The 111,572-nt window shown below is 46.3% G+C and carries 120 protein-coding genes, 2 pseudogenes and 1 riboswitch (1 of these 123 only partly in view); of the genes and pseudogenes, 66 read left to right on the top strand and 56 right to left on the bottom strand.

Features of this window, described 5'->3' with window-relative positions; genetic code table 11:
- Positions 1-1,678 carry the 5' portion of an NACHT domain-containing protein gene (locus AC5JL3_RS30380; RefSeq protein ID WP_496077993.1) on the bottom strand. Its footprint begins 659 nt before the window's first position, so the window shows 1,678 of its 2,337 coding nt (coding positions 1-1,678); it begins with the start codon at positions 1,676-1,678; its stop codon lies beyond the left edge, outside the window.
- Here AC5JL3_RS30380 and AC5JL3_RS30375 point away from each other — a divergent pair.
- Together AC5JL3_RS30375 and AC5JL3_RS30370 are read left to right on the top strand one after the other, a co-directional pair.
- A complete protein-coding gene (locus AC5JL3_RS30375) occupies positions 1,672-2,040 on the top strand; it encodes a hypothetical protein (protein ID WP_496077992.1) in 369 nt (122 codons plus the stop codon). The two genes, AC5JL3_RS30380 and AC5JL3_RS30375, sit on opposite strands and share 7 nt — an antisense overlap.
- Positions 2,041-2,302: 262 nt before the next feature.
- Positions 2,303-3,127 (top strand): DUF2927 domain-containing protein, encoded by an 825-nt coding sequence (locus AC5JL3_RS30370; RefSeq protein ID WP_496077991.1) that lies wholly within the window; start codon positions 2,303-2,305, stop codon positions 3,125-3,127.
- Positions 3,128-3,274: 147 nt separating this feature from the next.
- Here AC5JL3_RS30370 and AC5JL3_RS30365 read toward each other — a convergent pair whose 3' ends face one another.
- The 3 genes from AC5JL3_RS30365 to AC5JL3_RS30355 form a co-directional block, all read right to left on the bottom strand.
- On the bottom strand, positions 3,275-4,360 hold the full coding sequence (locus AC5JL3_RS30365) for a peptidoglycan-binding protein (protein ID WP_496077990.1): 1,086 nt from the start codon (positions 4,358-4,360) through the stop codon (positions 3,275-3,277).
- A 97-nt stretch (positions 4,361-4,457) separates the two neighbouring features.
- Positions 4,458-5,381 carry a hypothetical protein gene (locus AC5JL3_RS30360; protein ID WP_496077989.1) on the bottom strand — a complete coding sequence of 308 codons (924 nt, stop codon included), beginning with the start codon at positions 5,379-5,381 and terminating at the stop codon, positions 4,458-4,460.
- A 174-nt stretch (positions 5,382-5,555) separates the two neighbouring features.
- Complete coding sequence (locus AC5JL3_RS30355) at positions 5,556-6,374, bottom strand: type 1 glutamine amidotransferase (RefSeq protein ID WP_496077988.1); 819 nt, start codon at positions 6,372-6,374, stop codon at positions 5,556-5,558.
- 222 nt (positions 6,375-6,596) lie between these two features.
- Here AC5JL3_RS30355 and AC5JL3_RS30350 point away from each other — a divergent pair, with 222 nt between their 5' ends.
- Entirely contained in the window at positions 6,597-7,172 is a 576-nt protein-coding gene (locus AC5JL3_RS30350) for a Uma2 family endonuclease (protein ID WP_496077987.1), read from the top strand.
- Positions 7,173-7,317: 145 nt separating this feature from the next.
- Here the strand turns inward: AC5JL3_RS30350 and AC5JL3_RS30345 are convergent, their stop codons facing one another.
- Entirely contained in the window at positions 7,318-8,661 is a 1,344-nt protein-coding gene (locus AC5JL3_RS30345) for a MurT ligase domain-containing protein (protein WP_496077986.1), read from the bottom strand.
- 225 nt (positions 8,662-8,886) lie between these two features.
- Between AC5JL3_RS30345 and AC5JL3_RS30340 the strand changes: the two genes are divergently transcribed.
- From AC5JL3_RS30340 to AC5JL3_RS30300, 9 genes are all read left to right on the top strand, one after another.
- On the top strand, positions 8,887-9,327 hold the full coding sequence (locus AC5JL3_RS30340) for an acyl-CoA thioesterase (RefSeq protein WP_496077985.1): 441 nt from the start codon (positions 8,887-8,889) through the stop codon (positions 9,325-9,327).
- A gap of 189 nt (positions 9,328-9,516) precedes the next feature.
- A complete protein-coding gene (locus tag AC5JL3_RS30335; protein ID WP_496077984.1) occupies positions 9,517-9,891 on the top strand; it encodes a hypothetical protein in 375 nt (124 codons plus the stop codon).
- A gap of 431 nt (positions 9,892-10,322) precedes the next feature.
- On the top strand, positions 10,323-10,706 hold the full coding sequence (locus AC5JL3_RS30330) for a P-II family nitrogen regulator (RefSeq protein WP_496077983.1): 384 nt from the start codon (positions 10,323-10,325) through the stop codon (positions 10,704-10,706).
- A 358-nt stretch (positions 10,707-11,064) separates the two neighbouring features.
- A complete protein-coding gene (locus AC5JL3_RS30325) occupies positions 11,065-12,009 on the top strand; it encodes an ABC transporter ATP-binding protein (RefSeq protein WP_496077982.1) in 945 nt (314 codons plus the stop codon).
- Positions 12,010-12,063: 54 nt separating this feature from the next.
- Complete coding sequence (locus AC5JL3_RS30320) at positions 12,064-12,843, top strand: ABC transporter permease (RefSeq protein ID WP_496077981.1); 780 nt, start codon at positions 12,064-12,066, stop codon at positions 12,841-12,843.
- Between the two features lie 265 nt (positions 12,844-13,108).
- Positions 13,109-13,858, top strand: coding sequence for an HAD family hydrolase (locus tag AC5JL3_RS30315; RefSeq protein WP_496077980.1), 750 nt, complete (start codon positions 13,109-13,111; stop codon positions 13,856-13,858).
- Between the two features lie 125 nt (positions 13,859-13,983).
- A complete protein-coding gene (locus AC5JL3_RS30310) occupies positions 13,984-16,374 on the top strand; it encodes a glycoside hydrolase family 65 protein (protein WP_496077979.1) in 2,391 nt (796 codons plus the stop codon).
- Positions 16,375-16,494: 120 nt separating this feature from the next.
- Complete coding sequence (locus AC5JL3_RS30305) at positions 16,495-17,280, top strand: class I SAM-dependent methyltransferase (protein WP_496077978.1); 786 nt, start codon at positions 16,495-16,497, stop codon at positions 17,278-17,280.
- A 334-nt stretch (positions 17,281-17,614) separates the two neighbouring features.
- Complete coding sequence (locus AC5JL3_RS30300; RefSeq protein ID WP_496077977.1) at positions 17,615-17,938, top strand: hypothetical protein; 324 nt, start codon at positions 17,615-17,617, stop codon at positions 17,936-17,938.
- Between the two features lie 22 nt (positions 17,939-17,960).
- On the opposite strand, the gene hisIE is transcribed toward AC5JL3_RS30300, so the two are convergent.
- Both hisIE and AC5JL3_RS30290 read right to left on the bottom strand, forming a co-directional pair.
- The gene (hisIE, locus tag AC5JL3_RS30295) at positions 17,961-18,611 is read right to left on the bottom strand and encodes a bifunctional phosphoribosyl-AMP cyclohydrolase/phosphoribosyl-ATP diphosphatase HisIE (RefSeq protein WP_496077976.1); all 651 of its coding nucleotides are present in this window, start codon (positions 18,609-18,611) and stop codon (positions 17,961-17,963) included.
- A gap of 410 nt (positions 18,612-19,021) precedes the next feature.
- Positions 19,022-19,210, bottom strand: a complete 189-nt coding sequence (locus AC5JL3_RS30290) for a ChaB family protein (RefSeq protein ID WP_192218411.1) — start codon at positions 19,208-19,210, stop codon at positions 19,022-19,024.
- Positions 19,211-19,316: 106 nt separating this feature from the next.
- Between AC5JL3_RS30290 and hemL the strand changes: the two genes are divergently transcribed.
- Complete coding sequence (gene hemL / locus AC5JL3_RS30285) at positions 19,317-20,615, top strand: glutamate-1-semialdehyde 2,1-aminomutase (protein WP_496077975.1); 1,299 nt, start codon at positions 19,317-19,319, stop codon at positions 20,613-20,615.
- A gap of 118 nt (positions 20,616-20,733) precedes the next feature.
- Here hemL and AC5JL3_RS30280 read toward each other — a convergent pair whose 3' ends face one another.
- Complete coding sequence (locus AC5JL3_RS30280) at positions 20,734-21,210, bottom strand: cupin domain-containing protein (RefSeq protein WP_496077974.1); 477 nt, start codon at positions 21,208-21,210, stop codon at positions 20,734-20,736.
- Between the two features lie 97 nt (positions 21,211-21,307).
- Between AC5JL3_RS30280 and AC5JL3_RS30275 the strand changes: the two genes are divergently transcribed.
- A complete protein-coding gene (locus AC5JL3_RS30275) occupies positions 21,308-21,643 on the top strand; it encodes a winged helix-turn-helix transcriptional regulator (protein ID WP_192218414.1) in 336 nt (111 codons plus the stop codon).
- 283 nt (positions 21,644-21,926) lie between these two features.
- On the opposite strand, the gene AC5JL3_RS30270 is transcribed toward AC5JL3_RS30275, so the two are convergent.
- The 10 genes from AC5JL3_RS30270 to AC5JL3_RS30225 form a co-directional block, all read right to left on the bottom strand.
- On the bottom strand, positions 21,927-22,403 hold the full coding sequence (locus tag AC5JL3_RS30270) for a YidH family protein (protein WP_496077973.1): 477 nt from the start codon (positions 22,401-22,403) through the stop codon (positions 21,927-21,929).
- Positions 22,404-22,512: 109 nt separating this feature from the next.
- The gene (locus AC5JL3_RS30265; protein WP_192218416.1) at positions 22,513-23,007 is read right to left on the bottom strand and encodes a YajQ family cyclic di-GMP-binding protein; all 495 of its coding nucleotides are present in this window, start codon (positions 23,005-23,007) and stop codon (positions 22,513-22,515) included.
- A gap of 170 nt (positions 23,008-23,177) precedes the next feature.
- Complete coding sequence (locus AC5JL3_RS30260; RefSeq protein WP_496077972.1) at positions 23,178-23,603, bottom strand: MAPEG family protein; 426 nt, start codon at positions 23,601-23,603, stop codon at positions 23,178-23,180.
- A 3-nt stretch (positions 23,604-23,606) separates the two neighbouring features.
- Complete coding sequence (locus tag AC5JL3_RS30255) at positions 23,607-24,110, bottom strand: DNA recombination-mediator protein A (protein WP_192218418.1); 504 nt, start codon at positions 24,108-24,110, stop codon at positions 23,607-23,609.
- Positions 24,111-24,262: 152 nt separating this feature from the next.
- Positions 24,263-25,279, bottom strand: a complete 1,017-nt coding sequence (locus AC5JL3_RS30250; protein WP_496077971.1) for a sulfate/molybdate ABC transporter ATP-binding protein — start codon at positions 25,277-25,279, stop codon at positions 24,263-24,265.
- Between the two features lie 519 nt (positions 25,280-25,798).
- Positions 25,799-26,026: a hypothetical protein gene (locus AC5JL3_RS30245; protein ID WP_192218420.1), complete on the bottom strand. Its 228-nt coding sequence runs from the start codon at positions 26,024-26,026 to the stop codon at positions 25,799-25,801.
- Positions 26,027-26,104: 78 nt separating this feature from the next.
- Entirely contained in the window at positions 26,105-26,713 is a 609-nt protein-coding gene (locus tag AC5JL3_RS30240; RefSeq protein ID WP_192218421.1) for a hypothetical protein, read from the bottom strand.
- A 181-nt stretch (positions 26,714-26,894) separates the two neighbouring features.
- Positions 26,895-27,458 (bottom strand): thylakoid membrane photosystem I accumulation factor, encoded by a 564-nt coding sequence (locus tag AC5JL3_RS30235; protein WP_496077970.1) that lies wholly within the window; start codon positions 27,456-27,458, stop codon positions 26,895-26,897.
- A gap of 297 nt (positions 27,459-27,755) precedes the next feature.
- Positions 27,756-28,748, bottom strand: a complete 993-nt coding sequence (locus AC5JL3_RS30230) for a threo-3-hydroxy-L-aspartate ammonia-lyase (protein ID WP_496077969.1) — start codon at positions 28,746-28,748, stop codon at positions 27,756-27,758.
- A gap of 129 nt (positions 28,749-28,877) precedes the next feature.
- A complete protein-coding gene (locus AC5JL3_RS30225; RefSeq protein WP_496077968.1) occupies positions 28,878-29,861 on the bottom strand; it encodes an NAD-dependent epimerase in 984 nt (327 codons plus the stop codon).
- Positions 29,862-30,115: 254 nt separating this feature from the next.
- On the opposite strand from AC5JL3_RS30225, the gene AC5JL3_RS30220 reads away from it, so the two are divergent.
- The 5 genes from AC5JL3_RS30220 to AC5JL3_RS30200 all read left to right on the top strand — a co-directional run bounded on the left by AC5JL3_RS30220 (position 30,116) and on the right by AC5JL3_RS30200 (position 36,017).
- Complete coding sequence (locus AC5JL3_RS30220; protein WP_496077967.1) at positions 30,116-32,596, top strand: PAS domain S-box protein; 2,481 nt, start codon at positions 30,116-30,118, stop codon at positions 32,594-32,596.
- 118 nt (positions 32,597-32,714) lie between these two features.
- A complete protein-coding gene (locus AC5JL3_RS30215) occupies positions 32,715-34,754 on the top strand; it encodes a sensor histidine kinase (protein ID WP_496077966.1) in 2,040 nt (679 codons plus the stop codon).
- Positions 34,747-35,058, top strand: coding sequence for a nucleotidyltransferase family protein (locus tag AC5JL3_RS30210; protein ID WP_496077965.1), 312 nt, complete (start codon positions 34,747-34,749; stop codon positions 35,056-35,058). The genes AC5JL3_RS30215 and AC5JL3_RS30210 overlap by 8 nt, the downstream gene beginning before the upstream one ends.
- On the top strand, positions 35,055-35,396 hold the full coding sequence (locus AC5JL3_RS30205) for a HepT-like ribonuclease domain-containing protein (RefSeq protein ID WP_496077964.1): 342 nt from the start codon (positions 35,055-35,057) through the stop codon (positions 35,394-35,396). The genes AC5JL3_RS30210 and AC5JL3_RS30205 overlap by 4 nt, the downstream gene beginning before the upstream one ends.
- A gap of 207 nt (positions 35,397-35,603) precedes the next feature.
- A complete protein-coding gene (locus AC5JL3_RS30200) occupies positions 35,604-36,017 on the top strand; it encodes a hypothetical protein (protein ID WP_192218429.1) in 414 nt (137 codons plus the stop codon).
- Position 36,018: 1 nt separating this feature from the next.
- Here AC5JL3_RS30200 and AC5JL3_RS30195 read toward each other — a convergent pair whose 3' ends face one another.
- Positions 36,019-36,261 (bottom strand): DUF8620 family protein, encoded by a 243-nt coding sequence (locus AC5JL3_RS30195; RefSeq protein WP_496077963.1) that lies wholly within the window; start codon positions 36,259-36,261, stop codon positions 36,019-36,021.
- Between the two features lie 125 nt (positions 36,262-36,386).
- Entirely contained in the window at positions 36,387-36,698 is a 312-nt protein-coding gene (locus AC5JL3_RS30190; RefSeq protein WP_496077962.1) for a DUF1816 domain-containing protein, read from the bottom strand.
- A 359-nt stretch (positions 36,699-37,057) separates the two neighbouring features.
- Here AC5JL3_RS30190 and AC5JL3_RS30185 point away from each other — a divergent pair, with 359 nt between their 5' ends.
- The 13 genes from AC5JL3_RS30185 (at position 37,058) to AC5JL3_RS30125 (ending at position 51,552) form a co-directional block, all read left to right on the top strand.
- The gene (locus tag AC5JL3_RS30185; protein ID WP_496077961.1) at positions 37,058-38,560 is read left to right on the top strand and encodes a hypothetical protein; all 1,503 of its coding nucleotides are present in this window, start codon (positions 37,058-37,060) and stop codon (positions 38,558-38,560) included.
- A gap of 231 nt (positions 38,561-38,791) precedes the next feature.
- Positions 38,792-38,928: riboswitch (guanidine-I (ykkC/yxkD leader) on the top strand.
- A gap of 78 nt (positions 38,929-39,006) precedes the next feature.
- Positions 39,007-40,209, top strand: a complete 1,203-nt coding sequence (gene speB, locus AC5JL3_RS30180; RefSeq protein WP_496077960.1) for an agmatinase — start codon at positions 39,007-39,009, stop codon at positions 40,207-40,209.
- Between the two features lie 3 nt (positions 40,210-40,212).
- The gene (gene hypA, locus AC5JL3_RS30175; protein ID WP_496077959.1) at positions 40,213-40,599 is read left to right on the top strand and encodes a hydrogenase maturation nickel metallochaperone HypA; all 387 of its coding nucleotides are present in this window, start codon (positions 40,213-40,215) and stop codon (positions 40,597-40,599) included.
- Positions 40,583-41,290 (top strand): hydrogenase nickel incorporation protein HypB, encoded by a 708-nt coding sequence (hypB, locus tag AC5JL3_RS30170; protein WP_496077958.1) that lies wholly within the window; start codon positions 40,583-40,585, stop codon positions 41,288-41,290. Before hypA ends, hypB begins: the two co-directional genes overlap by 17 nt.
- A 411-nt stretch (positions 41,291-41,701) precedes the next feature.
- Positions 41,702-42,751 carry an ABC transporter substrate-binding protein gene (locus tag AC5JL3_RS30165; RefSeq protein ID WP_496077957.1) on the top strand — a complete coding sequence of 350 codons (1,050 nt, stop codon included), beginning with the start codon at positions 41,702-41,704 and terminating at the stop codon, positions 42,749-42,751.
- Between the two features lie 153 nt (positions 42,752-42,904).
- The gene (locus AC5JL3_RS30160; RefSeq protein ID WP_496077956.1) at positions 42,905-43,756 is read left to right on the top strand and encodes an ABC transporter permease; all 852 of its coding nucleotides are present in this window, start codon (positions 42,905-42,907) and stop codon (positions 43,754-43,756) included.
- 72 nt (positions 43,757-43,828) lie between these two features.
- Positions 43,829-44,605: an ABC transporter ATP-binding protein gene (locus tag AC5JL3_RS30155; RefSeq protein WP_496077955.1), complete on the top strand. Its 777-nt coding sequence runs from the start codon at positions 43,829-43,831 to the stop codon at positions 44,603-44,605.
- 413 nt (positions 44,606-45,018) lie between these two features.
- The gene (locus AC5JL3_RS30150; protein ID WP_496077954.1) at positions 45,019-45,126 is read left to right on the top strand and encodes a hypothetical protein; all 108 of its coding nucleotides are present in this window, start codon (positions 45,019-45,021) and stop codon (positions 45,124-45,126) included.
- Complete coding sequence (locus AC5JL3_RS30145; protein WP_496077953.1) at positions 45,083-45,289, top strand: diguanylate cyclase domain-containing protein; 207 nt, start codon at positions 45,083-45,085, stop codon at positions 45,287-45,289. Before AC5JL3_RS30150 ends, AC5JL3_RS30145 begins: the two co-directional genes overlap by 44 nt.
- Positions 45,290-45,681: 392 nt before the next feature.
- Positions 45,682-47,544, top strand: coding sequence for an NAD(P)H-quinone oxidoreductase subunit F (locus tag AC5JL3_RS30140; RefSeq protein ID WP_496077952.1), 1,863 nt, complete (start codon positions 45,682-45,684; stop codon positions 47,542-47,544).
- 276 nt (positions 47,545-47,820) lie between these two features.
- Entirely contained in the window at positions 47,821-49,338 is a 1,518-nt protein-coding gene (locus AC5JL3_RS30135) for an NADH-quinone oxidoreductase subunit M (RefSeq protein WP_496078013.1), read from the top strand.
- A gap of 213 nt (positions 49,339-49,551) precedes the next feature.
- On the top strand, positions 49,552-50,892 hold the full coding sequence (locus AC5JL3_RS30130; protein ID WP_496077951.1) for a CO2 hydration protein: 1,341 nt from the start codon (positions 49,552-49,554) through the stop codon (positions 50,890-50,892).
- A gap of 366 nt (positions 50,893-51,258) precedes the next feature.
- A complete protein-coding gene (locus tag AC5JL3_RS30125) occupies positions 51,259-51,552 on the top strand; it encodes a hypothetical protein (protein WP_496077950.1) in 294 nt (97 codons plus the stop codon).
- 220 nt (positions 51,553-51,772) lie between these two features.
- Here AC5JL3_RS30125 and AC5JL3_RS30120 read toward each other — a convergent pair whose 3' ends face one another.
- The 3 genes from AC5JL3_RS30120 to AC5JL3_RS30110 form a co-directional block, all read right to left on the bottom strand.
- Positions 51,773-52,174 (bottom strand): fasciclin domain-containing protein, encoded by a 402-nt coding sequence (locus AC5JL3_RS30120; protein ID WP_496077949.1) that lies wholly within the window; start codon positions 52,172-52,174, stop codon positions 51,773-51,775.
- Between the two features lie 397 nt (positions 52,175-52,571).
- Positions 52,572-54,233: a bicarbonate transporter BicA gene (gene bicA / locus AC5JL3_RS30115; protein ID WP_496077948.1), complete on the bottom strand. Its 1,662-nt coding sequence runs from the start codon at positions 54,231-54,233 to the stop codon at positions 52,572-52,574.
- Positions 54,234-54,606: 373 nt separating this feature from the next.
- The gene (locus tag AC5JL3_RS30110; RefSeq protein ID WP_496077947.1) at positions 54,607-54,792 is read right to left on the bottom strand and encodes a hypothetical protein; all 186 of its coding nucleotides are present in this window, start codon (positions 54,790-54,792) and stop codon (positions 54,607-54,609) included.
- Between the two features lie 113 nt (positions 54,793-54,905).
- Between AC5JL3_RS30110 and AC5JL3_RS30105 the strand changes: the two genes are divergently transcribed.
- Complete coding sequence (locus AC5JL3_RS30105) at positions 54,906-55,616, top strand: cytochrome b/b6 domain-containing protein (RefSeq protein WP_496077946.1); 711 nt, start codon at positions 54,906-54,908, stop codon at positions 55,614-55,616.
- 314 nt (positions 55,617-55,930) lie between these two features.
- Here AC5JL3_RS30105 and AC5JL3_RS30100 read toward each other — a convergent pair whose 3' ends face one another.
- From AC5JL3_RS30100 to AC5JL3_RS30040, 13 genes and pseudogenes are all read right to left on the bottom strand, one after another.
- On the bottom strand, positions 55,931-57,355 hold the full coding sequence (locus AC5JL3_RS30100; RefSeq protein ID WP_496077945.1) for a cation:proton antiporter: 1,425 nt from the start codon (positions 57,353-57,355) through the stop codon (positions 55,931-55,933).
- A gap of 94 nt (positions 57,356-57,449) precedes the next feature.
- Positions 57,450-57,692 carry a hypothetical protein gene (locus AC5JL3_RS30095; protein ID WP_496077944.1) on the bottom strand — a complete coding sequence of 81 codons (243 nt, stop codon included), beginning with the start codon at positions 57,690-57,692 and terminating at the stop codon, positions 57,450-57,452.
- 84 nt (positions 57,693-57,776) lie between these two features.
- A complete protein-coding gene (locus AC5JL3_RS30090; protein WP_190819978.1) occupies positions 57,777-58,109 on the bottom strand; it encodes a P-II family nitrogen regulator in 333 nt (110 codons plus the stop codon).
- Between the two features lie 93 nt (positions 58,110-58,202).
- Positions 58,203-59,297, bottom strand: a complete 1,095-nt coding sequence (locus AC5JL3_RS30085; RefSeq protein ID WP_496077943.1) for a sodium-dependent bicarbonate transport family permease — start codon at positions 59,295-59,297, stop codon at positions 58,203-58,205.
- Positions 59,298-59,394: 97 nt separating this feature from the next.
- Positions 59,395-59,619, bottom strand: a pseudogene (locus AC5JL3_RS30080) (SulP family inorganic anion transporter); the annotation flags it as partial.
- A 620-nt stretch (positions 59,620-60,239) separates the two neighbouring features.
- The gene (locus tag AC5JL3_RS30075; protein WP_496077942.1) at positions 60,240-60,899 is read right to left on the bottom strand and encodes a Na(+)/H(+) antiporter subunit B; all 660 of its coding nucleotides are present in this window, start codon (positions 60,897-60,899) and stop codon (positions 60,240-60,242) included.
- Positions 60,896-61,483 carry a DUF4040 domain-containing protein gene (locus AC5JL3_RS30070; protein WP_496077941.1) on the bottom strand — a complete coding sequence of 196 codons (588 nt, stop codon included), beginning with the start codon at positions 61,481-61,483 and terminating at the stop codon, positions 60,896-60,898. Before AC5JL3_RS30070 ends, AC5JL3_RS30075 begins: the two co-directional genes overlap by 4 nt.
- Positions 61,476-61,754: a monovalent cation/H(+) antiporter subunit G gene (locus tag AC5JL3_RS30065; protein ID WP_496077940.1), complete on the bottom strand. Its 279-nt coding sequence runs from the start codon at positions 61,752-61,754 to the stop codon at positions 61,476-61,478. The genes AC5JL3_RS30070 and AC5JL3_RS30065 overlap by 8 nt, the downstream gene beginning before the upstream one ends.
- Positions 61,751-62,002: a hypothetical protein gene (locus AC5JL3_RS30060; RefSeq protein ID WP_192218453.1), complete on the bottom strand. Its 252-nt coding sequence runs from the start codon at positions 62,000-62,002 to the stop codon at positions 61,751-61,753. The genes AC5JL3_RS30065 and AC5JL3_RS30060 overlap by 4 nt, the downstream gene beginning before the upstream one ends.
- Positions 61,999-62,388: a Na+/H+ antiporter subunit E gene (locus tag AC5JL3_RS30055; protein ID WP_496077939.1), complete on the bottom strand. Its 390-nt coding sequence runs from the start codon at positions 62,386-62,388 to the stop codon at positions 61,999-62,001. Before AC5JL3_RS30055 ends, AC5JL3_RS30060 begins: the two co-directional genes overlap by 4 nt.
- A complete protein-coding gene (locus tag AC5JL3_RS30050; protein ID WP_496077938.1) occupies positions 62,385-63,818 on the bottom strand; it encodes a cation:proton antiporter in 1,434 nt (477 codons plus the stop codon). The genes AC5JL3_RS30055 and AC5JL3_RS30050 overlap by 4 nt, the downstream gene beginning before the upstream one ends.
- Entirely contained in the window at positions 63,815-64,150 is a 336-nt protein-coding gene (locus AC5JL3_RS30045) for a cation:proton antiporter subunit C (protein WP_192218456.1), read from the bottom strand. Before AC5JL3_RS30045 ends, AC5JL3_RS30050 begins: the two co-directional genes overlap by 4 nt.
- 66 nt (positions 64,151-64,216) lie before the next feature.
- Positions 64,217-64,354: a hypothetical protein gene (locus AC5JL3_RS30040; protein ID WP_496077937.1), complete on the bottom strand. Its 138-nt coding sequence runs from the start codon at positions 64,352-64,354 to the stop codon at positions 64,217-64,219.
- On the opposite strand from AC5JL3_RS30040, the gene AC5JL3_RS30035 reads away from it, so the two are divergent.
- From AC5JL3_RS30035 to AC5JL3_RS30020, 4 genes are all read left to right on the top strand, one after another.
- Positions 64,354-65,571, top strand: coding sequence for an AAA family ATPase (locus tag AC5JL3_RS30035; protein WP_496077936.1), 1,218 nt, complete (start codon positions 64,354-64,356; stop codon positions 65,569-65,571). The two genes, AC5JL3_RS30040 and AC5JL3_RS30035, sit on opposite strands and share 1 nt — an antisense overlap.
- A gap of 102 nt (positions 65,572-65,673) precedes the next feature.
- Positions 65,674-66,192, top strand: coding sequence for a DUF29 family protein (locus tag AC5JL3_RS30030; RefSeq protein WP_496077935.1), 519 nt, complete (start codon positions 65,674-65,676; stop codon positions 66,190-66,192).
- Positions 66,193-66,266: 74 nt separating this feature from the next.
- Positions 66,267-66,449: a pentapeptide repeat-containing protein gene (locus AC5JL3_RS30025; protein WP_496077934.1), complete on the top strand. Its 183-nt coding sequence runs from the start codon at positions 66,267-66,269 to the stop codon at positions 66,447-66,449.
- A gap of 27 nt (positions 66,450-66,476) precedes the next feature.
- Positions 66,477-66,638 carry a hypothetical protein gene (locus AC5JL3_RS30020; RefSeq protein ID WP_496077933.1) on the top strand — a complete coding sequence of 54 codons (162 nt, stop codon included), beginning with the start codon at positions 66,477-66,479 and terminating at the stop codon, positions 66,636-66,638.
- On the opposite strand, the gene AC5JL3_RS30015 is transcribed toward AC5JL3_RS30020, so the two are convergent.
- The 4 genes from AC5JL3_RS30015 to AC5JL3_RS30000 are packed head-to-tail and all read right to left on the bottom strand — an operon-like array spanning position 66,605 to position 68,020.
- On the bottom strand, positions 66,605-66,994 hold the full coding sequence (locus AC5JL3_RS30015; RefSeq protein WP_496077932.1) for a PIN domain-containing protein: 390 nt from the start codon (positions 66,992-66,994) through the stop codon (positions 66,605-66,607). The two genes, AC5JL3_RS30020 and AC5JL3_RS30015, sit on opposite strands and share 34 nt — an antisense overlap.
- A 10-nt stretch (positions 66,995-67,004) precedes the next feature.
- On the bottom strand, positions 67,005-67,361 hold the full coding sequence (locus tag AC5JL3_RS30010) for a hypothetical protein (RefSeq protein ID WP_496077931.1): 357 nt from the start codon (positions 67,359-67,361) through the stop codon (positions 67,005-67,007).
- Between the two features lie 6 nt (positions 67,362-67,367).
- Positions 67,368-67,604, bottom strand: a complete 237-nt coding sequence (locus tag AC5JL3_RS30005; RefSeq protein WP_496077930.1) for a type II toxin-antitoxin system HicA family toxin — start codon at positions 67,602-67,604, stop codon at positions 67,368-67,370.
- Positions 67,604-68,020, bottom strand: coding sequence for a type II toxin-antitoxin system HicB family antitoxin (locus tag AC5JL3_RS30000; RefSeq protein WP_496077929.1), 417 nt, complete (start codon positions 68,018-68,020; stop codon positions 67,604-67,606). The genes AC5JL3_RS30005 and AC5JL3_RS30000 overlap by 1 nt, the downstream gene beginning before the upstream one ends.
- Position 68,021: 1 nt before the next feature.
- Here AC5JL3_RS30000 and AC5JL3_RS29995 point away from each other — a divergent pair, with 1 nt between their 5' ends.
- Together AC5JL3_RS29995 and AC5JL3_RS29990 are read left to right on the top strand one after the other, a co-directional pair.
- Positions 68,022-68,378, top strand: a complete 357-nt coding sequence (locus AC5JL3_RS29995) for a hypothetical protein (protein WP_496077928.1) — start codon at positions 68,022-68,024, stop codon at positions 68,376-68,378.
- Between the two features lie 2 nt (positions 68,379-68,380).
- Positions 68,381-68,803 carry an HNH endonuclease gene (locus AC5JL3_RS29990; RefSeq protein WP_496077927.1) on the top strand — a complete coding sequence of 141 codons (423 nt, stop codon included), beginning with the start codon at positions 68,381-68,383 and terminating at the stop codon, positions 68,801-68,803.
- A 195-nt stretch (positions 68,804-68,998) separates the two neighbouring features.
- On the opposite strand, the gene AC5JL3_RS29985 is transcribed toward AC5JL3_RS29990, so the two are convergent.
- Positions 68,999-69,337 carry a hypothetical protein gene (locus AC5JL3_RS29985; protein ID WP_496078012.1) on the bottom strand — a complete coding sequence of 113 codons (339 nt, stop codon included), beginning with the start codon at positions 69,335-69,337 and terminating at the stop codon, positions 68,999-69,001.
- Between the two features lie 417 nt (positions 69,338-69,754).
- On the opposite strand from AC5JL3_RS29985, the gene AC5JL3_RS29980 reads away from it, so the two are divergent.
- Together AC5JL3_RS29980 and AC5JL3_RS29975 are read left to right on the top strand one after the other, a co-directional pair.
- Positions 69,755-70,273, top strand: a complete 519-nt coding sequence (locus tag AC5JL3_RS29980; RefSeq protein ID WP_496077926.1) for an HNH endonuclease — start codon at positions 69,755-69,757, stop codon at positions 70,271-70,273.
- A gap of 17 nt (positions 70,274-70,290) precedes the next feature.
- Entirely contained in the window at positions 70,291-70,671 is a 381-nt protein-coding gene (locus AC5JL3_RS29975; RefSeq protein ID WP_192218463.1) for an alr0857 family protein, read from the top strand.
- Between the two features lie 188 nt (positions 70,672-70,859).
- On the opposite strand, the gene AC5JL3_RS29970 is transcribed toward AC5JL3_RS29975, so the two are convergent.
- Positions 70,860-71,282 carry a hypothetical protein gene (locus tag AC5JL3_RS29970; RefSeq protein WP_496077925.1) on the bottom strand — a complete coding sequence of 141 codons (423 nt, stop codon included), beginning with the start codon at positions 71,280-71,282 and terminating at the stop codon, positions 70,860-70,862.
- 479 nt (positions 71,283-71,761) lie between these two features.
- Between AC5JL3_RS29970 and AC5JL3_RS29965 the strand changes: the two genes are divergently transcribed.
- The 3 genes from AC5JL3_RS29965 (at position 71,762) to pth (ending at position 75,246) form a co-directional block, all read left to right on the top strand.
- Complete coding sequence (locus AC5JL3_RS29965) at positions 71,762-73,459, top strand: HD domain-containing phosphohydrolase (RefSeq protein ID WP_496077924.1); 1,698 nt, start codon at positions 71,762-71,764, stop codon at positions 73,457-73,459.
- A gap of 634 nt (positions 73,460-74,093) precedes the next feature.
- On the top strand, positions 74,094-74,318 hold the full coding sequence (locus AC5JL3_RS29960) for a DUF2811 domain-containing protein (protein ID WP_192218465.1): 225 nt from the start codon (positions 74,094-74,096) through the stop codon (positions 74,316-74,318).
- A gap of 295 nt (positions 74,319-74,613) precedes the next feature.
- Positions 74,614-75,246, top strand: a complete 633-nt coding sequence (pth, locus tag AC5JL3_RS29955; protein WP_496077923.1) for an aminoacyl-tRNA hydrolase — start codon at positions 74,614-74,616, stop codon at positions 75,244-75,246.
- Positions 75,247-75,326: 80 nt separating this feature from the next.
- Here pth and AC5JL3_RS29950 read toward each other — a convergent pair whose 3' ends face one another.
- Positions 75,327-76,601, bottom strand: a complete 1,275-nt coding sequence (locus tag AC5JL3_RS29950; RefSeq protein ID WP_192218467.1) for a Sll1247 family protein — start codon at positions 76,599-76,601, stop codon at positions 75,327-75,329.
- Between the two features lie 337 nt (positions 76,602-76,938).
- On the opposite strand from AC5JL3_RS29950, the gene AC5JL3_RS29945 reads away from it, so the two are divergent.
- On the top strand, positions 76,939-78,300 hold the full coding sequence (locus AC5JL3_RS29945) for a UDP-N-acetylmuramoyl-tripeptide--D-alanyl-D-alanine ligase (RefSeq protein WP_496077922.1): 1,362 nt from the start codon (positions 76,939-76,941) through the stop codon (positions 78,298-78,300).
- Positions 78,301-78,340: 40 nt separating this feature from the next.
- Here AC5JL3_RS29945 and hrcA read toward each other — a convergent pair whose 3' ends face one another.
- Positions 78,341-79,429, bottom strand: coding sequence for a heat-inducible transcriptional repressor HrcA (gene hrcA, locus AC5JL3_RS29940; RefSeq protein WP_496077921.1), 1,089 nt, complete (start codon positions 79,427-79,429; stop codon positions 78,341-78,343).
- Positions 79,430-79,715: 286 nt separating this feature from the next.
- Entirely contained in the window at positions 79,716-80,075 is a 360-nt protein-coding gene (locus AC5JL3_RS29935) for a rhodanese-like domain-containing protein (protein ID WP_496077920.1), read from the bottom strand.
- 289 nt (positions 80,076-80,364) lie between these two features.
- Between AC5JL3_RS29935 and AC5JL3_RS29930 the strand changes: the two genes are divergently transcribed.
- Both AC5JL3_RS29930 and AC5JL3_RS29925 read left to right on the top strand, forming a co-directional pair.
- A complete protein-coding gene (locus AC5JL3_RS29930) occupies positions 80,365-82,095 on the top strand; it encodes a DUF3352 domain-containing protein (protein ID WP_496077919.1) in 1,731 nt (576 codons plus the stop codon).
- Positions 82,096-82,257: 162 nt separating this feature from the next.
- Positions 82,258-82,944, top strand: coding sequence for a phosphoribosylanthranilate isomerase (locus tag AC5JL3_RS29925; RefSeq protein ID WP_496077918.1), 687 nt, complete (start codon positions 82,258-82,260; stop codon positions 82,942-82,944).
- Between the two features lie 84 nt (positions 82,945-83,028).
- On the opposite strand, the gene AC5JL3_RS29920 is transcribed toward AC5JL3_RS29925, so the two are convergent.
- A complete protein-coding gene (locus AC5JL3_RS29920) occupies positions 83,029-84,270 on the bottom strand; it encodes a glycosyltransferase (RefSeq protein ID WP_496077917.1) in 1,242 nt (413 codons plus the stop codon).
- A gap of 803 nt (positions 84,271-85,073) precedes the next feature.
- Between AC5JL3_RS29920 and AC5JL3_RS29915 the strand changes: the two genes are divergently transcribed.
- Together AC5JL3_RS29915 and cysE are read left to right on the top strand one after the other, a co-directional pair.
- Entirely contained in the window at positions 85,074-85,544 is a 471-nt protein-coding gene (locus tag AC5JL3_RS29915) for a hypothetical protein (protein WP_496077916.1), read from the top strand.
- Positions 85,545-85,595: 51 nt separating this feature from the next.
- Positions 85,596-86,363, top strand: coding sequence for a serine O-acetyltransferase (gene cysE / locus AC5JL3_RS29910; RefSeq protein WP_496077915.1), 768 nt, complete (start codon positions 85,596-85,598; stop codon positions 86,361-86,363).
- Positions 86,364-86,367: 4 nt separating this feature from the next.
- Here cysE and AC5JL3_RS29905 read toward each other — a convergent pair whose 3' ends face one another.
- Positions 86,368-86,952, bottom strand: coding sequence for an Npun_F5749 family FMN-dependent PPOX-type flavoprotein (locus tag AC5JL3_RS29905; protein WP_496077914.1), 585 nt, complete (start codon positions 86,950-86,952; stop codon positions 86,368-86,370).
- Between the two features lie 119 nt (positions 86,953-87,071).
- Between AC5JL3_RS29905 and nrdJ (AC5JL3_RS29900) the strand changes: the two genes are divergently transcribed.
- The 5 genes from nrdJ (AC5JL3_RS29900) to rbp all read left to right on the top strand — a co-directional run bounded on the left by nrdJ (AC5JL3_RS29900) (position 87,072) and on the right by rbp (position 90,645).
- The gene (nrdJ, locus tag AC5JL3_RS29900; protein WP_496077913.1) at positions 87,072-88,316 is read left to right on the top strand and encodes a ribonucleoside-triphosphate reductase, adenosylcobalamin-dependent; all 1,245 of its coding nucleotides are present in this window, start codon (positions 87,072-87,074) and stop codon (positions 88,314-88,316) included.
- A gap of 286 nt (positions 88,317-88,602) precedes the next feature.
- Positions 88,603-89,703, top strand: coding sequence for a ribonucleoside-triphosphate reductase, adenosylcobalamin-dependent (nrdJ, locus tag AC5JL3_RS29895; protein ID WP_496078011.1), 1,101 nt, complete (start codon positions 88,603-88,605; stop codon positions 89,701-89,703).
- Positions 89,704-89,791: 88 nt separating this feature from the next.
- The gene (locus AC5JL3_RS29890; RefSeq protein WP_192218478.1) at positions 89,792-90,010 is read left to right on the top strand and encodes a ssl0294 family protein; all 219 of its coding nucleotides are present in this window, start codon (positions 89,792-89,794) and stop codon (positions 90,008-90,010) included.
- A gap of 135 nt (positions 90,011-90,145) precedes the next feature.
- Complete coding sequence (locus AC5JL3_RS29885) at positions 90,146-90,325, top strand: hypothetical protein (protein WP_496077912.1); 180 nt, start codon at positions 90,146-90,148, stop codon at positions 90,323-90,325.
- Between the two features lie 26 nt (positions 90,326-90,351).
- Positions 90,352-90,645, top strand: coding sequence for an RNA-binding regulator (gene rbp / locus AC5JL3_RS29880; protein ID WP_192218479.1), 294 nt, complete (start codon positions 90,352-90,354; stop codon positions 90,643-90,645).
- 187 nt (positions 90,646-90,832) lie between these two features.
- Here rbp and AC5JL3_RS29875 read toward each other — a convergent pair whose 3' ends face one another.
- On the bottom strand, positions 90,833-91,915 hold the full coding sequence (locus AC5JL3_RS29875; protein ID WP_496077911.1) for an ATP-dependent 6-phosphofructokinase: 1,083 nt from the start codon (positions 91,913-91,915) through the stop codon (positions 90,833-90,835).
- A gap of 244 nt (positions 91,916-92,159) precedes the next feature.
- Between AC5JL3_RS29875 and fbp the strand changes: the two genes are divergently transcribed.
- The 8 genes and pseudogenes from fbp to AC5JL3_RS29835 all read left to right on the top strand — a co-directional run bounded on the left by fbp (position 92,160) and on the right by AC5JL3_RS29835 (position 99,951).
- Complete coding sequence (gene fbp / locus AC5JL3_RS29870) at positions 92,160-93,224, top strand: class 1 fructose-bisphosphatase (RefSeq protein WP_192218481.1); 1,065 nt, start codon at positions 92,160-92,162, stop codon at positions 93,222-93,224.
- Between the two features lie 73 nt (positions 93,225-93,297).
- Positions 93,298-94,458, top strand: a complete 1,161-nt coding sequence (tal, locus tag AC5JL3_RS29865; RefSeq protein WP_496077910.1) for a transaldolase — start codon at positions 93,298-93,300, stop codon at positions 94,456-94,458.
- A 133-nt stretch (positions 94,459-94,591) separates the two neighbouring features.
- On the top strand, positions 94,592-96,121 hold the full coding sequence (gene zwf, locus AC5JL3_RS29860) for a glucose-6-phosphate dehydrogenase (protein WP_496077909.1): 1,530 nt from the start codon (positions 94,592-94,594) through the stop codon (positions 96,119-96,121).
- Between the two features lie 148 nt (positions 96,122-96,269).
- Positions 96,270-97,643 carry a glucose-6-phosphate dehydrogenase assembly protein OpcA gene (gene opcA, locus AC5JL3_RS29855; protein WP_496077908.1) on the top strand — a complete coding sequence of 458 codons (1,374 nt, stop codon included), beginning with the start codon at positions 96,270-96,272 and terminating at the stop codon, positions 97,641-97,643.
- Positions 97,644-97,701: 58 nt separating this feature from the next.
- Positions 97,702-99,231 carry a cobyrinic acid a,c-diamide synthase CobB gene (locus AC5JL3_RS29850; protein WP_496077907.1) on the top strand — a complete coding sequence of 510 codons (1,530 nt, stop codon included), beginning with the start codon at positions 97,702-97,704 and terminating at the stop codon, positions 99,229-99,231.
- Positions 99,232-99,337: 106 nt separating this feature from the next.
- Positions 99,338-99,487, top strand: a pseudogene (locus AC5JL3_RS29845) (type II toxin-antitoxin system RelE/ParE family toxin); the annotation flags it as partial.
- Entirely contained in the window at positions 99,459-99,779 is a 321-nt protein-coding gene (locus AC5JL3_RS29840; protein ID WP_496077906.1) for a helix-turn-helix domain-containing transcriptional regulator, read from the top strand. The pseudogene AC5JL3_RS29845 and the gene AC5JL3_RS29840, both read left to right, overlap by 29 nt.
- Positions 99,757-99,951: a hypothetical protein gene (locus AC5JL3_RS29835; RefSeq protein WP_496077905.1), complete on the top strand. Its 195-nt coding sequence runs from the start codon at positions 99,757-99,759 to the stop codon at positions 99,949-99,951. Before AC5JL3_RS29840 ends, AC5JL3_RS29835 begins: the two co-directional genes overlap by 23 nt.
- Before the next feature lie 107 nt (positions 99,952-100,058).
- Here AC5JL3_RS29835 and AC5JL3_RS29830 read toward each other — a convergent pair whose 3' ends face one another.
- The 3 genes from AC5JL3_RS29830 to AC5JL3_RS29820 form a co-directional block, all read right to left on the bottom strand.
- The gene (locus AC5JL3_RS29830; RefSeq protein ID WP_496077904.1) at positions 100,059-100,445 is read right to left on the bottom strand and encodes a type II toxin-antitoxin system VapC family toxin; all 387 of its coding nucleotides are present in this window, start codon (positions 100,443-100,445) and stop codon (positions 100,059-100,061) included.
- Positions 100,442-100,678: a type II toxin-antitoxin system Phd/YefM family antitoxin gene (locus AC5JL3_RS29825; protein ID WP_496077903.1), complete on the bottom strand. Its 237-nt coding sequence runs from the start codon at positions 100,676-100,678 to the stop codon at positions 100,442-100,444. Before AC5JL3_RS29825 ends, AC5JL3_RS29830 begins: the two co-directional genes overlap by 4 nt.
- A 122-nt stretch (positions 100,679-100,800) precedes the next feature.
- Positions 100,801-101,013 carry a helix-turn-helix domain-containing protein gene (locus tag AC5JL3_RS29820; protein WP_496078010.1) on the bottom strand — a complete coding sequence of 71 codons (213 nt, stop codon included), beginning with the start codon at positions 101,011-101,013 and terminating at the stop codon, positions 100,801-100,803.
- 133 nt (positions 101,014-101,146) lie between these two features.
- Here AC5JL3_RS29820 and AC5JL3_RS29815 point away from each other — a divergent pair, with 133 nt between their 5' ends.
- Positions 101,147-101,407 carry a hypothetical protein gene (locus tag AC5JL3_RS29815; protein ID WP_496077902.1) on the top strand — a complete coding sequence of 87 codons (261 nt, stop codon included), beginning with the start codon at positions 101,147-101,149 and terminating at the stop codon, positions 101,405-101,407.
- On the opposite strand, the gene AC5JL3_RS29810 is transcribed toward AC5JL3_RS29815, so the two are convergent.
- Positions 101,389-101,874: a GNAT family N-acetyltransferase gene (locus AC5JL3_RS29810; protein ID WP_496077901.1), complete on the bottom strand. Its 486-nt coding sequence runs from the start codon at positions 101,872-101,874 to the stop codon at positions 101,389-101,391. The genes AC5JL3_RS29815 and AC5JL3_RS29810 overlap by 19 nt on opposite strands.
- Positions 101,875-102,156: 282 nt before the next feature.
- Between AC5JL3_RS29810 and AC5JL3_RS29805 the strand changes: the two genes are divergently transcribed.
- The gene (locus tag AC5JL3_RS29805) at positions 102,157-103,002 is read left to right on the top strand and encodes a universal stress protein (protein WP_496077900.1); all 846 of its coding nucleotides are present in this window, start codon (positions 102,157-102,159) and stop codon (positions 103,000-103,002) included.
- A gap of 179 nt (positions 103,003-103,181) precedes the next feature.
- Here the strand turns inward: AC5JL3_RS29805 and psbM are convergent, their stop codons facing one another.
- The 4 genes from psbM to AC5JL3_RS29785 form a co-directional block, all read right to left on the bottom strand.
- Positions 103,182-103,295, bottom strand: coding sequence for a photosystem II reaction center protein PsbM (gene psbM / locus AC5JL3_RS29800; protein WP_192218492.1), 114 nt, complete (start codon positions 103,293-103,295; stop codon positions 103,182-103,184).
- 87 nt (positions 103,296-103,382) lie between these two features.
- The gene (locus AC5JL3_RS29795) at positions 103,383-103,679 is read right to left on the bottom strand and encodes a 2Fe-2S iron-sulfur cluster-binding protein (RefSeq protein ID WP_496077899.1); all 297 of its coding nucleotides are present in this window, start codon (positions 103,677-103,679) and stop codon (positions 103,383-103,385) included.
- An 85-nt stretch (positions 103,680-103,764) separates the two neighbouring features.
- The gene (locus tag AC5JL3_RS29790) at positions 103,765-105,750 is read right to left on the bottom strand and encodes a TolC family protein (RefSeq protein WP_496077898.1); all 1,986 of its coding nucleotides are present in this window, start codon (positions 105,748-105,750) and stop codon (positions 103,765-103,767) included.
- A 191-nt stretch (positions 105,751-105,941) separates the two neighbouring features.
- A complete protein-coding gene (locus AC5JL3_RS29785; protein ID WP_496077897.1) occupies positions 105,942-106,520 on the bottom strand; it encodes a PadR family transcriptional regulator in 579 nt (192 codons plus the stop codon).
- Between the two features lie 136 nt (positions 106,521-106,656).
- Here AC5JL3_RS29785 and AC5JL3_RS29780 point away from each other — a divergent pair, with 136 nt between their 5' ends.
- Both AC5JL3_RS29780 and AC5JL3_RS29775 read left to right on the top strand, forming a co-directional pair.
- A complete protein-coding gene (locus AC5JL3_RS29780; protein WP_496077896.1) occupies positions 106,657-107,898 on the top strand; it encodes an efflux RND transporter periplasmic adaptor subunit in 1,242 nt (413 codons plus the stop codon).
- 124 nt (positions 107,899-108,022) lie between these two features.
- On the top strand, positions 108,023-111,238 hold the full coding sequence (locus AC5JL3_RS29775; protein WP_496077895.1) for an efflux RND transporter permease subunit: 3,216 nt from the start codon (positions 108,023-108,025) through the stop codon (positions 111,236-111,238).
- The last annotated feature ends 334 nt before the right edge of the window (positions 111,239-111,572 follow it).

Raw genomic sequence — 111,572 nt, 5'->3', positions numbered from 1 at the left:
CTAAGGCATCGGCTTGTTGCTTCATTAGTTGCAACAATTCATCTGCATTCGGCAACATCTGGGCGGTTAGTAAAAACACTTCTCGCCAACGCTTCTCGGTCAGGTGTTCTGCTAGCTGTGGCAAGGACAGATGAGTGCCAGTAACGATCGCTCTTGCTGTAAAGTACTCTTGAAACGTCAGGTGGGAGAATGAGTAAATTCGTCGCGCTCGCTCAACTAACAGTCCATGCTGTATCTCAATAGATTTCACGACAGCAAGGCTATTTTGCTCTAGAGCTACTGAGTCAGTTTGTGCGTTGGGTGAGGTGCGTAAGTAGTCCGTAATTAATTGCTGGAGTCGGCTTTCCTCAAAGAAATAATCCCCTTGCTCAAACGTAATTGCTGCTAGCTGACTGAGCAACTGGAGTTTGTGGGGCAATGATAAATTACGATAAATGTCATCTCGCCTAACCCCTCTAGATTCATCCCAACGAATTAAGAGCAGGTCAAGCCCTTGTTTGTAAAGGTCAGAGCGCTTAACGGGAAAATCCGCCTTAGCATGGAACACCAGGCAAGTCAGGTTGAGCAAGACAGGTGTGGCGGCGAGTTCTCTGATAGGTTGATGTTCTGGCAGCGCCATCTGCTCAAGAAACAGTGATGCCTTTTTCAAGCCAGATTCGGGTGAATTCCGAGCAACGGCGACAAACCACTTTTTGGCAAAGTTTTCAATTTGCGCGGGTTTGAAGTCGGCAATCTCGACTTCGGTAAATCCTTGAAATCTGTACTCTTGAGCAGCAATCCGGCAAGTGATAATTAGCTGATTTTTGTAATATTTTTCCGCTATTTTGCGAATTTGTTTGATGACTTCATCACTAGCTGCTTCTGGTACTTCATCTAAACCATCCAGCAGTATCAAGGTTTTGCCGTGATTGAGTAGCGTTTCAACATCTTGCTCGGAAACACCACTGCGGGAGAATTCTTGATTGATGTAGTTTAATAAGCTGAAGTTGCCTTCATCCAGGGCATCCTCTGCAAAGTTCTTCAGCCGGATGAAAATGGGAACACTCCCGCTTTGAAAATGCCCTTGATTGCACTGAATGGCAAGATACTGCAAAAAGGTAGTTTTCCCAGCACCCGGTTTACCCAGTACCATCAATTTGGCATACCGCTCAACGGCTTTAAGTCCTGGTACTTGTTCCTGACGCACTTTCCCCAAACCCAGGCGGTCAAATTCTTCAGGTTTGAAGCCTTGTAAGTCAGAAATTTCTAGCCAACGCTGACTGGTAATTTCTTCAAGGATGTTGACCTCAACGTAAAGGTCATCTAAACCTACAGGTCGTGCAATATCCAAGAGGTGCAGGGTGCCGCATTGGTCTTGAATTTTATCGTGACGCTCTGAGCGCACCCTGGTTACGAGTGCATCAATCGCATTAGCGAGGTCTTGAACTTTCTCTTCTGCTGTGGGTTCATCAATTTGGAGTTGAAGCGCGATTTCTTCCGGTTGCAGGTCTAGCTGAAAGCAGATTTCGCTAAAGACACCTCTATCAACGGGTTTACCCGCAAAAAACTTCCAAATCGGCTGACGAGTTTCTAAACCCACCTCACCCGCTAGGTATTCTTGCGTCCAGCCTTTTCGCAGGAATGCTTGTTTTGCTTTTTTGATGCCTTCTACAGATGCCTGGAGCGATCGCCTTGCCATACCCCAACCCTAATACCTTTCTTCTATTGTGCGTGCCAATACTTATACATAAAGTCAAACATTGGTGCAAACGCGATCGCAAACATCTGGATTTTATACTCAATTCATCTTCAGAAGTCTTCAACCGTCACATCTCCTTAGCTAGCATGAACCTTCGGAATCTGCAACTCTTACTCGAAGCCGTGGCTGTTACTGTCTGCCTCATCTGGATTGCTGGACAACCAGCGGAGGCTAAAACAATAACTTCTAAAGTAGCAATTAATACATTAAATAGAAGTTTCAACGACGGTATGGCGCTAACGGTTGAGCAAAACTTACTTATCTCTCTAGACAAAAAGCTCATTATGAGTTGGCGAAACTAAATGCGATCGCATTCTATCCGATAGCCCTTCTTTCCTCTTCTTGCACTCACTTCTCTCATTTATCGTAAGAAGAAAGCTTTTAGTATCCTAGACTCACGCACACCCTTAATATAATACGGAAGTACTAGGCTCAATCCGTTATCCTTGCTATCAGATTCTCACTTTTAAGATAGAAAGTTCGCTAACCGCTAATTAGGTATGCTAAGGAACATTGATTGTTATTGATAACGTCAATGCATCTACCTGATTATCCGAATTTACTATGCGTAAGCAAAGCTTTTGTGTACTAGTGGTTCAGTCAACTCTGTTAAGTCTCTTAAGTTCGCAGACACTCTCGGCTTACCAGCTACCTGACTCTGGGAATCACAAGCAGCTTGATACAAAAAACCATATTCAACTAGTTAACAGAAACTACACACCTGCTCAAATTAATTATTTTTTTGAAATTGCCCTTGGGTCTGAGTTTGGAAGCTCAAATCCAACCATTAAGAAATGGGATAGGGATATCAAAATTAAGGTCAATGGTTCTCCTACTGCTGAAGACCTTAAAACTTTACAAACAGTCCTTGACGAAATCAATACCTTAACTAATAGTATAAAATTGCAAATTGATGCTAAGAATCCTAATCTAGAAATCTACTTTGTTCCCGAATCTCAATTTGCACAATACGAGCCAAACTATTCTCCCGTCAACTATGGCTTTTTCTGGACAGACTGGGATAATGATGCCATTTATAATTCGAGAATTCTAATTTCCACTATTGGACTAACCCAAAAAGAACGCTCTCACCTGATTCGAGAAGAACTCACACAATCTTTAGGGTTAATGAAAGATTCCTACATATACCAAGAAAGTATTTTTTATCAAGGCTGGACTGATGTTACAGACTATTCAGATCTCGACAAAGCTGTTATTCAAATGCTTACTCTTCCAGAAATCCGTCCAGGAATGACCAAGTCACAAGTTCTAGAGGTGTTGCAAAAACTTGAAGCAAAAAAAGAACCTATATCTAATTGTGGGACAAGTGATGCCGACCCTGCTCTTGATTTTTCAGTTGATCCATTTTGTTCAATTCGTTTTCAGTAGAATGCACCCGTAAAGGAAGTTCATTTCAAACTCCTAGATTCTAAAACCTAATGCAAGAAGGCTCTTATGCAGGAAGCCGAAGGAAAGAAAGCTTATACAGTAAGCTTTTAACCTTTTTCAAGTGGATAGTTATTTCCGCCCCCTGCACTAGCCACCATACAAAACGCCTAGGGTTTGTGATCCAGCAATACCGTTAGCTTGTATTCTCCTGGATATCTGAAAGTCTCTTACAGCGGATTCAGTTAACCGACCATAGTATCCAGTAACGGGTCCGTTGTAGAAGCCAAGGGTTCTCAACCGATTCTGAAGGTTAGTAACGGCTGAGCCATTGCTACCCACTCGTAAGGTGCTTGAGGGCGTACCACCCCCACCGCCGCTTCCCCCAGAACTACCGCCATACAATACGCTTAGGGTTTGCGGTCCAGCAATACCGTTTACTTGCAGTCTCGCCGAGGCTTGAAAGTTTCTTACTGCCGCCGCAGTTGACTGACCATAGTATCCAGTTACAGGCCCGCTGTAAAAACCCAGAGTTCTCAAGCGATTCTGGAGGTTAGTCACGGCGGAGCCACTGCTACCAATTTGCAAGGTGCCTGAGGGTACCCCACCGCCACCACCACTACCACCACTACCACCACTACCACCACTACCACCACTACCAGAACTGGCTCGTATCCAAGTGGAGGATACCCAGTTACCATTAGAAAGTTGTGACCAACCACCAGATGTACGACCACTAAGAGAAACCTGGCTACCGTTGGCGACGCTGCCGACAATAGCGCCACTAGGGCTTGAGCGAATATGAAGCGGTGAGCCATTCGTGCGTACAAGGGCAACGGAGCCATAACCACTGCCACCGCCACCGCCCCCGCCGCCGCCCCCACTACCACTTATCCAACTGGAAGATACCCAGCCACCTGTTGAAAGCCGTGACCAGCCACTAGAGGTAGAACCACTAAGACCGATATAGGTGCCATTGCGTAAACTGCCGATGACAGCACCCCCAGGCGTGGCGCGAATATTCAAGGGACTGCCATTGGTTCTGACATAGGCAGCCAGGGAACTACCAGCCATGCTCAAAACGGAGATAGCGATAACAGTGGCTAAAAACCTAATCCAAGCTGAGCTAGGTGGTTGCCAATTGAAGTTGTTAAATAATTTCAGCTCGTAAGCAGTCGGATTGAGGTCTGCTTCTTCGTAGGCTGTATGTAAATGTGCGTAGGCAAGTGTTTCCATACCATATATTTTCTACTTCTTTTTTCTACTTCAAAAATGTCTTGAGTTATTTCTGGAGGTTGTTATAGAACTCAACACAAAAAAGAACTTGCTCTGACTATGGCTTCTTCTCTAGGGGTACAAACTCTTTAGCCTTTGGTGAGTATTTCCAAGCGATTCCCTCTGGGTCTCGACTTTGACTCCATTCTGAAAAATCAGGGTCAGATTTACGTTTACCAACGGTACTCGAATGAACGTCAAGCCGTTTCGCAAGTTCCGCTTGAATGAGAGATTGAGAATCTTGTTGCTCGTTGTCGGGTGTATCTGCCCACAAGTCTTCCTTTTCGCTTGCTGGCTCCGTTTGTTCCACTGGTTTGGGGTCTGCCTTAACTTCATCGGCAGGGGGAGTAGTTTCTAGGGGCTGAGGTTCTTTTTCGGCTGGAGATTCTACTGGCTGAGGCTCTTTTTCGGCTGGGGGTTCTGGAGATTCTAGTGGCTGAAGCTCTTTTTCCGCTGAAGGTTCTGGAGATTCGATAAGCTCACTAGGAGAGGATTCGCTTTGAGGCGGACTCGACACCTTTTGACTCAAGAGTTCCATCAGCTTTGGACGTTGACTGCCTAACGATTCATCCTCTGGCTCAACAGTTGGTTCACTCTCCTCGAACATACTACCGAGAGCGCTTGCTGTGAGGAAGTAATAGACAGTGCCTTTGCCTTCGTAGTCTTGACGCTGGGCACCGAATTCTTCGGCTCTTTTATCCAGATACCGCGTTGCTGCTGGCGCCGATATGCCAGCTTTCATGGTTAAGTCCAGCACTGTCAGACAGCCCTGGTTTTCTTTAATTAGCTGGTTGAAGTAGGGGTTAACTTGCTTACTCCACTGCTTCCATTGATATTGCTGCCAAACTTGAAAACAAATGCTGAAGATGAGTAGTGCCAGCAGTGCTGGCCAAGCCTTGAACAGGAGGACAATCAAAAACGCGATCGGGAGTATAAGAATGAGTAGGTTATTTGCACTGCTATCGATTACTTTTCCAGTCATGTCCCTGCTTGCGAATTTATTCTATGGCAAACCATCTTAATAATTGCAAAGATTGTGGTCGATGATTGATAACGGGGCGTGAGATTAGATAAACGCAACATTTCTGCTCATCCCTAAGAGCTGGCACAAGCAGCAACTACAGCCTATGGGAGTTTTAGTGATGACTGGTTTATTTCAACAGTGTAGGGGTTCTTTAATCAGGTGGGTAAGGGCGAGGCGTTTAAACATTGCATTCCGTCCTTGTATTGCCAAAGTATCGTCCAAGGGTTTCAGAGGAACAGGGGTTTGATACTTTTGAGTTAGAGCGGTCTGGATAAGCCAATCAGCGACAAAGGGATTTTTCGGTAAGAGGGGCCCGTGGGAATAAGTAGCGATCGCATTTCGATAAACTGCCCCTTCTGTACCATCCTCTCCATTGTTTCCATACCCTTTGACAACGCGACCCAGTGCTTCTACGTTCCCTAAGAAAGTTCGACCCCCATGATTTTCAAAGCCAATCACTATCGGCTTCGTTCCTAGCGTCGCTTCTAAGTCTTGTGCTAAGGGTGATGCTGTTAGCTCAAAGACAACATTGCCAATGCAACGACGAGCATCGGGACCAGGATGCTTGCTCACCATATCAAATAACCCTAAGCCTTCAATCCGCTGACCTATTGCAGGTTCGTAATAGTGACCTAGCAATTGCGGTGCGCCACAGGTAAATACGCCTGGTGTCCCCGCTTCGATTTTTTCACGTAATGTGTCGGCTTTGATGCCCCGGAGGTCGCGCATAACGATTTCCTGTTGCCTATCTTGGGCACCACCGCCCATTAAGATATCAACGTTGTGGATTTCGGCAGTAGGGGCTTGCTCGTCAAGAGAGATGATTTTGACGCTGATTCCTCGCCATTGAGCACGTTGTTGCAAACAGATGACATTACCGCGATCGCCATAGGTACTCATCAGATTAGGATAGAGCCAGCCTATTGTTAGTTCTAGTTGTTGAGGATTCATCACAATCAATTAATTTCTTGAATTCTTCAAGGCTGACCTGACTGCCTCAGAATAATTTAACCACTCTACCAAACGAAGAGTTTATGTTCCTATATAGAAAAACTCTAGTTTGATAGATAGGCAAGTTACGACCCAAAGGTAGGGTGGACGAGAGGCGATCTCTTTTACTGAGCCAACCCCGTCATACGCTACGCTACAGTTAGCGAGATTCTTAGGCAACCGATGACCGCCCTTATCCTCAATTTACGCCCTACCATTGAGCTAACAGATGAACAGTTCTTCCAACTCTGTCAGAACAATCGGGATTTGCGCCTGGAGCGCACGGCAGAGGGAGAATTAATCATCATGCCACCAACGGGATGGGAAAGCGGGAACCGAAACAGTAGACTGACGCAGCGCTTAGCCAATTGGACAGATGCTGATGGCACAGGTTTAGCTTTTGACTCTTCAACGGGTTTTAAGCTCCCCAATGGTGCAAACCGTTCTCCTGATGCATCCTGGGTGAGTCGGGAACGGTTAGAAGCTCTGAATCCAGACCCTACTAGATTCCTGCCTATGGCTCCGGATTTTGCTGTCGAGTTGCGCTCTGCCTCCGATAGCTTGAAGACAGTGCAACAGAAAATGCAGGAGTACATGGACAACGGTGTACGTCTGGGCTGGCTGATTGACCCTCAAAATCAACGGGTGGAAATTTACAGATTAGTACAGGATATTGAAGTTCTAGAATCTCCCACTAGCTTGTCTGGAGAAGATGTGCTGCCTGGATTTGTCCTAGACTTGGCACAGATTTTGAACTAGGTGACTTAAGAAATCACCAGCAATAATTAACCCAATATAGCAAGCAGCAGTCAGCTTTCAGCCAAATAGCGAGGGCTAAGGGTTATAGCCTCCGTTGATGTCCTAAATCTATACTTCGACTGCTATAAATACGATTGACAGCAAATTATAAAATCTGACGACCTGTCAGCAATCCCCGCACTTCCAGCATGGCAGAGTAAGTCGGCAAAATGTGTAGGGTTTCATTGGCAGGAGTATGTTCCAATGCAGTAGCGATCGCTTCTTTTAAGTCTTCTTTCACAATTAACTTGAAGTTATTTTGCCCGTCAGTCTCGCTGTAGCGTAGACGTAGTGCCATATCATAAACGCGATCGCCACTCACTACAACTGTCCCCCCCGATGCTACTAGCTTCTCAGTATCAACATCCCAAATCCAAGAAACATCAGTACCATCTGGTGTTCGATCATTGAGTACCAGCAGCTTTGTTGAAGCCCCTCCATTTTTTTGAAGATCATTCACTGCCCGGATAGTTTCATTCATCCCTACAGGATTTTTCGACAGCAAAATCCGCACATGCTTACCCTTAACATCCAATTCCTCAGCACGCCCAAAAGCCGCACGGAAGTTCTTAACAGTGTCGTAAATAGTAGGGATATCAATGCCAATTTCCTTCGCAACTAACCCCGCCGCGAGTGTGTTGTATTTGTTGTAAATGCCAATCAAAATTTGCGGCCATTCTCGGCTATCAACAGCTAGCTGACTTTTGCTAAAACCACAGCTAGGACAGTGGTAGTCCCCTAAATGGGAGAGGTAAACACCCTTATAGTCCAAGGGATGCCCGCAACTGGGACAGTAAATCGAATCTACAGCGTGGGGAATCTCATCGAGGTAAGCCTCTGGTTCACTCAGTCCAAAGAATAAGACCTTTTGAGGGAGTTGCTGACCGAGGCGCGAGAGAGTCGGGTCATCGGCGTTCAGAATCACCACTGTATCAGTCGGGAGAGGCGCAATTGCTTTTTGCCATCTCTGGCTTATCGTATCAACTTCCCCATATCGGTCTAGCTGGTCACGAAACAGATTTAACCCCAAGATGAACTGAGGCTGACAAGAGCGCAATACTAAGGGCAATACATTCTCATCCACTTCCAAAATCGCGTAGTCAGCATCAAGTTGCCCAATCAAACTCGTATTGTCTAGTAGTGCTGTGACCAACCCGTTAATCAAATTAGCGCCCGTGGCATTATGGGCAACTCGCCACCCCTGACGCTCAAGAATTGTCCGCAAAAGGAGAGAGGTTGTTGTTTTGCCATTCGTCCCAACGATGAGAATCACCCCTCGCCTTACCTGCCCAAATAGTAACGGCAGCACTTTCGGCTGAAGACGACGTGCCATATCTCCTGGCAGCACACTCGCCGCCCCTAGGCGAAGTAACCGCACAAGAGAGGTTACCGTTTTTGCTGCGCCAACAGAGACGCCTAACCGTAATCTATCGATAATTGATATGCTCAACTCTGTACTCCTGCTTGGGCAACACAGTCTCTACGCTTTTAGCGTCTTACTGCTATTTACTCACCTGTTTATTGATCGTCAGCATTCTACACTACCCAGCTAGTTGGTACAGAGATTCTGTCTACGGCTTTTCAGGAAGAATTCAGTGGGGAGTAGGGAATAGACAAGAGTAGCAACAGATAATCTTACGGTGGAAAGCGAATAAATAGAAAAGACCAAATTCAGATGCAACGATTCACCACCAAGCTACGTGTGCGATACCACGAAATGGACGCTTTAGGACACGTCAACAACGCCGTGTATCAGCATTACCTAGAGCAAGCAGCTATTGAACATTCAGAACATCTTGGCTTTAACCATCAGAAATACCGGGAACTGGGTGGTGTCTTCGTTATGCGGCGGGTGGAAATTGATTACCTTCGTCCAGCCGTTGCGGGTGATATTTTAGAGGTCACAACTTGGTTACAACAACTGCGCGGGCCGCGTGCAATTCGGCGTTACGAAATCCGCAAACAAGGTGAAGAGCAACTGCTAGTAACGGCTGAGGTGTTATGGGTTTGGGTTGATACCCAAGCAATGCGCCCACGGGCAATTCCTCGTCAGTTGCTTGATGCGTTTAACCGAGCGAATCAGTCAGACTCAATGCAGCAAACATTGAGAAATTAGTATTGTCTGCCATAGTAATAATCTGTAACTCTCAATACAGCTTGAATGTATCTTCCGGAAGAAGGTCTGTTGTCGCCAGACCCGTAGGATGTCTTTGAGGACGGCGCGTGATGTTTGTGAGAATCGCGATCGCGTCTTTCTTCGTTTGTGCTTGTAGTGCAGAATCCTACGAAATTTAAGGAGATTTACATGCAGCGGATTTTTTCAGCAATTGGGCAAGCTTTTGCTAAGCGCATTTTGCTTTTTACTCTTATGAGTTTGCTAAGCCTATCAGGTCTATTTGTTTTTGCTAATCAACCTGCTTTAGCAGATAAACCCTTGAATAGCCCGTCGAAGGCAGAGGAAACAATCGATCGCGCCTATACGTTGAGTGAAGGAACGGGGCTTAAAGAAGAGGCTCGACAAGAAGCTTACGAGGAAGCAACAGAAGCCCTCAACGACCCTAAAGGTCTGGATAAGATTTATGAGGAAGATTTGAAGGTGTTCAAAAAAGAAAATCCCGGTGAGAACGGTTTAGTTGAAGGAGCAAAAGACCTAGTTGATAAGGTCACTGGCAAGGAATAAGCGTCAGTCAACGATTAGAGATGCCCTTTTTGTGCAATAGTGTATCTCTAAGGCTTAAAACGAAGGGTCTAGTACAAAAAGGCAGAAGGTAGAAGGCATAGGGCAGAAGGCAGAAAGGCTTAGACTTTCTACTTTTCGCTCCGTTGTTAACTAGTTACTTATTTTTGCCGCGCTGCACTAGTGTGATCAAGTTATGCCTAGAGTCAAGTAAGCTACTACTCTTATCGGTAGGTTCTATCAATTAGAACGGGAGCCTGCCTCTAAGAGCAACCCTTCTTGTAGGGGCGTTATGTCTTGCGCCCCTGTAGAATGTTACAAACAGCTAAAACAGAATTAGGCTTTCAGAACATTGAAACCACTTTGCCAACAGCATTAGTATTCATACACCCAAAGCTAGTTTGTCAAAAGGTCTTATTAACTCTAAAGAAGTGTTGACAATACCATTTTGGCAACAGAGTTTTCTCAACTACCTCAACAATCTCAAACCAACAAAAGTGGAGTTCCCAATGCCCCCCGAAGTCGCCCCAGTTCAAACCGCCGTGCTACTCACCATAATTGCTGAAACCGTACTAAGAGACCCCATCGTCAAATTATTTAAACACAATAACGTAAGCGGATATACCATTAATCAAGTGCAGGGTGAGGGTAGCCATGGCAAACGCATGGGAGACATGGCAGGCTACAACACCAATATTGAAATCAAGACTCTTGTGTCACGAGAAGTATCTGATTCGATCCTTTGGTCAGTAAAAGACTATCAGGGCAAGCACGCCATAATTGTCTTCCGACAGGATGTAGAAACCTTGGCTGATTAATCGGGTTTTGAGAGCTTTTCATTCATTAGAGTTTGAAGTTTGCAAGTTAATTTTTTATAGTCTTAAGCGATTATCACTTCACCCAATTGGGTGAACCAGTTGGATGAAGTGAATTAGCGATCGCTCATCGTATCGTTGGGGTTGCTAAATTGAACAGGTGAAATACCTGCTCAATTTAGCAACTCTTATATTTGCTGTGCCTGACTTAAGCCATGAGCTTGGGCTTGAGGCAAAGCTAGACGATGAGCTTGGCTAAATCACTGAACAACTCGGCTATTTGACAAAAATACAAATCAGACTACAATTTGTATTACATGGCATTAAAGAGCCAAAGCGAATAGTTAATCGCTATAAAACTATGAGACTTGCATCTAAAAGCCAAATTGCAGAACCTATGGCGCTGACTGCCTATGATTTGTGGAAAACCTATGGTCAAAGGCAGGTAGTTCAAGGCGTTAACTTTACTCTTAATCCCGGAGAAATTCTTGGTCTTCTTGGCCCTAATGGCGCAGGGAAAACAACAACGGTGGGAATGTTGTATGGGGCAGTGATTCCCAGCCGAGGTTTTGTCGAACTGGGAAAAAATCAGGTACAAGCTCAAGGACGAATAGCTCGTGCCTCTATGGGAATTGTTACTCAAGAAGACAATCTTGACCCAGATTTTACGGTATTTGAGAACTTAGTTCACTTTGCCCATCATTACCGCATCGTTGGTAAGGCAGCACGGCATCTCGCGGGTGAATTACTCGCACAGGTGGGATTGCAAGATTATGCCAGCAACCGTGTTGATGAACTTTCAGGCGGGATGAAGCGGCGTTTAGTTCTCGCACGAGCGATGATAAATAGTCCGCAAGTCGTGTTTTTGGATGAACCGACAACTGGACTCGATCCGGATGCGCGACAGGACTTTTGGCGACTGGTGACGCAGCTAAAGCAGAAGGGATGTGGGGTGTTGTTGACGACTCACTACATGGATGAAGCACAACGATTATGCGATCGCCTTATCTTACTCCAGCAAGGCAAGATGATTGACGAAGGTACCCCAGAAGAACTGATTGAGCGAACGGTTGGTCGAGAAGTGGTAGAAATTGAGGGCATCAATGAAGAAACACTCCAACAGCTAGCCAATGGTGCAAGAACTTGGTACAGACCCTTTGGTAGCAGCTACTTAATAGGATTACCAATAGACAATCCCCAACCACTGTGGGAACAGCTAAGTGGCATTGCACCCGAACGCCTAACCCGTCGTCGCACCAATTTAGAAGACGTATTCTTACGACTAACAGGCACATCACTCGACTAACGTTGATTCCTTGTTGGAAACCCAACAACCAATAACCAATAACTAATAACCAGTATGAAAGGCATCTCAATAACACCTTGGGGAGTCTACTCTGTTTGGCATCGCCACGCCAAAGTTTATCAAAAGACCTGGCTCGTCAACAGTCTACTACCCCTATCAGAACCACTGATTTATCTTGTTGCCTTTGGGTATGGGTTGACTCCGCTTATAGGGGATGTTCCATACAATGGCAAAACTATTGAATATTTAGAATTTCTGGCACCAGGAATGATTGCAATTGGGGTACTGTTCCAATCATTTTTTGAAGGTTCTTTCGGCAGCTTCTTTCGCCTAAGCTATCAGAAAACTTGGCAAGGCTTGCTGACAGCACCCTTGACTTTCACAGAAGTATTCTTAGGTGATTGGCTGTGGGCGACAACAAAGGGTACGATTGCCGGTTTTCTGACTGGTTTAGTCGCCGTAATCTGGGGACTCTACTCTGGATGGCACTTGCTCATATCATTTCCCTTAATTATCTTGGGCAGTCTGCTGTTTGGTGCCATGGGGCTATTCACAGCAGGAACCGTGCGTACCGTCGATCACATTAATGTGCCGATTTTCTTGTTCGTCATTCCGATGTTCACCCTCTGTGGCACTTACTTTCCCCGCAACACCCTACCCCCCTTGTTAGGTTCTGTTGCTGCTGTGTTACCCCTTGCATCCCTCGTTGACTTATTACGTTGGCCCTTGGGATTACCTTCGTTTTGGTTCTTCGAGTTAATCTGGTTGGTGTTGTGGATTGCTGCCTTTTCCGTGTTGGCTTGGCGGCAGATTTATCCTCACTTATTCCGGTAAAACAGGTCATTGAACAATCAGCATTTTTAGAGAAGAGGTGAATCTAAAAGGGAAAACCCTTCTCCCTTCCCTTTAACCTTTTTCCCATGAATGTCTATTACAGATTAAATGCGTCACAGCTTAAGCGGTTTATTAAGTTGTAGTCCCAACGCGACTGAGGGTAGAGGCAAGCATGGTGCATGAAACTCACAATCGAGAGTAGGCAGTGATAAATTGCTGCTCAGTGAGATGCTGGGACTAGTTTGACGATAGGAGAATGAAGAGAGTGAGCCAGTTCAACTCATCCATCACTTCGAGTCAGTTTGATGCTGTCTTATTTGATTTAGATGGCGTGATTACCGCAACCGCGAAGGTTCATGCTGCTTGCTGGAAACAGGTATTTGATGGGTTTCTGAAGCAACGGGCTGAAAAGACCAATGAACCCTTTCAACCCTTCGATATCCAGAATGACTACAAGCTGTATGTTGATGGAAAAATGCGGTATGTCGGCGTTCAAAGTTTTTTGGAATCGAGAGGAATTCAGTTGCCCTATGGAGAGCCATCTGATCCTCCGGGTTATGAGACGGTTTGTGCCCTTGGTAATTCCAAGGATGTTTTTTTTGACCAAGTACTTCATTCAGAAGGGGTTGAGGCATACGAAGGATCGGTTGCTCTCATCCGTCATTTGAGCGATCAAGGGTTCAAATTAGGGGTTGTGTCATCAAGTCATCATTGCAAAGCTGTTCTTAAGCTGACGGGAATCGATCATCTGTTTGATGTTGTCGTTGATGGCAATCTAGCTGATCAATTGCACTTAGCAGGAAAACCTGCCCCAGATGCTTTTCTTTTAGGGGCAAAACAACTTGAGGTTGAACCAAAGCGATCGGTTGTCTTTGAGGATGCAATTGCTGGTGTTCAAGCAGGTCACGCCGGTGGATTTGGACTCGTGGTTGGGGTCGATCGCACAGGAGATCCTGAGGCGCTGCAAAAAAATGGGGCGGATATCGTTGTCCAGGATTTGAGTGAGTTACTTTAACTGAGAATTAAAGACAATTAAGGTTTACGGGATTTTTACTATCTTGCAGTGTTACGTCAGTCTGAACTCAAACGTACCACTACTTGAAGAGGCTATCAGGAAGTCATTAATCAGGTTGAAAATAAATGCAATACCATAAACCTTTAATTCCTCCCAAATATATTTATCCCCCCGATCCTTGGCGGTGGGTTGAAAAGCAGTTCAACCCAAAACTCCTGGTACAAATGGAAACCTTGTTTTCAACAGCAAATGGTTACTTGGGGATGCGAGGAGTATTTGAGGAAGGCACTCCCGTTGGACAAAATGGCACCTTTATCAATGGCTTTTATGAATCCTGGCCCATCGTCTACGCAGAGGAAGCTTATGGCTTTGCTAGGACAGGACAAACTATTGTAAATGCCACCGACAGCAAAATTATTAGACTGTACGTCGATGATGAACCGTTTGACCTACCGATGGCGAATCTGCTCAAGTTTGAGCGGGCACTTGATATGCAAAACGGGACGCTTGATCGCGAAGTTCTTTGGCAAACGCCGTCTGGCAAGCAAGTATCGATTCGATCGCGCCGACTCGTTTCCTTTGAACATCGGCACTTGGCAGCGATTTGTTATGAAGTAACTATCCTCAACGCCAAAGCACCGATTGTCATCTCCTCAGAAATGCACTACGATGCTTCTGCTCGTGCCAGTGAAGGCGATCCTCGTCTCGCCAAGGGCCTTAAAGAGCGGGTTTTGTTACCCCAGCAGCACTGGGTTAAGGATCGTCGGATCGTACTGAGTCACATCACGAGAAACAGCCGGATGACGTTAGCTTGTGGTGTCGATCATGAATTTGAAACGAAATCGCCTTACTTTTATGACAGCCAGTGTTCGGAAGACGATGGCAAGGTCGTTTTCTCGGTAGATGCCCAACCTGGCGTCCCAATTCGGTTAGTCAAGTACATGACGTATCACACCTCTGACCATTTTCCAGCACAAGAGTTGTGCGATCGAGCCGGACGCACCCTTGATCGCGCTCTTGTTCATGGTTTTGACGATCTGCTTGCAAGCCAACGACAGTACCTGGATGATTTTTGGTATCGCAGCGACCTCAAAATTGATGGTGACCCGCACGATCCCAGTGATACAACAGAATTGATGCAGCAAGTGCTACGCTTCAATTTATTTCACGTTCTTCAAGCATCTGCGCGATCGGAAGGAGGAGGCGTTCCAGCGAAAGGACTCACGAGTCATGCTTATGAAGGCAATTACTTCTGGGACATGGAGATTTATCTCCAGCCGTTTTTGACTTATACCGCTCCCCGAATTGCTAAGAACCTATTGCTATTTCGCTACAGCATCCTAGATAAGGCACGACAGCGAGCAAGGGAAGTTAACCAAGACGGCGCACTATTTCCCTGGAGAACCATCAATGGAGAAGAAGCTTCTGCTTACTATGCGGCAGGCACGGCTCAGTATCACATCAATGCAGACATCATCTATGCCTTGAAAAAATATATTAACGCGACTGGGGATGAAGATTTTCTCCTCAATGAAGGTGCAGAGATGTTGGTCGAGACGGCTCGGATGTGGTACAGCCTTGGATTTTTCTCAAATCGAGTCGCAGGTCAATTCTGCATTCATGGCGTTACGGGACCTGATGAGTACAACGCTGTGGTGAATAACAACACCTACACCAACTTAATGGCACGCGAAAACCTATGGTATGCGGCAAACACCGTTGAGATGCTGCGCGATCGCCATCCAGACTGGTTCATTATTTTAGTCGATAAGACCAAACTGAAACTTTCTGAGGTAGAAAATTGGAGGAAGGCAGCGGACAACATGTATCTGCCTTTCGATGAACGATCAAAGATTCACATCCAGCACGATAGCTTCCTGGACGAAAAAGTCTGGGATTTTGAGAATACGCCTGCTGATAAATATCCATTACTCCTACACTTTCATCCCTTGGTGATTTATCGACATCAGGTAATTAAGCAAGCCGATATTGTGCTGGCAATGTTTTTATTAGGCAATGAGTTTTCACCGGAACAGAAGCGACGTAACTTTGACTATTACGATCCATTAACTACAGGAGATTCCTCTCTTTCTGTCTCGATTCAGAGCATTGTTGCCGCCGAAATCGGTTATTTAGAGAAGGCGATGGAATATGCCAAATATGCTGTGCTGATGGACTTAGGGGATGTGGCGGGTAACGTGAAGCATGGCTGCCATATCGCGGCGATGGGAGGAACCTGGATGGTGGCCGTTTATGGATTTGCAGGTATGCGAGATTACAACGGTCACTTATCGTTCCATCCAAAACTGCCTGAGACAGTTAAACGTCTACGATTTCCCTTAACGATTCAAGGACAGCGATTAGAGGTTGATATTCAAGAAGAAACAGCAACCTATTTGCTGCGGCAAGGAACTCAGTTAGCGATCGCACATCAAGGTAAAAATCTTCAACTCCTTGAGGGAATGCCAGTGACGGTAGAACTGAAACCCGTACTTGAGGCTAAGGATGAACGCTAGACACTCCTATTACCAAATTCAGCAAGTTGCGATAGATAATTAGCTAATCATTTGTCTGAGTCTAAGATTTTCAATCTTTACCAGCCTTGCTGTCAGGGAGTTTACTAAGGAGATCTAATCTTGAGTATTTCTTTTGATCGGGTAGCTAGCATCTACGATGCCACAAGGGGTTTACCAGAAGCAGTCTTAGAGCAAGTAACGGAGTGTGTAGTGCGCCTCACCTCGGCTACAGCAGACACGAAGTTTTTTGAGCCAGGGATAGGTACAGGTCGAATTGCTGTGCCACTGGTACAAAAGGGCTATTCTTACACAGGTGTTGACATCTCAGAGAAGATGATGGACGAGTTGAGGAGTAAGATGCAAGGTGTTCCTAACAACCTGACTTTGCTAAAGGCGGACGCGACTTCGCTTCCGTTTGAGGACAATTGCTTTGATGTAGCGCTGACTGTACATCTACTTCATTTAGTTCCTGCTTGGCGAGCGGTGCTTGCCGAAATCCGTCGGGTACTGAAGCCAGACGGTGTTTTCCTACACTGTCATAGCAGTGCAAGCTTCTCTGGATACGACATCTTTGAAAAGCAGTGGAAGGCGATACTTGAGCAGCATGAATTTCCCTTAGCACGGTACGGCGCAACTGAAGCAGAGGTAATGGAGGTGCTAACTGAACAGGGTGCAATGTTGGAAAAGGTAACAGCGGCTGAGTGGAATAGTAGTCGCACAGTTGGTGAATTACTTTACGCTTATCAAGGCAGGTTCTTCAGTTCTTCTTGGCAAATCCCGGATAATATTTTTTCTCAAGCCATACAGGAACTTAAAGATTGGGCATTGAGAACTTACGAATCCCAGGAGACGGTTATTTATTCTAATAGCAGATTTGAGCTAACTGTGGCGCGTCATTGGTCATAAGGCAAGCTGCAACATTGTTCGCAAGCAATTCAAAATCAAAATGGGTAAGCCTAAGAGTATCAATCATTTAGACTGTTCCCTACCTGCGACTCAAATGCACTTCAGCTAGGACTTTTGCTTAAACTGACTAGCTCTTGGCATAATAATCGTGTGCATCTATATATACAAAGTGCCTTAATAGAAGCTCCATCGTTATGGAGACAGGAGACGAGTTGGATAATGGTAAGTTTCGAGTGATTTAGTTGTATTTTGTTCACCCCACTTATTTAATTAAGGAGGGGTGTTTTCCTTTGAATTATTTGGTTATTACTTCTAAGGCATACGACTATTCATTATGATTGAATTTTGTACTAACAACGAAGCTCATCCTGGAGAGTTAGTTGAACTGAATAAGATAAATAAAGATAGCAAGGAGACAGCCAAAGCTCGTAAGGTTAAGCCTTCGGCTATGACTCTTGTTATCAAGCACCTGCTAGTACAACCTCATACGTCTGCTTCGTTAGTTCAAAAGATAGGGATATATAGTTCATCTCATATCAGCCACTGTTTGAGGAAATTGAAAAAGGCGGGGCTTATAGGTGCTGTTTGGGACTTTCAGAAAGTCGGTCTAGTTTATTACAACCTTAAATTAGAGAAGGATGAGCAAGCGAATGAGTAGAGGTGAGAAGTAATCAATTGAGTTAGCGCCGACGTTCTTGCAGTTTGCGATAAACATCTCGTAATTCAACCTTATGGTGAGCGAGGGCAACAAGGGTGTGATAGAGCAAGTCTGCTACTTCAGAAGCGATCGCATCCTTGTCATCATCTTTACAAGCCATCACCACTTCTGCTGACTCTTCCCCAATTTTTTTCAGAATCTTGTTATCGCCACCTGCAAAAAGCTTACAGGTGTAGGAACTCTCTACTGGATTATCTCGGCGATCGCATATCACCCCAAACACCTGAGATAAGGTATCTGCTGGTGGTGGAAGCTTTTCCCCATCGACTTGATGGAAACAGCTACGTTCACCTGTATGGCAGGCAATATCTCCAACCTGTTCAACGCTAACCAGTAGCGTATCGCTATCACAGTCGTAACGAAGCGATCGCACATATTGCAGATGACCAGAAGATTCCCCTTTATGCCACAGTTGGGAACGCGATCGGCTCCAAAACCATGTCTCACCAGTATCCAGAGTCTTCTGCAAGGATTCCTGGTTCATCCACGCCATCATTAAAACTGTGCCATCCAGGTAATCCTGTACAATCGCTGGCACCAGTCCCTGTTCGTTGTAGCGGATTTTGTCAACCGGAATAACTTGGCTCAAAGCGTTGGGTTCAGCAGTAGGCATTGCAGTAGCTGTATTCTACTTGTTAAAAATACCATTTCCGTTACCTTTGACCAAGAAAGGCAGAAGTTTGAGGGCAGAAGGCTCTATTATCCAGATTGACTTGAAATAATGTTTTATTTGCCCACAGTCCCCGCTTATCGTGGCGAGTTGGAACTCAAGGGGGAGTGCTTTGCTGATTCAGTCAGGTTTAAGAGCCAACACTATTTCGACAAATGCCTCAAGTCGTAATCGATTTGTCTGCAATAGTAGGAGGGATGTACTGTCGAGTCTATTCCTGACGAGTTAATGAAGCGTTAACGTAGTTTGGTGTTTGGTAGGCTCTGATCAGGTAGCTCTTACCTTAGGGGTTAGTGCGATCTCACTTATCAATGAAAAACGGTGAACGAGACAATTGCCAGCTTACAGTAAGCTTAAACGAGGATACTCAAATCTCTAGCTAATTTCATTTTTACCGCACTAGCTGCAACTTTATGCGCCTTCGTTGCCTCTCCGTACCACTGAATTGTGGAGTTGTAAGCCGCCCGATACAAGTCCTGTGCCGCCTCGGATAAGCGATCGCGAATTTCTAAAGGCAAATCTTGATTTGTTTTATAAAACATAATCTCAATTTTTTTTGAATGGGATAATCATTTAATATAAGAGTTTTGAACTAAGCTTACCCCTGCCTACAGGTAGAGTTTTAGACATCCTTCTAAGGAGAGAACGTTGGTCAATACCACCATTAAAACGACCCAATCAGAAGAAATCTTTGCTGCCGCCCAAAAGCTGATGCCAGGAGGTGTGAATTCACCCGTCCGGGCATTCAAGTCAGTGGGAGGACAACCAATCGTCTTTGACCGAGTGAAAGGGGCATACATCTGGGATGTTGACGGTAACCAGTACATCGACTACGTGGGAAGTTGGGGGCCAGCTATTTGCGGTCATGCCCATCCGGAAGTGATTGCTGCCCTGCACGATGCCCTGGAAAAAGGGACAAGTTTTGGCGCACCCTCAGCGTTGGAGAATGTCTTGGCATCAATGGTTATTGATGCCGTCCCTAGCATTGAAATGGTTCGGTTTGTCAACTCTGGCACCGAAGCCTGTATGGCAGTAATTCGCCTGATGCGTGCTTTTACCGGACGTGACAAAATCATCAAGTTTGAGGGCTGCTACCACGGACACGCAGATATGCTCTTGGTCAAAGCAGGTTCGGGTGTTGCCACATTGGGCTTACCCGACTCGCCTGGTGTGCCAAAATCTGCGACTAGCAACACAGTAACAGCTCCTTACAATGACCTTAAAGCAGTCAGAGCGATTTTTGAAGCACATCCAGAGGAAATTGCTGGTGTGATTCTAGAACCGATTGTTGGCAATGCGGGTTTTATTCCCCCTGATGCTGGCTTCTTAGAGGGCTTGCGGCTGCTAACCCAAGAACATGGGGCATTGCTAGTCTTTGATGAAGTGATGACTGGTTTCCGGATTGCCTATGGCGGTGTACAAGAAAAGTTTGGTGTCACACCAGATTTGACAACTTTGGGCAAAGTTATCGGTGGTGGCTTACCTGTCGGTGCTTACGGCGGACGCAAAGACATTATGTCAATGGTTGCTCCGGCTGGTCCCATGTACCAAGCCGGAACGCTTTCGGGTAATCCGCTAGCGATGACAGCAGGAATTAAGACGCTGGAATTGCTACAAAAACCAGGTACTTATGAACAGCTAGACCGAATTACCAAGAAGCTATCAGACGGGCTGCTACAAGTTGCGAAGGAAACAGGTCATGCTGCCTATGGTGGGCAAATCAGTGGGATGTTTGGTTTGTTCTTCACAGGTGAACCTGTTCATAACTATGAGGATGCTAAGAAGTCTGATTTGAGTAAGTTCAGCCGTTTCCATCGTGGGATGTTAGAACACGGTGTTTATCTAGCACCCTCTCAGTTTGAGGCAGGGTTTACCTCCTTGGCTCACACGGATGAAGATATTGACCGGACGTTGGAAGCCGCACGGCAGGTTATGTCGAGTCTGTAATTCGATTAGGGATTTCGGCTTTACCTCGTAGCAGTTTTCGATTCAGTACCATACACTCAAGGGCGCACAGCCGTGCGCCCCTACAAGAGATTTGTATTTTATTGGCTTGAAAAACACTTTAAAGTCGTTCCTTTCCAACCCAACTCACCTTTCTTGGAACACCAAACCCATCTTGGATTGTGTGGTCTGTGTAAGAACCAACCCGTGACTGAATCACAATCCAGCAAAGTTCCTCTACATCTGAGGTATTCCGTATACAGCGTTCTCCTTCAGGATCGACACGCACAACTGTACCCTCACCTACAGGAAAAATGCGATCATCAACTTGGAACTCGCCACTACCTCGAACAAAGATATAGATTTCCTCATTCTGTCGGTGCTTGTGATAGAACGGCACTGACTTTTTGGAGGGGAGCTTGTTGAGGGAAATTTCAGCACTGGTGAGATTGAGAAGCTCTTTGAGAAATACCTTGCCTTCTAACTTGAGGGTATTTTCCGGAGCCTCAAAAGTGAATTGATGTAATTCTGAGAATTTACCCACATCAACGACAGCAAAGTTTTCTCCCGTTTTTGGGGTTAGTTGCACTGTTGTCATGATTAGCCTTTTAGCTTTTAAGTTGCAAGTTGAAAGTTAAGATAACAGAGTAACTTGTAAAATGCAAGTAAGACTGATAGGGTTCCAAATTTGATCTATGCAAGAACGTCGTTCTCCATGTCCCATTGCCTGTACATTGGATTTAGTTGGCGATCGCTGGACGCTCTTGGTGATTCGGGACATGATGTTTTTCGGGAAGCAGCGATTTGAGGAGTTCTTGGAATCCCCTGAAGGAATTTCGACCAATATCCTGGCAAATCGCCTCAAATCTCTTGAGGAGATGGGTTTGATAGAAAAGCAGCCATACAGTAGCCATCCTCGTCGGATGAACTATCAACTAACGGAACGGGGGCAAAGTCTTCGTCCTGTACTAAAGACAATCATTGCTTGGGGGCAAAAGCATATTCCTGAAACGAGAGTTCCTAGCGAGTAATAGACCTCTTGCATAAATCCGAAAAACCCCTCCCCAGCCCTCCCCGAAATGGAGAGGGAGCAAGATTTCTTCCCCCGCATCGGGGGGATTGAGGGGGTTAATTTGACTTTTGCAAGAGACGACCATGAGCCTTTGCTCACGAACCTTGCGATGAAAATAGGATAGGAACGATTTAGCGTTGTTTCAGCCTCCATTTTCTAGATAGGTCTAATGCTGAGGCAACGTAATTGAAGCGGCTTGGCGAGGGCTAGCGTGTCTGTGGGATATTCGCTTCATGCTCTTCCTAGAGCTTAGTTTGACGCTTGAGGGTTGGTGGTAGAGACAGAAGCTTTTCAGGATGTCGCTCAGTGCGACTACTAGGGGAAGACGGAGTGTTAGGAGTAGAGTACTCTCGCCAGAGGAGAAAGGGAATGCTGAGGATACCCAGAAGGACTACAACTCCAGCAGTGAACCAAACCATTAGGCGGCTTGGTTTGTAGTTACCTTGCTCAATTTGCCAGAAGACTTGGTTGTAACGCCACACCGATAAGAGAATGACGAGGATGCCGACAATCACCAAACCAAGTCCAGTGTTTTGAGAGTTGAGGAAGGAGGAAGTTGGGAGGTTTTGGCTGGTGACTGTGGTTTCCAGTTGACGCAGAAACAAACCAAAACGAGCGATCGCAAACCCAAATCCAATCAAAGCAATTGAGGTACGCAGCCAAGCTAAAAAAGTACGTTCATTCGCTTGATGCTCTCGCTGTCGGTCAATGTTTGACATCACAGTCTATGCCTTGTAGATGCCATGTCCTCAGAATAAGGAGCTTTAGGCGTTAGTGGAGCGGTTGGAGAAAGAGCATTACCTTATACCAGTAAACTACCATTTCACTCTACCGATAGTTCGTAAATTGCAAAGCCACAGGCAAATCTTCTTGCTTCAATCGTTGGATAACTAATTGCAAGTCGTCTTTTGCTTTGCTAGAAACTCTCACAGCATCACCTTGGATTGAAGCTTGTGCCTTCTTACTAAATTCGTCTCGAATTAACTTGCTGATTTGTTTGGCGATTTCCTGGCTAATACCTTTTTTGAGCTTGATTTCTTGGCGAACGCGATTACCGCTTGCTGACTCAACTTTGCCGTAGTCGAAGATTTTTAAGGAGAGGTTGCGTTTAGCCGCTTTGGTTTGAAGGATTGTTTGAATGGCATCTAGCGTGAATTCGCTATCGGTATTGACCGTAATTGCCTCATCACCTAACTCTAATGTTGTCTTGGTGTCTTTTAGGTCGTAGCGGCTGTTGATTTCACGAACAGTTTGGTCTACCGCATTGACCAATTCTTGTCGGTCAAAATCACTGACAATATCAAATGAATAATTAGAAGCCATAAATCAAGAAGTTAAGGGCTATGGTCGATTAACTAACAACTAACAACCAACAGCTAAAAACTCAAGATGCGATCTGCGCTGACTCTTTCAGAGTCGCTTCGCTGTTTTCATACCCGAAGGGCTGTACGCAGCAACGCAACGCTCTCGCACCCGTCTCTACAAAACTTAAATTAAAGCAATGTGGCTGGATTATTAGTACTGAGGAGGCTCAGGACAAAGAGAGTCCCACTACAAAGTGAGCCAATCGCAAACATGAGCGATCGCCCAAGGGGGATGTTAAAGATATAGAAGACCGAGTATAGCAATCGAGCAACAACAAAAGCGATCGCAGATCCTATCGCTAAAGACGAATTCTGACCTGTCACGTAAGCCATTAGTGCGGCTACTGCGAAAACAAGGAATGTTTCAAACGAGTTTTGATGTGCCCAAGTTGCTCGCTGGGCGTAGGGCGGCAGTTTGTCAAACATCGCACGCGGAGCGCTCATGTCATAGCCCACACTTAGCCTACTGTAGGCTACAACGAGAAAAGGCAGATAAATCAATACGGCTGCTGCCGCAGTGCCGTATAGTAAAATCGCCGAACCGGGTTGATTCATGAATTAATCAAAATAAAACAAAGTGACAAGCTTACGTTGATCTTCCGCCTCTTCACAAGTTTTTAGCAAGGTTTTGCTGTCATGAAACGCGAAGCAAATGAGCTGCTGACACCGGGAAACAATTTCCTGGTTGCACAAAGCACTCGCCTCAGCCAGAGACATTTGATCATTTTCTGGGTTTTCTACTAAATGCATCACCTGTTGCAACTGCTCGCGTGATTCTCGTGGCTGACGCTCTAAGCTTTGAGGCAAAATTACCGTCAGTAAGCTAGGATCAGCCCGCATTGCACCTCGGATTGCCGCTGAGTTAGTGCCTGTTGCACCGGAAGTCATGAGACGATTGCCCTCTAGAACTAGGGCATAGCTCATCATCTCGATCAAATTTTGATGAGTAATAGGAACATGACGCGACCCCAAAAGAGCAATCCGCTTAGAGCCAGTTTGCTGAATAGTCGCAAGTTCTTGTGCCAGTGTATCGACGCCTGAGATGCCTACTGATTGAGTCAAAGATGCTAGCTTGGGCTGAACGACCCAGATATTTTAGCAGAAGCCGCAGCTCTTGGGGCTGCCTGACTAATGTTTTGCTTGGTCAAGGCAGCAGCGGTGGAGTTGTGGATTTGATAAGGACACCCTGATAGTTGTGTTTATTACGTGGTTCATCAAGTTAAGGCATAAACTGGGAAAGTTTTTGCCTCTTTGGGTTTGACAAAAATGTGCTGTCCTTGATCCAACTCAAGTTGGTCAAAGCGATCGCGACTTAAAAGAGCCGCCACGATTTGACCTGACCCTAAAACTAACTCAACTTGGATTTCCCACCCTAGATGAATGATCCGAGCAACCTTTGCGGGTACATAGGATTCACTAGGACTCGTTTGAATCAGAACATCATGGGGACGCAAAAATACTTCTGCTGAAGGAACAACTGAACCATTGTCTGGGAAAAGCGCCGCTGTACTCGGTAGAACATTCACCGGGCCAATAAAGCTCATAACAAACGGTGTTGCTGGGTTGTCATAGATTTCGGCTGGCGTACCGACTTGCTCGACTCTGCCTTTGTTCATCACCACAAGTTCATCAGCGACTTCCATCGCTTCTTCTTGGTCGTGCGTAACAAACACTGTTGTCACACTGACTTCATCATGGAGATGTCGTAACCAAGCTCGTAATTCTTTACGAACTTTGGCATCTAGCGCCCCAAATGGTTCATCGAGCAGTAGAACTTTGGGTTGAACTGCCAGTGAGCGTGCTAAAGCAACCCGTTGCCGTTGACCACCAGAAAGTTGGGATGGATAGCGATCGCCTAAACCTTCTAATTGCACCAACTGCAAAAGTTCTTCCACTCGTGGACGAATCTGAGCTTTATTAACTTTGCGAATCTCTAGAGGAAAGGCAATATTCTGACGGATGGTTAGGTGCTTAAACAGGGCATAGTGCTGGAAGACAAAGCCAATGTTGCGTTGCTGCACTGGCTGGTGAGTTGCATTTTCACCAGTGAGGTAGATTTGACCACTGTCAGGCGGCTCTAGTCCAGCAATCATCCGGAGTAATGTCGATTTTCCTGAACCCGATGGTCCCAATAGTGCGACAAGCGAGCCACCTTTAATCTCCAAACTCACCCGATCAACAGCACAAAAGGAACCAAATTGTTTTGAAACGTCCTGAATCGTAATACTCATAGCTACCTTTTCGGAATTGACATCTCTTTAAAATACACTACGTCTAGCGATTTACAGTAGTTTAAAGAGCGATTTAATAATCAAGCTTCTCCCATAGGTTGCATCAAGAGTCACAAAGGTATAGCCATCAGCAGTCAGCTTTCAGCGGTCAGCTTTGGATCAAATCGGCTCTAGTTAAGGAACGCTCTTCTCCCCTTAATGTCCTAACATTCGTGCCCACTGCTATACCATTAAGAGGAAAGAAACTGAATTATTAATATTCACAGCAGTGAACTTGCTTTTTAGATCAGTTCATGTAATATTCTCTTTAATTTCCATTAAGTACGGTAACTTGACTCAGTTACTGTATTTTATAGAACTTAACAATAATCTTTGTCGCGCTCTGAAAATGTCGTGCTGAACACGTCTTGGACAGCACGACAGATGAGTCGGATATAACATTCAGATGCTGGCTAGTTGCCCCAGACAGATGAAGACTCCGGAAGTATTGGTGGACGATCGCATTCCCATAGGGATTTGCTATTGGTGTTGCTCGACCAAATTCTTCAAGTAAGAATGTGCTTGTTCGGGTGAAAGCAGAAAAAACTGACCATTACACAGAATTTCGTACTTTCCTCCATGAAAACCATGTCCAGAAATTAGACCTTTTTTGACTGCCTGATTGCCAAGCTTGGTTAATTCCTCAATGCCAAACGATTCTCGACCCGTTGGTCTATTGAGAATCTGTTCTTGGTTATTCTCGTCCATCTCCACCTGCTCCTTCCTTCTCTATTGATGTAGGGTGCGACTTTTCCCCTACCAAAAGCATCGACCTTAACGTAGATATCAACCAATCGGACGCTTGCCGGGATTCACCGCATGAATATACTCACTACCCGATGTCGGCCATCCCTGCTTGTAAGAGGCTTCCTCCGGTTTTCCCCAGCCTAACTGCAAGATAACTTCTAAAAATGTAGAATTGCCATGTTGAAAAAGATTTGCCCATTCTGTTCTATACGCGATCGCTCCGACATCATCAGGCATAATCTGCCGAAACTCTTTGCCTGTAGTGATACTTAAGTACAAGTCCATGCCCAGTGTAACGTTGCCCCAGAAAGCCACAATTGAATCCTTAGCCGCCTTTAATATTTCCAAGTCACTCTTAAGTGCCATTAGCTGCTCATCAACAACGGGGTAGCGCAACGTCTGCCCCTTCAGTGTCAGCTGCCGCCAGATAAGACCAGAGACTTGATGTTGCTGTTGATAACGATGAACAGCCGCTTTAAAGTCTCGATAGGCACTAAACTTTTGAATGCCGTCCGGTTTCAAAAATCGGTCAATCAAAGGATTACCAGACGCTGAAGCGGCAAGATTAAGGCGCTGCCCATTCATACAGGCGCGACGCTCATCTGCCAAAATTTTGATTAGCTCCTCTGTGCTGTAAACCTCTGACATCAGCACACCTATTAGATTGAACTTAAAGACAGATTAACGCGAGTAGAAAGAGAGAGGGAGTAATTAGCGTAAATTTAACTAACAACATAAACGGCTTGGTAAAAAAAGTAATGTCCTTTTACCTTTTACCTTTCCCCCTTCTCCTGAAGTTCACGTCAACCTGATAAGTCAAACCTAAGCCTTATTTCCCGTTCGTTAGCTCACTACTAAACTCATTGATCTGCCGTCGTCTTAGCTCAACTGATTCCTCACGAGGCAGTAAGTCAAAGACTTGTCGAAATACATCATCTACCCGTTCAAAGGATACTTGTCCCTTCTCATTCAGAACTACCTTACCCTTCGGGTCAATGAGTACTGTCTGGGGAACCAACCCTTCGTAATAGTAGCCTGGTTCTGTCGGTTCATAGCTAGACTTCAAGAGTAGCCTGTCAACGTTAACGGGAATAAAATTTGCTGCTCGTCCATAAGGAGCTTGGAGCCGCGAGACAACTGGGGCAAATTGCTTACAGTCCTTGCTGTCATCAACATAGAACACCAACAGCGCTGGTTTCTCCTTTTTTAGGGAGTCTGCCAACGTCACTCGTGGCGGGACGATAGAACCATTACCGGCATAAAGACCAAAGATGTTGCCATCAAATCGGTCATCATCTAGTCCTGCTAGAGCGGGTGCTGTCCCTAACACTAGCAGACAACTAAAAATTACCACGAGACTCAATAAGCAACCGGACACTACACGCTTTGCCATGTGACGAGTGGTAAAAAATTTGATTGGAAATCGTAACAAGTTAAAGCTCATCTCTAAGTAACTGTGAAACCGCACAACGAAACCCTGAAAATTCCTCTTTTCCACTCCCCATTCCCTATTTTTAAGCAATGCGACTATTGGCACAGTAACATCTGAAGCCAACCGAATGAACTACCGCACGCAACACCATTAAGCCTGAAGTTCTCATTTTAACGCCCTGCTTGCTTCCCGCAGCCAGAACACTAGCCGACTCAAGGAGAGGCTTGAATTTTACGACAGGGAATAAAAGGCTGGGGTTTAACTCAGCAGGTGGCTAACTGTTTTCAGATCAACATTGCCACCGCTGATGATGATACCAATTCGAGAATCAGGCTTTGTAACAATACCTTCTAATAAAGCAGTGGCGGCTAGAACACCTGTCGGTTCAACGACAATTTTCAGGCGTTCCCAGATAAAAAACATGGTGCGGACGATCGCATCTTCGGACACAGTTACCATATCATCGACATAATCTAGCACCAACGGAAAGGTCAACTGACCGAGGCTTGGAGTTCTTGCCCCGTCAGCAATTGTGTCAGGATTGTGAACGGTTTGCAGTGTTTTTGTGTAAAAGGAGCGGGTGGCATCGTCTGCCTGTGAGGGTTCTACGCCGATGATGCGGCAACTTGGTAGGAGAGATTTGGACGCGATCGCACTTCCTGATAATAAGCCCCCACCACCACAACACACGAGTAAAAGCTCTAGTTCACCAACTTCTTCGAGCAGTTCTTTCGCCGCCGTACCTTGTCCAGCTATAGTGTGCGGATGATCATAGGGAGGAATTATCGTCAGTCCACGCTCATGTGCTAGATTCTTTGCTAATTCTTCCCGTTTCATCTCAGCGCGATTATACAAAATCACCTCAGCACCATAACCACGGGTAGCCGCTTGCTTAACTTCTGGTGCATCCTTTGGCATCACGACTGTAGTGGGAATACCGAGCAACTGTCCGGAAAGCGCGAGGGCTTGCCCATGATTTCCTGAAGAAAACGTCAAAACCCCCCGTTGTTTTTGCGCTTCAGATAGCTGTACCAACGCATTATAGGCTCCTCGAAACTTAAAAGAACCTGCTCTTTGGAAGTTTTCGCACTTGAAGAACACTTGCGAGTTAGTGCGCTCATTCACATTTCTGGATGTGAGAACAGGTGTCCGGTGAGCTACCCCATCGATGCGACTAGCTGCCGCTTCAATATCAGCATAGGTAACAGGTAAAGACTTCGCTTCAGGAGCAATAGATGCAGTAGAGGTCATCGTTATTGGAAATGTAGACAATTTCTCTGTAGTCACTGTAACGGTTTTTTTGCTCAGGCAGGTTTGCCAATCCAAATAACTATGTCGCTATCGGGATGAGCTTGTTAAATGCTGGCGTTGCCTTGCAAGTCATGTTTTGTAATAGTTTTGATACCACTGTACGAAGTGATGAATACCCTCTTCAATTGATGTGGACGGTTTAAACCCTACATCCCTCATCAAATCATCTACATCGGCATATGTGCTTGGCACATCACCAGGTTGCATCGGTAAAAAATTCTTCTCAGCTTGTTTACCAAGTACCTTTTCGATCACCTCAATGAATGTCATCAATTCGACAGGACTATTATTACCAATGTTGTAAAGCTTGTAGGGGACATTAGTATTGTCTTTTGAATTGCCTTTTGGAGGTTTCGACATCACCCGAAATACTCCTTCAACTACATCGTCAATGTAGGTGAAATCACGCTTCATTTTACCAAAGTTGTAAACATCAATTGGTTTACCTTCCTGTATTGCTTTGACAAATTTGAAGTAAGCCATGTCGGGTCGTCCCCAAGACCCGTAAACTGTGAAAAAGCGCAATCCTGTTGTTGGTAAATTATAGAGATGGCTGTAGACGTGAGCAATTAGTTCATTTGCCTTTTTGCTGGCAGCATAAAGCGAAATTGGATGATCGACATTATCACTGACAGAAAACGGAACCTTAGTATTTGCCCCGTAGACGGAACTAGAAGAGGCGAATACAAGATGTTTGACTTGACTGTGCCGACATCCCTCTAACAAATTGACAAAACCTGACATATTACTGTCAACATAAGCGAAGGGATTTTGTAATGAATAGCGCACTCCGGCTTGAGCAGCAAGGTTAACGACACAATCGAACCGATGTTCTTGAAATAGCCGCATCATGCGATCGCGATTGTCTAAATCCAAAAACTCAAACGTAAATTTAGCTTGTGGATGTAGTTGAGCCAAACGATCTTTTTTCAGTTTCACATCATAGTAGTCATTCAGGTTATCAATCCCGTAAACCTGTATTCCTTCCCCTAACAAGCGCTGTGTTAAGTGATAACCAATAAATCCAGCGGCTCCAGTAACCAATACTTTCATGATTCTCTCACTTCATTAATTATCTAGGACAATAGTGCAGTACCAGAACTATTTATTACTTGAAGAACTTGCGAATTATCGCCTGAGGGATAGTAGACAATGATAAGCTGATGTGCATTTAAATTTTATATTGAAAAAGAAGAATACAGAATTTCAGGATTCTCCTGACCTTTGGATAATCTGAAGATAGGAGCGGTCTCCCTGCTGAAAGGCGATCGCTACCATAATTTGGTAGAGGCGGCTCATTATTCAAGATGCAGAAAACAAAGCATTTGCTCCTGTCAGGTTATGGGGTTGCTGTGCTAGCAACCTTAGGTGCCTTACTATTCCGTTCCCTACTGATACCGATCCTTGGGGAAAATGCTCCCTTGTTGGTCTTTATCATGCCAGTGATGGTTAGCGCCTGGTATGGCGGCTTGAGACCGGGATTGTTGGCTACTGTCCTGAGTGCTTTAGTCGGTAGCTATTTCTTCATTCAACCGTTTTTTAGCCTACACGTTATAGGGTTAAGCGAAGGGGTTCGGATCTGCATATTTTTAGTCGAGGGGGTGCTGATTAGTGGGTTGTGCGAGGGATTGAAGAAGGCCAACCTCCGAAAGGATGCGATCGCATCGTCGCTAAAGGAAAGTGAGGAACAATATCGCCTGCTCGTGGAAGGTGTGGAAGATTACGCCATTTTCATGCTTGACCCTAACGGACGTATTGCGACTTGGAACACTGGAGCAGAGAGGATTAATGGGTATAAAGCAGCAGAAATTCTTGGTCGGCATTTCTCAATTCTTTTTAGAGCAGAAGATGTTGAGCGCCACATCCCCGAACAAGAACTCCAAATCGCGGCGGCTGAAGGTCATTTTGTCGGTGAAGGTTTGCGGCAGCGCAAAGATGGCTCCCTGTTTTGGGCAAGTGTTGTCCTGACAGCATTACGAGATGAGTCTGGAAATCTACATGGCTACTCCAAAGTTACGCGCGACATCACTGAGCGCAAACGAGCCGAGGAAGAATCGCGTAAGCTCCTCAAAGACTTGTCAGATGTCAAATTTGCCCTAGATCGAGCAGCAATTTTGGCTGTAACTGATGCCAGGGGAACTATCACCGATGTAAACGACCAGTTTTGCCAAATCTCCCAATATTCTAAAGAAGAACTGATTGGGCAAACTCATCGCCTGATTAATTCCGGCTACCATCCCAAAGAATTTTTTCAAAACCTTTGGTCAACCATTACTAAGGGGAATGTCTGGCATGGAGAAATCAAGAACAAAGCCAAGGATGGAACTTACTACTGGGTAGACACCACGATCGTTCCATTTCTGGATGATCAAGGAAAGCCTTTTCAATATCTCGCCATCCGATTCAATATAAGCGATGCCGTGGCGGCGGCTACGCAACGCAAGCTTGCCGAAGAGGTAATCTATCGCTCGGCTGAACGGTTAGAAGCTTTACATGAAATTGACCGTGCCATTCTCAGAGCAGAATCGGCGGCAGAGATTGCCCGTGCTGCACTTTCACGCCTACGTCGTGTCGTGCCTTATGAGCAAGAGCTAGTCGTCTTGTTCAAGTTTGAAACGAATGAAGCTGAGCTACTGGCAGGGGGGTTAGATGGAGATTTCGCGAGAGCAACTGTGCCGCTCTCTAGCCTGATACCCGTTGAAATTCCGTTGCACCAAGGAGTCATTCGTTATGTAGAAGACTTGGCTACTCTTGAGGAGCATCCGCCTTTACTAGAACGCCAGATAGCTGAAGGCAAGCGGAGTTTGCTTAGTGTCTCTCTGATTGTGGAAGGGGAGTTGATTGGTCAACTTGACCTGTTCGCCAGAAACGTTGCCGCATTTACATCGGAATACCAAGAGATTGCCTCTGAAGTCGCTAACCAACTCGCCGTTGCAATCCAGCAAGCTCGACTGCGGGAGCAACTTCAGCGCTACGCGAATCAACTAGAGCAACGGGTCACAGAGCGCACGGCGGCGCTTCAGGAAGCCAATGAGCAACTGGAGGTGTTTGTCTACTCCGTTTCTCATGACTTGCGGGCACCCTTGCGAGGGATACAAGGATTGGCTCAAGCCTTGGTGGAAGACTACGCCCCTCAATTGGGTGATGAAGGTCAGCTTTATGCCAACCATCTTTTTGCTTCTGCTCAACAGATGAATACTCTACTTGAAGATTTGCTCAACTACAGCCGTCTTAGTCGTGCCGATATTAATATCCAGGTACTTGACTTAGCATCTGTCGTAGCAATGGTCTTCACGCAACTGGAGGCAGAATTTCAAGAGAAACAAGCTCAGGTAAAAGTAGAGACACCGTTGCCTAAAGTGATGGGTCATCGCACTACCCTGGTTCAGGTTGTTACAAATTTGGTCATGAATGCGATTAAATTCATGCCTCCTGGCGTACCGTCTCAGGTGCGGGTATGGGCGCAGGAGGTGGAAAGTGAGGGAGCAGGAGGAGAGGTTGTTACCGATATATCACAAGACAACTCTGCCTCCTCTGCCTCTTCCTCAAAGTGGATTCGCTTGTGGGTGGAGGACAACGGCATTGGTATTAAGCCAGAAAATCAGGAGCGGATTTTCCAAGTTTTCGAGCGCTTACATGGGGCTGAAACGTATCCGGGTACTGGGATTGGATTAGCGATCGCTCGTAAGGGAGTAGAACGTATGGGGGGTCGAGTTGGCGTAGAGTCCCAACTCGGTCAGGGAAGCCGCTTTTGGATAGAACTGCGGCAAGCTTATCCGACAACCTAAATGTTTCACATCAGCGTACAGGAGTATTAGACGTGTCTATTAATTCTTTCAAAAGGTAGCAGTCACAAACACTTGAAATAGTCTATGGTTCGGGAGATAAGTTTTTGCAGGACTACCAGTGTGCCGTCTTGTTATTATTGACGACAACCCAGAAGATCGCATTTTGATTCTCCGTGAATTGAGCCGCGAATTTCCCAACCTAGAGGCAGAGGAAATTATCGACACAGAAGGCTTAAACCAGGCATTAAACACGGGCAATTTTGATCTGGTCATTACAGACTATCAACTACGCTGGAACGATGGGGTGAGTGTGCTACAGGAGTTCAAGTCTCGCTATGCTCACTGCCCAGTGATTATGTTCACCGATAGCGGCAATCAAGAGATTGCTGTCGAAGCGATGAAGACTGGCTTGGATGATTACATTATCAAATCTCCTAAGCATTACATTCGTCTATCGGTGGCAGTACGCGCCGCTTTGGAACGAGCTGAATCTAAGCGCAAAACCGAACGTTTGGAGATGCGTCTAGAGACGCTGCTGAATCGTTTGAATGTTGGTGTGTTTCGTTCAACGTTAGATGGATATCTATTAGAGGGGAATGCCGCGTTTCTGCGTTTATTGGCTGTGAGTTCTTTGCAGGAAGCCCAAACCTTAGATTTGCAGGAACTTGTCTGGCAGCCAGACGTGGAACTTCAGGGTTCAGTCTCGGAACGCGAGGTGCAGTTGCGTCGAGCCGAGGGCAGTAGTCTGTGGGTTTTATTAAACCAGACCATTAGTACCACGGAAGCTGAGCCTGTTCTGGAAGGACTGATAGAGGATATTAGCGCTTACAAACGTGCCGAAGAAACACTGCAACGAGCTAACGAAGAACTGGAAAGCCGAGTCGCAGAACGTACCCAAGAATTACGACAAGCAAATGAACAACTGCTCAAAGAGATACGAGAGCGTGAGCAGGCACAGGAAGTTTTGCGTGAGAGTGAAGAACGCTACCGACAACGGGTGGAATTATGTCCTGAAGCGATCTTTATCCAATGTGATGAGCAATTTGTCTTTATCAACAGCGCAACTGTCAAGCTTTACGGTGCAAGCAACCGGGAAGAGCTACTTGGTAAATGCGTATTGGATGTTGTGCATCCAGACTATCAGGAACTTGTCAAGGAGCAGATCCGAGAACTTAGAGAAGGACAACCAGTAGAGTTGATAGAACAGAAAGCTGTGAGATTCGATGGAACTATTATTGATGTCGAGGTTGCAGCCGCTCCTTTTATCTACCAAGAGAAGCCAGCCGCTCAAGTCGTTGTTCGAGACATTAGCGATCGCAAAAAAGCAGAAGCAGAACTTCGTAAGGCTCTAGAAACAGAACGAGAACTCAGCTCCCTTAAATCCAGAATTATCACCACAATCTCCCACGAATACCGCACCCCGCTCACTACGATTCTTTCTTCCGCTGAGCTTCTCGAAAGCTACGGTGATAACTTGAAACAAGAGAGAAAACTGATTCATCTGCGGCGCATTCAGAACAGCAGCAAACACATGGCTGACTTAGTTAGTGATGTACTATTCATCGGTCAAGCGGAGGCAGATAGATTACAATTCAACCCAGCTCCTCTCAACTTAGAGCAGTTCTGCCAGGAACTTGTTGAAGAAATACGCTCTGCTAGCCAGAACCAGAGGAGGGTAAGTGCCAGCACAGAGGCTCCAGATAACCAAGCCTCATTAGAGCGAGCCACGCCTGGAGAGCTTATCACCTTTACGAGTCGAGGCAACTGTACTAATACTTGTCTTGATGAAAGACTGATACGACAAAGCCTCACTAATTTGCTCTCCAATGCGATTAAGTATTCCCCTCAAGAAAGCACAGTTCGATTTGATCTCGAATGTAAGGAGAGTGTTGCTGTTTTGAGCATTCAGGACAAAGGCATTGGCATTCCAGCAGAAGACTTGCCGAAACTATTCGAGTCTTTCCATCGAGCCAGTAATGTTGGAACGATTCCTGGTACAGGTTTAGGGCTAGCTATTGTCAAAAAGTGTCTGGACTTACACGGAGGTCAAATTACTGTAGAAAGTGTTGTAGGCGTGGGAACAACCTTTATTGTCACGCTGCCCTTGAACTCTTTCGTATCGAATCCTGATGCCTTCGGGGATATAGCGCATGACTAGCAAAACAGGGTTAGGAATTAACGATTTGTTGCAAGAGCGGCGAACGGAAATTCTTGCTATTGCACAAAAGCATGGAGCCTACAACGTGCGGGTGTTTGGTTCGGTGGCACGGGGAGAAGCAACCGAAGAGAGTGATATTGATTTTTTAGTTGACTATGATTTGGGAAAAATCACGCCCTGGTTTCCAGCAGGACTATTAATTGATTTAGAACTGCTACTCAATCGCAAGGTTGATATTGCGACGGTGGATATGTTGAAGGAACGCATACGCGATCGCGTATGCCGTGAGGCTGTGATGCTATGAGGCGAGAGCCTGAACGGCTGCAAGATATTTTAGATGCAATTGTGGCGATTGAACGATATGCAAGCCTTGGCAGACAGGCATTTGATGAACAAGAACTGATTCAGGTTTGGGTTATTCATCATCTCCAGATTATTGGAGAAGCGGCTTCTTCGTTATTTGGTGATTTGATGAACCGATATTCTGAGGTGCCGTGGGCACAGATTGTGGCGTTTAGAAATATTCTGGTGCATGAGTATTTCCGGTTATCGCTGAATTTAGTTTGGGCGATCGTGCAGAATAATCTACCTCCGTTGAAGGTAACGGTGGAAAGGATGTTGCAAGAGTTGGGGGAGGCGTGAGGAGATAATGCAGGGGTTAAGGGTGAAGTTGGAGGAAAAGTTTGAGGAGTTGGCGCGATTGGCAACTATGGCATTCACTAATCCCAATTCAATAGCGGGACTTAAACAAAAATAGTGAAGCAATAAAGTTTTAACCAGGTTATTTGTTGTTGGTTACTCGTTGTTTGTATTCTTTAACAAGCAACCAACAACCAACAACCAACAACAATGAGCCAACTGGAACGCATGATCAAAATGGCAGAAGACGAACTCACTGAGTACAGTACCGATGCCCGGAAAATGGAGAAACTACGCCGTAAAATTGGGCTTTCTGTCTCAGCCGCAGAACAGCGCCTAGCCAAAGAAGCTTTATCAGCACAACTGCAACCCAGCGGTGGCTTACGCCAAGTCGTTGAGGAACAGCGCCAAACTGTTGCTTTACCTTTTTGGGGAATTGCTGGATTGGGTTTATTGGGAGCAATTTCTCTATCACAAGCCTTAGGCTACGTTGTCGCTGTTGCAGGGGCTGTTGCTGCCTACCGCCTTCAGAAATGGGGTTGGGAATTACAGGCAAAGCGTCTACTCCTGAACACCTTGGAGGATATTGAGGCTCGTGTCGCACAACCCCGCCAATCGGACTAAATTAATTAGTCTTTATTGCATTGGCTATCCAGCTAAACAGTCCACTCAAAAGTGTGCCAGCGATGACAATGCCAATTGCTGGCGTAAATACAGGTTGCCAAAGGTAATACCAGAGGTCAAGCCCTAAGGGAAGACCAACGAAGCGACCAAAAGCGGCGATCGCTAGCCAAAAAAAGCTCAACAAGACCAGAAAAAAATCTATCACTAACAACTGGTTGAGCCAACCGATTAGTCGATCTATCATCTTTACTTTGGCAACCACAGAACTGTTGCCTTGTCATCCTAAACAGCACCTAAATCCTACAGCACCATCACGACTTGCCGTTACAACCTTTCCTAAAATTTAGTAAAGGTTAGCCGAGGGAGAACTTACTCATCCTCTTCCTCTTCATCAATCGTGAGAACTGTTGGCTGATCTTGCAAGATGTCAACAGCAATTTTGAGCGCTCCCTCCTGCTCAAGATCTTCGATGTAACCCGCTTGGCTCAGCTTCGCTTCCTGAAGACTATCAAACGGGCCAAAGTAGTATGTACAACGGGGTTTCTCGGTGATAATTTTCACCCACCAAGGGGACGTGGACGTAGTTTGAGATAGCTCAGGTTGAGCCTGGGGTTTCTGAAAGCGGAAGAAAAGTATGCACAAGAATGTGAAAAAGACAAGGGATAAAAAAACTCCGAGCATTTCTGGAACCTTAGGTGTGTCGGCGAGCTAAGTAACTCGGCGTTCTTTGCGAATAGGGTAAGCAGTGTCGCCGCTCACAACAACCGGCACCCTGCTTCAAAATATCCAGACATATGTTAACCCAAGTTGTTACAAACGGTTGCTCTCTCCCCAAAGAGTCTTGCAAAAAACTTGTGAATATAGCTTCTTGCTACCGTTGTACACCCGGTCGGTTCACTAGCATTGATTAGACACATCTGTCAGTGGTATAGTGAAACTTTGTCGCAGCCACTTACCTCCTCAAGTTAAGAGGTACACCTTAACAGTGGGAGCTGAGGCAAGAAGGTCAGTGAAAGAGTTTAATTCACGGCGATCGCATTATGCCGAAATTCTGCCTTCGACTCCACAGTGCCGCTACCGCAGCTTTACTCACATTTGTTGCTGGCTGCTCTTGGACATTACCCCCCAGGACAACAGCCAATAGGACTTTCCCTTTTGCTGCAACTTCAGGCACACGCGCTGTTAGTTCCAGTCAAGCGCCCTCAAGTTGCCCCCAAGTTGACCCCTTCAGCAAAGGCATTGGCAAAGCCCAAGATGCTGCTATCCTTGCTCAATCCGCGCAATCAAAACAAGACTGGGATTTAGTCGTTACGGGTTGGATTCAAGCGATCGAGGGAATGCAATCTGTCCCGCAAGAAAGCCCAAAACGTGCTTTTGCCCAAAAAAAAGTTGCTGAATACCTAAAAAACTTAGACGTTGCCCTCCAAAAATCGGCAACATCCAATTCTCAACTTCCCTTCACCAGCTTTGGCAACCCAATCTTTGATGAGCAACTACTGCTGTACTTATCCTACGTTGCCGCTGTTGGACCACCCGATGTTCTAATTGTCGGAAGTTCTCGTGCCTTAATCGGTGTCGATCCGCGTCAGCTACAGCAAAAATTAGCCGCTCAAGGTAAGGGAAATCTCAAAATCTTCAACTTTGGGGTCAATGGCGCAACCGCTCAAATGGTTGACTTACAGCTACGGCAAATCCTCACCCGTGAGCAACTACCCCGACTCATTGTCTGGGCAGATGGCATCCGTGCGTTTAACAGTGGGCGAGTAGACCGCACCTACAACAGCATGGTAGCGTCGGAGGGATATCAAAGTTTGATTGCAGGCGATCGCCCAATTCTTCCCTCAAGTCCCCCTGACACCGCAGATGCTTGCGAAGACATCCCAGACGCAGCAATTTCCCAGAAAACCAAACAAAAGTCTAATTCCTCCGATTCAACTCACCCGACAGTAGCCGTAATGCGTTGGCGGTTAGCACGAGTATCGTTCGAGACGACGAGTAATCCTACACCCTCTCCGATTAACCGCTTACTCTTAACTCAACTCAGTCAGGGACAGATGCCTTCTCGGCTGACGCTAGTGCGAAATACAACTGGCGGCTACAACAGTTTTGCCATTGATGCCAATGGCTTCCTCCCTCTTGATAGCCGCTTTGACCCCAAAACCTACTACCAGAAAAATCCACGAGTTGCTGGGCGGTATGATGCAGATTATCAACCCTTTAGTCTCGCAGGTCAGCAAGCCACTGCCCTAAATTCAGTAAAAGCCTTTGCTAGACAACAACAAATTCCCTTGGTTTTCGTTAACTTGCCAATCACGCAAGATTATCTAGACCCAGTACGCCGGACTCGTGAACAGCAATTTCAGCAGATGATGCAACAGCAAGCGGGTGGAGGCTTTACCTTTATCGACTTGGGGAAGCAGTGGCTTACCCAGAATGAATATTTTACTGACCCTAGCCATCTTAATCGTTACGGAGCAGCAGCCATAGCAAGTCAGCTTGCAACGAACACTCAGATTCCTTGGCCTCAACCACGGTCTGAGTAAACGGTCAGCCATCAGCTTTAAAGGAGAAAGCGTAAGAGCTTCCCCGTGATAGATTTAGTAACCTTTAATACATTTTTTTTAGAGAGAGATTGATAAAAGTATCAATAAGCTAGACACAGCCTAAGTATTCTTAGGTAATAAGACAACTGCTTCAATCGTGCAGCTAGCTATAGATATTTTGATCACATTCTAAGGAACTTATTAGAGCCGATCGCACCCAAAAAACTAATAGTTGATAGCTTCTAGGGTTCCGGTTTAAGTATTAACGACTTAAGTGACTGGTCCAAGAGAAGCAAGCTGACTTGGAAATTTCCACAAAATTTAGCAAACCAAGATTAGCTACACGGCGGGATAAAAGCCCGGGAGAAGTAAATGATAGTTAGCAACTATCGTTACTTTCCTGGGTTTTTCTTTTTTTTAGTTTGTCAATTTCTAGGATTTTAAACATGACTGAGCGTGAACGTCCCCTTTCGGAAAGTCTAGAGTCTCACCCAGAGCAACCCCCAACGGAAGCTGAACGAGCGTTAGAACGAGAAACCCGACTTCCACTAACAGGCTGGCAACAAGAAGTTTCTAGAGGTTTGGAGTTTGGACTAGAAGCAGCAGAGAGTATTGGCGATCGCTCAATTCCCACCTTCTCTAGAGGAGAATTACCTCACTATGCTGGGATTAATACCTTTCTCAAAGCGCCTTATGTAGAAGATGTGCGTAAGGTTGGAGAGTATGATGTTGCTGTTGTCGGCGTACCTCATGACTCTGGCACTACCTATCGCCCCGGCACCCGTTTTGGTCCCCAAGGTATTCGCCGGATTTCTGCACTTTATACACCCTATAGTTTTGAACTCGGTGTCGATTTGCGAGAGCAAATTACCCTCTGTGATGTTGGGGATATTTTTACGATTCCCGCTAACAACGAAAAGTCCTTCGACCAGATTTCCAAAGGGATTGCTCACATCTTTAGTTCCGGTGCCTTCCCGATTATTTTAGGAGGTGATCACTCCATCGGATACCCTACTGTGCGGGGAATATGCCGTCACTTGGGCGACAAAAAAATGGGAATCATCCACTTTGATCGCCATGTGGATACTCAGGAAAAAGATTTAGATGAACGGATGCATACCTGCCCTTGGTTTCATGCCACCAACATCAAAAATGCACCTCCTAAAAATTTAGTGCAATTGGGAATTGGCGGCTGGCAAGTACCGCGTGAAGGTGTGAAATTCTACCGCGAACGGGCTAGCAATATTCTCACAGTTACAGACATCACAGAAATGGGCTTAGATGCCGCTGTAGAGTTCGCTTTAGAAAGAGCATTAGACGGTACAGATTGCGTCTATATCAGCTTTGATATTGATTGCATTGATGCTGGGTTTGTCCCTGGAACAGGTTGGCCAGAACCCGGTGGACTACTACCTCGTGAAGCACTCTATTTACTAGGCAAAATTATCCAACGTGCCCCTGTCTGCGGACTAGAGGTTGTTGAGGTTTCTCCTCCCTACGACGTTAGCGATATGACAGCTTTGATGGCGGCTCGTGTAATTTGCGACACAATGGGTCATTTAGTAGTGTCAGGTCAGTTACCGAGAAAGGAAAAACCCGCTTACATTCACCCGGAAGCCCAGCCGGAATTGGTTAATGAGTGGAAGTAAGCCATGCATGAAACTGATATGACCAAGGCGTTAATTATAACAGTTAAGGATTGGTGGGAATCCCAGCCAGAACGCCCGAAGATTTCCTGCGTTCACCTAATTGTCGGTAAGTTCACTTGTGTTGAACCTGTAAGTTTGCAATTTGCTTTTGAGGTGCAGTGTCGTAACACTTTTTTAGAAGGGGCAAAGCTTGAAATTCAAGAAACGCCTTTGATTGCCTTTTGCCATCGTTGCCAACAGGAATACAAACCTGAAATTGGGATTCAATACGCCTGTCCTGATTGTCATTCTCCAATGGACGATATTCGCTCAGGGCGGGAACTAAAAATTGACCGAGTTGAATACTGTTCTGACACTACTACCTCAGAGACTTATGCATCAAACCTTTGACGCTGCCTTAGGCATTAATTTACTACACGCCAATCAAGAGGGCGCTGACCATAATCGCGCTCATTTTAATGAATGGGGTATCACCTGTTTGAATATCATGAGCAGTCCCGGTGCAGGTAAAACTGTGCTGCTGGAACGAACGCTAGCCGGACTCAGTAATGAACTTAAAATTGCTGTAATTGAAGGCGACATGACGACGGAACTAGATGCCGATCGCCTACGCCAATACAATGTTCCAGTAATTGCGATTAATACAGGTCGTTCCTGCCATCTCGATTCCAAAATGGTCGCGGGTGGGATTCATCGATTAGCGCATGAATATAATCCTTCAGAATTCGAGCTGGTATTAGTCGAGAATGTCGGTAATCTCGTTTGTCCTGCTGAATTTGAAGTTGGTGAACACGCTAAAGTTGCTTTATTAAGCATTACAGAGGGAGAAGATAAGCCCCTGAAATATCCTGTGATGTTCCAAGAAGCCGACTGTTTGTTGATTACCAAGATGGACTTGGCACCGCATCTGGATGTTGATGTGAATCGGATTGTCGCGAATGTCCGGCAAATGAATCCAGATTGCACGATTATTTCTGTTTCTGCCAAGACAGGAGAGGGATTGGAAGCTTGGTTTGAATGGCTACGTGCTGTATGCGATCGCTCCTCAGTTTCTGAGCAACACCTATCGCCTATCCATTAAGAACCTAACAAACTTACTAATCTAGGGTGGGCATATTGCTCACCTGGCTATTCCCCAACTTCGTTGATTAGGAGGGAGATTGAAGCTCAGAGCCTTGGTTTAAGCAGTCACGCATTTAAGAAAGTGATCTGCACTCATGGGAAAAGGTAAAGGGGAAGGTAAAAAATTTTCCCTTTACCTTTCCCCTTTTCCCTAAAACCGATTAGTTAAATAGGCGGCGCGAGAGGCTCTTGGCAGCTTAATGAGCTTCACCTGATTCGACCTAACCTTAAAAATACTGTAAAGGCTTTGTAACGAATGTTACGGATTAGTGATCGTTATATTCGCTACACCATTAGTTAAGCAATCTACATAAATCGTCGCGGTGGACAGCTAACAGTTCACATTAAATTACTTTATGAAAAATTTGCTATGAAAATGCGATCGCCCTTATCCTACTGCATTGTCTTTTTCATCACCTTGTCTCTGGTCATCGGTTGCACCAATCCAGCCGTCTACATCAAAACCACGACAGAAATGGAAGCTGACGCTTCAGCAGTGGCGGGGGGAGTTCGTTTGGGATTTAGTGCGTGGCCGGGTTGGTTTCCCTGGCAGGTTGCCCAAGAACAAGGAATCTTTAAGAAAAACAATGTTTCAGTCGATCTGAAGTGGTTTGATGGCTATTTGGAATCGATCAGTACCCTAACTGCCGAGCAAATCGATGCCAATAGCCAAACTCTGGGAGATACAGTAAGTTCCGTATCCGGTGGCGTAGACCAAGTGATTGTCCTAGTTAACGACAACTCCACTGGCAATGACAAGGTGATCGTCCGGGATGGCATTAACTCTGTTGCCGACCTAAAAGGGAAAAAAGTCGCCGCAGAGGAAGGGACAGTCGATCACTTTCTGTTGTTACTGGGGCTACAGAAAGAAGGCTTATCAGACCGAGATATTCAGTTTGTCCCCTTAGAAACGGGTAAAGCCGCCTCTGCCTTTGTGGCAGAGCAAGTCGATGCCGTAGCAGTGTTTGCTCCCTTCACAACTCAGGCGCTGAAGCGACCAGGAAGTAAGGAACTTTTTAGCTCTAAGGATTTTCCAGGCGCGATTTCCGACCACTTAGTATTTACACGCAAGTTTGTAGACGAAAAGCCTGATCAGGTGCAAGCCCTTGTTAATTCCTGGTTTGCCACATTGGACTACATGAAGGCAAATCAGGACAAAGCATACGACATTATGGCGAAACGGGCAGGTGTCAAAGTTGACGAATATAAAGAGTACGCTGACGGCACTCAGATCTTCACAATCGAGGAAAACTTAAAAGCCTTCCAACCCGGTAATACTATGACCTCCTTACAGTTTGCTGCCCAGGAGATGACTAAATTCCTCACAGAAGTAGGTCTCGCTAAAACACAACCCGATCTGAGCAAATTATTTGACGATCGCTTCGTTAAAGCCTACGCCGAGAAAGTTAAGAAGTCATAAGCGAATTTAGATTTGGGGCTGCATCTTGTCTACTTGGGCGATTGGTAATCAATGCTCAAACTACTACTCAACTAGCGTTTCATCAACTCCCAGTTACCAAGAGCTAACAACCAACCTCATATATTGCTTTCCCAGTCATCCTGAAATTGAACCATGAGCCAAAGCAGCAGCCCTCGATCGATTCAAGAGTTTATCAAGCCTAAGAGTTTACATCCTACTGTTTTCTGGCGACTCGCGGAAGACATTCCCAGACCCCTTAATACAGCATTAATTGTCACCTCGATCGCATTGCCACTGCTGCTGTGGTGGTTGGTAACAACATTCGGCACTATAGACCCCAAATTTTTGCCCTCACCCGCTAAGGTGTGGGAAGCCTTTGTACGGCTGTGGAGTACCCGCGAACTCCTAAAAGATACAGTGGCGAGTTTATGGCGAGTCGGTGTTGGCTTTCTGTTGGCTGCACTCCTTTCCATTCCGGTTGGTGTGCTGATGGGCAGTTTTGCAAGTATTCGCGCCTTACTCGAACCGCTCTTCGGCTTGGTACGGTATATGCCTGCACCCGCCTTCATCCCTCTACTAATTCTGTATCTGGGCATCGGCGAGGAACCAAAAATTACCCTCATCTTCATCGGAGTCTTTTTCTTCAACTCGTTGATGGTGATGGATACCGTGAAGTTTGTGCCAAAAGAACTGATTGAAGCCACCTACATGCTGGGAGGAAATCGCTGGGCAACTCTAACTCAAGTGATTCTCCCCCACGTTTTGCCTGGAATCATCGATGCCTGCCGGATTAACCTCGCTGCTGCATGGCAATTGGTAATCGTCTCAGAACTAATTGCCGCATCAGAAGGCTTAGGTCGTCGGATTAGTGTAGCAGGTCGATTCCTAAGAACTGATGAAATTTTTGTGGGGTTGATTGTCATCGGGGTGATCGGGCTTGCCTTCGACCTATTATTCCAATACTTCCTACGAGTCTCTTGTAAGTGGGCCAATCAAAAGCGCTAACCAGGTATCCATTTGAGTTGCTCCTAATCCCCAATTCCCAATTCCCAATTCCCTATCTGGAGATTTAACAAAATGTTTCTACAAATTAACAACCTAAACAAGCACTTCCCAACGAAGCAAGGAAATTTAGTTGTCCTAAAAGACATTGATATGGCAATCGAGCAAGGTGAATTTATCTGTGCCGTAGGAGCATCGGGTTCGGGTAAATCTACGCTGCTACGGCAGATTGCCGGACTGGATAGCCCCACATCTGGAGAAGTCAGAATTGATAACGAGCTTGTCACTGGCCCTGGACCCGATCGCGGTATGGTGTTTCAGCACTACACACTCTACCCGTGGATGAGTGTCCAGGCAAATACTGAGTTTGGACTCAAACTTCAGGGCGTGCCGAAGAAGCAGCGACGTGAACAAGCCAGCTACTATTTAAATGTCGTCGGCTTAACAAAGTTTGCTAAGTCCTTGCCGAAGGAATTATCAGGCGGGATGAAGCAACGGGTTGCGATCGCTCGTGCTCTTGCCTCAGAACCCAAAGTGCTGTTGATGGATGAACCCTTCGGCGCATTGGACATCCACACCAAAGAGTCGATGCACGAATTTATCCTTGATCTTTGGCGGCGCACCAATGTCACGATCTTCATGATTACCCATGATGTGGAAGAAGCTGTCTTTCTCTCCAATCGGATTTATGCTCTAGGGGCACGTCCCGGCACAGTTAGAAAGGAAATGTCGATCCACCTGCCTGAACGCAGCCACACTGTTAAGCGCCACTCCATATTCCATGACTACCGAGATGAACTGATGGAGCTAATGCGGAGACATGGACAGGAGGCTGTTGCCGCAGTCGCTTAACGGCATTGGCTTTTAGTTTTAGCTGACGCGGGTGTTGTGCTGTTGTTCTATAGATGCAGGGCTTACGCAGCAAATCTACTTGTAGGGTGCGTTATTTAACGTACCCTACTACTGTTCAAACTAAATTCGATTCCATATCCCCTTTTGGGATTCTAGTCGTAGAGACGTTCCACCAGTTCGGCGAAGCTGTTCCCGAAGGGTACGTCTCTATATACTTTTATGGGTTGCAGAAAAAGGGGTAGCTAACCCGGATTCGGTATTACCTCTTTTGCCATAGCCCTCCAGAAAAACCAACACCTACAGTTTCAGTTGACAAGATTCGTCTACCTGTGAAGCAACCTCGTTAACACCTTGAGCCAGCAAAGTTAGCTCAATCTGTGTACTTGAAAAACTAGGATAATAAATTGCAGAGGATGGGGCTAGTCAATCTGCAAGGAAATCGAGTCACACTCAGCTGCGATTTATATCGGCAATATTTTGGCGATCGCGTTCCTGGCATCAGCAGGAGTTACGAATGCTAAGAATCAGACTTTTCAGGTTACCTTCAGTGCAGGGGTGGCTGAGTACTCTCAGGATGGTACTGACCTACAAGAACTTTACCGAGTAGCTGATGCTGCGCTGTACCAAGCTAAGGCAATTTTCCTATTCATAGGTCTATTGTTTATCGAGAAATTTAACATTTAGATAGTCGTACTGATTAAACCTAGTAATTTCTATATATCCAGATTTTTCGATTTCCTTTGGATATACAGGCACGAGCAGTAGACTTTTTTAGGCAAAAATTCTTCCTAATGCTAATAGAGAATCGAGCACCCTATTGCCAGAGAAAGATAAACACATATAGGGATAAAAATCAATAGTTGTTATTAATTTTCATTATATAAGCAGAATTTACAGCCATCATTATTGAATTATTTAATTTAATCCTTCTTTTTTTGTCAGGTAACCATTACACTGAGGTAATAAAGCTTAAAAAAAAGTTAAGTCAGTGCGTTCGCGAGTCCTGGGAACAACAGGGTAGGCTTAGTATTGCTTTCACAAATTTCAGAATTTCTCCATCCTAAAAGGTAAGGTTGATGGCTCAATTCTTCCTCGAAACGGCTTGGTTGATACCTTGCTATGCGCTAATTGGTTCAATTTTAGCGATACCTTGGTCTCCTAGCATTATCCGTCGCACGGGACCTAGACCAGCCGGTTACATCAATGCATTAATGACCCTCGTCGCATTCTTGCACGGTTTAATTGCTTTACCAGCGACTTGGAATCAACCCGCACAAGAAATACTAATTCCTTGGCTTCAAGTTGTCGATCTCGATCTGACCATTCCCTTGGAATTTTCTTCGATTACCATTGGCGCGACCCTAGTCATTACAGGGATAAACCTGCTGGCACAAATCTACGCTATTGGTTACATGGAGATGGATTGGGGTTGGGCACGCTTCTATGCGCTACTGGCATTATTTGAAGCTGGGATGTGTGCGCTTGCCCTCTGCAACTCCTTGTTTTTCAGCTACATTATTCTGGAAATCCTCACCCTCGGAACTTACCTCTTAGTCGGGTTTTGGTTCAATCAGTCTTTGGTGGTTACAGGTGCTAGAGATGCGTTCTTAACCAAGCGGGTGGGCGATTTATTTCTGCTGATGGGGGTTATTGCTATCTATCCCTTAGCAGGAACCTGGAATTTTTCGGAACTCGCCGAATGGGCAAGTACGGCAAACGTAGACCCAAAAGTTGCGGCGCTATTAGGTTTGGCTTTAATTGCAGGACCGATGGGCAAATGTGCCCAGTTTCCTCTCCATCTGTGGCTGGATTTAGCGATGGAAGGGCCAGTTCCCAGCACGATTTTGCGGAACGCAGTGGTTGTCTGCATGGGTGCTTGGGTACTCATTAAGATTGAACCCGTTATCGCGCTTTCTCCCTTGGCGGCATCAGCCACATTATTTATTGGTGCCGTGACAGCGTTGGGCGGTACGATGGTTGCGATCGCGCAAATTGACATCAAACGTACCCTGTCTTATCTGGTTAGCGCTTACATGGGTTTGGTGTTTATCGCCGTCGGCACTGGTCAAGCCCAAACAGCGCTAACGTTAATGTTGACCTATGCCGTAGCAATGGCTCTGCTGGTCATGAGCGTCGGTGCTATTGTCTGGAACAGCATCACCCAAGATGTTACCAAGTTAGGGGGGCTGTGGGCTAAAAGACCGGCTTCGGCATTCGCCTATATCGTCGGCGCTACGGGCTTAGTGGCAGTACCTCCTCTGGGTGGTTTCTTTGCTTTATTGCAAGTAGGCGACCATCTTTCTAACACTTACCCCTGGTTGCTAGGACTATTGCTACTGGTGAATGGTCTAGCGACCTTTAGCTTAACCCGCGTATTCGGCTTAGTGTTTGGCGGCAAACCCAAGCCAATGAGCGAACGCTCGCCCGAAGTTCACTGGCCGATGATTTTACCTATGATGCTCTTAATGGGCTTCACCCTCCATGTTCCGCTCATCCTCCTGCAATGGCAACTGATACCAGACTGGTCAACCTTGAATACAACGGTCGCTGGTTTGCTAGTTTTGTCTAGTGCAGTGGGTTGCAGTCTTGGGTCATTCATTTATCTCAACAACGGCTTTGCCAAACCCGTGCGCTTTGGCAGCAAGTCCCTGCAAGACCTCTTTGCCTACGACTTTTACACCGAGAAACTTTACCGCTTGACGATTGTATTTGTAGTTGACCTAGTCTCCAGGGGTATTTCCTGGGCTGACCGCTATATCGTTGACGGCGCAGTCAATTTAGTAGGGATATTAACCGTCTTCAGCGGACAGAGCTTAAAGTACAATGTTTCCGGTCAGACCCAGTTTTATGCCCTAACGATTCTATCGGGAATAGTGTTTTTTGGGATTGTAGTGAGCTGGCCTTTTTTGTCTCACCTTACCCTAATCAGTGGTGGCTAACGATTTGAAGGTTAGCCGATTGAACGTTAGCAAGTTAGGCGCTATGAGAAGAGTACTCACGAACATTACGATAAAAAACGCTTTCCCCTGACCCCTATTTTCAAGACAGACTGCCATGAACGCGAACTCGCAACGAAGGGATAAAATCATTACTCCTTCTGCCCTTTGCCTTCTGCCTTATTTTCAAGTTAGCGGCTTAGTAGTTATCAAATTGCCCTCTCAATTTTCAACCTTCAACTCTATTAAACTTTCGACTTTTGAATGCGTGACTTTTCTATGCTAAGTACCCTAATTTGGTTACCTCTATTAGGTGCTGCTATCATCGGGCTTTTGCCCAGAAATGTAGCAGGTACGCGGATACGTTCTATCGCTATTGCGATCGCAGCAGCTATCTTACTTGTCACTCTCTGGCTTGGTTTTCAATTTGACATAACCAATTCAGGAATTCAGTTTCAAGAGTATGTACCCTGGATTCCCCAAATTGGCTTGACCTATAAACTAGGTGTTGATGGGTTATCCTTTCCCTTACTAGCTCTAAGCAGCCTGCTGACGTTAATCGTTATCTTTAGCGCTAGGCTTGAGGTCGATCGACCTCGCCTCAAATATGCTCTAATTCTGCTCGTTAATGCTGGTGTTGCAGGAGCGTTTCTCGCCCAAAATTTACTGCTGTTCATCCTGTTCTACGAAGTAATCTTAATTCCCCTTTACCTATTGATTGCCATTTGGGGAGGTGAGAAGCGCGAATATGCAGCGATGAAGTTCCTCATCTATACAGCAGTATCGGGGATTCTGATTCTAGGCGCATTCCTGGGGATAACTTGGCTTTCCAACTCCACCAGCTTTGACTATGACGCAATTAAAACTCAAGGGTTATCCTTAACTACTCAGCTTGTTCTCTTGACCGCGATATTGGTAGGGTTTGGTATCAAAATCCCTTTGGTTCCTTTGCATACCTGGATGCCAGATGCTTATGTTGAAGCTTCTCCAGTAGTAGCAATTATTTTGGGTGGCATGGTTGCCAAGTTGGGAACCTATGGTTTGGTCCGGTTTGGTTTGCAGTTATTTCCTGAAACTTGGGCATTTGTGGCTCCGGGACTATCGATTATCGGCGTAGTGAGCGTCTTGTATGGGGGGCTGAGTGCGATCGCGCAAAAAGACATCAAGCGCATGGTAGCTTATAGCTCTATCGGTCACATGGGCTACATCGTTGTCGCCGCCGCCGCACTTACGCCCTTGAGCCTCTTGGGTGCTGTTTCCCAGATGGTGAGTCACGGTTTAATCCTGGCAATTCTGTTTTATCTCGTAGGTATTATCGAAGTCAAAGTTGGCACCCGCGACTTGGATGTTCTCAATGGTTTGATGAATCCCATGCGCGGTTTGCCCTTAGTGAGCGCTCTCCTAATTTTGAGTGGAATGGCTAGCGCTGGAATTCCTGGTTTAGTCGGCTTTATTGCTGAATTTATGGTGTTCCAAGGCACTTATCCGGTTTTCCCGTGGCAAACGCTGTTGTGTATCTTTGCATCTGGCTTAACCGCCGTTTACTTCGTGATTCTCCTCAACCGCACCTGTTTTGGCAAGCTTGACAACAAAACATCGTACTATCCCAAAGTCCTGTTCGCTGAAAAAGCCCCTGCTTTTGTTTTAGCTGCTCTCATCTTCTTCTTGGGGATACAACCTACTTGGTTAGTGCGCTGGATGGAGCCGACTACCACAGCAATTATTACGGCGGCTTCAACTGAAGGTAAGCAGCAAGTAGCCGTTAACTCTCAGCCAAACGTGGCAACTAACAAATAGCAAGTTCCGCCAGGGAAGTAATTCCCTGGCTAATAGCTAAAGTCCTAATCAATCCCTCGGCGGTTGAAAGTAATAGGTGCAAGACTCGCCATGAATTACCTTCACAACAAAGAATGAAAATTCCTCTCCCCTACCACCTAGCACCTACTCCCTATTTTCAATAGAGATGGGTAACCAGCAAAATCATCATTCTAAGCAAAAGAAATTAAGACCATGACCACAACTTTAGATAAATCTACTGCAAGTGAACCAAATAAACCTAAATTGCCTCCTTCTAGACATGAATTTGCTGATGTCATTCACCGCTTAGAAGCTGGTGGTGCAATGATACCGGATACGCCGGAAAATCTAATGCAAATTGTCGGCATTTGGAAAGCGTATGCTGTGCCAATGGATTTCTACTGGCGCGACTTGCTTTATATTGCCGAACGTGTCTTTTTAAATCCCCTCCCCTTCTTTAAATACTTCCTCCCCAAAGAGTATTTAGATCTGCACAATCATTACGCTGGCGACGATGCCGACTTGCGGATTTGGCGAGGAGAAGCGACTGCCCATCCCGAACTTTTGGAGTTTATCGAGAAGGGGGAAACAGGCAAAATGCCCAAGTTACTCCATCACTTGTGGCATGACCGGATTAATATGGAGTTCGCTGAAGCCTGTATGCGGGCGATGCTTTGGCATCGTAATATGTACGCGCCAGTTAACCAATTTGACCCCTACTTAGATTCTGAAGAATACAAAGCCAACGCAGATAGAGCAATTAAGGCTTACTTTAAGGGCAATCCTTTAATGTTGGGACTCCATAAAATGTTCCCAGAGATGTTTTTGGAGCAGTGCCGTCAGGCATCTTATTACAGCAATTTGGGGCTATTTTGGGAAATCATGGCTCCAGTTTTCTTTGAAATTTCTGACCTCTACGATGAGGGGAAAATTACAACGGTTCCGGAGGCGATGAATTTTATTGTAAATGGGATTTTTGCGATCGCAGGTCGTCCCATCTACCACCACGTCTACATCCGGGGTGAATGCTACGAAATCATCCCCAAATCAAAGGGTTTCACTTGGTTGTACGAAGCAGCGCTTCCCTATGTAGAAGCTGTTTTCTATCGCACCGCTCCATTTAGAGGAACAAAATCCTACAATGCTCAAGCTGGGGAAGTTCCCGACGATCAGAAAGACTTCCACTATGGAGTTCTCTATGCTGATAAATTCCCAGTTGGTACAGCAGGTATCCCACCGACACTGCTAATGCAGGATATGTACCATTTCCTGCCTCCCTATCTCAAGGACTTCTACAAAGATCGTTGCCGCAGCGATGATGATATCCTCAACCAAATTGCGGTAACGTTCCAGCGTTCGATGTACTGCGTTACCTCAGGGGTGTTTCAAGCGTTGCGGACTGCGCTTCTGTATCCGTTAGATGACCCGAATCCGAAGCACTTGCAAGCAAATCGAGAATTTTTTGAAGCGCAATTAGACCGCTTCTGTCGCCCCGAATATGGGATGCGTAATGCGGCTCGTTTGGGAGCTATTCAGACGCCGGATTATAGGTAGGGAAGGTAAATTTTTTCAGCCCTCCTTTTTAGCGGGGGCTTATTTTTTTAGAGGGGTGTTAGTGTTAACGTTGTCGATAACTGAAGCGCTAAGCTATGCTGCGATAGACACTGATAGATTTACGATATTTACTCATGCTTTCAGGTATTTACTCAGTTAAGTTCAGCTCAAATTTAGGAGACCTCGGTCTTGGAATAGCCGTTTTCGATAAAGGCAAAATTAATGGTGGCGACTTGACCTACTTATACAGAGGAAAATACAACATTATGGCAACTAGCAAATTGGTTAACCCACGCCACGAAGGCGACGCGCTTCGACGCTGAGTTCACGCTTGATGCCACGGAACACGTTTTATCAGCTTTTACAATGTCGATTCTCCGTTTTGAGCGGGGTATTCCAGAGCGATGTCCGCAATGCCAGTCTTATAAATTGGGATTAGATTACGTGCGTGACGATGATGGCGATAAGTGGAAACTGACCTTTTGTATGGTTTGTGACTGGAAAGATCCAGAAATTATGCTGGGTGGAGAGGAGCCGGAAGACCAAGAAGTCGAGAGCAACACAAGCCAATCCGAGAAAGACTTAGAACCGTGTGTAATTGTAGAAATACCACTACGGGGACCAAAGCCTCCAAACCCTCGCAATGAGGGAGTAGTATGAACATCCTTCATCTTGCCTAATTGATCGGGTTAAAGCTTGCGATCGCCTTTGGCACCAGCGAAGCTGATCGTGCTTTCCCTGTTTGCTGGATTAGCAAGTGCGATTACCTACGGTAGCGCTAAAAGCGATCGCGCGAGAATTTCTCTACAGCCCCGATCTGTGTTAGTGCCAAATAGCAGTTCAGCAACTTGGGGCAACTTGTCTTACCAACAAGGTTCACTCATCCCATCAGAATTACTGTGTCAATAACGTGGATGACACCGTTATCGGCTTCGATATCTGCGGCTAGAACAGTGGCATTTTTTACCTCAAAACCATCAGAGGTATCAATCCTTATCGGTGAACCTTCAACAGAGATAACTGAGTCCACTTTTTCCAAATCGGCTTTTGTTAACTTGCCAGAGACGACGTGATACTTCAAGATTCGGGTTAGCTGCGGAATGTTCTGCACGAGGGTTTGAATCGTTCCCGGCGGGAGTTTGGCAAAGGCCTCGTCATTCGGTGCAAATACAGTAAAAGGGCCGGGACTTTTCAGCGTCTCCACTAATCCAGCCGCTTTGACAGCAGTTACTAGAGTCTCGAAAGAACCCGCGCTAACCGCAATATCAACAATATCAGGCATTTATTTATACTCAGCTAAAATTTGCCAAAAAATCTAACTTATTATTTTACTTAAATTTTGTTGCTATTTTTTAGATTTGTAAGCGATCGTTTTATACCAGTCTTCTTATAAATTGACGAGTTTAGATTTGTTCCGACTAAAGAGAAGTCTGAGCGCTTTAGCTTAACCTTTTTTCTATTTGATATTAGACCTCTTGCATAAATCCTAGAATGCTTCCTAAATCTCCAAAATTGAGAAACTTTGAATTCAGGTTTCGCCTAGAATTGAGGGACTAAAGGGGCGAAAATCGACTTTTGCAAGAGGTCTATTCAAGGCTTGCGGGGAGAACCTGGCGATCGCCAGCCAGTTTTCTGACGCATTAGGTTGCCTCGATGCATAGAACCTGCAATGAGGCGGCTTAGGCGATTGCCTCTTTGCTGTAAACCAGGTCAACTGCTTGACGCAGGGCTTCGGTGCGATCGCTTAGAATATGGTCTGAGGTCACCAGATCAAACAGTCCTAACTTTTGCAAGCGACCCTGAATTTTCTCACTGGCACCGACGATATAGACCTGTAACCCCTTATCGTGGGCATCGCGAATCGCATTTTCGATCGCCAGTGAAGCCGTTACCCCCAGCAAGGGTACATCACTTAGATCCATCACCAACGCATCGGCTTCCTTCATGGCATTGTGTTCGCGTGCGATCGCCTTCGACAAGCCAAAAATCATCGGACCACTCAGGTAAAACAGCAAGACGCGCCCGTTGCCTTTATCCAGTAGTTGCTTCTGCTCAGCGCTCAACCGCACGTCGTCATCCGTATCGGTAATCAGCTTGACTTCCTTGGATTGCAAATTGCTCAACCGTTCAATGGTGAGGATATTGGCAATAAACACACCAACACCCACTGCCACGATCAGATCCACAAACACCGTCAAGAGCAACACCCCGTACATAATCAGGGAACCCCTGACAGACACTTGGTGCGATCGCTTCAGGAAGCTCCAGTCGAGAATATCAATCCCTACCTTAAGGGCAATACCCGCTAACACTGCCATCGGAATCGGTTCGGTAAGTCTGGCAGCACCCAAAACTACCACCAACAGCACCAGCGCCCGTGTTAAACCTGATAACGCCGAGGTTGCACCTGTTTGGATATTGACGACCGTCCCCATTGTTGCACCCGCACCCGGCAAGCCACCGCAGATTCCAGAAACAATGTTGCCGATGCCCTGACCAATCAACTCTTTATCAGACTTATGCTCAGTCCGGGTTAGACTATCCGCGATTACGGCTGTGAGCAAGGTATCGATACAACCCAACATCCCCAACATCACCCCATCCACAAACATCACCGTCAGTTGACCGGGTGTAAAGGTTGGGACGTATAACGGAGGTAGACCTACAGGAATTTCGCCAATGCGCCGAATATCTGCTCCTTGAAATACCGTTAAGGAAATCACCGTCCCGACAATCAGCGCGACTAATTGTGGGGGAACTAAACGCTTCAGCTTTTTGGGCATCAGGAAAATGAGCGCCAGCGTCACAGCACCCAGAATTGCCTCCGCCGGATTGATATTCGCCAGCAATTGCGGAATTGCTCCGACTGTGCCCAGAACACCCCCTTTAGGTGGGGCTTGGCCCAAAAACGGCGCAATTTGCAGAATAATCAAAATCACGCCAATCCCTGACATAAAGCCGGAAATGACGCTGTAGGGCATTAGGGTAACGTACTTCCCTAACTTGAAAATGCCAAAGATGATTTGAAATAGCCCTGCCAGCATGACAACGGTAAATGCCATCGCCAAACCATTTTCTGGATTGCTGGCTGTGAGTCCTGCCACAATCGCGGTCATTACCACGGTCATGGGTCCAGTTGGTTCAGAAATCAGCGTGGGAGTACCGCCAAATAACGCCGCAAAGAAACCGACGCAAACGGCACCATACAGACCACCGATTGGTCCGACCCCGGAGGCAACCCCGAAAGCTAGGGCAAGGGGTAACGAGACAATGGCAGCCGTAACACCTCCAAAGATATCGCCTCGCAGGTTGTTAAAACTAATACGATTAGTAATTGACATGGAACAGTGACAGACAGAATAGTAGGACAGTCCTGGCTTTGAACGATTGAGCGATCGCAAGGCAAAACTTCTGCCTTTTCAAAGAAATCTGCTCTAGCACAATAGAGCAGATTTAAATGACAATCTGCCTCTGTGCCCTCAGAAATTCCAAACTTTTGAATGATTTGAATACTTTAATATTTTTTTAATATACATTTATATGCGTATGAATACTCACTCTCTAATCAAGAGAACAGTCAATTTTTCATTGAAAATTCTTAGCGTTTCCCTAGATTAGAGCAACCAACCCATCGGTTATTGCTCCATAAATTAAATATTCGACATCTTCCCAAAAGTGTCTGAAACCCTATTGCTACTAAAGCTTTCCCCTTTTTTATTCCCTTCTGCCTTCTGCCTTCTGCCTCCTGCCCTCTGCCTTTCTCTGTACATCAATCACCGATGACCTCAAGGGGTTTTTCACTACGGGAGCATCACGACTAGGGAAAATAGGCGATCGCCAATATCGCAGCAACGCTGCTGCGATATTGGCGATCGCGCTCTCTACAACTGTGCCAAGCATCCGTCAACCACTATCTAAATTGATAGGTTTTGGATTTTTTGGATAGGGCGATCTCAGGGTGAGACAATTTAATGAGTGGAAGATGTATGGAAGATTTCAGTAACTTTCTGAACATGCCTGCAAAACCCTCTCTCGCATATCAACCTTTTCTGCTTCGTATTCTGCATGGGTTGACTGGTCTTTTCGTAATTGCTGCGATTTTGACCGCATTCTGGACATACGATGTCTACGACGGACGATGGGGAAGAATTCCCTTGCCTGAGTTAAAGGAAATAGAAGGAATTCATGGCACATTTGGGCTATATGCCTTACTTATATTCCCTCTATTTGCTTTATACGCTTTCCATCGTGGACACAAAAGACTTATCCAGCAGGATTTTGTGGCAAAACTTGGACAGTTGGGTAAACCTATATGGTGGTACACGCTGCATCGACTAATTAACACGCTTGCTATCTTGGCACTGACTTTTGCCGTTTTCTCTGGCAAGATGATGGATGAAAATTGGTTACCTAAGGGAGAGCTTAATCATGGTTGGTATTATGCTCACCTCATTTCCTGGGTGGTAATGGTTGTCTGTATCGCCTTGCATCTCTTAATGAGTGCCAAGGTAGGAGGAATTCCCCTTCTCTTGTCAATCTTAAGTTACCAGTTCCGCCCTAAAGATAGTCCCGCTTTGTGGCGCGAAAATATTGTTCACTGGTGGTATGGTTTGCGACCGACTTTGGCTAAAGAGTGGCGAAAACTGTCTTTTCCCATCAAAGTTTTAGAGATTATCGTGTTGATGAGCCTAACTGCTGCTTGGATTGTTCCACTCTTTAAGTAGTTGATTAGCTTGAACATAAGCTAACAACTTGTTGGAGCGGATGCAAAGTCGGTCAACTACTGGCTAAGAGTCAATAAAACAGTATGAAAAACTCGGTTGATAAACGGTGACCGAAATTAATGGGATTCAAGCCCCGCCCTGAAACGGCGGCTTTGATGTTTGATGTATTGCTTCAACACTTCAAGGGTTGGTATTCAGGGTTAAGTAAACGTGACATTACTGATAAGGCAGTAGGCAAGAGGTTGATAGTGGGGCGATCGCAATCTGTGGTGTTCATGGTAAATCGATCGCCCCCAGCAACCTCACGGTGTAGGCTAAGATTTACCCACTACAAGGGGTTGTTCGCTCGAAGGTTCTCCTGTAGTTGGGGGTTCCACAGGTTGACCAAAAGCGATCCGCAGAAACGGCGGTGCCAGAAATGTGGTCAGAATCACCATGACAATAATCGATACCTCCAACGGCTTATCCAGAACCCCACTTGCAGAACCGATTCCGGCAAACACTAACCCGACTTCACCCCGTGGAACCATGCCAACCCCGATCGCAAGTCGATTAATTCCGGGCTGACCAAACACCGCCCAACCCGTCACGACCTTGCCGACAATGGCAACCACCATCAAAAATGCGGCAATCAAAAGTCCAGCACGATTCTCAGGCACCGTCGGATTTAACACACCCAGATCAGCCCGCGCTCCTACAGTCACAAAGAAGATGGGCACTAGTAAATCGGCGATCGGCTTCACAAGTTCATCCAACTCATTGCGGGCATCGGTTTCATCCAGAACCAAGCCAGCGGCAAAAGCACCCAAAATTGCTTCTAAATGAATCGCGTTGCCCAGAAATGCCATGAAGAAGGCAAAGATAAATGCTGGCATGACCACGTTGCCACGGGTTTTGAGTTTCTCCACAATCGCAACGAAGGTTTTGTTGAAGATGCCACCCAACAGAATGGAACCAATCAGAAACGCTGTTGCACTCACAATCAGGTAGATGACATTCGCAACATCAATCTCACCCGTTTTAGCTAAACTGGCGACAACAGCCAGGACAATGATTCCCAGTACATCATCAATAACCGCAGCACCAACAATGATCTGACCTTCTTTGGATTTAAGCTGTCCTATTTCAGACAACACTTTGGATGTAATCCCGATACTGGTTGCCGTCAATGCCGCCCCCGCAAAAATTGCTGGAATCGCGGCAACATGGAATAACATCATCAAGCCAACGGTACCAGCGGCAAAGGGAACTGCCACCCCCACACAGGCGACAATCACAGCTTGAGTACCCACTTCTTTGAGTTGTCTGAGATCCGATTCCAGACCAATTTCAAATAGCAGAATAATCACGCCCAATTCAGCCAGCACTGAAATGACTTCACTTTGGGACTCAAATACACTCGTGAGGGCTGCGGGAGACAGATGATTAATCCATTGCAGCACGGTCATAACCGCTGAGTCTGAGGCGGAAAGTCCACTTTCGGGAAAGATGATCAGGTGTAAAGCAGATACCCCGACAATTACCCCTGCCACCAGTTCACCCAGAACGGGTGGCAAATCAAATCGTCTAGCCGCTTCTGCGCCAAGTTTGCTGGCGAGATAAATCACTACTAAACTCAGCAGAACTCCCGCCAGAACAATCGGTGAATTTTCTGCCTCGACCGTTGCCAACAAGGGCATGGGAGAAACTAGGGATGCCATCCCAGAACTTAAAGCTGTAATTGTAGGGTTCAAAAACATGATTAGGTTGTGGTGGTAAAAACGATTTAAACCTGATTTGAATTAGAGGCAACCGATTGCTTACGGCACGCTACGCGATCGCCAGCAATCAGCCCTACCCGAAATCGCAATTGGGCTGTTGCCGTATGCGCTCCAATTTAATCAAGCGATCGCCATCTGCTGACGTAGGAAAGAACGAGGCTGCTGCATGAGAGGATAAGCTTGATTGTCGGCGCTTTCTGACTCTCGGTTCACAGCGTCCAGGACGTTCTGGAACGGGTTTGTGTACAATCATGGCGAGTAAAATGCGATAGATTTTAGGACGAAGGGAGCCAGAGATACCAAACAATTTGGGCATAATCTAAATCGACTAACGTTTTGAGTAACGGCCACCAAAACGCCGGGATCATGCCCCGGCTTTTTAGGTCTGTGTCGTCTCGATTCAACAGCCGTCTGGTCCACAGAAACTGTGCCCGTACAGTACCTCCGCGTCACAGATATAGATCATGCCCGCAAAATCGAGGAAAAATTTTATTGCGACCTGATCCGCAATATTCTCGGCCATATCCCGATCCGGGGTGATCACCTCGAATTTTATATTCGCATTGGTGTCAGAAACGCTGGGTTGTCCCGACGAGCGCACGTTGCGACTGCCTTTACCACCGGTTTCCAGAACCGTATAACCGGTTGCCCCGGATTCTTCGATGATATTGGCGATCTTTTTCAGCAGAATCTTTTCCGTGACGATGACAAGCTTTTTGGCTGGCTTAGCCATGTTGGTTACCTCCTTACCGTAATTGATCTTATATATTGAGTCGCTTGGTCTGCCGGGTCAAGGGAGCGCCGACAGACCGCGACCCATCTGGGATTAGCCGCCACCTATCGCCTGGGCAAGTCCGAGGAAGAGCGGTATTCCCAAGCCGATCGCAATGGGTGTACCGATGGCTGTGGATGCGCCGATGTATGCAGAGGGATTGGCCGACGGAATCCCGGCTCGCAACGTGGGCGGACCGGAGATGTCTGAACTGGAGGAGGCAATAACAGCGAGGATCACAACACCGCCCAGGCTGAATCCTGTGGTGTAGTGGGCAATCATGCCGAGACCGAAGGCGATGAACCCATGCACCAGCGGTCCCACTACGCTATACACGACGTACCACTGGGCTACCTTGCGCAGTTCGCCAAGTCTTGACCAAGCCTCCATACCCATGACCAGCATCAAGATCGAAAGCAAGCCGCGGAAGAGGGGGTCGTAGAAGCTTTTATAGACACTTTCCGGCTGGGTGAACAGGCCAAGAGCAATGCCGAGCAACATTGCCGATAGGGCAGGACCCTGGAGGCTTTCCTGCACGATCGGCCATATTTTGACCCGATTATCCGCAGGCTGCTGCTTGCTGAGATACTCTTGCCGGCTGCTGGGATAATCGCCTGCTGCAACGGTCTGCTTGCTGAGAGACTCGCCTGCTGCACTACGCTTCTTCTTGCTGAGATAAATGTTTGCCACCACAATCGCCGTTACGAGCGCTGGGATATCCATGAAGGGATAGAGTGCGGCAGCCCATGCCTCGTATGGCATGTTTTGTTCTTCCAGTAGTGTCAGGGCTGCAGCCATGGTAGAGCCACTCACAGCACCAAACAATCCCCCGGTCGCAATCGCATCCACGGTGTTGACCTTCGGCAGCTTGGCCAACGTATAGCGCGCGATGAATACAACAAGAACCCCTACTGCTACAGCAGACGCTGCGGGTATCACCATCTCCGTCAGGTTGGAATTGCGGATCGCCTGACCACCGGTCAGACCGATTTTCATGAGCAGCATGAAGACGATGATCTGATTAATCGCTTCTGGAATTACCAATTCGCTACCAAGGGCGGCAATGACCATACCACCAATCAAAAACCCGAGTGTTGGGGACTGCAACTGCTTAACGAAGTCCATTAAGAACAAGGACAAAAAATCCACGAATACCTCCTTCTCCTCTGATGAGGAGTATTGCAATAAATGAACTAAAGGAACTTTAAAGAGTTAAAGAGAGTAAGAGTGAGGCGCTTCACCCCTACAACACAGTCATGGGGCCAGTGGGTTCAGAAATCAGCGTAGGAGTACCACCAAATAACGCCGCAAAGAAACCGACGCAAATAGCACCATACAGACCACCGATGGGTCCGACTCCGGAAGCAACCCCGAAAGCTAGGGCAAGGGGTAATGAGACAATGGCAGCCGTGACACCTCCGAAGATGTCACCTCGCACATTGTTAAAACGAATACGATTAGTAATTGACATGGAAAAGTGACAGACAGAATAGTAGGACAGTATCGACTTTGAACTATTGAGCGATCGCAAGGAGAAGTTTTGCCTTGCCAACGGAATCAGCCGTAGCACAATAGAGCAGATTTAAATGACAATCTGCCTCCACGTCCTCAGAGATTCCAAATTTTTGGGTGATTTAATTCTTTAAGATTTTTTTAATATACGTTAATTTGCGTATGAATAGTCATTTCTTAACCAAGAGAACAGTCAATTTTTCATTGGAAATTCTTAGCTTTTCCATAGATTAGAGCGACCAACCTATCGGTTGCTGATTCACTGTATAGAGAGCGGTGTACTGGGTGATGACTAATGGTGTGAAATCCCCCATTATTTATGCTAGGCATTAATTAGAGCTTTTTTAATAAGCTTGAAAGCATTGTGAAACAAAGTTTTCAAGATTAATAGTTATACCAGTCTTGACAAATTGCCACTTGTCTTTCTTGAAAAAAACTCAATTGTATTAAGAATAGTTTATGGAGGAATGGGAGTTTGATCGAGCGTTAGCGATCGCTCTCCCAAATATTAAGAAAGATGCGATTAATGCATAGGGGGATGAGCTTAATCTCTAATATAATTCCCCAACTTCCCATCTCTTACAACAATCCCCGATAATGAATAAACACCAAAATAGCCGCCCAAGAACCTAACGCGACTTTTACTGCGACGAGGATGTTGAGTAGGGGGATAACCCCGCCGCTAAAAAGTGCGCCCAACTCTCCGTGCGGTAATTCTAATCCGGCTAGAGTGATAACCGACAGGACAATGAAAATAAGAACCGAAACCTTTTCCCATATAGCAGCGTGCCAGCGCTTGTAGATGTCCTGCATCCACTCCGATGATGAGGTAATCGCCACAAGACCGATCGCCGTTCCGCCCGCAACTCCAGCCGCAAAACCACCCCCCGGACTCAGATGCCCCCGAATCGCCAGTTCGATACCCACCAATGCGGCAATTGTTGCTCCCAGACGCGCCATAACAATCGAGGGTTGATCGGTGAACTGATAGATCGTGCAGAATGGTCTTTCATCAGCCAGTAGAAACTTTGCACCCATTACCGCGATCGTAAATACCACCACTTCAAAGATCGTGTCATACAGCCGATTCCTGAGAATGACAGCCGTAACTGCATTAGGTACTCCACTATCTTGTACAAGCGCTTGGACGATCGAGAACGATAAGTCGGGTGCCGGATTGGGCATGATCAGAAATTTGACGAACAGCGCTATCCCTGCTGCAATGTAAACCCATTTCATTTATGTTCCTCCCCTGAGTCTGGTGTATTTATATAGGTTAGGCTTGTCGCTGGTGACGAAAGTTCGGTTCGCATGATCTCATAGAGGCGTTGAACCCTAGTTGTGGTGTGATAGAGTTGCTGTTCGTCCTCAGTTGCTACGGAGTCTTGATTATCGTGCTCTGGTCTGGCACAGGTCGCATGGATTTCTTTGTCCATCAGCGCTCGGTGCAAAGCCTGCGTATTCGTGTACGGGACTAGCTCAAGACGCATATAGTGTTTGCCAAAAATTGTTCGTAAGTCATTCATCAGTTGCTCAAAATGACCTTCGTCATCTGCCTTGATCGCCCCGTCTTCGAGTACACCCAGACGCATTACCAGCGATGAACGCACTGCGATCGCATAAAGCGTAATCGCCAGCAGAGTACCCATCAATGCTTGCGTCAAAGCAACATCCGCCGCCCCGAAAACCGCAAATACCAATGCCGCTACTGCTCCCAGTATTCCCTGGATTACCAGGGCATGGTAGGGATTGGTCTGAAGTATCAGCATGAGCGCGGACAACGGTAGCAGGGCAGTTATGACATAGATATAGCTATCACTCATCGTTCCCTCCTGTGCTGGAAGAGTATGCCAATACATACCCCAGCACTGTATTCCAGATTGCTAAGGTGATAATGCCCAGGATGAGCAGGGGCCATTCACTGGGTATTTTCAGGAGCAGTCCGACGATGATGAGCATACTCCCAAGCGTATCTGCAACCGAAAGAGTATGCAGCTTGAATAATACTGATCGGTGACCGACTAGGGGAAAGGTTCCCCAAAACCAGAAAAAAATTCCTATACCTATGAAGGTATAACTAAGCGCGTTGATCATAGTTCATTTATGCGTTTAAGGACTTGTGCCAACAACATTAATCCGGCATTACCCACACTCAGGATGATCACCCCTGTAACACCGAGCATCCAATCATCCCGTAAGACGGATACGACTAGAATCATGATTGATGTTTTGGTGGCGATACTTGAAAATGCCAACATCTTCTGCCAGATATTCTCATCCTGCCAAGCCTCGTACATGGGTATGAGCAGAGCCAGAATCATTGCAATCAGTACCAAGTTCATGCCTTTTTCCTCCTTCGTACCCAGTGAACTTCATACCAGCCATCTTCGTGGTATTTCAAAACAATGGTCTTGGGCGTAAAGGTGATCAGAAATATATCTAGGAAGATGAGTCCGGGTGTCCGTCCGGCTTTGACTCGTTCCATCGTCACATCCTCGTGACTATGGGGACGGAAGATGATTTCAAATGCCTCCCTATACGCCTGGGGAATCGCCACTATGACCTCACCCAGCACACGTAGCCAATCTTTTAATGCTTCCGGGGTTTTAGGGCGTCCCGGTAATAGGAGGGCGACGGCTATGCCGATGATAATATTTGCCACACTCAGGTTTGCGGTGAGCAAAAACCAGATGACCAGTCGCAATATCAGATTCAGATGTCCAATCATGCCATTACCATCCAGAAGAGAAGGAGCAACATTAGACTCATGCCACCGATCAGATGCTCAAATTGCTCCACAACACGGGGCAGCTTGAGTACAGATCGTTTAAAAATCAAAAGATACGCCAACCAACCAAGACCGATGGTTGCCAGTGGTTTCACGATATTGGCAAGGGTATAAGCCTCGTAATAGGCAATGTTTGCTATAAACAGACCACCGAGCAGCAGAATCGTCGCTGGCCAGAAACCGGGCTTTACTGCCTCCTCGCCGTCTGCTTTATGGGGCAAGAATATGAATTTGGCAAATGAGATTGCCGTTCCCAAAGCCGCAATGTTCATGGCGATCGCTTGCCAGGGCAGAAGATTCTTCGTCGTCAACACCTTCGCCCCGAAGCCAGACAACAAGGGAAAGCCTGAGATCGAGAAGCTGGCGATGACCAGAGCAATCCAGACCATTGTATTGATTGGCCGATGTTGCAACTCCTTGAAGTTGCGGCTCGGTAAAGCACCTGCAATTAAGAAGAGTGCCGATTTGACCAGTCCGTGAGTCAGTGCATAAAAGCCACCTACGATTGGGGCAGCAAGGACAAAGCCCAACTGCGAAACCGTATGAAACGCCAGCATCCGCTTGGTATCCTTTTCAAAGACGGCATAGAACACGCCCAGCAGCGCTGTCCCAACTCCGAAAATCCGGATGAGTGGATCGACCTCCTCCACCATCAGCGCACAACGCACTAGCGGATAAACTCCAGCTTTGACCACAACTCCCGACAGCATCGCTGACACTGGCGTCTCCGATTCGGAGTGGGTCAACGGTAACCACAATCCTGATACAAAGATTCCCCCCTTAACCAAGAGTCCCAGAAAGATCAGGGCAAGCGCTTCCGGTGGTGCTCCGCGCAAAGCTGCAAAACTAAACGAATGATTGGTCTGATAGGCTAATACCGCACCTATCAGATAAAACAGCATAGCCGTGTTGCTGATAAACAGATAACGCAATGCCACCCAAATCGAGCGATCGGTGCGGGGATAGGCAATCAAGAGAAACGCGGCAATCCCACTGACCTCTAACGCCACGTATAAACTGATAAAGTCCGCACAGGCGAACGCGGCATTGATGCTGCCATGCAAAATAATGGCTTGTGCATAAAAAAAAGCCGTCTTACCGCTGTGCCAACAGTAGAGGATGACTGCGGCTGTTACTAGCGCATTGGTCAATATAAAGTAGGCGCTTAACTGATCGACTATTAATGTGACGCCGAAATGATCGAGTAACTCTAGTGTCAGCGGCGACTTTTCGACAAATAGTTGCAACGCATATCCAGCCGAAGCAAATGCCGTGAACAGTGCGAGGTATCGGTCAAGTTTGGGGAACAGATAAATGGTGAACCCCAAGAAAAACGGTAGTGCGATCCAAGCAAGGGTAATGGTATTCATGGGGTATTGCTCTTCTCGATCTCGTTGGTTTCCAGGGTGGGATTATCGCGTGCCAGCTTCATGACACCGACCAGCATTACGCACTGAATCGAAAAGCCGATCACAATCCCGGTCAATATCACCGCCTGGGGAACCGGATCGGAGTAAGCGGCATTTGCGCCGTCTGAAACAATGGGTGTGAATAAGCCATCTCGTGATGCAACCAGCACGTAATAGGCGATAACTCCTGTGCTCATGACATCCATCGAGATGATCTTCATAACCAGGTTCTTTTTAAGGATGATGCCGAAAAATCCACAGAATATTGTTGCGAAGACGAATGCTTCTAACACGGGAATTGCCTATGAGTAAATATCTGTCAAATGGTGCTAAAAGATATATAGCACTTTTTAATAGTGCTAAAAACCCTTAACACTATTGAAAAGTGTCGAGGTAAACGATAGACTCATGCCACACCAAGGTGTTGGTTTGAGCTTGCGATCGGTAGGATGAAACACACAATAGCCGGATGAGAGAATCGATTCGTAGTAAATCAATGCCTAACCTCAGCCCTGACTCGCCCACCGATACCGTTGGCGGCTTGCCAACTAGTGAAGGCGTGCCGCAGAAAGGTTTCTACACTTCAGAGCGGGACGCTAAAGCCGTGAATTTTGTGGATTTATCAGCACCATTTCAATTGGTCGGGCGGCAAGCGCAATTTCAACGCATTACACAGGTTCTAGCCCGTGATGGCAACTTGCTGATTGTTGGAGTGCCGGGAAGCGGACGGCGGACTCTGGTACGACGGGCGGCTCAAGAAGTTGGGGTAAAAATCCTGGAGGTTGACTGCATCCGGGTTACCGATGGTCAGCGCTTCGTGCAACTGCTGTGCGAGAGTATAGACCAGACGTTTCAATGTGCAACGGTTCAAGCTCTAATGCGAGAGTGGATTGAACGCAAGGCACCTGAATTATTTGTCCTGAGAGACGAAGGAAGTGGCAGACAGAGGCTGAAACCTGTTCGCGCAGAAAGCCAAGAGCAGCAATGGGGAGCATTTGAGGGATTACTTAATCTCCTGCAAAGGTTAGCTGAATCTTCGGGCGAACGGGTGGTGCTGATTTTGGAAAGCTTCCCCCACATCCGCTCTTGGGATCGCAATGGGGTGTGGGAAAAATTTTTGAGGAAAGAGATCGAGCGTCAGACTCAGGTGAGTTATGTGTTGGTGGCAACGATCGCAGAAACCAGTCTTCATCCTGATGAACCAGGCAATAGCTTGGCAACCGTGCAGTTGGCTCCCTTATCCGACGATGTAGTCGCTGCATGGGTTCAGGCAGTTTTGCATGGCGAAGGGCTGACCTTCGATCCGCGATCGCAAGCGCTGGAACTGTTTGTCAATGCGGTACAGGGACACTTAGGCGATGCTTCGGCACTGGTGCGACGCCTCAAGTCGGTACGAGTTTCTGATGGGCTAATTCGCAACGAACACGTAGAGCAGGCGATTCAAGAACTGCTAACTGATTTGTCGATGGTTTTTGAATCATTACTCATGCTGCTGCCAGCCAATCAGGCACATCTGTTGGAGTCTCTGGCGTTAGACCCTACTGACAAGCCACAAAGTCGAGATTACATTCACAAGCATTACCTGTCCAGAGGAGGCAGTCTGCAAGGTGCGATCGCAGGATTGCAGCACAAAGGCTTGATTTACGGTTCTGAACAAGGCTACCGACTTGCTCTACCTCTATTTGCTTTGTGGCTTCGCCAGCGCTTGAGTTGATAGCAAACGTGCGGGAGCGATCGCTTAAAGGGGTAGTGCAAGATGTGAGGTGGCTGAATGCTATATTCAGCCTATCAGCGCCTATCTGTGAAGGTAGCCTTTATGACACAGGAACTAATCGACCTAAGAACCAGCATCTTAGAAGGACGCTATGCAGATGCTTTGGCGATTGTAGATGAGCTAGAGGGGATGAGTAAACAAGCAATCCTCCGTAATATCGAATCTTTTCTAGTCAGGATGCTGGTTCACTTGATTAAAAACCAAATTGAACAGCGTTTAACTAATTCTTGGGTAGCTTCAATTTCTGATTCTCTCCGACAAATTCAAAAATTAAATCTCAAAGAGAATAAAACGTCTTACTACATCAAGCAAGATGAATGGGAGCCTTTTCTAGAAGAAGCAATTGAGGCGGCAATTCGTCCGGCAAGTGTGGAAGTTGTGGATGGTGCCTACAATTCCTTTCAACTCTCAGAGTTGGTGAAAAGAACAGAGATAATGATGACCGCTCAGAGATTGCTCGATTTAACGTATGAACATTCGGCAAAGACATTACCAACAATCATTGATGAGAATTTAGTTCAGCTACCAGGTGGAGAAGAGTGGAAAGAGGGTAGGCAATAAAAGTGGCTCTCTTGCTGCTTTGTTCTGCAAAACCACTCAGTTAACAGCCACCAGTTTCCAGTCACGACAATTCTATGATGAACGGAGCTGTTTTGAAGGGGGCATTCCTCAATGGAGCCAACATGAAAGAGACATCCCTTGTCGTAGCCAACCTGGAGGGAGCCAACCTTAAGGACGCTAAAAATCTTAAACAGGAGCAGATTAAAACAGCATTTAGAGATAGCTACACTATCCTGCCAGACGATATTAATGAATGATCAGAACGTTGGATGCAATTTGAGTAAGTGAAAGCCGCCCTCATCACCCAGCAAAAACGCGATCGCTCCTCTCACCTGACATTAAAATTAGTGCTGCGGAGAACCTTGATCGCACCTCCCCTCTTGAGCAACGAAAAGAGCGATCGCTGTCTCAATTATGTTCGCCAGTTATCCAGCCTCAGAGGATAACCTAATGCTTGAATCCGCTGATAGTGAGACAAGTTGCCAGTTACCAAAGTTAAATCGTGTTGTAGAGCAATGGCAGCAATCATTGAGTCAGGATAACCAATTGGTCGTCCTATTCTTTCTAAATCCGCATAGATACACCCTGCCAATACTGCATCATGCAGTTCCAGCATCAAAACTTCTTCAGTGGTAAGTGTAGCCAGAAACTCTTGAACTCGGTCTTCTCGCTGACGCTTGTGCCAACCCTGGACAACCTCCATAACTGTAATGGTAGAGATTGTGTAGCAACCGAAAACAGCACGATAAGCAGTTGCTTTAGCTATAACCTGTCGATTAATCCCCCTGAAAATTTCAGACACAATATCTGTGTCAAGCAATGCCTTTTCCAATGGTTTGATTGAATGACTGTGCTGCCCGATTTCTCAAGGCTTCTTCAAGTATCTCACCAACTAGCTCAGGTTCATCTGCAAACAGTCCCATCCAAGGATCTTTTGCCACTTTTGGCGCGGCTAGTAATTTGATGACTTCTGCAATCAGTTCCGGCAACGTACATTTGCGAGACTCTGCCAGAAGCTTGGCACATTTAAGGGTTTGTTCGTCCAGTTCAATTTCTATCTTTGCCATGTTGCCTCCTGTGCGATCGCAGTTGTCTGCAATTTTAGCGTTGTCAGCCTGCAGTCTTCTCCCCTCTTCAGCAACGATAAGAGCGATCGCTGCTTTCTTCACCTTCCATCAATCGTCTGATTTAAGCAATTCTATAAACTCCTCTCGTGTCAGTTCAGCATCACGCAGTATCTTACCTAGCAAACCTATGCCGATGGTTTTGCCAGCATGAACAGGTATCGTCACTACTCGTCCATCCTCATGCTTCATCCGTACATGACTCCCTTTTTGTCGAATCACCTGAAAGCCTACTTTTCCAAGAACCCTGATAACTTCATTACCTGTTAAAGCAGGAAGTTTTGGCATTAAATCACAACCTTTTGAATGCCTACAAACTCTGGAATATTTTCATCCCCTTCTTCTTCTAAACAGAGTTCAATAACTTCCTTAATATTGAAGAGTAACTCATCAATAGTTTCTCCTTGGCTATAACAGGCTTTGAGTTGAGGAACTTCCCCAACATAATAGCCATCTTCATCCCGTTCAATGATGACGTAGAATTCTCGCTTAGTGGCTTCCATCTTTCTCAGAATAAGGCAGTTGTCTGCAATTTTAGCGTTGTCAGCCTGTAGGGGTTTTGAGCGATTCGGGTGCAGGATAGCTAACGCTTCACGCGCCTCCTCTGTTGGGCAACGATAAAAGCGATCGCTTTTTGTCCGAGATTTTGCTGAAAGGAACTTGTCGCAGTTGTTATAGTGATTCCAAAGCCTCAGAGAGGTCATAATGCAGATTACGCTCGATCTCCCCGAAGAACTCGTATCGCGACTGAGTTTGCTAGAAGACAAACTACCGCAGATCTTGGAATTGGGACTACGGGAGTTAAATGCTAGTTCTCAAACAGGTTTTGCAGGCATAGCTGAAGTATTAAAATTTTTAGCCACACTCCCCACGCCGGAAGAAATTATTGCCTTGCGTCCCTCCGAAGCCTTGCAAACTCAGATTAGTAGTCTGCTAGAGAAGAACCGCACCCAAAGTTTAACGCCTGCCGAGTTACAGATTTGGGAGCAGTACCAGTACCTGGAACACTTAATCCGGATGGCAAAGGCGAAAGCATACCTAAAACTTAAGAGATTAAGTTAGGAATGAGCCGCACCTATATTCCATCTGCGCTCAGACGCCTTGTTTGCGATCGCGCCAAAGGATGCTGTGAATACTGCCTGATTTCTGAAGCTACTACATTCGCCCCTCACGAAATAGACCATATCATTGCTGAAAAACATGGCGGATTAACCGAAGCTGAGAACTTAGCACTCTTATGTACGCTGTGCGACAAACATAAGGGAAGCGATATCGCCTCAATCGATGCAGAGACAACTGAAGTCGTTCCGCTTTATAATCCTCGTCGGGATAAGTGGCACGAGCATTTTCAACTCAGTGGTGCTGAGTTTATCCCTCTAACGCCCAAAGGTCGTGTAACAGTTCGTCTATTACAACTGAACCGCCCTGACAGAGTAGAAGAGCGTAAGCTTCTCATAGAAGCTGAGATGTTCAACCTACCTGACTAGAGCAAATATTTCGTTGAAGTTGTCTGCAATTTTAGCGTTGTCAACCTGCACTCTCCTCCCTCTCTTGGGCAACGATAAGAGCGATCTCTCTTTGTCTAACACTCTTTGAAGGGAAGCGATTGCAATTTCGGCTTGGTGAATACAGTAAGGGCACCCAGCAAGGAGTGCCCCTACGAAATGTACTTTGTGGAAGTGCTATTGGTTCGACAAGCTCTCCACACTGAGGGGAACCATGTCCCCGCTTGTTGTCAATCCCAATAACATCCGCTCTTGCGGTCGAATAAACTTGCCCGTCAGCACGCAGCGTTCTTCTTGCTGAGCCGTTGCCTCCATGCTGGCTCGAATATCAGACGGGGAAAATTCGGGTCGATAATCACCGGATTTTTGCTGCACATAGTTCCAGAGGACATCTCGTATCAGAGCTTGATATCCTTGGTTGCCAGAGAGATCTTTAAGCTTCTCTTTCAATTCGCGCTCTAGACGAATGCTGGTTACTTCCATGTCGGTCGTTGCTGTGCGGGCGAGAGTACGAATCATCATTTTTTTTTCCTCAATTTGTGGACATGCTCGTAATACAAGTGTAGTATTTAGAAAGTCAGCTTTCAAATCCACTTCACCAAATTTCTCTTCTGTGAGCCTTCATCTATCCCACTCCACCCCATGCCCTGAAACTGCTAGCCCCCGAGGTTGGCAATCAGCAGGAATGTCGGTGGAGTTTTTGTTTGAGGGCAGATATGGCTCAAGGGCCCAGCAGACAGAAAAGATTGGAGATCAATTTAATAAAGATGCCCGTAATTTAGTGGCATTTGATGGACAAATAGATAAACGCAGCGGGAGGTACAGGCACAAAATCGCCTTACCGACATAGGACGAGAAGACCCTATTTAAGTTTTTTCAACCCCCGCTCCTAACTAAAAGAAGCGGGGGTTTTGATGTATGAGGAGTCAAACCGTGACGAGCGCAACTGAAGTGCTAAGGCAATCAGTGGTGGTGTTCTCCAAGAACTACCTGCCAGTCAGCCGGGTCAACATCAAACGAGCGATCGCGCTTCTCGTAATGGGGAAAGCCGAACCGCTAGATTTTACCGATAGCAAAGGCTACCTTGTGCGTTCGCCGAGTGTAGTACTGCTGGTACCCGAACAGATTCGTTTGACGATTACCGATGCTGAGCGGGTTTGGAGAGTTCCTCCAGTGAATCGCAAAGAAGTCTTACGACGGGACAAGCATACCTGCCAATACTGCGGTAGCACGAAACAGTTAACACTCGATCACGTTCTTCCCCGCTCAAAAGGCGGAAAACAAAGTTGGGACAACGTAGTTATAGCCTGCGAACGGTGTAATAGCCTTAAAGGCAATCGCACCCCAATCCAAGCGGGAATGACACTACGCACCAAGCCCAAAGCCCCGATGCACCCGACTGTTGCCTTTGCGGAACAGTTCTGGCGTGAACAGCAAGTAAACCTGGACTAGCAGGAGATTCATAGCTGATGCTGAAACTCACTTATACAGAAAACGGCTTTTCTCTGGAGCGTTTGTCTCAGTCCTTGGAGGAGTGGGTGACAACGCGAGTGATTCTGGCGCTGAGGGCGGCTTCCAGCCTCTGCGTCGAACCCAGCACTGCCTCGTTCCTGCTTCCATCTGACTTACCTCAGCTCAATCATCTTGAAAGGATGCGGGAAGGAGAAGATGCGATCGCTTTATCGATTTGCGATGCTGAGTATATTGAAGTTAGCCTCCAAGGAACTTGGATGACTTCAGACTCTGATGGTGAAACAGGTATCTTCGTCACCTCCATGAGCTATGCCGTTGAATTCTTCTTGCTCAAGCTTTGGGAGGAGTCTCAAACCCGTACTCGCTGCCTTCCTTAACTAAATGGAAGCGTTAACTACAAATTGAGTTGAAAAGTTCTGAGGTAGCACTGCGGTGCTACCTTCGCTTTTATAGGGGCAAGCGGAGAACTAAACTGATATGACCTCCTATTACCGATTGAATTTAGTCACGTTTTGTTTACTGTTATCAATTAACGGTTAACAGTGAACCGTCAACAAACAACGAATTACTTACTTGGTTTCGGAGCCTGTATATCGAATTTCTGTCCAGCACCATAGGAGTCAATGTCTACTGCTTCGGAGCCGCCACTGACTAGGAGACTGAGCATTGAACCCAACTGCACCCAGACAAGCAAAGCCGGTAGCAGGACAATAACTGCCCCAATGGCATAGCTTAGCCAGGAGGTAAGACCAAACACCGAGAGGCTGGCTCCCATAAATAGACTTAGAAAAGTACACATTCCTATATAGGCTATTCTTATGTCAGGAGTATCGTAAGTAATTTGTTTCTCTGACTGACGGTTGGTATCCCACTTAGCCACCTGGTATTCCAACATATCTTTAAAAATGAACCCAAAGGCGATCGCAAAGAAATTAGTCACCATGATTATGGTGTATACGGGAGGATTCACAAAGGGTTCAGGATTCATAGCAGATTTAGTAAATTAAGATTTGTAAAGTATTGTATCAGGTAGAGCAGGAGTTTCTCCGTATCTCCTTGAAAAGGTTCTGAGTCCTCACGAGAAGAGTTTCATCTTGAACCACGCAGTTCTGATAAGATAAGCGTTGTCTGCTGCAATATTTCCGCAACTTCCCCGCAAGAGAGATGCAAAATCTTCATCAAGAAGCAGCTTGCTAGCACGCTAAGATCGCATCACTTGTGTAAAGTATTAATCAAGTTTTCTAAAAAGTAAGTATTAAGACTCAGACTAAGGTCAACAATAAAAGTATTGCCAATGACTTGGCTAGCTCTGGGTGCATGAAGAGAGCAGAAAGGTCAGAGCGACCGCACACTTGTTTTTGCTATAGATCAACGAGACGCTAACGAATAGGTCAATTAAGGGTTGCATCTGAGGTGGCTTTGACCAGCCATGAGTCCACGTAATTTTGATTTATTTGTCAAACATTCATGATAGCCTCCAAACCCTTGAGCATGTCCCTTGAAAGCCAAGAACTTCTAGAAGTGTCCACTGAAAAGGCTGAACTGATTGAGCAGCTATTAGCCATTGGTACAGCGCTTTCGAGCAGCAACAATTTAGATGAATTATTGCATCTAATTTTATCCAAAAGTAGGGAAATTACTTGTAGTGACGCAGGTAGCGTTTATCTGATAGACCGTAGTAATGTAATTCCAAAGTTGCTCTTCAAGGTCGCGCAGAATGATTCTCTACCGAGAGATTCCTTTCAGGAATTTGCGATGCCTCTGACTAAAAAAAGTCTAGCGGGGTATGTAGCGCTGACAGGTGAAAGCTTAAATCTGCCAGATGCCTATCAATTGCCATCGGATGTGCCTTACCAGTTGGATCGGAGCTTTGACACTAGTATGCCTTATCGCACCTGTTCGGTATTAGTGCTGCCGATGCAAGATCAAGATAGGGAAATTATCGGTGTCCTACAGCTAATTAACCGGAAGGTAAAATCCGATATTGTTTTGACACAACAGAATGCAATGGAGGTAACTCAACCTTATACCGAGTGGGAAGAACGCATTGTGCGATCGCTTGCTTCTCAAGCCGCCATTTCAATTGAACGTAACCACTTGCAAAAGAGTATTGAAAATCTGTTTGAAGGGTTTGTAAAAGCGTCGGTTCAGATTATTGAGGCACGAGATCCAACAACCTCTGGTCACTCGGAACGAGTCGCTGACTTGACTGTGCGCTTGAGTCAAGAGGCGAGTGCAATTAATATGGGGCCATTGCGGTCAATTTATTTTAGCGATCGCCAAATTCAAGAAGTTCGCTATGCAGCACTATTGCACGACTTCGGCAAAGTTGGCATTCCCGAAGCAATTTTAGGTAAGCAGAAAAAACTTTATCCTTCACAGCTAGACATCATTCGTCACCGCTTTGCTTTGGCACAGCGCACCTTAGAAATGGAATGCGCTCAAACAAAATTCAAGTATCTAGTTGAACACCCTAGCCACACCCATCAGGATGACTCGTCTTCCTCTGGCTGTTCCCACTGTGAGAAGTTAGAAAAAATTGATACCCAGCTAGCTCAAACGATTGAAACTCTAAATTACTATTGGGAGCTACTACAAGAACTTAATGAACCTGATGTTTTGCTGACAAGAGAATTTCAGGCTTTTTCTGAAGAAACTTCGGCTCAACTAGCCGCTTTGTCACAATACACCTATCGAGACGTTGATGGGGAAACTAAACCCTTGATTTCTCAAGCTGAGATGGAGCAATTGTTAATACCTAGAGGGAATTTAACACCGCAAGAACGCTTGGATATTGAATCACACGTTACTCATACTTACCACTTTCTTGAGCGGATTCCTTGGACGAAGCACCTCAAAGGCGTTCCTGCGATCGCCTACGGGCATCATGAGAAGCTAGATGGTAGTGGCTACCCCCAAGGCTTGAAACAAGACGAAATTCCTATCCAAAGCCAGATTCTCACGATCTCGGATATTTATGATGCTCTCACGGCTAGCGATCGCCCTTATAAGCGTCGGTTACCTGTGAACACCGTTCTCCACATCCTGCGACAGGAAGCTGCCAAAAACAAAATTAACAGTGACTTAGTTGAGTTATTTGAGCAACGCCAAGTGTTTACCGTTTTGGGCCACACGTTGCCAGTAGACGTTCATTCGGTTGCTTGATACTGAGTTGCACTCAAGGATGCGTACTGATTCGCTGAGAGAGAAAGGGAAAAGGCGAAGGGGCAAACGGGCAATTGGTTCCTTTTCCCTGTTTCTTTCTGAGAGCTAGACAGAGCGAGTTTTTGAGCCGTTTGCCCCATCTTCCTCCCGAACTGTTTGCAATTCTTATCTTTCGCGCTACTTTTCCCCACAGATTCCCCAGCGTTTCCACACAGCCTTTCAAAGTTTTCCACAGATTCCCACGAGTTTTCCACAAGTGTAAACGGTAGAATCGGGGGTTCCAGTCTTACTGGGGATTTCCTCAAGTGAATCTCTAAAGGTCAAGGTGGACTGAGTTCTTGTAAAGTTATGTAACGGAAATCGGGTTTTAACCCTGATTCTTTCGTGGCAATTTTGAAGGTTTGCGAGGGGTTGTAATATTTCGCAGCATTGACAACCCCACCCCATCTCAGCCGACAATGGTGCGACCAACCCATAAAAGTTTTGAATTGAGAAAAGCGATCGCGGCGGTAGAAGTGGGTGCTTTTTCCAAGTTCATTTGTCGCAAGCTTTCAGTTGGAAAGTCGGTTCCTCTCCGGCGCTGAAAGCAAGGTTTGCATTGTCCCAACACGCACGAAACGAGAGTTAAATATATATGAACGCAACCGTTAGCATCCTGGCAGAAATCCCTGAAGACCTGCACGAATCCCTTAAACGCTACCTGGAAACCCATCCTAGCTGGGATCAAGACCGAGTTTTTGCGGCAGCATTGTCGCTGTTTTTGCTCCAAAATGGGAGTAGTAAGACACCAGAAGCCTCCCAGAGCTATCGCGCTTGTGCGCGTGTCTATTTGGAATCCCTGTTTCAGCATCCTGCCTAAGTTAGGGACTGGGGATTAGGGGGTTTCTCAAGGGGAGGTTTCTAATAAAGGCTCTCAGTGATGAGGTGAAGGGGAGGTGGAGTGATAAGTGAAAAACTCCGACAGTTTATGTATGCTAACTTCCTAGCTCCCCACCTCCCTACCCCCCAGTCGCTAGTGCAAGAAGGCAGAAGGCTCTTATGCAGGATGCAGAAGGAATATTGCTTGTACTGTAAGCTTTTTAAACTTTTTCAACTGGATAGTTATTTCCGCCCCCCAATCGCTAGTTACCAGCCCTCAATGCCAGTAGAAACCTATGACAGAAGCTACCTCACAATCTACCCAATCTACTTTGGTTATTCCTCAGCTGATTGTAGGTTTGGGGAATCCAGAGGCGAAGTATGAGAAAACGCGGCACAATATTGGCTTTGATGCTGTTGATGCCCTAGCGAAGAGGTCACAGATTTCTTGGAATGAAAATCGTCGGTTTCAAGCACTGTTTGGGGAAGGGCAAGCAAGCAGGGTAGACAAATTACGTTTGCTCAAGCCACTTACCTATATGAACCGTTCTGGGCAAGCGATTCGTGCCGCGACAGATTGGTATAAGCTGCCACCTGAGTCAGTACTAATCATCTATGACGATATGGATTTACCAGTCGGACGTCTGCGTCTACGTCTTTCAGGTTCAGCAGGAGGGCACAATGGGATGAAGTCTGCGATCGCACATCTTGGTACTCAAAATTTCCCTCGTCTGCGGATTGGTATCGGTAAGTCGGGCACAGACAAAGATACTGTATCTCACGTTCTAGGGAAGTTTTCACCTCAAGAAACCCAGTTGATGTCAGAGGTTCTCCAAGTCGTGGTTGATGCCGTAGAACTTGCTCTCAGGCAAGGGGTTGAAAAGGCGATGAGTCTCTACAATAGTCGCAGTGTAGAGATTAATACCTAAATAGGATCGCGAACAATGTTCAGTGGTCAAAAAACCAATAACAACGAACAACGAACAACTGACAACTAATAACCAACCACTTACATAATTTGATTCAGGCAAGAAAGGTCAGCTGACCCAAAGTGGACACTCAGCGCTATATTCAAGTTTTCCAGAGATTTGATTAACCAGGGTACGCCGTCTCTCGCCGAAGTCTCGTAGTGGTTAAACAAAATGGAAAAGCGCTTTTCCAAGTAGGGCTTGACTTTCCGACACAACAACACAATCTTGAGTAACAAGCAAGTGGTTAGGGTTGCGCCTAGGTTAGTAATCAAATCGACAAAAACAAAGTGGTTAGGTCGCTGAGGACTCTCCACTACTAAGAAGTTTAAGAGTTGGCTGCAAGTTCGTACAATCAGGAATTCACTCGGCTTTTGGGAATCGCTAACTGGTAGAGTGTTTTTTAGATGAGTGTACAGTCGATCGTTAAACTGGCGCTTCCCATAGGCAGGGTCAATCGAAGCCGTCAGGTACTCATACAAATCATTTTTAAACTCTTTGTAGGAAACTGTCTGGCTAGTGTGAGTCAGGAAGCTTTGGGCAATATCCCGATAGGTATCAGAACCTTGGACTTTGCCAACAAACTGCTTAAGAGCTATCCCCAACTCGCGATCGCTTAATAGTGTAGGATTTCTGACTGGCTGAATAATTTTGTCTAATGTTTCTACAGACTGTGTACGCAAGGCTTGAGCGCGTCGCACCTGATAGGTAACGTATTGGGACAAATCAAACTCAAAGCGCCGCTGAACCCGTGATTGAATGTGTCGGACAGTCTGCTGATGCTCGTAACTACTATCTTCACTGAGAAGGCAGTGTTCATACAAGTAGGGATACCGCTGAATCAGGTTTCCTACTACCTTGGAATTATTAACTTCTGCCGTCTCACTCATCACGCGAGACAATCGCTGTAATGTTACATACTGCTCTGTCTCTGTGAAAAGCTGCACCAGTTGTCGTAGACGCCTTGCCCCGCGAGATTGCACCTTCATCGGATCAGGCGGATTTTCAAACAATGCGACTAACTCTGGAATCGCTCCTTGTTGTTGAGGACTCAACTGCCAGCGATTGATCAGTATGTGGCAGCATCGGTTGAGTACAAACCTGAAATCTTGCTCCGCCCGCTTGTCCATTGCCACCTTTTCCAAGGACAACCAGATTTGCGGGTCTACATATCTTGCGCCATCCAAAAAAAGGCGTTGGAAACGCTCAATTAACTGGCTACATGACTCTACCTGTACACAATAAAGTAGATGATCGTACAGTTGCTGCTCTTCTAGGCTAGTTTGTCGAATGTCAGTGTCTGTCCAAGTAGTCACTTTAGTGTGCCCCCTTACACGCAAATGCTAGGGCCAATAACAGGAGTTTTGTCGAGAAGATGCAAATTTAAACTTGACCTGCTCCTTAGGTAGATACTTAAAATTTAGATTAATCATAGATTATTTCTCTGATTTATGTGGGTATAATCAACGACTTACTAAATTAAGATAATCTATCCAAGGAAAAGCATATCTTGACCAAGTCTTCATTGGGATGCGTAGATATACGGCACTTTGTAAAGATTCAGTGAAGTAACCTCTTAGCCTCTTTAGACTATGTACTACCAGACCTTACTCAAGCAAAGCATAATTTTGTCAAATTAGGGGAGATAGACTTATGCCTTGTCAGATTTCGGTGACTCAGTTAGTTGACATCCTCGCAGCAACGCCAGTGAATCTATCAGAGGAAGTGGCTTTGGCTTGCTGTACGGGGATTACGACTGATACTCGCAGCCTCCAACTAGGTCATGTGTTTGTTGCGCTGCGCGGAGAAAAGTTTGATGGGCATGACTTTGCAGGAGTGGCTATTGAGAAAGGCGCGATCGCAGTAGTCAGTGACCGTCGCGCCGGGACTCAGCTTGATGGCATTCCCCAATTACAGGTAGAAGACACACTTCAGGCTTACCAGCAAATTGCTCGGTGGTGGCGTGATCAGTTTGATATCCCCATCATTGCTGTAACGGGTTCTGTAGGTAAAACAACAACCAAGGAACTAATTGCCGCAGTTTTATCAACCAAAGGCAACGTCCTCAAGACACAGGCAAACTACAACAATGAAATCGGTGTGCCTAAAACGTTGCTGGAATTAGGTTCAGAGCATGACTACGCCGTAATCGAAATGGCGATGCGGGGTTCAGGGCAGATTGCGCTATTGAGTCAGATTGCCCGTCCCACAGTTAGCGTTATTACAAATGTAGGAACCGCTCATATCGGACTTTTGGGTTCTGTAGAAGCGATCGCCCAAGCAAAATGTGAGTTGTTAGCCGAAATGCCTGCCACTGGTGTTGCGGTTCTCAATCACGATGACCAACGCTTAATTGAAACCGCCGCAACAGTTTGGCAAGGGCAAACCTTTACCTATGGGTTGGAAGCTGGTGATTTACAAGGGCAGCTGATTGATTCAGAAACACTCAGGGTTGAGGAAATGCGGCTTCCTCTGCCTCTTGCAGGTCGCCACAACGCCCTAAACTATCTAGGGGCGCTAGCGGTCGCGAAACTGCTCCAGATTGGCTGGAAAGGTCTAACAAAGGGGTTAGCCGTGGAACTTCCCACTGGGCGATCGCAACGCTACGACTTGCCTAACGATATTGTGATTCTCGACGAAACGTATAATGCTGGATTGGAATCAATGATAGCCGCGCTACATCTGTTGGCAGAAACCCCAGGGAATCGACATATTGCCGTGCTAGGCACGATGAAGGAATTAGGAGAGCGATCGCCTGAACTACATCAGCAGGTTGGCAATACAGCAGAGAAACTCAATCTCGATGCCTTGCTGATTGTGGTCGATGACCCAGAAGCAAAAGCGATCGCTTCCGGCACCACAACACTGCAAACTGAATGTTTTGACAACCGAGATGCCCTTGTCAGCCGTTTGAAGGAAATAGTACAACCAGGCGATCGCTTTTTGTTCAAAGCCTCGCGTTCAGTAGGACTCGATCAAATCATGAATCAATTTCGGGCAGAAATTTCTAGCTGAATTTTATTCCTTCAAAGTACCAGTCTTCTTAAAAGTCAAGCTAAGCCGGTTGACTCAAAGCATCAGTCAAATAATCAGCCGCCGTTTCCACTAAAGCGATCGCATTTTCATAAATCATTCGAGTTGGTCCCAAAATGCCCACACTCCCGACAGGTTGTTCCCCTTGCCGATAGGTAGCACAAACCAAGGCGCAGGTACGCATGGGTTCCAACTGATTTTCTGAACCAATTCGCACCGTCACCCGACGCTCCGATCCCAGTGTCTCCGGTAATTCAAAGATTACAGGCCAAAGTTGCTCCTGTTCCTCTTCCAATAAGTGCAGCAGCATCTTGACTTGCTGCAACTCCGAAAATTCTGGCTGGCGCAACACTTCTGAAATGCCACGAACCATGATTGGTGTAGGAACAGGTGCTTTGGCACGGCGAGTTACCTCGGCTAGCAACGTTCTTAACAAATCTGCATACCGAGCAAATTCCCGATCTAACTCACTCCAATCCAGCGTAGCCAGTTCACTAAGCGATCGCTCCCGTAGCTTACTATTCAAAAAGTTGGATAGAATCTGTAACTCCCGCTCCACAATCGACCCATCCACTTGAGCCTCATCCTTTGACTGGGGCAGTTCCATCAACACAGACTGCGTTTCATAAGAATCTGTTACCACAATTAACATCACTCGCCCTTGCTCTACCTGCACTAGCTGCAAATGTCGCAAGCGTGTAGTTCGAGTTTGAGGCATCGTGATTAAAGCAATGTATCCGCTGACAGCCGCAAGAATTTGCGCTGCATCTCGTAAGAGCTTCTCAAAGCTTGGATCTTCGCTCTTTAAATTGTCGCTGAGTAAATGCTCAACTTGACGCCCTAAAGCATCAGAAGGTGTGATTAGCTGGTCAACATAAATGCGGTAGCCAGAATCAGAGGGAACCCGTCCCGCAGAGGTATGAGGCTGATACAACAACCCCGATTTTTCCAGGAAGCCCATGCAAGAGCGAATCGTAGCAGGGCTGACACTCAAGTCATACTCTGCTGCCAAGGCTTTGGAACCCACTGGTTCGGCTGTCGCGATGTAGTGACGAATGGTTGCCCAAAGAATCTGTTGCTGTCGATTAGTCAGACTCACTTGCAGAGACATTTTGAACCAAAGTTGATTTTAATCAAATTTTAAACAGAAGCTAATGATTGTTTGGATTAGAAGATTAAGATGAACTACTAACCTGGCAGACTTCCATGCGGAAAAGTCTGGCTTGAGGTAAGTAGGATGAAGTCCAAAAGCACGTCTAGCATCTCTCGGTTGAGAGAAGTTACCAATCAAGTAGCTTGAAGTACGGAGCAAAAAGAGGCTGCGCCGTTATCTAAATTACTATTGGCTTTAAGATAGCAGAAGAATGCCAGTGACAGTGGGTTGCCGTCTTCTTCCTCTAGTACTGAGGAATACTCGAATCCACAATCAGCGAGTAGGCATCAATGCCCCCTACGATATTTTTGACATTCGTAAACCCCTGACTCATCAACCAGCGGCACATCTGAGCTGAGCGCACGCCATGATGACAGAGTACCAGTGTCTCGGCGTTCGGGTCAAAGCGAGTGTGAATATGATCTGACCAGTCAGCAAAGTCACTCAATGGGAGATTCTCGAAGCCATCGAGATGTGCGATCGCAATTTCCTGTTCTTCTCGGACATCGATTAGTTGAAGACTTTCAGGAGATTGGGCCATACGCATTGCCAGTTGTTCAACACTAATTTGAGGAACAGCTTGAGTAGAAAATTGATGTGCCATTAGATGAATTACGTTGATTTCGTTGTGAGTCTACAGGTGAATACCAACAGAAAGCGGCAATAGTACCGAAATAGAGACCTTTGAGACCTTCTCTAGCAACTCAATTACCGACTCCCTATCTTTAAGCTAAGCTCCATTGATTGAAGTACACAAGTGTTGGAGAAAAACTCTCCTTCCCAATCCCCAATCCCTATTTTCAAACCAGACGTATTCCAGGGCAGCATATAATAGGCGTGGAATTGGTACTCTTTCTCGGTCAATCGCCCCAAAGACGCGCTCGGAATTCACAATGAAGCTACGTTCATTTTTTTATGCCTTGGCAGCGGGTACTGTTGCGCTGCTAGCTATTGCTGCCGTTGGATTTTCTTGGTTAACCTCCCAAAGCCCCTTGAACATACTACGGGGGGGAACGGTGACAAACCCAACAACTACGATATTCGTGCCAAAACAGGCACCGATAATGGCATCATTGCTTGTGAATCCAGACCGCTTGGAGGCATTTCGGCAACTGGTTGCCCGTCCGGCAAACCGACGGCGATCGCGTGCTGAATTAAACCAGATCGAAGAAAGTTTACTCGCCAATACAGATATCAACTATCGACGGGATATCCAACCCTGGATTGGGGATGAGATAACATTCGCTGTCACATCTTTAGATTTTGACCGTAACCAAGAGAATGCTGCCCAGCCTGGGTATTTAGTTGCCGCTACAACCAAAGACGCTCAAAAAGCCCGCGAGTTTCTACAACTGTTTTATTCCAAACAAGCGATCGCAGGGACAGAAGATTTAGTCTTTGAACAGTACAAAGGTGTCAATCTAACTTACAAACGTCCCATCGCACCGATTGTCGGTTCCAATCAAACCCCGACTCCCCCAGTTTGGACAAGTGCTGTAGTAGGCGATCGCTTTGTACTTTTTGCCAATCATCCGAAAGTGTTGCGTAATGCCCTCAATAACGTCCAAGCGGCAAACCTCAACCTGGAGGATGACCCTGAATACCAACAAGTGTTACAAAGCTTGAATGAACCTCGGATTGGTTTTAGCTTTGTCAATCTTCCGGCGTTAGCCGCATGGATTTCTAATCAACCGATACCCACACAAGAGTCCTTCCAAGCGTCTGATACAGTAGCGATCGCTTTGTCGTTAAACAGTCAAGGCTTACTTGCCCAAACCGCATTACTGGGAAGCCAGCCAAGTGAGCAGAGTCAAAGTCCCACCCTTTCTAAGCCAGTAGAGGCATTGCAGTACATCCCGGCTGAAAGTAGCTTAGCGATCGCTGGTACTGATTTAAACCAATTCTGGAATCGCCTCTCCACGGCACGAGGGGATGATGACACCCTGAAGTCACTACTTGACCAACCCATTGCCAGTTTGCAGTCGCGTTGGGGTATTCAATTACCGGAAGATATTTTCAGTTGGGTACAAGGGGAATATGCCTTGTCCCTGCTACCCCGTCCTGATAGAGATAATCCAGATTGGATTTTTGTTGCCGAAAAAGTGCCTGGTACAACAGCAGAGGAATCAATTGAGCATCTAGACGCTGTCGCAAAGCAACAAGGACTCAGTATTGGAAATTTGCCTCTAGGAGATAAGACAATCACAGCTTGGACCAAACTTCTCACAACCTCAGCTATCACAGGGAAAGATGACAATTTGCTGAAGCTAGAGGCACAAGTGCGTGGTGTCCACACGGCTGTTGGGAATTATGAGGTTTTCACTAGCTCTATTGAGGCAATGGATGAAGCGCTGCAAGGGTTGGAGAATTCGTTGGTAAAGAGTGACAAATTCAAAAATGCGATCGCACCTTTACCTGAACAAAATGATGGCTATCTGTATCTTGACTGGACACAGGGAGAGACGTTGATCAAGCGTCAACTACCAATTGTTCAAGTCGTGGAACTCGTGGCAAAGCCGTTATTTGAGCATTTGCGATCGCTAAGTATTAGTAGCTACGGTATCGACAATGGCGTTCAACACAGCAAACTGTTTTTCCAGTTACATAATGCGAACGAGTCATAGCCAATACTCTTGCTCAAGGGTTACTCACCACAACGATGTATAGCAGTAGCCACGAATGTTAGGACATTAACGGGAGAAGAGCGTTCCCTAGAAGTGAGCCGATTTGACCCAAAGCTGACCGCTGATTGCTATAACGTCATCCAATTCAACGTGCCGATTGTAATGGAATCTACAAAAAGACCGAGAGTGAAAATTTGCTGCATTGGCAGTGTTGAAGAGGCTAAGCTAGCAATTCATTACGGTGCTGCGGCATTAGGCTTAGTGTCGGAAATGCCGAGTGGGCCAGGAGTAATTTCGGAAGGGCTGATTGCCCAAGTAGCAGCAAGTGTGCCACCTACTGTGTCTTCGTTTTTGCTAACTAGTAAAGTAGAACCACTCGCAATCATTGCCCAGCAACGACGCTTGGGTGTGAATACGATTCAGATTTGCGATCAGCTCGAATTGAGCAAATATGAGGATTTACGTCAGGCATTACCAGGAATTGCGATTATCCAGGTAATTCACGTCACAGGTTCAGAATCAATCGAAGAGGCAGTTGCGGTAGCGCCTCACGTTCACGGGATTTTATTGGATTCTGGAGATCAATCTTTGGCGATTAAAGAACTTGGTGGTACAGGACGAATCCACGATTGGGAAATCAGCCGACGCATCCGAGAGCGAGTTGATGTCCCTATTTTCTTAGCAGGAGGACTCAATCCGGATAACGTTATCGCCGCTATTCGACAGGTAGAACCGTTTGGTGTGGATGTTTGCAATGGTGTTCGCACCAATGGAAAACTGGATGAAGTGAAGCTATCCCAATTTTTCACTCAAGTTTCAGAAAGCTTCTATAGCGATTCAGAAACCTAACTAACAGAAGTTAGAGACACAGTATGCTGTACTCCGATGTGTAATTGTAGATAGAAGACTTTTTAAGGTAAAACAGAAACTCTTCTAAGCTAATTTTGACTCGGTTCCTTCTTCTAACGTCTTCCGTAGCTCTGTATTTTCCTGAACTGCCACAAGCACAGACTTGAGGGCGGCAGCCCAACCTAGGGACTTGTCATAAAATTGCTCTTGTACTCCAAGGCAGCCTTGTTGCTTTTGTTTATAAAATTCGCGAACATCACACAACTTCAGTATGGCATCACCATAAGCTGTCCAGTCATTAGGTTGCACTTCCACAACAGCAGGTTCTACATACGATAAGGCTGGACAAACCGCTGAGGTAACTACAGGACGCTTCGATAAAATTCCTTCAACGACAACCTGGTTGAAGCCTTCAACAAAGTCTGTCCTTGTTGGCACAATAACAACATGAGAACGGTTAAACATCTCGCGCATTTGTGTCTTGTTACAGTGACCGTGGCAAACAAAGTAAGACTCTAATCCAGCCGCTTTGACACTCTCACGCAAAGCCTCCAGTGCTGAACCCTTACCGCAAATATCAAACCTGATGTCCTGTCTACCAAGGGCAACAAAACGCTTAGCAATTTCTAGAAGATCAAAAACTCCCTTGCTGTGTTCAATCCGCCCCGCAAACAACACTCGAAATGGCGAATGTTCTTCGTCTGGTTCACCCACCTCTGCAAACTCGGTGCGCTGGTAGGTGGGTAAAAAATTTACGAGTGGCAGGTTTTCACTTTCTGTAAGCTGTTTTAGTTGCTCATTTATTTCATTTGAGGCTGTCAAGATAGCCGTACACCGATTAGCGAAAAAATCACTGCTAAGTTTTAAAAGTATTTTCTGTTCTCGGCTTTGGGGGATATACTTCCGCCAAAGAACGCAGTGCAGTGATGGAATAACTTGCACCCCCAACCAAGAGAGTATCGATAAGACAAACCAATGGGTTGTGCCATCTGCCACTACAGCAACGTTGCTTCTGAAACGAATGGCGGAGGCAATTAGCTGTAACCCAGACCACAACTGTCCTAAGTGATAAAAAATTCCTGATGAATCTCGCCAAACAATTGGACGATGCTCAATTAGGAATTGACCATCACGAAACAATTTCTTTTTTGGATGCGAAGAAATCACGTATGCTTGTGCATTCAATGCGCGACACACTTCGTAGAACTGACTGGAATAGGTTATTGAAACTTGGGAAGGATCGTCGTGCCCCTCAACCCAATAACCATAAGTTCCAATTACATCTCCAGGACCGGCAGCATATAAAACTCGCAGTGCCTTTGACATTAACCTATGCCTCAATGTTGAGCAGAAACTACAGTTCTCGCACTTGCCTCAAAATTAACTGCCAAGAGGTTTGGCAAGATAACTAGTTGCCGAAACTTCGTTGAAGGCAACGTAGTTTTTTTTGCAAAGTTAGTTGTTCTGGGAATTTATACATCTAAGTAACCAAACAGAATTAATTACATACTGATTTTTTACTAGGTAAGAATTTCACCCTAGATTTTGTGTAATTAATTGTGTGCAACTACTTATCTTCAGGATAGTCGTTTAATTGATATTTATATTATCTTAGGTAGAGATAAACTCAAGAAATTGTATAGTTTTATACAGGCAGTAGCAAAAGCTTGTTAAGGCGTTTGCTGTCCTAGAGGTTGACTTTGTTGTTTCAGACATTTCTGGAAGAAACCCCAACCTCTCATCAATAGCATTCCTCTTCTGGTTCACGTTATAGGCTTGCAATAAGTCATTCGCCTCCGAAGCACCATAAGAAAGCCAGCAAGGCAATTACTAAGCTCAATGAGGTGAAGGGCTTTAATGAATTCAGAAGGTTCAGGGGAACAAAGACAAGAACTTCTGAAAAGAACCAACTACTCCATAGCAGCAGTGTAATCAAGATAATGAGGGACATAATTCCTCCGAAACAAGAATCAGAACCGAAAAAGTAATGTGGCAGACAGCAGAGTGTCACTTCTGTTGTTTTGTAAGTGCCTTAGTTTAGATAAGACAATAGTAGACAGTCTCATCTGTATTCCGTACTCAACTGGGGAGAGAACTAATTCCCAGTATTTCTAGGAGGGTCAAGGCGTATGCGACGGTTATATGGTGGAGGTGTCATTGCATTGATTGCAGCCTTAAGCGCTACACCAGTATTATCCCAGGCTGCAAATTTCGATAATCTGACATTAGCACCTGGTTTTCCCAAAGGAGCAGGACAGGTTAGTGGTTACACGGGTGGTGGCTACTCATTATCATCAATTGCTAATAGCGATCGCAACAATAAACCTTGTATCGGTTTTGGTGACCCGACACCTGATCACATTATGGTCTTGCAGCAAGACTTCTCAAACCTCAGCGTACTCGTCAACACGGGGGGAAAGGATACAACCTTAGTGGTTCAAGGTCCAAATGACCAGAGCGTTCGCTGTGGGGATGATACAGGTTCCAGTAAAGATGCCAGTGTGCAAGGCTCAAACTGGTCAGCAGGCACATACCGGATTTGGGTTGGTTCCTTTGAGTCAGGACAAAGGCTGGATTACACCCTAACTGTGCGTGAGTAGGGAAGTTAAGATAGTTTGTGACTTGTTTTACCATTCGCTAGGTAACCTGCTGTGCTATCTGCGCTTCTTACTGACTTCCGTATCATCTTTGAGCGTGACCCGGCTGCCCGTAACTGGCTAGAGGTTTTGTTTTGCTATCCCGGTTTACAGGCTCTACTGTTCCACCGTATCTGTCATTGGCTTCACCTTGTAGGAATTCCTTTCATTCCTCGCTTAATCTCTCAGTTCTCTCGCTTTTTGACGGGTATCGAAATTCACCCTGGAGCAACGATTGGGAGGGGTGTTTTTATTGACCACGGTATGGGCGTTGTCATTGGTGAAACAGCAATGATTGGAGACTATGCCCTGATTTACCAAGGCGTTACTCTGGGGGGTACGGGTAAAGAGGGGGGTAAGCGGCATCCTACACTAGGAGAGAATGTCGTCGTTGGTGCTGGTGCTAAGGTTCTAGGCAATATCCAAATCGGCAACAATGTTCGCATTGGTGCTGGTTCAGTCGTGTTGCGCGATGTTCCTTCTGATTGCACAGTGGTTGGTGTACCTGGCAGAATTGTCTATCGCTCTGGTGTGCGAGTTAACCCACTGGAACACGGTAGCTTACCTGATTCAGAAGCAACAGTAATTCGCGCTTTAGTAGACCGTATTGAGGCACTAGAACAACAAGTACAGGATTTGATAGAGCAACCGTCTTCAACAATGCCCCAACTTCAGGCTGTCTCTTCCAAGATGGATTCTCCAGATGCGGCTGAGCAGTTTGCTAAGAGTTGCCATATTAGCGATCAAGTCATTCAGCAGTTTTTTGATGGTGCTGGTATTTAGCGACTCACGGATTGACCGCTTGTTTAGACCATTCCTGAGAATTGTTTCGGTAGTAAAGCCATCGGTTTTGTGGGTCGCCTCGTAACTCCAAGTGGTCTACCTCTATAGGTTCTAGCAACAACAAGCAAAAATTCGGGAGTGGCTGCTCTGGGTCAGGTGACGGTGGCGAAAAGGCACCGTTATTTTCTGTTCTAGCTTCACCAGGATGAGGCCAGGCAAATTGTAGACGCGCTGGGTCAGAAAGCTCTTGCCAAGTGGTTTTACGGGCAGCTTGTAAGGCTTGGTCTGGATAATCTGCTCTAACTAGAGTTAGTTGACCCGCCAAACGAAATTGTTCTCGACTTTCAGGAAAATACCAACAAGCTTCTCCCCAAGGTTGGTCGTCAATTTGGTCTGCTTTCTGGCTACGGCAATCCGTAATAATTTTGAGTTGGTTAGTGTCGTCTAGAAACCCGCGAAAGACCACAGTACGGTTGGCAGGACGCCCATCTGCACGAAGCGTTGCCAGTTGAAAGTAGCGGGCGTAGGGCAGTTTGCGGTTTTTGTGGAGCGCACGGGCTAGTAGCGATCGCCAAGGAGCAAGAGGCATTTGGTGGTGTAGGTTACAGCTCTACACATAGCGCAAATCCTTTGATTTTTCAATATTTGCCCCCATATCTAACATCGCGTATAGTCAGGGTTTAGCTAAACCGACAACAGATTCTAACTATGGTTCGAGAGCTTGAACGGGAGCGCCAAAAGCGCGATTTCCCAGAAACAGCACCTGCTGCTAATCCAGTATTTTTCAGAACTTACAGCCGCCGCACACAAACAGGGCGCGAGACTTGGGAGGAAGTATGCGATCGCACAACCCAAGGTCTGGCTAAATTAGGCAAGTTGAGTGAGCGTGAAGTCACCCTTCTACACCGAATGATGAGCCAGATCAAAAGCCTCCCGTCCGGGCGCTGGATGTGGGTTGGTGGCACCGAATGGATCGAAAGAAAAGAGAACTTCTCAGGAGCCTATAACTGCACCAGCACTAATGCAGTAGACTGGCGTGCCTTTGGCTTAATGATGGATCTGGCGATGATGGGGTGTGGCACGGGTGCGGTACTTGAACCAAAGTACATTAACCAACTCCCACTCATTCGTAACCAACTGACGATAACCTTACAAGGTGAAATTGGTTCTACCCCAGTTCAAGAGCGTCGTGAACAGACAGACGTAAAGATGGAGGGAAGCCAAGTCACCATTCACGTAGGAGACTCTCGCCAAGGTTGGGTGCAGTCTTATCAAACCTTGCTGGAATTAGCTACAGATGAGCAATTCTCAGGTGAAGTAAACGTATTAATTAACCTCAGTGATGTCCGTGCTGTAGGAGAACGCTTAAAAGGCTTTGGTGGCGTTGCAAATCCTGTTAAACTGCCCGAACTTTATCAGCGTTGCGCTTCAATTCTCAATAAAGCCATAGGAAGACAATTAAATTCAGTTGAATGCTGTCTATTAATCGATGAAGCTGCAGTCACAATAGTGGCTGGAAATATACGCAGAAGTGCTGGAATGCGCCAGTTCGATGCCAATGATCAATCAGGCGCTAATGCCAAGACTAATCTGTGGCAGCAAGATGAAAATGGCAATTGGCGTATAGATCCAGAACGCGATGCACTGCGGATGGCTAACCACTCTCGCGTTTATCACCATAAGCCTACATTGGAAGAATGTATAGAAGCTGTTAGAAAACAGTATTATTCAGGCGAGGGTGCAATTCAATGGGCTGGTGAGGCAGTAGCTAGAGCCAATTGTGACTTGCTGCCGACTCAAGAGCTAAGAAAAGATTTTCTAAAATCTTACGAACAAGGAACAGCTAAACAATGGTTGCAAGAGCAATATCCTGATCTTGCTCCTGATGAATTAGAGCATCGGTTAGCTCGTGTTGGGCTTAACCCGTGTGGTAATGAATTTGCCTCACGCTAAAAACCCTGCAAAATCGGTAGAGGCTGAGAGGCGAATACCGAGGTAAGTAAAAGAACTAAAAAGCTTTTGCCACCGTACAGCGTAGAGAGTGAAACTAGATTAATAAAAAATATATTTATATAAAAGTCTAGAATATAATCTCTCCAAGAGTGTAGGGGTATGTATGAATAAAAAAGAGTATATAAATCGAACTCTTTTTATAGATTTTACATACAAAATGTACGCGGAGCTTACACAAAAAGGAAGTGTAAGAACTAGAGGATAAAAAGCCTTTAGGGTAACAAAACTGGAAATCATCGGCTCTAATTTTCATTGCAATCTAGCTGAAATTCATCTCAACTTAATCGATCCACAGAACTACAAAGAACAAGAGGAGGCGTTTACTGCTGGAGCGCTATCTGTCGCGGGACTGCTAAATCACGAATTTGTTGAAGAACGCTACCGAAAGTCACGAGAACTTGATCCAATCGTCGGTGTCTCCTTCACTGGCTTATTTGACTTTTTCGTGAATGCCTTTGGCGTTGATTGGTTGCGCTGGTGGGAAGCTGGACGGCTAGAAACGTCGGTAGGATTGGAGTTTAAGCGACAGGAGCAGGAATACCTGACTCGCTGGAAAAACATTGTGCAACGGGTAGTGTGGGATTATTGCGATCGCCATTCCTTGAAACGTCCAAATCGTTGCACTACAGTTCAGCCTAGCGGTACAAAATCTCTACTGACAAGTGCTTCCCCTGGCTGGCACCCTCCGAAGGCACAACGTTTCCTACGTCGGATTACATTCAGGAAGAATGACCCTGTAGCCCTAGCTTGTATTGACTACGGTTACAACGTTATTCCGTCTCAGTCTGACAAAGATGAGCAAGGGAATCTTCTAAACGATCCCTTTGATCCAAGATGCACTGAATGGCTTGTAGAAATTCCGGTTGCTGTACCTTGGGCTGATTTACCAGGAGCTGATGAAATTGACATTTCTCAGTTTAGTGCGATCGCACAGCTGGATTTTTACATGCAAGTCCAGAAATTCTATTGTTCACACAATACAAGTGCGACAATCGAGCTGCGCGAAAACGAGATAGATGACCTTGGGATTCGGATTTATGAAGCAATCAAAGGTGATGAAGGCTATATTTCCGCAGCACTTCTATCACGCTTTGATGATCATCAAACCTTCCCACGTTTGCCGTTTGAACCGATAGCGCGTCAACAGTATGAGCAGTTTATGCAGGAAGTAGAACACAGGCGCAAAACGAGCGATTTTCATCTAGCATTGAGTCGCTACGATAGTGAAGCGGGGCGGGATAGCCTCCTTTCAGGTGATTTCTTAGAAGCAGGCCCAGCCGGATGTGACTCAGATAAGTGTCTATATCCAGAGCAGAAGTCTGTGTAGAGTCCACAGTAGGCTGCTAAGCAAAAGACACGCTAGGATGCCAGAAGAATCAGTAAGCAAAAAGCGGCAGCAACAAGGAGATACATAAATGTTCCTCACTGAACTAACACCAATTTTGAAAGAACTGACCCAACAGCCTGTTGCTTTCTTGGGCGGATTCTTTTCTGGAGTATTTCGCCTCAATCTTTCAGATGACCCAGTGAAAAGCTGGTTAGATCAGCAAGCTGGCGTTAGTAGCTACACAGCTACAACTACTAGCAGTGATAATGGCAAAACTACTGGACCTCAATCAATTTCGATTGATTAAGGCTCAATTTAGCTAAATCGGACAAAACTATGGGGTTTACTGAATCAGCAGTAGACCCCATTGCACTTTTGTGTTATCGCATATGTGAAGTAGATAACACTTGTGAACCAAAACAGTAGGATATGATAATACGATATGTACAAGTTCAGTTCTACCTTTGGTTCAGTTTATGGTTTTGCGATCGCCATTCCGAGGCGATGCCCTTTGGGGAATTGCTTCGTGGTTGCTTACCCTAAAAAAATTACCATCGGTCAATCAGACAAGATTGTGAGCAACCTACATCCTCTAATTCGAGTCTGCCTTTCTGAACTTTAGTTCCTCGTTCAGCTTTATCGATCGACATGACCATTTACGTTGGAAACCTGTCTTACCAAGCTACCGAAGACGACTTAAGCTCAGTATTCGCCGAGTATGGCACTGTTAAGCGAGTTGTGTTACCTACAGATCGTGAAACGGGTCGGATGCGCGGATTTGCCTTTGTTGAAATGACAGAAGATGCCCAAGAAGACGCTGCCATCTCTGAACTAGATGGTGCCGAGTGGATGGGACGTCAGTTGAGAGTGAACAAAGCTAGACCAAAAGAGGAGAATAGTCGCGACGGCGGCGGCGGTGCAAAGCGCAATAATCGTTTCTAAACAAGCATTTGATGTCATTAATGGGTGTCTATCTGCACAATAGATAGAACCAAGAGCTGACCCTAGCCGTGACGCGGCACGGCTAAGTTTTGTCTTTCCTGAGCAATTAGGGTAGATAAGGGACGAGTTGTCGGCGTGAATCACGTCACCACTCGTCACTTAATTACTTAAAATTCAGGGAGACGGGTCAATCGCCTAGACAGATACCCAAACCTCTAGCCGTTTTAACTAGGGTGCTGTTGGCATCCACAGCTTGGTATTTGCTAATCGCTGACTCAATCGGCACATTGACCACCTGACGGTTTTGCCAGGTTACGATCTGGTCATATTGTCCTGCGGCAATTAAATCAACGGCAGCAACACCAAAGGCGGATGCTAGTAAACGGTCAAGCGGTGACGGGATTCCCCCACGCTGTATATGTCCCAAAACAGTAACCCGTGTTTCCGCACCACTACTAGCAGAAATCCGGTCAGCAAGATATTGACCAATACCGCCTAAACGACATCCACCAAAGCGATCGCTATTTGTCACCACCTCACCCGCTTCCGTGCAAACTGCCTCAGATACAATCACAACACTGAAGTGCTGACCTCGCTCCTGACGCTCTTTAATTTTGCGGCAGACATTTTCGAGCGTATAAGGAATTTCTGGGATCAGGATAACATCAGCGCCTCCTGCAATCCCCGCAGAAATTGCAATGTGACCCGCATCTCGACCCATTACTTCTAGAATCATTACGCGATCATGGCTAGCGGCAGTAAAGTGTAGGCGATCGAGCGCTTCTGTTGCGATATTAACTGCCGTATCAAACCCAATTGAACGTTCTGTAACTCCAACGTCATTGTCAATCGTTTTGGGAATGGCAACAAAATTAAGATTGCCTTGCAGAGCAATTTTCCGGAGAATCGCTAAACTACCATCTCCCCCAATCCCAATCAAGGCATCAAGACCAAGTTGGTGGTATCCCTCAATAATGTCATCAGAGCGATCGCGTAATGTACCATCTGGCATCGGAAAAGCAAACGGGTTGCCCTTATTCGTTGTTCCCAACACAGTTCCACCCTTCGTTAGGAGTGCATCGACATTATCCGGAGCAAGCGTAATCACTTGCGGGGGACGATGCATTAACCCGTTAGTTGCGCGACAAATCCCCAGCACTTCCCAGTTGTAAGTACCCACAGCACGCTGAGTTACCGCCCGAATCACCGCATTCAAACCAGCACAATCTCCACCACTGGTCAGAACGCCAATCTTTTTCTGTTCTCCCATAAACCTTGTTCAACCTTGAAATTTTGTCTCATCCACTAAATCTGACCTCACAGGTAGTCACTTAGACAAGACAGGCAGTGTAAAGATTTGATTTCTATAGTTCGTCTAAAGTTAGACGCTTCATTGGCAATGCCTCCCTAAGATAAGAAATAAAGATGATCGAGCATTCAGCTTTCTTGAGGCAGTCTTATGAGCAACTGCCCTACAGGTAAGAGTGCATGACTCGATAGGGAGGACGAAACTTATGGCAGATGTGGATCAGCCCGTAGCTCAGGAGTACGCCCTGGATCGCGACTGCACAACGTTGTCTCGGCACGTTCTACAGCAACTCCAAAGCTTTTCGACAGAAGCACAAGATCTCAGTGCGCTCATGAGTCGCATTGCCTTAGCCGCAAAGCTAATTTCTCGGCGCTTGAGCCGCGCCGGATTAGTGGAAGGAGCGTTAGGATTTACAGGGAATGTCAATGTGCAGGGAGAATCTGTCAAGAAGATGGATATCTACGCCAATGATGTTTTTATATCGGTGTTTAAGCAAAGCGGTCTGGTCTGTCGCTTGGCATCCGAGGAAATGGAAAAACCCTACTACATCCCGGAAAATTGCCCGATTGGACGTTACACCCTGCTCTATGACCCCATTGATGGCTCCTCGAATGTAGACATCAACTTGAATGTTGGAGCGATTTTTTCAATCCGCAAGCAAGAAGGAGATGATATCGACGGCGATGCCCGTGATCTGCTACAAAATGGGCATAAACAAATTGCTGCTGGTTATGTCCTGTATGGACCAAGCACAATGCTGGTGTACTCAATTGGTACAGGGGTTCATTCTTTCACGCTTGATCCCAGCTTAGGCGAGTTTATCCTTTCCAATGAAAACATCAAGGTGCCAGACCACGGTCCCGTCTATAGCGTCAATGAAGGTAACTTCTGGCAGTGGGATGAGTCAATCCGAAACTATATTCGTTATGTCCATCGCCATGAAGGATATACCGCCCGTTATAGTGGGGCATTAGTAGGAGATTTTCACCGGATTTTGTCTCAGGGTGGAGTCTTCCTGTATCCCGGTACGTTGAAGAAACCGGAAGGAAAGTTGCGTCTACTCTATGAATCCGCTCCGCTTGCCTTTTTGATAGAGCAAGCGGGTGGTAGAGCGAGTACGGGAACCCAGAATCTTTTGGACGCAGTGCCAGAAGCACTCCATGCGCGAACACCCTTGTTTATTGGGAGTAAAGAGGATGTTGCGCTTGTAGAGTCCTTTATTCAAGAGCGGGCACGGGAGTCAGAAAAAACGGTAATGGCTCGTTCTTAGAAGCTTGTTGTTGGTTGTTGATTCATCAATAACCCTCAGCCAATCACGATCACAAATAGCAGGAGTCAAGTTAATGACATCGACAGCAAATAATCCGATCTTTCAGATTGAACAACAGTATGGTCAGAGTATCTGGATGGATAATCTGAGCCGTACTTTGATTGAGTCCGGTGAACTCAAGCAGATGATTGAGGAACGGGGGATCGTAGGAATCACCTCCAACCCAGCGATTTTTGAAAAAGCGATCATCGGTAATGCCGTCTACGACGCGGATATCGAAGAGGGCATCCGTGCAGGTAAATCGGTTCAGGAGATTTATGAATCCCTAGTGTTTGATGACATCCGCAATGCTTGCGATATCCTCAGACCTATCTATGAGTCGTCCAATGGTCTTGATGGCTATGTAAGTATTGAAGTGCCGCCAATCATTGCTCACGATACTGAAAAGACGATTGAAGAAGCCCGACGGTATTACGCACAAATTGGTCGGGAGAACGTAATGATCAAGATTCCAGGAACATCTAAAGGCTTGCCAGCCGTCGAGCAAGTGATTAGCCACGGAATTAACGTCAATGTTACCCTGCTTTTCTCGGTAACTAGCTACGTTGAGACAGCTTGGGCTTATATTCGGGGATTGGAAAAGCGGGCAGAGCAAGGGCAAGATATCAGCAAAATTGCCTCGGTAGCTAGTTTCTTCCTGAGCCGGATTGATAGCAATATTGATGATCGCCTTGACGAAAAACTCTCTGAGGGCGTTGATGACCTGAATATGGAGGCACGGCTTAAGGCAGTTAAGGGCAAAATCGCGATCGCCAATGCTAAAGTTGCTTATCAGAAGTACAAAGAGATTATTGGAAGCGATCGCTGGAAAGCATTAGCAGAAAAAGGAGCAAAAGTCCAGCGTCTTTTGTGGGCAAGTACAGGCACGAAAAACCCTGAATACAGCGACGTTATGTACGTCGATGAGCTAGTGGGCCCCGATACGGTCAATACCTTGCCACCTAGCACAATTGAAGCCTGTGCTGATCACTGCTCCCCTGCTAGCCGCATTGAAACGGGTGTTGACGAAGCCTACCAAGTGATCGAATCTCTTAAAGATGCCGATATTGAGATCAATCTGGACGAGGTGATGGACGAACTTCTTGATGACGGCATTGCTAAGTTTGTTAAGCCCTTTGAGTCCTTAATGTCATCTCTAGAAGACAAAGTCAAAAACTTGGCAACGACAGTGTAATCAGTTTTTAGTTTTTAGTTGTTGGTTGTTAGACAAGAGAAGTTGTTAATTCCCTATAACATTAAACAACCAACAACTAATAGCTCTTTCTAACAACTCGCCCACTAACCAACCACTAACGACGAACAACCCTATGGTGACTCTGCTAGAAAATCCTCTGCGCGTTGGATTGCAACAGGAGCGGACGCCGGAACCAGCCATCTTGGTGATTTTTGGAGCGTCTGGAGACCTCACCCAACGCAAGCTTGTCCCAGCAATTTACCAGATGAAACGCGATCGCCGCCTACCACCGGAAACCACGATTGTTGGTGTGGCGCGTCGAGAGTGGAGCCACGATTACTTCCGGGAGCAGATGCGCGAGGGCATTGAGCAATTTTCCACAGGCATCGGAGCCGAGGAAATGTGGGAAGACTTTGCCCAAGGGTTGTACTACTGTCCCGGTGACATTGATAACCCGGAAAGCTATCAGAAGCTCAAAGCCCTCCTTGAGGAACTAGATGGGAAGCGGGGGACGCGAGGTAACAGAGTATTTTACCTGTCCGTTTCTCCCAAGTTTTTCCCAGAAGCAATCCGACAACTGGGAGCAGCAGAAATGCTAACTGACCCAGTAAAGAGTCGCTTGGTGATTGAAAAACCCTTTGGTAGAGATTTGAGTTCTGCTCAGAAGCTGAACCGGGTTGTGCAACAAGTCTGCAAAGAACAGCAGGTTTACCGCATCGACCACTACCTAGGTAAAGAAACTGTTCAGAATCTCTTGGTGTTCCGCTTTGCCAATGCCATTTTTGAGCCACTGTGGAATCGTCAGTTTGTTGACCATGTTCAGATTACAGTGGCAGAAACGGTAGGGGTTGAGGATCGAGCGGGTTACTACGAAACCTCTGGCGCACTGCGGGATATGGTACAGAATCACCTGTTGCAGGTGTTTTGCCTGACAGCGATGGAACCCCCCAATTCGCTAGATGCTGATAGCATCCGGACGGAGAAAGTTAAGGTACTTCAGTCAACCCACCTAGCAGACATCAATAACCTAGAAGTTTCAGCCGTTCGGGGTCAGTATTCAGCCGGTTGGATGAAAGGCAAGCAGGTTCCAGGCTACCGGGAGGAGCCTGGAGTTGACCCCAACTCGACTACACCAACGTATGTAGCAATGAAGCTACTGATTGATAACTGGCGTTGGCAAGGCGTACCTTTCTATCTACGGACGGGTAAACGCTTGCCGAAGAAGGTGAGTGAGATTTCAATCCAGTTCCGTGAGGTGCCGTATCTGATCTTTCAATCGGCGGCGCAGCAGGCTAGCCCCAATGTGCTGACGATGCGGATACAACCCAATGAGGGGATTTCGTTGCGCTTTGAGTCAAAAATGCCTGGACCCAACCTACGCACCCGCACGGTGGATATGGATTTTAGCTACGGTTCTTCGTTTGGAATCTCAACCTCTGATGCTTATGATCGCTTGTTGCTCGACTGCATGGTAGGTGACCAAACTCTATTTACCCGTGCTGATGAAGTGGAAGAAGCTTGGCGGGTTGTGACTCCAGCACTGGCGGCTTGGGAGGCACGAACTGACCCAGCGTTGATTCCCAAATACGAAGCAGGAACTTGGGAGCCAACGGAGGCGGAGCAATTGATTAATCGTGATGGACGCCGCTGGCGCAGACTGTAGAGACGTTCCGGCGGAATGTCTCTTACTAGTATTTATTGTTGAGTTGTCAGAAGCCGTTAAATAGCGAACAACTAACAACTAACAATTAATAAATAATGATCAACAGCTCTCCAACCAACAACCAACAACTAACAACTGATAACTGAATATGGCAACACAATCTCCTCCTCTGGTTTCTATACAACCGCCTAAAGATGTTTCCATAAGTGAAATTGAGGCGGAACTTCGCCAAATTTGGCGAAGTTATGGTTCTTCTGATGACAACAGTGATATTCCTTCTGCTATACGAGCGTCAACGTTTAGCCTGATTGTCTATGAACCCGAAGAAACCCAGCAGTTATTGGCAGCACTGGGCTATTATTCGGGTCCAGTTGACGGTATTGTTGGTCCCCGCATGGTATCTGCCCTCAAGGCTGCCCAAAAAGCTTACGGGTTGCCAAGGACAGGTTATGCCGATGCTACAACTAAGGCAAAACTGCATGAGGACTATACAGAAAGACTAAACAACGGCGCAACAGCGAATACAGCTAAAGATGAACGGCTACAGTATTCTCCAGATCTTGAAAGTTCTGGAATTGCTGATGCGATCGCGGCAGCTAATCCCTGCCGGATTATCGCCCTTTGCCCAACCGCTGGTGAAGATGAAGGGGTTACAGTTCAGGTTTCTGCGTCTTGTCCGATTCAGAAGCACAGCCAAAGTACACTTATCTGTTGTGAATACATCACTCTGCGAGGAACAGCAGCGGCGCTGGAACGCAACGCAGGAATGATTTCAGAGTTGGTGATTGGTGAGCTTCCCAAGTTTATCTGGTGGAAGGCAACACCCGACGTAGACTATGGTCTGTTCAAGCGGCTAGCCGATCTGAGCAATAGTGTCATCATCGACTCTAGTACGTTCAATACCGCTGAAGTGGATTTGATGCGAGTACACACCCTTCTGGAACAGGGAATGCCGATGGCTGACATCAACTGGCGGCGGATAGCGGCGTGGCAAGAGTTAAGCGCTGCTGCTTTTGACCCACCAGAGCGTCGTGATGCGCTTAAAGAAGTCGATCGCGTCACTATCGATTACGAGAAGGGGAATGAGGCTCAGGCACTGATGTATTTGGGTTGGCTAGCGAGTCGGCTCCAGTGGCATCCTACGTCCTATGAAAAAGAGGGTGGGGATTATGACATCCGGCGCATTAAATTCACGACACCTGACCAGCGTAGCATTGAAGCAGAGTTGGCAGGAATTCCAATCGCAGATGTGGGTGAAGTTCCTGGCGACTTAATCAGCTTACGCTTGGGTTCGACCAACAATGATGCAGACTGCTGTACGGTACTGTGTTCAGAAACAACGGGTTGTATGCGGATGGAGGCGGGTGGCGGTGCCCAATCTTGCCGCATCCAGCAGGTAACACCTTTATTTGACCAAAAAACTGAGTTCTTACTGAGCCAGCAGCTACAACGTTGGGGCAGCGATGTACTTTATAAAGAAAGTCTGTCGGTGGCGGCTCAGATTCTCGAATTAGCGAGTTAGTTGTTTGTTGGTTGTTGTTTGTTGTTTGCTAATAACTAATAACCAATAATTAATAACTATGACTTTAGTCATCGCTGGAGAACGTAGTGGGGTGGGCAAGACGACAGTCACGCTCGCCCTACTGTCGTCTTTGTCTCGCCAACATCGGAGGATTCAATCATTCAAAGTGGGTCCAGATTACATCGATCCGATGTTTCACGCCTCAGTCACGGGGCGTTCTTGCCGGAATTTAGACCCAGTACTCACTTCGGAAAACTATGTTCGGGGCTGTTTTGCCCGTCATCTTGAGGGAGTAGATTACGCCCTGATTGAAGGGGTAATGGGCTTGTTTGATGGGGCATCGGGGCAGGATGATTGGGCAAGTACAGCTCATGTGGCACGGCTATTGCAACTGCCTGTTTTGTTGGTGTTGGATTGTAGTCGTTTGTCTCGCTCGGTAGCTGCGATCGCACATGGTTACCGCTCCTTTGACTCTAGGATTAAGCTAGCGGGTGTCGTGTTGAATCGGGTGGGAAGCGATCGCCATTTAGAACTTCTTAAAGAGGCATTGGAACCTTTGCAACTCCCAATCTTGGGAGTGCTGCGGCGCCAGGATAACATCACGATTCCTGATCGACATCTTGGTTTAGTTCCCATCGCAGAAATGCCTCAACTGGATGTCTTGATTGAGCGACTTGCCGATCTGGGAGATAGTTGCTTTGACTGGGACCGCTTGTTGCCGTTGCTTACTGCTCCTACCCCTAATGAGTGTTTTCAAACTTCCCCGTTAAATTTAGATCCCCCCCAACCCCCCTTAAAAAGGGGGGAGAATTTAGTTAAAGTCCCCCTTTTTAAGGGGGATTTAGGGGGATCTCCTTTAGTAACAGGGGAAATGCCAAATTCAACGACTTCTGCTCCCCCCCTTAGCAAGGGGTTGGGGGGGATCTTAGAGGTGGAGGAAGAACCCAAAATTCCCATCCGAGTCGCAGTTGCACGCGATCGCGCTTTTAGTTTCTACTACCAGGACAATCTGGATATTTTGCAACAACTAGGTGCTGAGTTAGTTTTCTGGAGTCCACTCACAGATACAGCTTTGCCTACGGATGTCCAAGGATTGTACTTTGGTGGGGGTTTCCCAGAAGTCTTTGCCCAACAACTGGCGGAAAATACCAATGCGTGTGAGTCAGTACGAAAGGCAATTCTTCAAGAGATGCCGACTTATGCTGAGTGCGGGGGATTGATGTATTTGTGTGAAAAGATTACCGATTATGAGAACCAGTCATGGTCGATGGTGGGAGTATTGCCCACAACAACAGTAATGGAGAAGCGTCTCACTGTTGGATATCGGCAAGCAACTGCTCTGCAAGACAGTCCTCTGCTGAGTGCTGGTGGAACAGTTTGGGGGCATGAGTTTCATCACTCCCAGTTGACAGTGATGCCTGAGAAACCGTTGTTTGAGACACGGAGATATAACCAAAAAGAGCAGGGTAAGGTAGCAACTGAAGGCTGGCAAGTGCATCAGCTACACGCTTCCTATATTCATCTCCATTGGGGTGAGCATCCAGAAATTCCTGCTCAGTTTCTGCAAAGCTGCCAGCAGTTCAGTTAGAAAGAGAATTCTCCTCAAACGTGTTTTGCTGGGTTGCTGCTTGCTGCACTACTTCCTGGGGCAGCTTTTTGCGATCACTCTCAAAGATTAATTGATGGCATGCTAGGGTCCGGGGTATCGCGTCTATTTTGGGCAAATAGGCTCAGTGATAGTACTTCTCCTATGTGGCGGAGATAAAAGTACCCAACAACAGGACATTCTTCGAGCGAGGGAATATTGGAGAGATTATGAAAGAAGTGAAAACCCAAAGAAGTAGGAGCTACCGCGAATATCTGATTTCATCTCTCAAAGCTCCTGAAAGGGCTGCTGGTTATATTGGGGTTATGTTGGAATTGGACGAAGAAGGTTTTGAACCTGAACTGCTCCGTTCGGCTCTCAAAGAGGTGATGGAAGCGCGTGAGCAGATGAACAATCTCTCGGAAGAAGCTAAACAGCGTTATGAGAAACTTGACAAGATGCTGTTAGAAACAAAAGGTGCTGAAATTTATAGTCTGATTGAATTTCTGGATGCACTGGGGTTTCGGATTGCGATCGCACCCAAAGATTAAGAGAGGAAAGCTAGCTGGAGGCGTTGCTACCACTGAATTTCTCCATGAGCAAGACGTTCCTCATAGTCTTCTAAATTCGGTAAGTAGTCAGCGAAGTCTGATTCAGCAATTTCTAGATTTCCTGTTTCGGAGAGTGACAGAAGCTGTTCACGGACGCGATCGCATCCGTTAGGTCATACAAGAAACCATTCTGTTTTCTTAGGAGAGGGATAGCGCTTTGTTTCAGTCTAGTAGATCGTATTGTGCAGAGAAAACGCGATCGCAAATTCATGGTATTACCTACCAAGCCAATTTAACTGGATACTGAGCAAATATCGGATCGCGACTAATCAGGACAGCATCTTCAACATTTGCCTGAGCAATCAATAGGCGGTCGAATGGGTCTTTGTGATGGGTCGGTAAGTTCTCCAGTGCTAAAACATCCGTAAGAGTAATAGGTAGCACTTCGATGTAATTAGTTTGCTGCTGGCTTTCAATAACTTGTGCCCAAGGCAGATTGAGTTTCAGTTTTCCTAATTGGAGCTTGATTTGCATTTCCCAGATGCTAGCAACACTTAGCAGTAAAGTGTTTGCCTGATCTTGACACAACTCTAGGGTCTTCTGTGAAAGCTTGGTTGGCTCACTATCCCACCAAATAAAGGTATGGGTATCCAGCAGCAACTTCATGCCTCCCCTATCCAGAATTCTTCAGGTAAAGGCTCATCAAAATCATCACTTGTCCAGATTGCTCCAGTGTGTAACCCTGCAATACGTGGTGTAGTTGGTGAGGCAATTGGTACTAGACGGGCAAGCGGAGTGCTACCTTCTGTCAGTACAATCTCCGTACCTTCAACCACTAAAGACAATAACTCCTTCAAGCTCATCTGTGCTTCACGCACATCAACTGTTTTCGTAGGCATTGCTAGTTCTCCAACATACAACTCAGAATAACTCCTGAATACGATTTCATACAGAAACCCTTGCAGCAATCTCCTGATAAAGAGAAAATGCGATCGCATCCTGAAGAGAACACACGCTTCGTCTACTCTTCCAGAACTTCAACCAAGTCTTCAATTGGAATATCAAATGCACGAGCTAGCTTTTGGATTGCCGTGAAGTCAGTCATTGCCATCGCTTCCCGCCGAGTGTAGCTAGCGACTGTGCTGTAGTTTACTCCCGAACGCTCGGCAACTTCCTTTAATGTCCAACCCTTCTCAGCAGCTAATTCTCGAATTCGCAGCCTAACTAGCCCCATTTTATCCTTGACAGAATATGCAATTGCATATTTAATCAAAATTGGCGTATAAGAGCGATCACCCCACAGCCTGGAAAACTTGAGGGCGATCGCCTTTCCTAACACAACCCACTTACGTGGGAAGGATAGGTCTATGATACCAACACCGCAGACTGGCAAGATGAAAAAGCTAGACCCCGCAACCTTTCGAGAAAAGGGGTGGCAGCTAATTACAGATAGGCAAGCGATTCGCTCGATACTTAAAGCTATTGGCGTCAATGATGACGATTACCGCTCTCTGTATGTCCTGACTGGGGTAGACAATACTGTCAGCATTACTCGTTTTTGCTCAAAATCTGGGCAAAACACGCTCGAACGCTTTGGAGTGAGCAAAATTTATCTAGGAAGCCTCTGATACTGCATGATTACTACAGGAATTCTCAATAACTTGCCTACTTTGGTCAAGCCAAACTTGAATTTGAGAGATTGCGGCAAATCCTGCCAAGAGACTGGTACAAAACCTAAGTGGGTGTAAAACATCGCTAGTTCCTGACCCAAACATTCGAGATAAAGTGGCAAAGTCGCCTCTTGAATTAGATGCTTCGCTAGAAAAGTACCTAAGCCACGCTTACGCCAAGCGGGTACAACCACCAAACTACTCAATTCTTGTGCGCCAGTGAAGTTACGCAACTGTCCGCAAGCCACCATATGTGCCTCCGATGCAATCACCCAGAATTGCTGCCAGCGCACCTGGGTTGGATCAAGTTTTTCAGACAAGACTAATTTGCGAATCGACCAAATATCCTTGGCAGAGGCACGGCGGAGAACAAGTCCTGGTGGTAACGATGAAGAACGCTCAGTCATCAACCTTTGAGGAATCATGTAGTGTTAGCGAAGCGATGATTATAGGTGATGCCAACAGGAATCGCTCACACTAGACAATTAAGTAATATTGCAATTGCCATAGTTAAGTAATAAATTGTCAAATTTGTCCAGCAGTATCAAAAGTATCCTTATTCTTATGAAGGCTGAACACAATAAACAGTTACAGGATTTAGGCACCTCAATAGGGAAGCAAACCTCTAAAGATTCCAGCAACTCTCCTTTAGTCGTTTCTCCCAACCGTGTAAGTCCTTGCATTAACAACTACAACTACTTGAAGTAATGATTGAAAAAATTTTGCTAACCGTCGCTGGTCGGGGACTGTGTGAAGAGATGCTCAATATGCTGATGGAGGTTCCCTTCATGCAAAAAGCATCAGTCACCGTCTTGCACGTTGTACCTCCTCAAGTCACAGCCGAAGCCATGTCCGCCAAGTTGGAACAGGGAGGCAAGATTCTGGCAGAGGCTGTCAAGTCTTTAAAAATAGACCCCAGCCGAATCACCCCTCGTCTCAAACAGGGAGACCCCAAAGACGTAGTACTCCAAGTCGCTGACGAAGAGGATTCTGACCTAATTATTATGGGTTCTAGAGGGCTAAAGCGATTAGAATCCATTTTGCAAAACTCAGTTAGCCAGTACGTTTTCCAATTGTCAGCCCGCCCCATGTTGTTGGTAAAAGACGATACTTATGTCAAAAAAGTTAGGCACGTCATGGTGGCAATGGATAAATCTGATGCAGCTAAACAAAGCTTAAACTTAGCCCTATCACTCATCAAAAACATTAATGGTAGTAAGCTATCTCTGGTTCATGTTAACCCTGATAGTCGCAAATCTAGCGAAGCCACAACGAATGCAGAAGACGATCCAGTTTTAGCCGCCGCCGCCGCTGAAGCGAAAAAGCAAGGGGTGGATTACCGTTGTATCAATAGTAGTGGTAAAGCAGGGCAAGAAATTTGCCGATTGGCGGAGGAAATGAATGTGGATTTGTTGATTCTTGGTTCTCCCGATCGCCGTCCTTCGATCGCCAAAACTCTACCCGATTTGGATAGATTATTGGGATCTTCCCTCTCAGACTACGTCCGGGTATATGCCAACTGTCCGGTTTTATTAGCACGCACGCTTGATTAAACCTAGCTTTGGGGATTGGTGATTGGGACAAATGAAATAGCGATTGTACGCGACTTCCTTTGGATAAGAATTCTTTCCCAGCCACCAGCCCCCAATCTCCAGTCGCAAAGCGCAACAAAAACCCCCACCTAGCTTAAAGCCAGGAATGGGGGTTTTGTTAACGGCAGATTGTAATTAATTTAATTTTTGTTGCTTTCGCGGCTAGCCGTTTGGATGTACAGAACCAACAGGAAAACTGTGGGAACCAGCACAAATAGAATGCTGGCAATAAACCCTAAATCGTTAACTTGCATTGAATCAGTGCCTCTAAATTGTTTTTAGCCCACTCCCTTAGGATATCATTAACGCTCTTATCGCATCGCAGCTATCTTGATTGAGTTTCACGGCTTTGTTTTTACACTTACTGGACCATTCACTAAGGCTTGGCAAGCTAAGCGGTAACTATCAGGCTTCTTCTTAAGTTTTCGTGTTTCTACTGGTGTCCGAGGTGAAAGATTGTCCACCCCTTCTACAATCTCAACAATGCAAGTACCGCATTGACCATAACCTCCACAATTCATCATTTTTCCTCTGAATGTGTAGATATCAACGCCATTTTGCAGAGCTTTCTCTCTTAAGTTAGCTCCATCAGCGGCAATGACCTCTTGGTCTTCCTTGACAAATTTGATATTAGCCATCACTTCTCCAGACTCTCAGCGTATCCTTATTTTATTAAGGAATGTTAAATAATTCTAAGTTCAGGAAACTGGAGAACGACTCCAACTAGGGTAAATCGAAAAGATTACTGTCAGGAAGATTGCTAATTGCCCGTTGCAGAGCAGCTAGCGCCCGATTGTAGTCAAGAATTGCATTGAGTCGGTTGACTCTAGCACGGGTTAGCTCAGTTTGCTGAGTAATCACCTCCGCTTGGGTACCAACCCCTGCCTGAAATCGTAGCCGTGCTAATCGTAAACTTTCTTGGGCTTGTTCCAGGGCAAAAGAAGCCGTTTGAATATTCTCCTCGTTGGCACTTAATTCAAAAAAGGCTTGTTCTACCTCTAAGCGTACCTGATTGCGTAGGTCAGCAAAACGGTTTTCTGCGATCGCAATATCAGTTTCCTCGGCTCTGGCTCTGGCTCTGGCTGCTCCAGCATCAAAAAAATTCCACTGCAACCGCGCCCCTAAAGTCAACCCATCCGCAGGTCCAAGGTCATCGTCCAATACCCCAAGGATATTGTAGCTAGCAAATAAACTTGCTTGAGGTCTGATCGCCGCTAGAGCTGCACGCCGTTGCTGTTGGCTAATATTTCGATTCGCTAGCTGCTGTTCCAACTCGGCTCGATTTTTCAGAGCCAAAATAATACTCTGTTCCAACGATAATTCCCAATCACCAGCCACTTCAATCGGGTCTGCCGCCGAGACTTCCACTGGCTGAGCTAAACTCAACAACTGAGTAAGCTGGCGTCGTCTAATTCGTTGCTGACTAACAGCTCTAATTAAACCTTGGTTTTCATTGGCGAGTTGCACCTGCGCCTGCAAGACATCAAATCGTGTACCTAATCCCGCTTGTTCCAGCAACTGGGCATCGCGTAAACTCCGGGCAGCATCAGTTACAGCGGCTTGGGAAATTTCAACTTGTGCATCAGCCTCCTGCAAATCGTAGTAGGAACGGGAGGTATCCAGGCGCAGTTGTTGAAAAATGCGTTCTACATCTAGCTGCTGGAAGCGCACCTGTTCTCGTGATGCCCGGATATTGGCTGAACGTCGCCCAGCCGTCAATAGGTCATAACTCAATTCCACCGTTCCATTGAAGGATGTTGAAGTCGTATCATCGTCAATATCTTGAGATAATGGATTGTTCGCTTGTGCCTCATCAATGCCTAGCTCCCTACTTGCAGAATCGGAGCGAGTAAAATCTGCACTAAACGATGCTGTCGGATACTCAGCAGCTAAAGCTTCTTGTAGCTGAGCCTGGGAGCGTTCTAAGGTTAGTCTGGCTTCTGCGAGATCTCGATTATTACGCTGCGCCAGTTCGAGCGCCTGTTGTAGGGTAATCGGCTGTGTGGTTTGAACTTGGACTTCCTCCGCTTCAGTAGGGAACAGTAGCGGATTAGCGCTAGGGTTGAGAAATTCTGGTGCTGAACCCTGGTTTCCTGGTGGGGATTGGGCAATGTCAGATGCTGGAGACTGAACAATTGTTGGCGCAACGATATCCTGTGAGGTTTCAGCCACGTCGGGATTATTGGCTGTGTTTTCCTCTAGGCGATCTGCTTGCAGCAGCGCTGAACGTAGCGGTTCCGCTTCGCTAACGCGATCGCGTCCTACTTGCTCAGTTAGAGTCGCTGACGCTTGGCTAACACTATCAAATTTTTCTTTTTCGTCACCAACCCATTCAGGGATTTGTAACTCATTGACAGAAACACTCTCCTCTTCAGCTTCCTTAGCTTCCGCACTTGTGCCACTCTCATCTGAGTCTGTAAGTGAATGATTCGGGACAAGGTTACTTTCTTGAGTATCTGCCTCTGTCGGCACCTCATCGTCTGAGATGACAACCGATGGATTGAGTTCATCGTCCTCCTCAGCTTCTCTTCGGTCAGCCTCTTGTGAGTCTTGAGAAAATTCTACCTCTGGCTTGGCATCCTGGCTTTGGGCCCGATGACTCTGAGGCTCACTAATCAATGGAATATCTTTTGAGGTTCCAGGCTCTATATAGCTCAAAGCGATCGCAGCCCCAACGCCTAAAGCCACGAAATGACGAACACTTGGCATAAGTTCTAAATTTTGGTCTTTAGCTTAAAAGAACTAATCTTCTTGCAGGATTTGCAACCCTTTGCAGAATAATCCCAAGCCTGTGTACTTGGCAAACGATCACAGGAGCTTAGTTTGGCAAAGAGACATAGCTTGAGAAATTCAGAAATTCTCTCACACCCCGTAGACACTCCGCAGCCGTACTAAATTTTTTAATCTTTGTAATCATAAAAAATTCTTTGGGATAAGCCGACAGGCGTTTCTGCTTGGCAGTCACTTTGGTAGCGTTCTTTCTCTAGTTGCTCCTTGATCCATTCAATATCTGACCGAAGACCACTCAAGCATTGCTGTCCCACACTCTTCTGGTAGGGGTCAGTGAGTGCCTGATGTTCAACCTCAAAACTTTCAAGGCGTAGCTGACAGACATTTAAGCGATGCTCCAGTAATTTAATCCGTTCAGCGGGTTCTAGGTTGCCGAAGAAGAAAAACTTGATGAAAAAGCGAGAACGACTGTTCACCCAACTTTCGTGGGGATGCTCAATCATCTTTTGATGCCATCGTTGATGCCCCTTGTCAGTTATACAGTAGGTTTTGCGACTTAACCCGGTTTCTGTCTGGTCTGTTACTAGGGTCGCGATTTCTCCTCGTTCCTCTAGACGCCTCAATAAGGGATAGATTGCACCATAGTTCACACTGATACTACTACTCATAAACAGCTCTAACTGCTGCTTCAAACGGTAGCCGTGCAGCGGTTCACACTGAAGTAGACCTAAAGTTGCTAGTTCAAGCATTCATTTATCTATACCAGACTGATATACTATCGGAAAATATGCGCGTTCAGTCTACATTGCTTTAATTAGTTTTTCAAAACTGGAATAATCACCCTACGTTTGACGTTCAACAACTCAGCCAACCAAGGCAAGTGCAATGGCTAAACTCGGTGCCTCACTTTCTGGTAAATCTCTAGGTATAGTACTTCTACTTTTATTTCTAACCGGGGCTTGTAGTCGCGGTGAAGCTCCTCCAGGTGCAGCAGGAGGCGCACCTCCAGGAGTTCCGGTGAAACTTCAGGAGGTGGAAACAGGTACGATTGAGGAAAGCACTGAGATTGTTGGCTCACTAGAAGCCGATCGCTCGGTGATTTTGCGACCTGTTATAGAGGGTCGAGTCACTCAAATTTTTGTCTCAGAAGGAAGCCGCGTTGCCGCTGGCGCTCCAGTTGTGCAACTGAAGCCTGATAAAGGTCAGGCAGAAGTGACGGGTGCGATCGCAAATGTCAATGCACAACGAGCGGCGTTAAACAATGCCCAAGCTCAAATCAGTGCCGCAGAGGCGGAACGAGTCAGTGCAGAGGCTGACTTGCAACTTCAAAACGATCAATTTCAGCGGATTTCAACTCTTGTTGCTCAAGGAGCAATAGCAAGGCAACAGTTAGACCAAGTGAGACGCGATCGCGACGCTGCTCGTGCCGACCTAAACGCTGCCACAGAGAGAGTTCGAGCGGCTAGAGCAACGTTAGATCAGGAAAATTCTGCCCTCCAGCAAACCCAAGCCCAAGCTAACCTTGCGGGTGAAGAACTACAAGATACCAGAGTGGCTGCCCCGATTGCTGGTGTTGTTGGTGATGTCACAGTGAAGCTAGGCGACTTCGTTAATACGAGTAGCACCCTGACGACGATTATCCAAAATCAATCATTAAGCCTCAACATCACCATTCCAGTTGAACGCGCCTCTCAATTGCGCGTTGGGCTTCCTGTACAGCTAACTGGACCAAAAGACGAGGCTACCATCGGCACAGGTCGAATTAGCTTTGTCTCACCTCAAGTCAATTCCCAATCCCAGGCTATCCTCGCCAAAGCCACCTTTCCCAACCCGGAAGGTAACCTACGAGACGGACAGTTAGTAAGATCTAGGGTGATTTGGAATAGAAGTCCCGGTGTTTCCATCCCCACAACAGCCATATCGCGTGTAGCTGGGCAGACTTTTGTTTTTGTTGCACAACAACCGCAAGGAGAATCCAAACTCATCGCTCGTCAAAAGCCTGTGAAACTAGGCGAAATTCAAGGTAACAATTACCAGGTCATTGAAGGATTGCAAGCCGGAGAAAAAATCATCGTTTCTGGCATTCTCAATTTGTCTGATGGCGCTCCCATCATCCCTCAGTCATAAAGGGAATTGGGAACTAGGGAAGTAGGCACGGGGAACTGAGTACTATCCAATCCCCAATCCCCAATCCCCAATCCCCAATCCCCAATCCCAATCCCCAATCCCCAACCACTAATCCCCTACTTCCATGTTTGTTGATTTTTTCATTAAGCGACCTGTCTTCTCTACGGTCTGCGGTTTGATCATCTTACTGGTAGGAGCAATCAGTATTCCCACTCTACCGATTGCACAGTTTCCAGATATCAGCCCAACTCAAGTCAGCGTTACGTCTAACTACAGTGGGGCAAGTGCTGAAGTCGTAGAAAACGCTGTCACGAACATCATAGAACGAGAAATCAATGGGGTCGAAGGCATGAAATACATGACTTCGAGCAGCAGTAATGATGGCACCAGTACAATTACAATCACGTTTGACCCCTCGCGGGACAAAGATATTGCTGCTGTCGATGTTCAGAACCGAGTGTCTATCGCCCAACCCCGATTGCCACAATCTGTTCAACAAACTGGCGTTCGGGTCAGCAAAGAGTCCAGCAACATCCTCATGGCGATCGGACTCTATACGGAAAATGGTCAGTACGACAACACCTTTTTAAGTAACTACGCTGACATTTACCTGGTAGATGCCCTGAAACGGCAGAAGGGTGTTGGAAATGTCCAGATTTTTGGTGAGCGCAAATATTCAATGCGCGTGTGGCTAGACCCGAATCGTCTTGCCAGTCGGAGTCTAACGCCTCAGGATGTAGTCGATGCGCTCAATGAGCAGAACCTACAGGTCGGTGCTGGGGGGATTGGTCAGCAGCCAGCACCTGAGGGACAAATGTATCAACTTGATCTACGGGCGGTCAGCCGACTCACTGATGCCTCCCAATTTGAGGAAGTTGTCCTAAAGACTGGTGATGATGGCACGCTTGTCAAGCTTAAAGATGTCGGTCGGGCTGAACTTGGGGCAGAAAATTACAGCACATTCCTGCGATTTCGGGGTAATGACGCTGTCGGTTTGGGGATAAATCAACTTCCCGGCAGTAATGCCTTGGATGTTGCCCGTGCTGTGAAAACAGAAATGCAAACCCTTGCCAAGACGTTTCCGCCTGGATTGAAATATACGGTGGCGTTTGACACAACAAATTATGTGGAAACGTCTCTAAGCGAGGTACTGATTACGCTCTTGATTGCGATCGCGCTGGTCGTCTTAATCATTTTTCTGTTCCTACAAGACTGGCGCGCCACCCTGATTCCGTCGATTACAATTCCCCTGGCTTTGATTGGTACGTTTGCCTTTATTAAGGTCTTTGGATTTTCGATCAATAGCTTGTCCCTGTTTGGTCTAACCCTGGCAACAGGTATGGTGGTTGACGATGCGATTGTTGTGGTCGAGGATATCTCAACGTTTATTCAAAAGGGGATGAGTCCTCGTCAAGCTGCGACTGAAGCCATGCATGAGTTGTTTGGCGCAGTCATTGCCACCTCACTCGTACTGATGGCGGTGTTTGTACCCGTGGCATTCTTCCCTGGTACAACGGGAGCACTTTATAAACAATTCGCGCTGACGATCGCTTTTTCGATCGCGATTTCGACCTTTCTTGCCCTAAGCCTTACACCTTCCCTCTCAGGACTCATGCTGCGTCAGGGGCAAGCACCACGCGGTTGGATGGGTTGGATTTTTGGTCGGATTAATGGGTTCCTGGATTGGACAAGACGAGGATATCAGCGATCACTAACTTTTTTGACCCGCTTTAAAGCCGTCGTCATGGGGCTATTTATCCTGTCCTTGGGGGCAACCGTTTGGCTTTTCCTCAGCGTGCCTACAGGATTTCTCCCTGAAGAAGACCAAGGCTATTTCATCACAATTGTCCAAGGACCAGAGGGGGTTTCTTTAAACTACACCAGCGAAGTCGTCAACCAAGTCGAAGAAATCATCCTGAAAGAGCCTGAAGTTGTCGGAACTTTCGCGGTAGGTGGCTTTAGTTTCAGCGGTAATACTGCCAACAGTGCCTTAATTTTTACGACCCTTAAACCTTGGGATGAGCGTAAAAGACCAGACCAGGCAGTCCAGGCGATTATCGGTAAATTATTTGGAGCGTTCGCGGCGATTCCCGAAGCGAGAATTTTCCCCGTTAATCCACCTGCTATTCAGGGTTTGGGCAGCTTTGGCGGCTTTAGCTTTCAGTTGCAAGACCGCAGAGGAAACGAAAGTTTAGAGCCTTTGCTTCAATCTTTCGGTCAAATCCTTGGGCAAGCTAATCAGCCGGGTAGTGGATTATCACAGGTGTTCAGTACGTTTGCCGCGAACACACCTCAGCTTTTAGTCGAAGTAGACCGCAACCAAGCCAAGGCGCTGCAAGTCGATATTGATGATATTTTCAACACCCTACAAACGTTATTAGGTTCGCAGTATGTGAACGACTTCACTTTACAGCAACGGAATTATCGCGTGTATGTCCAAGCAGATAGCGAGTTTCGCTCAAATCCAGAGGACATCAATAATCTGTACGTTCGTTCTGCAAGCGATCAGATGATTCCTTTGGGCAATCTCGTAAAAGTGACAACAACAACTGGGGCACAAACGATTAACCACTACAACCTATTCCGGTCTATTGAAATAACGGGTTCGCCAGCCCCTGGTTCTAGTTCGGGACAGGCAATTCAAGCGATGGAGAATCTGGCGGCGAAAGTGTTGACACCAGGATTGGGTTACGAATGGTCAGGGACTTCTGCCGAAGAGTTAGAGTCAGGTGGTCAAGCGCCAATTATCTTCGGGTTGGGACTTGTGTTCGTGTTCTTGGTACTGGCGGCTCAGTACGAAAACTTCATTGACCCCGTGATTATTATGCTCACAGTCCCTTTAGCAATTTTCGGGGCACTGTTGGCGCAGTCGATGCGGGGTTTAGTCAATGATGTCTATTGCCAGATTGGTCTAGTGATGCTGATTGGTCTAGCGAGTAAGAATGCGATTCTGATTGTGGAATTTGCCAACCAGTTGCGAGAGCAAGGGCTTTCGCTTACGAAGGCGGCGATTGAGGCTTCGGAACAACGCTTGCGTCCAATTCTCATGACTGCCTTATCTACTCTCTTGGGTATTTTTCCTTTGGCAATTGCAACCGGAGCAGGAGCAGGTAGCCGTCAATCTCTAGGTACAGCGGTATTTGGTGGAATGTTGATCGCTACGTTCTTGAGTTTGTTTGTAGTGCCTATTTTGTACATCGTAGTCAAGTCATTTAGCGATCGCTTTAAAGGCGGTGGTAAGTCCAACAAGACGAGACAATCAAAACGCCAAGCCTCTTCTCTAACTGCTGGTGAAGCGATGGCTGACGGGAAAGCCCTAAGGAGTCAAACAGGAGAGTAGAGCCTGTTTGGGCTTAGTATCTGTGAAACAGCGCTACTACTCAGGAAAACAAAAAAGCTGATGGCTGATAGCTGAGCGCTAACTGCTATATTGAACATACCAAAAGCGATCGCCTTCTAAGAGTTAAAGTGCGATCGCTTTTTTGTAACTTACTTAAGTTTGTTTTGAGCAACTTCAAAAAGAGTTATAAACAGGGAATGTTTTTACACTCAGTAGCAATTAATTAACGTCTTACCTAGCCGTTAATTTTTTCTATTGACTCTTGATTCCCTTTCACTGCCCCTTTTTTGAAGTGAAGCAACCATCTGACGTCTAACGGCACTCGCCCAAACGT

The sequence above is a fragment of the Symplocastrum torsivum genome, assembly GCF_059505465.1.
Note: the sequence above shows the minus strand (reverse complement) of the source record. Positions and strands in the feature narration are given on the sequence as shown.

What these genes read in the sequence shown, in the direction of transcription:
- AC5JL3_RS30210 (WP_496077965.1), top strand. Translation starts at nt 34,747, where the DNA reads ATGACTAGCAAAACAGGGTTAGGAATTAACGATTTGTTGCAAGAGCGG.
- AC5JL3_RS30005 (WP_496077930.1), bottom strand. Translation starts at nt 67,604, where the DNA reads ATGCCAAAACTTCCTGCTTTAACAGGTAATGAAGTTATCAGGGTTCTT.
- AC5JL3_RS30265 (WP_192218416.1), bottom strand. Translation starts at nt 23,007, where the DNA reads ATGGCTTCTAATTATTCATTTGATATTGTCAGTGATTTTGACCGACAA.
- hisIE (WP_496077976.1), bottom strand. Translation starts at nt 18,611, where the DNA reads ATGCCTACTGCTGAACCCAACGCTTTGAGCCAAGTTATTCCGGTTGAC.
- AC5JL3_RS30230 (WP_496077969.1), bottom strand. Translation starts at nt 28,748, where the DNA reads ATGACCTCTACTGCATCTATTGCTCCTGAAGCGAAGTCTTTACCTGTT.
- speB (WP_496077960.1), top strand. Translation starts at nt 39,007, where the DNA reads ATGACTGAGCGTGAACGTCCCCTTTCGGAAAGTCTAGAGTCTCACCCA.
- AC5JL3_RS29990 (WP_496077927.1), top strand. Translation starts at nt 68,381, where the DNA reads ATGAGCCGCACCTATATTCCATCTGCGCTCAGACGCCTTGTTTGCGAT.
- AC5JL3_RS30050 (WP_496077938.1), bottom strand. Translation starts at nt 63,818, where the DNA reads ATGAATACCATTACCCTTGCTTGGATCGCACTACCGTTTTTCTTGGGG.
- AC5JL3_RS30025 (WP_496077934.1), top strand. Translation starts at nt 66,267, where the DNA reads ATGATGAACGGAGCTGTTTTGAAGGGGGCATTCCTCAATGGAGCCAAC.
- AC5JL3_RS29805 (WP_496077900.1), top strand. Translation starts at nt 102,157, where the DNA reads ATGATTGAAAAAATTTTGCTAACCGTCGCTGGTCGGGGACTGTGTGAA.
- AC5JL3_RS30225 (WP_496077968.1), bottom strand. Translation starts at nt 29,861, where the DNA reads ATGAAAGTATTGGTTACTGGAGCCGCTGGATTTATTGGTTATCACTTA.
- AC5JL3_RS30270 (WP_496077973.1), bottom strand. Translation starts at nt 22,403, where the DNA reads ATGTCAAACATTGACCGACAGCGAGAGCATCAAGCGAATGAACGTACT.
- AC5JL3_RS29945 (WP_496077922.1), top strand. Translation starts at nt 76,939, where the DNA reads ATGCCTTGTCAGATTTCGGTGACTCAGTTAGTTGACATCCTCGCAGCA.
- AC5JL3_RS30240 (WP_192218421.1), bottom strand. Translation starts at nt 26,713, where the DNA reads ATGTCAGAGGTTTACAGCACAGAGGAGCTAATCAAAATTTTGGCAGAT.
- AC5JL3_RS29775 (WP_496077895.1), top strand. Translation starts at nt 108,023, where the DNA reads ATGTTTGTTGATTTTTTCATTAAGCGACCTGTCTTCTCTACGGTCTGC.
- AC5JL3_RS29885 (WP_496077912.1), top strand. Translation starts at nt 90,146, where the DNA reads ATGTACAAGTTCAGTTCTACCTTTGGTTCAGTTTATGGTTTTGCGATC.
- AC5JL3_RS29935 (WP_496077920.1), bottom strand. Translation starts at nt 80,075, where the DNA reads ATGGCACATCAATTTTCTACTCAAGCTGTTCCTCAAATTAGTGTTGAA.
- AC5JL3_RS29965 (WP_496077924.1), top strand. Translation starts at nt 71,762, where the DNA reads ATGATAGCCTCCAAACCCTTGAGCATGTCCCTTGAAAGCCAAGAACTT.
- AC5JL3_RS30035 (WP_496077936.1), top strand. Translation starts at nt 64,354, where the DNA reads ATGCCTAACCTCAGCCCTGACTCGCCCACCGATACCGTTGGCGGCTTG.
- AC5JL3_RS30355 (WP_496077988.1), bottom strand. Translation starts at nt 6,374, where the DNA reads ATGAATCCTCAACAACTAGAACTAACAATAGGCTGGCTCTATCCTAAT.
- AC5JL3_RS30110 (WP_496077947.1), bottom strand. Translation starts at nt 54,792, where the DNA reads ATGCTTGGCACAGTTGTAGAGAGCGCGATCGCCAATATCGCAGCAGCG.
- AC5JL3_RS29780 (WP_496077896.1), top strand. Translation starts at nt 106,657, where the DNA reads ATGGCTAAACTCGGTGCCTCACTTTCTGGTAAATCTCTAGGTATAGTA.
- AC5JL3_RS30095 (WP_496077944.1), bottom strand. Translation starts at nt 57,692, where the DNA reads ATGCCCAAATTGTTTGGTATCTCTGGCTCCCTTCGTCCTAAAATCTAT.
- AC5JL3_RS30280 (WP_496077974.1), bottom strand. Translation starts at nt 21,210, where the DNA reads ATGACAACAGTGCAACTAACCCCAAAAACGGGAGAAAACTTTGCTGTC.
- AC5JL3_RS29905 (WP_496077914.1), bottom strand. Translation starts at nt 86,952, where the DNA reads ATGCCTCTTGCTCCTTGGCGATCGCTACTAGCCCGTGCGCTCCACAAA.
- hypA (WP_496077959.1), top strand. Translation starts at nt 40,213, where the DNA reads ATGCATGAAACTGATATGACCAAGGCGTTAATTATAACAGTTAAGGAT.
- AC5JL3_RS30160 (WP_496077956.1), top strand. Translation starts at nt 42,905, where the DNA reads ATGAGCCAAAGCAGCAGCCCTCGATCGATTCAAGAGTTTATCAAGCCT.
- AC5JL3_RS29825 (WP_496077903.1), bottom strand. Translation starts at nt 100,678, where the DNA reads ATGCCTACGAAAACAGTTGATGTGCGTGAAGCACAGATGAGCTTGAAG.
- AC5JL3_RS30325 (WP_496077982.1), top strand. Translation starts at nt 11,065, where the DNA reads ATGAGACTTGCATCTAAAAGCCAAATTGCAGAACCTATGGCGCTGACT.
- AC5JL3_RS29810 (WP_496077901.1), bottom strand. Translation starts at nt 101,874, where the DNA reads ATGATTCCTCAAAGGTTGATGACTGAGCGTTCTTCATCGTTACCACCA.
- AC5JL3_RS30360 (WP_496077989.1), bottom strand. Translation starts at nt 5,381, where the DNA reads ATGACTGGAAAAGTAATCGATAGCAGTGCAAATAACCTACTCATTCTT.
- opcA (WP_496077908.1), top strand. Translation starts at nt 96,270, where the DNA reads ATGGCAACACAATCTCCTCCTCTGGTTTCTATACAACCGCCTAAAGAT.
- AC5JL3_RS29790 (WP_496077898.1), bottom strand. Translation starts at nt 105,750, where the DNA reads ATGCCAAGTGTTCGTCATTTCGTGGCTTTAGGCGTTGGGGCTGCGATC.
- bicA (WP_496077948.1), bottom strand. Translation starts at nt 54,233, where the DNA reads ATGTCAATTACTAATCGTATTAGTTTTAACAACCTGCGAGGCGATATC.
- AC5JL3_RS30030 (WP_496077935.1), top strand. Translation starts at nt 65,674, where the DNA reads ATGACACAGGAACTAATCGACCTAAGAACCAGCATCTTAGAAGGACGC.
- zwf (WP_496077909.1), top strand. Translation starts at nt 94,592, where the DNA reads ATGGTGACTCTGCTAGAAAATCCTCTGCGCGTTGGATTGCAACAGGAG.
- AC5JL3_RS30150 (WP_496077954.1), top strand. Translation starts at nt 45,019, where the DNA reads ATGGGGCTAGTCAATCTGCAAGGAAATCGAGTCACACTCAGCTGCGAT.
- AC5JL3_RS29795 (WP_496077899.1), bottom strand. Translation starts at nt 103,679, where the DNA reads ATGGCTAATATCAAATTTGTCAAGGAAGACCAAGAGGTCATTGCCGCT.
- psbM (WP_192218492.1), bottom strand. Translation starts at nt 103,295, where the DNA reads ATGCAAGTTAACGATTTAGGGTTTATTGCCAGCATTCTATTTGTGCTG.
- fbp (WP_192218481.1), top strand. Translation starts at nt 92,160, where the DNA reads ATGGCAGATGTGGATCAGCCCGTAGCTCAGGAGTACGCCCTGGATCGC.
- AC5JL3_RS30100 (WP_496077945.1), bottom strand. Translation starts at nt 57,355, where the DNA reads ATGTTTTTGAACCCTACAATTACAGCTTTAAGTTCTGGGATGGCATCC.
- AC5JL3_RS29840 (WP_496077906.1), top strand. Translation starts at nt 99,459, where the DNA reads ATGAAAGAAGTGAAAACCCAAAGAAGTAGGAGCTACCGCGAATATCTG.
- AC5JL3_RS30300 (WP_496077977.1), top strand. Translation starts at nt 17,615, where the DNA reads ATGATTGAATTTTGTACTAACAACGAAGCTCATCCTGGAGAGTTAGTT.
- AC5JL3_RS30320 (WP_496077981.1), top strand. Translation starts at nt 12,064, where the DNA reads ATGAAAGGCATCTCAATAACACCTTGGGGAGTCTACTCTGTTTGGCAT.
- AC5JL3_RS29820 (WP_496078010.1), bottom strand. Translation starts at nt 101,013, where the DNA reads ATGGGGCTAGTTAGGCTGCGAATTCGAGAATTAGCTGCTGAGAAGGGT.
- AC5JL3_RS29915 (WP_496077916.1), top strand. Translation starts at nt 85,074, where the DNA reads ATGCGACGGTTATATGGTGGAGGTGTCATTGCATTGATTGCAGCCTTA.
- AC5JL3_RS29960 (WP_192218465.1), top strand. Translation starts at nt 74,094, where the DNA reads ATGAACGCAACCGTTAGCATCCTGGCAGAAATCCCTGAAGACCTGCAC.
- AC5JL3_RS30235 (WP_496077970.1), bottom strand. Translation starts at nt 27,458, where the DNA reads ATGGCAAAGCGTGTAGTGTCCGGTTGCTTATTGAGTCTCGTGGTAATT.
- AC5JL3_RS30260 (WP_496077972.1), bottom strand. Translation starts at nt 23,603, where the DNA reads ATGAATCAACCCGGTTCGGCGATTTTACTATACGGCACTGCGGCAGCA.
- AC5JL3_RS30120 (WP_496077949.1), bottom strand. Translation starts at nt 52,174, where the DNA reads ATGCCTGATATTGTTGATATTGCGGTTAGCGCGGGTTCTTTCGAGACT.
- hrcA (WP_496077921.1), bottom strand. Translation starts at nt 79,429, where the DNA reads ATGTCTCTGCAAGTGAGTCTGACTAATCGACAGCAACAGATTCTTTGG.
- rbp (WP_192218479.1), top strand. Translation starts at nt 90,352, where the DNA reads ATGACCATTTACGTTGGAAACCTGTCTTACCAAGCTACCGAAGACGAC.
- AC5JL3_RS30070 (WP_496077941.1), bottom strand. Translation starts at nt 61,483, where the DNA reads ATGAGTGATAGCTATATCTATGTCATAACTGCCCTGCTACCGTTGTCC.
- AC5JL3_RS30000 (WP_496077929.1), bottom strand. Translation starts at nt 68,020, where the DNA reads ATGACCTCTCTGAGGCTTTGGAATCACTATAACAACTGCGACAAGTTC.
- AC5JL3_RS30065 (WP_496077940.1), bottom strand. Translation starts at nt 61,754, where the DNA reads ATGATCAACGCGCTTAGTTATACCTTCATAGGTATAGGAATTTTTTTC.
- AC5JL3_RS30200 (WP_192218429.1), top strand. Translation starts at nt 35,604, where the DNA reads ATGAGCCAACTGGAACGCATGATCAAAATGGCAGAAGACGAACTCACT.
- AC5JL3_RS30350 (WP_496077987.1), top strand. Translation starts at nt 6,597, where the DNA reads ATGACCGCCCTTATCCTCAATTTACGCCCTACCATTGAGCTAACAGAT.
- AC5JL3_RS30195 (WP_496077963.1), bottom strand. Translation starts at nt 36,261, where the DNA reads ATGATAGATCGACTAATCGGTTGGCTCAACCAGTTGTTAGTGATAGAT.
- AC5JL3_RS30190 (WP_496077962.1), bottom strand. Translation starts at nt 36,698, where the DNA reads ATGCTCGGAGTTTTTTTATCCCTTGTCTTTTTCACATTCTTGTGCATA.
- AC5JL3_RS29785 (WP_496077897.1), bottom strand. Translation starts at nt 106,520, where the DNA reads ATGCTTGAACTAGCAACTTTAGGTCTACTTCAGTGTGAACCGCTGCAC.
- tal (WP_496077910.1), top strand. Translation starts at nt 93,298, where the DNA reads ATGACATCGACAGCAAATAATCCGATCTTTCAGATTGAACAACAGTAT.
- AC5JL3_RS29975 (WP_192218463.1), top strand. Translation starts at nt 70,291, where the DNA reads ATGCTGAAACTCACTTATACAGAAAACGGCTTTTCTCTGGAGCGTTTG.
- AC5JL3_RS29875 (WP_496077911.1), bottom strand. Translation starts at nt 91,915, where the DNA reads ATGGGAGAACAGAAAAAGATTGGCGTTCTGACCAGTGGTGGAGATTGT.
- AC5JL3_RS30275 (WP_192218414.1), top strand. Translation starts at nt 21,308, where the DNA reads ATGCAAGAACGTCGTTCTCCATGTCCCATTGCCTGTACATTGGATTTA.
- AC5JL3_RS30055 (WP_496077939.1), bottom strand. Translation starts at nt 62,388, where the DNA reads ATGATTGGACATCTGAATCTGATATTGCGACTGGTCATCTGGTTTTTG.
- AC5JL3_RS30335 (WP_496077984.1), top strand. Translation starts at nt 9,517, where the DNA reads ATGCAGCGGATTTTTTCAGCAATTGGGCAAGCTTTTGCTAAGCGCATT.
- AC5JL3_RS29815 (WP_496077902.1), top strand. Translation starts at nt 101,147, where the DNA reads ATGATACCAACACCGCAGACTGGCAAGATGAAAAAGCTAGACCCCGCA.
- AC5JL3_RS30155 (WP_496077955.1), top strand. Translation starts at nt 43,829, where the DNA reads ATGTTTCTACAAATTAACAACCTAAACAAGCACTTCCCAACGAAGCAA.
- AC5JL3_RS30130 (WP_496077951.1), top strand. Translation starts at nt 49,552, where the DNA reads ATGACCACAACTTTAGATAAATCTACTGCAAGTGAACCAAATAAACCT.
- AC5JL3_RS29925 (WP_496077918.1), top strand. Translation starts at nt 82,258, where the DNA reads ATGGAATCTACAAAAAGACCGAGAGTGAAAATTTGCTGCATTGGCAGT.
- AC5JL3_RS30075 (WP_496077942.1), bottom strand. Translation starts at nt 60,899, where the DNA reads ATGAAATGGGTTTACATTGCAGCAGGGATAGCGCTGTTCGTCAAATTT.
- AC5JL3_RS29850 (WP_496077907.1), top strand. Translation starts at nt 97,702, where the DNA reads ATGACTTTAGTCATCGCTGGAGAACGTAGTGGGGTGGGCAAGACGACA.
- AC5JL3_RS30220 (WP_496077967.1), top strand. Translation starts at nt 30,116, where the DNA reads ATGCAGAAAACAAAGCATTTGCTCCTGTCAGGTTATGGGGTTGCTGTG.
- AC5JL3_RS30185 (WP_496077961.1), top strand. Translation starts at nt 37,058, where the DNA reads ATGCCGAAATTCTGCCTTCGACTCCACAGTGCCGCTACCGCAGCTTTA.
- AC5JL3_RS30370 (WP_496077991.1), top strand. Translation starts at nt 2,303, where the DNA reads ATGCGTAAGCAAAGCTTTTGTGTACTAGTGGTTCAGTCAACTCTGTTA.
- AC5JL3_RS30140 (WP_496077952.1), top strand. Translation starts at nt 45,682, where the DNA reads ATGGCTCAATTCTTCCTCGAAACGGCTTGGTTGATACCTTGCTATGCG.
- AC5JL3_RS30340 (WP_496077985.1), top strand. Translation starts at nt 8,887, where the DNA reads ATGCAACGATTCACCACCAAGCTACGTGTGCGATACCACGAAATGGAC.
- AC5JL3_RS30090 (WP_190819978.1), bottom strand. Translation starts at nt 58,109, where the DNA reads ATGGCTAAGCCAGCCAAAAAGCTTGTCATCGTCACGGAAAAGATTCTG.
- AC5JL3_RS29995 (WP_496077928.1), top strand. Translation starts at nt 68,022, where the DNA reads ATGCAGATTACGCTCGATCTCCCCGAAGAACTCGTATCGCGACTGAGT.
- AC5JL3_RS30365 (WP_496077990.1), bottom strand. Translation starts at nt 4,360, where the DNA reads ATGGAAACACTTGCCTACGCACATTTACATACAGCCTACGAAGAAGCA.
- nrdJ (WP_496077913.1), top strand. Translation starts at nt 87,072, where the DNA reads ATGGTTCGAGAGCTTGAACGGGAGCGCCAAAAGCGCGATTTCCCAGAA.
- AC5JL3_RS30205 (WP_496077964.1), top strand. Translation starts at nt 35,055, where the DNA reads ATGAGGCGAGAGCCTGAACGGCTGCAAGATATTTTAGATGCAATTGTG.
- hypB (WP_496077958.1), top strand. Translation starts at nt 40,583, where the DNA reads ATGCATCAAACCTTTGACGCTGCCTTAGGCATTAATTTACTACACGCC.
- AC5JL3_RS30250 (WP_496077971.1), bottom strand. Translation starts at nt 25,279, where the DNA reads ATGAGTATTACGATTCAGGACGTTTCAAAACAATTTGGTTCCTTTTGT.
- AC5JL3_RS30245 (WP_192218420.1), bottom strand. Translation starts at nt 26,026, where the DNA reads ATGGACGAGAATAACCAAGAACAGATTCTCAATAGACCAACGGGTCGA.
- AC5JL3_RS30105 (WP_496077946.1), top strand. Translation starts at nt 54,906, where the DNA reads ATGCCTGCAAAACCCTCTCTCGCATATCAACCTTTTCTGCTTCGTATT.
- AC5JL3_RS29970 (WP_496077925.1), bottom strand. Translation starts at nt 71,282, where the DNA reads ATGAATCCTGAACCCTTTGTGAATCCTCCCGTATACACCATAATCATG.
- AC5JL3_RS29830 (WP_496077904.1), bottom strand. Translation starts at nt 100,445, where the DNA reads ATGAAGTTGCTGCTGGATACCCATACCTTTATTTGGTGGGATAGTGAG.
- AC5JL3_RS29890 (WP_192218478.1), top strand. Translation starts at nt 89,792, where the DNA reads ATGTTCCTCACTGAACTAACACCAATTTTGAAAGAACTGACCCAACAG.
- AC5JL3_RS30135 (WP_496078013.1), top strand. Translation starts at nt 47,821, where the DNA reads ATGCTAAGTACCCTAATTTGGTTACCTCTATTAGGTGCTGCTATCATC.
- pth (WP_496077923.1), top strand. Translation starts at nt 74,614, where the DNA reads ATGACAGAAGCTACCTCACAATCTACCCAATCTACTTTGGTTATTCCT.
- AC5JL3_RS30125 (WP_496077950.1), top strand. Translation starts at nt 51,259, where the DNA reads ATGTCGATTCTCCGTTTTGAGCGGGGTATTCCAGAGCGATGTCCGCAA.
- AC5JL3_RS29930 (WP_496077919.1), top strand. Translation starts at nt 80,365, where the DNA reads ATGAAGCTACGTTCATTTTTTTATGCCTTGGCAGCGGGTACTGTTGCG.
- AC5JL3_RS30165 (WP_496077957.1), top strand. Translation starts at nt 41,702, where the DNA reads ATGAAAATGCGATCGCCCTTATCCTACTGCATTGTCTTTTTCATCACC.
- AC5JL3_RS29920 (WP_496077917.1), bottom strand. Translation starts at nt 84,270, where the DNA reads ATGTCAAAGGCACTGCGAGTTTTATATGCTGCCGGTCCTGGAGATGTA.
- AC5JL3_RS30290 (WP_192218411.1), bottom strand. Translation starts at nt 19,210, where the DNA reads ATGTTTTATAAAACAAATCAAGATTTGCCTTTAGAAATTCGCGATCGC.
- AC5JL3_RS30310 (WP_496077979.1), top strand. Translation starts at nt 13,984, where the DNA reads ATGCAATACCATAAACCTTTAATTCCTCCCAAATATATTTATCCCCCC.
- AC5JL3_RS30060 (WP_192218453.1), bottom strand. Translation starts at nt 62,002, where the DNA reads ATGAACTTGGTACTGATTGCAATGATTCTGGCTCTGCTCATACCCATG.